The sequence below is a fragment of the Lapidilactobacillus bayanensis genome (genome assembly GCF_003946695.1).
In the GTDB taxonomy this organism is placed as follows: domain Bacteria; phylum Bacillota; class Bacilli; order Lactobacillales; family Lactobacillaceae; genus Lapidilactobacillus; species Lapidilactobacillus bayanensis.
In genome coordinates this window covers 1-109313 of the sequence record NZ_RHOX01000006.1, presented here as the reverse complement: position 1 = coordinate 109313, position 109313 = coordinate 1, and the positions used below count along the sequence as shown (strand labels likewise).

Below are 109313 nucleotides of genomic sequence, written 5' to 3'. Positions count from 1 at the left end.
ACTAACGGTTCCGACTACTACGGCCCGCAACGGACTTTCACCGTCTAGTTGATGCCCATGCCGGGCGCACTGAAATTCTCGTTTGCGATTTATCGCTTACGAGAAGGCCGAGCTTTAAGACAATCGTTGACTGGCTTAAAGTCGAGCCCACAGCGTTCCACCAGCGTATTTCCCGTAGGCACAAAGAAGATCAACATAACAGTTCTAGGTTTTGTCATTTTGATGATGCTCGCAACGATTTCCCGCAGGTACGGAGAACCACAACATAACAGTTTTAGGACTTAGCATTTACAACAAAGTTTATATTTACAACGAATTAATCTCCATCCAGCGCAAAACAACACCTGCAGCTTTTCATCGAGCTTAATGCCATCAAAAAAGCATCGAACCGATTGAACAGTTCGATGCTTCTATTGAGTTACTTGTCGATTAACGTTGGCGTTCTTTGATACGAGCTGCCTTACCACGTAATGCACGTAAGTAATACAACTTAGCACGACGAACACGACCGTGACGAGTTACTTCGATTTCAGCGACACGTGGTGAATGTACTGGAAATGTACGTTCCACACCAACACCGTTACTGATCTTACGAACAGTATACATTTGGCTAATACCAACACCACGGCGTTTGATAACGACACCTTCAAAAATCTGGATACGTTCGCGAGTACCTTCGACGATACGAGCATGAACTTTAACTGTATCACCTGCACGGAAGTCTGGAAGATCTGTGCGTAATTGTGACTTCGTAATTTCGGAAATCAATGGATTCATTTTGTTTTCTCCCTTTCACAGATATTCATATGTTCCCTATGTAAAAACACAGCGGAATACCGTTGTTATATGGTAGTCACTACCACAAGTTTTAATTCTATCACAAGTCAGTAAAGTCTGACAAGTCATTACGCGCTTTCAATTGTCGAACTAAGCGATTTATTTCTGGATCATCAATCTCGGCTAATAAATCAGGACGCTTCTGTAAAGTACGCCACACAGCAGCTTTAAGTCGCCATTGCGCAATGAGTTGATGATTTCCATTGGTCAGAACCTCAGGTACTTTTTCACCATCATAATCTGCTGGCCGCGTGTATTGCGGATACTCCAATAAACCTTGGGCAAAAGAATCTGTCGCCGCTGATTCTTGACTACCCAACACACCAGGAATTTGTCGAGCAATCGCATCAATCATCACCATGGCGGCTAATTCACCACCGGTCAAAACGTAATCGCCTAACGAGATTTGATCAGTGGCCATTGCATAAACTCGTTGATCAAAACCTTCATAATGCCCGCAAATAAAAGTTAAATGCTGACTCTGCGCCAAATCAACCGCGTATTGATGATCGAATTTACGGCCGGCCGGATCAAGAATAATAACTCGATCGGCTTGGCCATGTACGTCATTGACGTGAGCAAGCGCATCCGCAATCGGTTGGACTTGCAACAACATTCCTGCCCCACCACCATAAGGCGTGTCATCAACACTATGATGTTTATTTTTAGTAAAATCACGAAAATTAGTGACATCAATTTGCAGTAATTCTTTTTCTTGGGCCTTACCAATCAACGAATAATTCAACGCAGCAAACATTTCTGGAAATAAACTTAAAATATCAATCTGCATTTAATCATCCAATCCTTCAGGTACCTCAACATAGGCGGTTTTGTTTGGGACATCAATTTTTAAAACAACTGATTTCAAGAATGGTAATAACAAATCTTTCTGACCAGGTCGTGCCACTACCCAAACATCATTGGCACCAGGCGCTAAAATTTCTTTAACCTGGCCAAGTTTGTCACCACTGACTTGATCAATGATTGTCATTCCCACAATGTCGTGATAGTAATATTCACCATCATCTAATTGATGTTGGTCCGCTTCATTCACGTACAATTTTTGCTTCAAAAATGGTTCAACCAAATTAATATCTTGATAATCGACGAATGATAATAAGTACATACCTTTATGTTGACGAACAGAACTAATTGTCAAAGGCAGCCATTGTTGATTTTGTTTCAAAAAAAGTTGCGCACCCTTTTGGAAACGTTCCTTAGGAAAGTCGGTGGTTGCAAAAACCTTCACTTCACCCTTAAGCGCGTGTGTACTTACAATTGTTCCCACTTCATAATAATTAGCCATGTTCATCCTCACTTACGAATTAAAATCAAAAGAAAAGGACCGGGGACAAATATCCCAGATCCTATTTTTTCCCATTACTTATTTATCTACAATATTCAAACGAATACGTTTGCCATTATCTAATCGAATGCCATAAATCAATGTGCGGATAGCCTGGGCAACACGCCCCTGCTTACCAATCACCCGACCAATATCCTTACGATTAAGTGACAGATTATAAGTTGTAAAACGAGTATCGTCAACAGTCTCAATCGTCAATTCATCGGGCATTGTAATCAAAGGCGACACGATTGCACTGATCAATTCACTTACTTCTGCTGATTTCATCGTCTACTACTTCTTTTCGAAACGTAATTCGTGATACTTCTTCATGAGACCTTGTGAAGAAAGCAAGTTACGAACAGTGTCAGATGGTTGCGCACCTTTTTGTAACCAGTCTAAAATAACATCTTCGTTTAACTTCAATTGTTCTGGCTTGCTAATTGGATTGTAGTAACCAACTTCTTCGATGAAACGGCCATCACGAGGTGAACGTGAATCAGCAACAACGATTCGGTAGAAAGGTTTACGTTTTGAGCCCATGCGGCGCATACGAATTTTAACAGACATAAATAATTTCCTCCTAAAAATAACTAACATAAATAATATAACAGCATCATTGCTAGATGTAAAGACTTTTTTCTTTACAGGTAAAATAAATCTTGAAAATTTGATGTGTTCTTCTTCGCGCTTACGCAAAGGTTGCTAGTAAAACGTGCGAGGTGCCGTAGTGGAGACTAAAACTGTTATGTTGCACTTCTTTGCACTTGCGCAAAGGTTGCATATGAAGTGTAGCGCGTACCGTGAGGGAAAATAAATACTTTCGCTGGAACGTGGTGGACACTGCTTGAAGCCAATTTTTTCAAAATTGTCTCCAAGACAGGTCTTGTTGTAACAGCTAAAGCTGCAACAACAATCTCACCACTGAGCGGTATTTATTTTCCCTCACTAAACAAATAAGATGGCAACCTTTGCGCAAGCGCTGAATTAATGAGTGGTTGAAGTACCTCCCCTAAACTTTTGAGAAGTACAAACTTGAAGTTAAATCACACCATAGCTTGTTAGTCAGTGCCGGAGGAAAATCGCGGTCAGCCGCGTCATTCTTGTTAGTGGTTTACCACTTACAAGAAAGTTTGTATTTGAGACAAATTGGTTTCCATTTAGCTCAAATCAAACTCGCAGCGTTCCACCAGCGCATTTCCCGTAGGCACGGAGAATAGCAACATGACAGTTCTAGGACTTTACACTTTCAGCAGGCATGAAGAAGCACAAACTAAGACTTAAAGCGCTTAGCATTTTTGAGGCGCTTTTTTTTGTTCTTCTTTTGTTTGCGAACCATGGAATTCATGGCCATCTTACCCATGCGACCTTGAATACCACTGCCGAACATGTTTTCCATACCGTTGAAGTTACCTTTGGACATCTTATTCATCATATCGCGTGATTGTTTGAACTGCTTAATCATACGGTTGACTTCTTGGACGCTACGACCGGAACCAGCAGCGATCCGGCGACGCCGACTTGGATTCAATAGATCAGGATCTTGACGTTCTTTAGGCGTCATTGAATAAACAATCGCCTTAATGTGGTCAATATCTTTAGGATCCATTTTAACGTTCTTTAAGGCCGGGTTGTTAGCCATGCCGGGGATCATCTTCATGATGTCCTCAATTGGACCCATACCCTGAATTTGATCCATTTGATCAACGAAATCATTAAAGTCGAAACTATTTTCCTGAATCTTGCGAGCCATATCTTGGGCTTGTTTCTCGTCATAATCTTGTTGAGCTTTCTCAATCAAGGTCATCATGTCACCCATGCCTAAGATTCGATCCGCCATCCGATCAGGATAGAAGACATCTAACGCATCAAGTTTTTCACCTTGACCGACAAACTTAATTGGTTTACCTGTGACAGCACGAATCGACAAGGCCGCACCACCACGAGTATCGCCATCTAACTTGGTCAAAACGACACCAGTAACGTCAAGTCGATCATTGAACCCTTGAGCAACCTGCGTCGCAACCTGACCAGTCATAGCATCAACAACTAACAGAATTTCATCAGGATGAGCTAATTCTTTAATGTTCGTTAATTCTTGCATTAACTGCTCGTCAATTTCCAAACGACCGGCCGTATCGATGATCACATAATCGTTCTTTTTAGCCGCTGCTTCAGCTAAACCTTGCCGAACAATATCAACTGGATCATGATCAGTGCCCATTTCAAAAACGGGGACACCCACTTGTTGACCAACTGTTACTAACTGATCAACGGCGGCAGGACGGTAAACGTCGGCAGCAATCATCATTGGTCGTGCTTTTTCACTTTGGATTAAACGTTTTGCCAATTTGCCGGCAGTCGTGGTTTTACCAGCACCTTGCAGACCAACCATCATAATAATTGTGGGAATATGCTCGGACTTGTTCAACGGGACCGCAGCATCGCCCATGACATTAACCAACTCGTCATGAACAATTTTGACGATTTGTTGAGCAGGCGTTAAGCTATCAAGCACCGCACTACCAACAGCTTTTTCCCGTACTGTTTTGACGAAATCTTTGACAACATCAAAATTAACATCGGCTTCTAATAAAGCCAAGCGAATTTCGCGCATTGCATCGCGAACATCGCTTTCAGTGACCTTACCCTTTTTTCTTAAGCCGTTAAACGCATTTTGGAGACGTTCAGTTAAACCTTCAAATGCCATAGTTTACCTTCCTTACTGTGAATCAATCATTTTTTCAAAATTTGTCACGAGTTCTTGTAACTCTTGATCAGCAGCGTACTTGTGCTGAGCTAAATCACTTAATTGATTAACCAAAGCAAGCTCTTCTTGGAAATGGGCAATCAATTGCAGCTTTTCTTCATACTGAACGAGAATTTTTTCAGTCCGTTTAATATTATCATAAACTGCCTGCCGACTCACCTCAAACTGTTCCGCAATTTCTCCTAACGAATAATCTTCACCATAATAAAGATCTAAGTAGGTTGCTTGCTTCTTAGTTAACAGCTTGCCGTAAAAATCATATAATGTATTGATGCGTTCATTGAGTTCAAAGGACATTTTGGTCACCTCAAGTTAAATTTAGTCTTCGATTAAATCTTTGAACAACCCATAAACGTACTTTTCAGCATCAAAAATTTGTAAGTCTTGCGCTTTCTCCCCTAATCCAACCAATTTAACTGGCAAATGTAATTCATTGCGAATGGCAATAATAATACCACCTTTAGAGCTACCATCAAGTTTCGTCAAAATCAAACCAGTTACATCGGTCGTTTTACTAAATTGCTTAGCTTGATTCAAGGCGTTCTGACCAGTCGAGGCGTCTAAGACTAATAAAACTTCTTGCGGTGCGTCCGGCAACTCACGGACAATAATCCGTTTAATCTTAGCCAATTCATTCATCAAGTTAATGTTATTTTGTAAACGACCAGCGGTATCGACCAACAAAATATCATATTGTTCTGTCTTTGCTTTTTTAACTGCATCAAAAACAACAGAAGCAGGATCAGTTCCTGGTGCAGAAGTCACCACGTCTACTTGTGCTCGGCGGGCCCATTCCGCTAGCTGTTCAATCGCACCGGCTCTAAAGGTATCGCCAGCTGCTAACAGCACCTTTTTACCCTCATTGTGATATTTGGTCGCCAATTTACCAATCGTTGTGGTTTTACCAGCGCCATTAACACCAACAAAGAGGAAAATAGTTGGTTCAGCAGGATTCGTCGTAAAATGCAAACTATTATCTTCGTTTGCTCCTGCTTCACCGTAAATATCGACCATTTTTTCAACAATAACTTGCCCAATTTGCTTTTTAGTTTTGGCATTTTGCAGCTTAACTTCATCACGCAATTGATTACTGATTTCCATGGCCGTCTCAAACCCAACATCTGCTTCAATTAGCATTTCTTCAAGATTCTCGAAGAAATCTTCGTCGACTGAACGGAAGTTAGCTAGAAATTTATTCAAGCGTGCGGCAAATCCATTGCGACTTTTGGCCAACCCTTGATCATATTTAGCAACATTACTTGAGGTTTGGTTGTCTTCTGGTGTGGTTGGTGCTACTTCTACCGTAGTTTCTTCTTCTGCTGTTTCTTCAGGTGTGGTTTCGTCCGGCATTGTTGCTTCTACCTTTGGTTTAGCAATTGGCGCGTCTGAAACGGGTGCAGATTCTGTAGCTTGATCAACAGTTGTCTTGGCAGTTTCCTCAGTGAGCGTTGGTTTTGTCGCCGCAACTTCTGCCGTTTTATTTGGCGTCGATGCAGTAGGCGCTGTTACGACTGCTTCCGATTGATTGATAGTTGTCTTTAAGGATTTCGCGTCAACAACTTCTGTTGGTTCATGGTCAACAGCCTGTTGTTCCGTGTGTGTCTCAACGTCGTGGTTTTCAACTTGTGGTTGATCATCTTGATCCTTAACAACCGATTTTTCGGTCGTTGAGGCTGTAACAGATTTGTCGGCGTGTGCTGTCGTTTGATCGTCAACTTTTTGCGTAGTCGATTCACGCTCAAGTGGCGTAACCTCGTCGGTTTTATCTTTAGATTCAGTTGTTGACGTCGTATTTTCAACTTGCTCTGTATGCTGTTCAGTTGGCGTCTCTTCGTCTTTGGGCTTAACACCAAAGGCTTTCTTTACTCGATCAAAAAATCCCATCTGCCTACCTCCTATAACTCTAATCGCTTAAGCTAAACTTACCTTGATCAACATCAGTCAATGACACACTGATAATCTTGGAAACACCTGATTCTTGCATGGCCACACCATAAAGTCGATCAACTTGCATCATCGTCCCTTTACGGTGCGTAATCACGATAAACTGTGTGTGCGCTTCATAATGACGTAAATAATTCGCATAACGATCAACGTTGGCGTCATCTAATGAGGCCTCCACCTCATCTAAAATACTAAATGGTGCCGGTTTAACTTTCAAAATTGCGAATAACAACGTAATTGCCGTTAATGCACGTTCACCACCAGATAATAGGCTTAAGCTTTGCAACTTTTTACCAGGCGGCTGCGCATTTATTTCGATTCCAGTTGTTAACATGTGTTCTGGATCCGTTAACTCTAACTTAGCTTGGCCACCGCCAAACATCTTCGGAAAAATCTTAGTAAAAGCTTCATTAATCGCTTTAAATGTCTCGGAAAAGCGCTGCGAAACTTCTTGATCCATATCCGCCATCGTCTTCAATATCTCTTGCCGCGCGGTAATTAAATCATCTTGTTGCTTAGATAAGAATTGATAACGTTCATTAACCTCAGCAAATTCAGAAATCGCAGCCAAATTAACATGGCCAATGTCCCGTAAAGCCATTCGAACTAGTTTTAAATCAGAATGCAACTCAGCAAGCGTCCGATGATCTTCTGGCAAATTTTGATAGGCTGCTTCAAACGTTAGTTGGTGATCCTCACGCAACGTCGTTAAACGGGCATTCATTTCTGACTTCAAACTATTCAAGGCAACAGCGACTTCTTCTTGTTCCTTAGCCGTCTGCTTCTGTAGCTGATACTGACGTTGGCTTTGTGGTTCCAATTTTGCCACTATCATCACTGTATCTTGCCGAGCCGACTTTAATTGTGCTAATTTTGTTTGTAATTCTGTCAATGAAGTGGTTAATGCTGCCAACTGTTTTTTGACAGCCGCAACATCAATTTGCTTCTTCTGTTGATCATCATTTAAATTAGTGAGCGATTGTTCTAGGTCAGTTCGTTCCGTTTGCAATTGACGTAAATTCTGTTGTTGTTCGCGATACTGTGATTTCTGACTACTAAGCGAATTTTCCGCAACCGCCAACTTCGTTTTCAGATCACTAATCTGTTCAGCAAGAACTTCTTTTTGCGCAGTGAAATTCTGCAGCCGTTCTTGAGTTGTTGCCATTTTGGCTTTAAGCGTGGCAATATTAGCCGCTAAACCGTCTTGTTGCGCAACTTTTGCTGTTAATTGTTGCTGCATCTCTGCTTGTTCTGTTTTAATCCGGGTCAAAGTTAACTCGGTAACTTTAATCTGGCGTTGCAACTGAACTAATTCTTGTTGCTGCTGATTAAAACCTTGTTCCAAACTAACATTTTGTTGCACTAAACTGGCCAGTTGCTGAGCCTGCTCAGTTTTCAGACCACTTAACTGTTCTGACTGTGTTTTAGCCGTCTTGATCTCAGTTTGTAGATCATTTAGCGTAGTCTGTTGCTGTTTCAGCTGGTCTTGTAAGTCTGTTAACTCCTGCTGACGGTTTAGCAAACTACTCCGCTGCTGTTTCGTCTTACCACCGGTCATCGCCCCGCCTGGCGTTAAAATATCACCGTCTAGCGTCACAATTCGCGTTTGATAATGAATTGCCTGAGCTAATTTTGTGGCTTCAGGTAACTGCGCGACAACCAGAATATTACCTAATAAATGTTCAACAACATTTTTGATTTTAGCATCGTAAGTGATCAATTCTGAAGCGACACCGACGAAACCACTGGTAGCTTGCGCCGTTTGCAGAACTCGAGCATCAATTCGATAAGCCCGAATTGTCGTTAGTGGTAAAAATGTGGCACGTCCTAAACGTTGTTGTTTCAAAAAATTAATCGCAGCTTCGGCACTACTTGTATCTTCACAAACTACTTGTTGCAACTGTGAGCCTAATACTTGCTCCATGGCAAACTGTAGGTTGGTCGGAACATGTAATAAATCAGCAACTGCTCCAATTAAACCAGAAATTTTATTTTGGGGACTTAAGACAGCACGCACACCTTGATAAAAGCCACTGTGATCTTGCATCACTTCTTTCAAGCTTTGATAACGTGCCTTCAATGTTTGAAACTGTTCTAAATTTTGATACCACGCTTGCTGTTTGGCTGTTACATCAGTTTGAATCTGTGTCAACTGTTGAGTAACTTGATCTAAAGCAGTTTGTTGTGTTGCCGCGGTTGCCTTCGCTGCTGAAATTTTGGCACTTTCTTGATCAACGTCGTGCTGTTTTGCAGCAGCTTGTTCTTGAATGGCTTGTAAGTCAGCAGCGGTGCGTTCTGCTTGTTGGGTTAACTTTTTAAGATTATCTTGAGCAAAGACAATTTCATTACGATTAGTTGTTTGACCTTGCAATTGCTCGATATAATCAGCTCGCAAGTCATTGATTTTCTTGGCTAAATCTTCTTCGTCTTCACCTTGCGATTTTTGCAATTCTGCTAATTGCGCAACTAATTCAGCTCGCTTGTCAGCAGCTTGATCAAGTGTTTTTTGTTGATCAGCTAATTTTTGCAGTCCCTGATCAAGTGCAGTTTGATTATCTTGTAGTTGTTTTTTAATGGTTTGACTATTTAACTGGTGATAATTTTCCCGTTCTTTAGATAATGTGAGCTTTCCATTGAGTGTTTCTTGCTGATGCGTCTGTTGCATCAAGGCTGCTTGTTGTGTTTCAATTTCTTGATTAAGTGTCTCAGAACGATTACGCTGCTCAGTCAATTGTTCACTAACACGCACCGTTTCGGCATCAATCTTAGCAGAAATTGCCGTCAATTCGTTTTGTCGCTGGACTTTAGCCTCTTGTTGAACCTCAAGATCGGCAAGTTCCAATGCCAAAACTTGTTGATTCAGGCCATCAAATTTAGATTTTTGTTGTTGATAATCTCTGGCTAGACTTGCTTGCTTGCGCAAAGGTTCGACCCGACCCGCTAATTCAGAAACAATATCTGCTAATCGATTTAAATTCTCATTAGTCGTTGCTAATTCGTTTTCTGCCTGACGCTTCTGTTGCTTATACTTAAAAACACCAGCCGCTTCTTCAATAATTGTCCGACGATCTTCGGGCTTGCTATTGAAAACTTGTTCAACACGCCCCTGAGAAATAATCGCAAAGGCCTCTTTACCTAAACCAGAATCAACGAATAAATCAGTAATGTCCCGCAAACGACAACTTTGGTGATTGAAGAGAAATTCACTGCTGCCATCGCGATACAAGCGGCGCGTTATTTCAACCGCTTTTTGATCGGTTTTTAAAGTTTGATCAGAATTGTCAAAAACTAGTATGACTTCAGCACGGTTAAGTGGCGGTCGCAAAGCACTGCCTGCAAAAATAACATCAGGCATGTGCGCACCACGCAAGCTTTTAGCAGACTGCTCACCCATTACCCAACGAATTGCTTCAGTAATATTGCTTTTACCACTTCCGTTTGGCCCGACAATGCCGGTAATTCCACTCGTAAATTCAATTGTTGTTTTATCTGCAAATGATTTAAATCCATTAATCGTTAACGACTTTAGCGGCATGTGTTTCCCCACTCATAATTTGATTAGTTAGCTTGATCTTCTTGTTGTAACTTTGTTAAAGCTGTTAGTGCTGCATCTTTCTCCGCAGCCTTCTTATTTTTGCCGATTCCTTTAGCCAGCGGTTGATCATCAACCCGTAGTTCCACGACAAAATCACGTTCATGTTCAATGTCTTTCGTATCAACCACCACATATTCGATCTTACGTTCACCATTACGCTGCAAATATTCCTGCAAGCGCGTTTTGTGATCGGTATCATAAGAATATTCACCGGCATCAATTTTAGGAAATAAAACCTGCTTCAAAAAGGCAACGACTGCTGGCATACCCTGATCTAAATAAAGGGCACCATTGAAAGCCTCAAAAACATCTTCCAGTAAGCCAGCTCGATGCCGTGCACCCATTTTCTCCTCGCCAACACCTAAGCGAATATAGGGTTGGAAACCGGAATCGATCGATAATTGGCAAAAGCTGGATGACTTAACGATTGACGCCCGCATTCTCGTCAACTTGCCTTCAGGTAAATGTTGATAATTTGCAAATAAATAATCAGAAACGGCTAATTCCAAAACCGCATCACCTAAAAATTCCAGTCGTTCATAATTACCGTAACCTAATTCCCGGTTCTCATTGGCAAATGAGGCGTGTGTAAACGCAGAATCTAATAATGATAAATCATGAAACTCGACACCATATTTCGAACGTAAATCACTGACAAACTCAGCAGCTACCATTAATTCTCAACTCCATAATTAGTTTTATACCGCAAATAGACAGAGATGGATGGCTAAAAAAATAAAGCAAGCTAACAAGCACTCGTTTATTTTCTTAGACATCAATTTCAACATCTTGACATACGCATACAAATTACATTATACGCTAAATAACAAGCAAGCAAAACGAAAAAATAATTGCAGCAAGTGATCATCCTGAAATTATGCTATTGCTACTCGTCGTGCTTGCGTAAAGGTTGCATATGGGGCGTGGCGAGTATCGTGAGGGAAAATAAATACTTTCGCTGGAACGTGGTGCGCGTCGATTTATTACGATAGTGGCAACTAAAACTGTTTTGTTGTGGTTCTTCGCACTTGCGCAAAGGTTGCATATGGAACGTGCGGGGTACCGTGAGGAAAAATAAATACTTTCGCTGGAACGTGGTGGACACTGCTTGGAGCCAATTTTTGCAAAATTGCCTTCAAGACAGGTCTTGTTGTAAGTAATAAATTACTAACAACAATTTCACCACTGAGCGGTATTTATTTTCCCTCACTAAACAAACGAGAGGGCAACCTTTGCGCAAGCGCTGAATTGACGAGTGGTTGAATTACCTTCTAATTTTGAGAAGTATAAATTTACAGTTAAGCCGCACTAACGCTCTTACGTCAGTGCCGGAGGGAAATCGCGGTCAGCCGTGGCTTTCTTGTTAATGGTTTACCATTTACAAGAAAGTTTGTATTTGAGACAAACCGGTTTTTGATTTGGCTCAAGTCAAACTCACAGCGTTCCACCAGCGATTTCTCGCAGGCACGAAGAACCGCAGCATAATAGTTCTAGGACTTGTCATTTATAACTAAGTTTGGATTTTATTTGGCTCAAATCAAACTCGCAGCGTTCCACCAGCGATTTCCCGCAGGCACGAAGAAGCACAACATAACAGTTCTAGAATTTGCCGCTCTCAATAAACCCCACACTTTTAAAAAAATATACAAAAAAAGTTGGAGCGTCATTGCTCCAACTTTTAATAATTTGATTTAACTATGCAGCTTGGTGTGCCACGACATAATCAACGGCATCGCCGACTGTGATAATCTTTTCAGCATCTTCATCAGGAATCTCATCGTCAAATGTATCTTCCAATTCCAAGACGAATTCAACTAAGTCGATTGAATCTGCTGATAAATCATTTTTAATGTTCGTTTGTTTTGTGATTGAATCTTTTTCAACATCAAACCGGTCTGCAATTAAATCCGCAATTTTATCAAAAGCTTCTGTTTCAGTCATTTAAAAAATCCTCCTCATTCAACGGATAACGTGATTAATATTATCGCATCATTTCATCATTTCGGCAATTAAATTTACTTGATCGGGTTTTCTTTTAAGTAATCGATCACCTGATGAATTGTCTTTTTGGCTAGCATTTCACGAATCTGTCCAATTGTTGAAACAACCGCTGCTTCATGTGAGCCACCGTGGGTTTTGATCACCGGCGCATTCACACCGAGTAAAACCGCCCCACCGTTACCAGATGTACTGAAACGATTCTTAATATCACCTAATGCCGGCTTAATCAGTGCCGCACCCAATTTAACACCGAGTCCATTATTCAATAGTGCCTGTTTGATCTGCTTCAGCAACAAGCCAGACATGCCTTCTGTTGCTTTCAAAACGGCGTTACCAGTAAAACCGTCCGTCACAATCACATCAGCTTGATCCAATAATAAGCTGCCTGCTTCAATGTTACCAACGAAATTAATGGCGTCATTTGCTTGCAAACGTTGATAAACTTCTTTGTGTAGAGAATCACCCTTGTCAAATTCAGTTCCATTATTCAATAATGCCACACGCGGATTTGCAATATTACGAATATCGCGCGCATAAATAGTCCCCATAAGCGCCCATTGTTCCAAATAACTAGGCTTGCTCTCGGCGTTGGCGCCAGCATCAAGCAAGTTCACCACGTGTTCCGGATTAACCGTCGGTAGCGTTGGCATTAAGGCTGGCCGTTCAATTCCTTTAATTCGACCAATGACAAAGATACCAGTCGCTAATAACGCACCTGTATTGCCCAATGAGAATAAAGCCTCGGCCGCGCCACTTTTGACGGCTTGCGCTGCCATCACCATCGAAGAATCTTTCTTCTGTCGAACAGCTTTAACCGGCTCGTCTTCATTTAAAATTTCACTGTCAGCTTGAACTAATTCAATTCGCGTCTCATCAGTGATAAGCGGCTTAACTTTAGCCAAATCGCCAAATAACATGAATTCTAAATCAGGCCATTTATCTCGTGCAGCTTGAACACCTTTAACAACAACTTCTGGAGCATTGTCGCCACCCATTGCATCTACAGCTATTTTCATTTCATCATTCCTTCAATGACGCAAATTTGATTAATCAAATGTTTCTGTTGCTTGTAATCTAAGTAAATATTTTTTCAATGCTTGATTTTGTGCTTGTTGCAATTGCGGATCAGCAATGAACAATTCGCGAGCCACTTGATGGGCGGCAACTAGAATATTATTGTTCGTTACTGGATCACCCATTTGAAAATCTGGCAAGCCTGATTGCTTATCACCAAAAATATCACCTTGACCACGTAATTTTAAGTCTGCTTCTGCTAACTTGAAGCCATCATTAGTCTCAGTCATAATCTCCATCCGTTTAACTGCCACTTCATTTTGTGGATCAGCAATCAAGAAACAATACGCCTGACGGTCGCCACGACCAACTCGTCCGCGTAACTGATGCAGCGTCGCCAATCCAAAACGATCGGCATTATAAATAATCATAATATTAGCATTAGGCACATCAACGCCAACTTCCACAACCGTTGTCGCGACTAATACCTGAATTTCATTATGATTAAAAGCGGCCATCTTGTCAGCCTTTTCCTCGGCTGTCATCTGTCCGTGTAATAAAGCCACTTGATATCTTGGTGCGAAATACTGCGTCAACTGTTCCGCCAAATCTTCGGCGTTCTTCAAATTAACCGAGTCTGATTCACTAATCAATGGCGCGATCACGAACGCTTGATCACCATGGTCTATTTGATTACGCGTTATTGCCAAGGCCTGATCAGCTTGATTAATCTTTAACCAGCTAGTCTCCACTGGGCGTCGTCCTGCAGGTAATTCATCAATCGTGGAAATATCCATTTCACCATAAGTCGTAATTGCTAGCGTTCGCGGAATCGGTGTTGCCGTCATCGACAAAATATCAGGATTCAAACCTTTTTCACGGAAGGCACGCCGTTGATTCACGCCGAAGCGATGTTGCTCATCAATCACGATGAAACCTAATTTATGAAATGTAATAGCATCTTGAATTAAAGCATGCGTTCCAATAATAATATTAGCACGACCAGTCTCAATTGCCATTAATGCGTTTTGCCGCGGCTTACTCTTCATCGAACCTGTTAACAGCGTCACTGTCACCTGCATTGGTTCAAAAAGTTTGACCAACTTTTCATAATGTTGCTCTGCTAGAATTTCCGTGGGCACCATTAACGCAGCTTGATAACCAGCTGTTACCGCCGCAAACATCGCCATTGCAGCAACAACCGTTTTACCAGAACCAACGTCACCTTGTAACAAACGATTCATGTGAAGGGACGATTTTAAATCGGCACAAATTTCGTTAACGACTCGCTTTTGTGCATTGGTTAAGGCAAACGGTAGTGTGGCGATGAATTCTTTGAGAGCTGGCAAATCATAACCTAGTTGTAAACCGTCATCGGCTTCAGAATTCGTTAATCGCAATTGTTGGATTTTGGCTTCAAATAAGAAAAACTCACGAAAAATTGCCGTGCGCCGTGCTGCATTTGATTCGCTAATATTTTTAGGGAAATGCATTTGCTGCACTAAATCGTGATCCGCCATTAAACGATAATGTTCGCGAATATTGTCAGGAAGGATATTACCTAACAACAATCCATATTCATTGAACGCTGTTTGAATGAGCTCAATTAATTTTTTCTGCCGAACCTGTTTATTTACTGAATAGATCGGATCTAATTCATTCTCGGTATTTTGCGTAATAACTTTCATACCGACAACACTTTTACGTTGCGCGTTCCACTTACCGTAAACTGCCACGTCCTCTTCAGACTTGAACTTATCTTTCAACCAAGCCTGATTAAAAAACGTCACAATAACCACAACACCATCGATTAATAAGCGGACGCTCAAGCGATTCTTATGGGGACCAAAGAAGCTAACCACTGCCTCACTAACAACCTTACCTTTAAAAACTGCCTTTTCTTGATCCGCTAATTCTGCTAACGGTCGTGCCTGTAAATCATCATAACGAAAGGGAAAATAGAACAATAAATCGTTGATGGTATTAATATCTAAGCTTGCTAACGCAGTCACCGTTTTTGGGCCGACACCACTTAAGACAGCGACAGAATCAGTTAATGACTTTACCATGAATTCACCTCCTCATCAGTTTAATCCTAATCACTCGTTTGCCAAATAATATTTTTTGAACGCGTTAAACAAATGCGTGGGTTCAGGTTACATCCAGAATTTAACTGTTTTTCACCCACGTTTGTTTAGTTACCGTTGTGCAGAACGAAAACGGTGTTCAAGCATTTCACTTAAGTCAGCAATTAGTAAGTTCAAGAAGTAAATCTTTTTACTGCTTGCTTAATGCTCATTATCAACTCGAATTTTTTCATACCGCCATAAAAGGGCCAAGGCAAAGTGAAAAGTAACACGCCTCTGCCTTAGCCCTTATTGAAGCTGGGACAAAATCCCGGCGCCATTGATGTTATGTTTTGAAATGTGCTCAAAGCAACTGCTGGCAAGTAATTTAAGCGAAAATCTTGCTGCGTTGACACGCATCAATCTTTCCACTTAAACTAATGCCAGCAACCCGTTGCTTTTCTGCGCTCTAGATTTGAAACGTGCTGCAAAAGTCTGACAACTCCGCTTAAGCTAGCAATGAATAAGTTCAAAATGCGAACTTTTTCATTGCTTTCTTAATGCTCATTGTCAATCCGTTGTTTTCCGCACTCTGATTTGAAACGTGCTGCAAACAACTGACTGCGTATAATTTAAGCGTAAATCTCGCTGTGTTAACACACATCGATCTTTCCGTTTAAATTAAGGCAGTCAACCCGTTGCTTCTCCGCGCTCTGACCTGAAACGTGCTGCAAAAGTCTGACAACTCCGCTTAAGCTAGCAATGAATAAGTTCAAAATGCGAACTTTTTCATTGCTTTCTTAATGCTCATTGTCAATCCGTTGTTTTCCGCACTCTGATTTGAAACGTGCTGCAAACAACTGACTGCGTATAATTTAAGCGTAAATCTCGCTGTGTTAACACACATCGATCTTTCCGTTTAAATTAAGGCAGTCAACCCGTTGCTTCTCCGCGCTCTGACCTGAAACGTGCTGCAAAAGTCTGACAACTCCGCTTAAGCTAGCAATGAATAAGTTCAAAATGCGAACTTTTTCATTGCTTTCTTAATGCTCATTGTCAACCCGACTTTCTCCGCACTCTGATTTGAAACGTGCTACGAACAACTGGCCACAATGACTTTAAGCGTGAATCTCCTTGCGTTAGCACGCTAGGATCTTCCCGTTTAAAGTCATACCGCCAACCCGTTGTTTTCCGCACTCTGATCTATTACTCTACTGCGATTAAATAAGGATAGACGGGTTGATCGCCTTGGTGAATTTCGACTTCAACTTCGTCGTCAATGGCTGTGATGGCATCAGCGATTGTTTGCGCTTCTTGAGCGCTACCGGTTTGTCCGACTAGAATTGTCACGATCTCACTCTCATCGTCCAACATTTTAGTTGCCATCATAATTGCAGCTTGTAAACGATCAGCATCGTCAACGAGAATCTTGCCGTCAACAATCCCCATGTAATGACCTTCGTGAATTGCTAAGCCGTCAATTTCGGTATCACGAATAGCTTGTGTAACAGAACCGCTCTTAACCATGGCCAGTGCATCCGTCATTTCAGCAACATTATCAGCAACGCTAGCATCGGGATTAAAGGATAATAAAGCTGTCATCCCTTGAGAAATTGTCTTGCTTGGAACAATGCCAACTTCTTGTTCAACAACTTCTTGGGCTTGTTTGGCGGCTAATAAAATATTGCCGTTATTTGGCAGAACCATTACTTTTTTAGCATTGGTTGCTTTGATGGCATTGACAATATCTTCAGTACTTGGGTTCATTGTTTGACCACCACTTAAGACGTAAGTGACACCTAAGCTACGGAACAAGTCAGCGATACCTTCGCCTGAACCAATTGCCACCACGCCCCATTCTTGAGGCCCTTTAACCGGTCGTGGTTCATCGTTTTCAATAATCGTTTCATGTTGAATTCGCATGTTGTCAATTTTAATCTTAGCTAACGTACCGAATTTCCGACCATATGCGAAAACTTGACCAGGATGTTCTGTATGAACGTGGACTTTAACCACTTCATCATCAGCAACAACTAATAATGAATCCCCAATTTCATTTAAGTAATTGCGGAAAACTTGATAGTCAAATTTTTCAGTCGGTTGATTACCTTGACCTAATTCGACCATAATTTCTGTACAATAACCGTTTTTAATATCAGCGGTTGATAACTGGCTTTGAACAGATTGATGGTGACTGGCATTAACCATCTCATCCATTTCTTGCTCATCTGGCACGTAAACGTCCTTTTCAGACGTTTCACCAGTTAGGCCTTCCAAGAACCCTTGATAAATAAAAACCAAGCCTTGACCACCAGAATCGACAACGCCGACCTCTTTTAAAACGGGTAATAAATCTGGGGTGCTTGCTAAAGCGGTCTTAGAAGATTCAACAAGCGCTTGAACAACTTCAATAATATTGTTGCTTTCATTAGCCTTCAGCAAAGCGGCCTTAGCTGCCTCGCGAGCAACGGTTAAAATCGTCCCTTCAACTGGCTTCATGACAGCTTGATAAGCCGTTTTAACACCATCAGTAAACGCTGTTGCTAAATCTTGAGCGTCAAGGGTTGCTTTATTTTCTGTGCTCTTAGCGAAACCACGGAACAATTGAGATGTAATCACACCTGAGTTACCCCGGGCACCCATTAATAGGCCCTTGGCAAACTTCTTGGTTAACTCACCAACATGATCACTATTTGATTCGTTAACAGCTTTGGCACCAGATTTAACCGTCAAATTCATGTTTGTACCAGTATCACCATCTGGAACAGGGAAAACATTTAGTTGATTAACGAATTCAGCGTTACGACCTAAACGATGAGCAGCAACTCTAATCATATCTTGAAATTGCTTGCCTTGAATTTCTTTTAACTCCACGATTATATATTCCTCCTGAGGACAATCTAGCTTGGTGCGTTTAGTCTAATTCACCGACGACTTTAACGCCTTGAACAAAGACATTGACTGAGTTTGCTGCCATCCCCAGCATCGTATCCAGATTATATTTAACTTTATCTTGCACATTACGGCAAACTTCCGAAATCTTCGTGCCATAAGCAATAATAATATAAACATCAACAGCGACATCACGATCTTCTTGCCGCACCACAACACCGCGCGAATAGTGCTCACGTTTTAGAATTTCATTTAAATTATCACGAATCTGATTCTTGCTGGCCATACCAACGATACCGTAAATATCAGTTGCGGCGCCGCCAACCACTGTCGCGATGACATTATTTGCAATATCAATCTCGCCATATTTTGATTTAATTTTAACTGCCATAAGTGGCCTCCTAATTAGAAATCACTAACAAACAATATACACCTGAATGTATTTTAACATAGCAAAAAGCGTTTGGAAAATAGAAGTTCATTTACCAGAGTGCGAAAAGCAACGGGTTGATGGCATTAATTTTAGGGGAAAGATTGATGCATGCTAATGCAGCAAGATTTTCACTAAAATTATTTGCCATCAGTTGCTTTGAGCACGTTTTCAAAATCAGAGCGCGAAAGCCAACGGGTTGGGTGTTTGTATTTAAACGGGAAGATTGATGCATGACAATGCAGCAAGATTCACGCTTAAATACACGACACCCAGTTGCCTTGAGCACGTTTCAGCCAGAGTGTGGAGAAAGTCGAATTGACAATGAGCATTAAGCCAGCTATGAAAAAGTTCGTATTTTGAACTTATTCATAGCTGGCTTAAGCGGAGTTGTCAGACTTTCGTAGCACGTTTCAGCCAGAGTGCAGAGAACAACCGGTTACCAGCATTAATTTAAACGGGAAGATCATTGCATGACAATGCATCAAGATTCACGCTTAATTACACCATCGCCAGTTGTTCGCAGCACATTTGCTCAAACGAACAACAAGACATTATCGCTGACGAACGACAAACAAATCGCCGGTCACTAAGTTTTACTTGTAAAACCTTGCTATCTATGATAAATTAAGTCAGTGAGTTTTTTTAGAAAACATGACCAAAGGAGGTTCACACATGGCTAAAGATATTATCACAGGACGTCATACAAGTTTTGGCAATAAGCGTTCACACGCGCTTAATTCATCACGCCGTACTTGGAAGCCAAACCTTCAAAAGGTTCGTATTTTAGTTGACGGCAAGCCTAAGCGCGTTTGGGTTTCAGCTCGCGCTCTTAAATCAGGTAAAGTTACTCGCGTCTAATAAAAATAGAACAACTTTGAACAAAAAAACCACTGACAATAATGTCAGTGGTTTTTTTTGATAGTCGTGGCAAGAAGCTGAGTAGCGTTTTATGACAAGTCCGGACAAAAGGAACTGAGATTTTGATCCCAATTTCCCTTTCTTTTTAATCAATCGTGACTTAAAATCACAGCAACAATTCCAGCGGTGAAATTAAAACATGCCGGCTTGTCCCTGATAAATTCATTACTGGACCAAGAAACTGGATTATCTGCTGAAAAGTCAGTTAATTCATACCTAACCTGCCGCAACGTCAAGTTCTTAACCGGCGTTAAATTGGCAAAAGCTAAATATTGATAACCCGCCTGATAAGGCAGTTGATAATTCCCAGACGGATAAAAGGTGACTTGATTAAACTCGTCAATAATCGTCACTTGCTGCAACCACGCTTGAAAACGTGGATCAGTCATCATAAATAAATTAACCAGCGAATGATCAATACGGCCACCAGTTGCCCCAAAGATATTGACCTGTGTTGCTTTTAGATCAACAAACGCGGTGATAACGCTCATTTGTGAATCGGTGAAATCTTTTTCAGCCTTTGCATAGCGAATATCTGCAACTTGTGTTTCAATTTGTTGCCGCTCTACTACTGCTAACGAATCATAATCGCCCACCGCAATTACTGGCTTAATTTGTTGATTTAATAAATAAATGATCCCGTGGTCAACACCGAGCCAAGTTTCACCCCGACGCCGTTTGATCTCATCTATGGGAATCAATGCAGTTGGTCCGCCCAACATAATATTTACAACTTTTTCGCTCAAAATCGTCCCTCATTACTTAAAAAATTGAATTTATGATTTGCGATACACCGGTCGTAAATGACTTAATTCATCATGAATCTGTAAATAGTCGGCGTAACGAAAATTAGCAATTGTTCCTTTTTCGACTGCAGCTTTAACGACACAATCAGGTTCCCGTAAATGCTGACAGCCTCTAAAACGACAACCATCCGCAATTTCTGGGAACTCCACGAAATATTGCCCTAACTCACCAACATCTAACTGACTCAAATCTAATGACGAAAAACCTGGCGTATCAGCAATCGCGCCACCTACACCAAGTGGATACAACGTGACGGTTCGCGTCGTATGACGTCCACGATTCAAACTTTGCGAAATCTCGGCCGTCGTTAATTTTAGCTCAGGTAACAAATGATTGAGTAAGGTTGACTTACCTGCGCCAGACTGACCCATCACCATTAATGTCTTGCCTGCTGCCGCTGCCTCAATATCAGCAAAATCTGACGTTTGGTGAGTATAAACTTGATAGCCGATTTTAAGGTACGCGTCAAAAATTGGCGTCAACTTTGTTAACTGAGATTCTGATAACAAGTCAGTCTTGCTTACATAAATCAAGGCGTCCATTTTATTGGCAGCCAGATAAACTAGGTAACGATCCAATAAGTTCGTCGAAAAATCCGGTTCGACCGCGCTCATGACCACAATTGCTAAATCCAAGTTAGCCATTGGTGGACGCACTAATACATTGCGCCGCGGTTGAACCGCCAATATATAACCGGCTTCAAATTCGACATGATCCCCGACAACAGGCTTAATTTTTTGCTGACGAAAGTTTCCCCGAGCTCGCGTTCGTTCAATGGTTCCTTCCCCAGTCAACACATCATAAAAGCCACTAATTGATTTAATAATTTTACCTGTTTGCATTTTTCACCTTAGTCTGCTGTCATATCTTCATTAAGAATTTCTTCACCATCGCGGGTAATTTTAATTTTGGCGGTTTGATCAGTCTTCACTTTGAAATTCACTGTGATTTTAGTATCGTGAGTAATCGACATTGTCTTGTAAACACTACCAATATTGTTTTCGGCATCGCCAATATAGACCTCAATCTTATTGGCTGCTGTGGATGAACTCGAAGAATTCGAACCCGTATTACTGCTACTGGACGTATCTGCACTTGCCTGATAAGGAATCGTAATCTCTTTTGAAAAACTAGTCACTTTATTCGGATCTTTTCCTTGAGAAATGGTGACCGTCAAAGTTGACTCAGGTTGAACCTTACTTCCAGCAGCCGGGCTTTGCTTCATGACTAGGCCCTTGTCAACATCATCAGAATAATCTTTCTCAATAGACAGTATTAAATTGTTAGACTGCGCGTAATCCTTGGCGCTATCTTCAGTATACTTCTTAACCAAGTCGACTAAGGTAACATCTGCTTTACCCGTACTAACCGTTAAGGTCACTGTTGTTTCTGAAGGAACAGCTTTTTCGTCGGCATCTAAATCTTGAGTCATCACGGTGCCACTAGCAACTGAGTCAGAACTTGCGTCTTTTCGTTGAACACTAAAACCTTTAGCGGTTAATTTAGCATAGGCGGTGTTGTAAAGATCACCTGTATAATCACCAACTCGAACTTTAGGCAGACCGCTACTAACTGTCAACGTAATTTCGGTATCTTTGGGCACAACCCGTTTATTGGCCTTGATGCTTTGTTTAATAATATGACCCTCATCAATTGTCCGCGATGATTTCTCCTGACGTTTAACAATAAATCCTTGTTTAGCCAGCGCTGCCGCCACGGTCTCATAACTTTGATCATGATAATTAACAACTCGATAAGTTTTGGCCCCACGACTTAATACTAAGTCAACCTTCGTTCCGTTTTTGATCGAACTTTTTTCTGCTGGCAAACTACGAACGACCAAGCCTTTATTAACTTTAGCGTTTGTTTCGTATGCAATCTTGCCGAGCTGTAAATCATTCTTAACCAAAGCATCTTCGGCCTCACTCTGGGTCATTCCTGCCATATTAGGCACGTTGACATCGCGATTCGTCACCATCAAAGCAATGAAAAAACCAACCAATAATAAAAGGATTGCCGCCACACCAGCAATCAAAGGCCACCGCCGCTGACGTGCTCGTTTCGGTGTTTTCGCCGGCTGTAAAACTGGTTCGGGTGTTGGCTTCTGCGGTTCTTTTGTTTCCGCTTTGACAACCGATTCCTTACGTTGATTGGTCTTGGCAAACGTTTCTGGCATTATTCTAGTTGCACCCAGAATGTCCGGATTGACCGTACTCATAAATTTGGTTTCATCTGCCCGATCGGCATTTAACGATGTTCGCAAATCTGCGGCCATAACTGCGGCGGATTGATAACGTTGCTTTGGATCTTTGGCCGTTGCTTTTAAAACAACATTTTCCATGGCCTGAGGAATTTCAGCATCGGTGGCACGCACTGAGGGCATATCCTCATGGAAATGTTTCAAGGCGATTGAAACTGCCGAGTCGCCAGCAAAAGGAACTTTTCCAGTTAATAATTCAAACAAAATAATCCCCAAAGCATAAATATCAGATTGGGGTGTTGGCAAACTACCACGTGCTTGTTCAGGTGAAATATAGTGGACAGAACCTAGTAACGAATTCGTCTGTGTCACTGACTTATCACTAAGCGCCACTGCGATTCCGAAGTCGGCGATTTTAGCTTGACCGTCTTTAGTCATTAAAATATTCTGCGGTTTTAGATCACGGTGAATAATCCCTTTACTATGTGCCAATTGTACGGCCGACAAGATTTGCGTCATGATTGCCACAACCTTGGTCAGTGGAAACGGATAGTGTTGTTCGATATAAGATTTCAGATTACTGCCGTCAATATATTCCATGACGATATATTGAACACCATTATCTTCCCCCACATCATAAACACTCACAATATTTGGATGAGATAGTTCACATGTTGCCTTGGCTTCGCGCTGAAATCTTCGAATAGTTGCCTGGTCATGTTGTAAATCCAATCGTAAAACTTTAACTGCTACACGCCGATGCAAGATTGTATCTTCGGCTAAGTAAACATTAGCCATACCACCTTCACCGAGCGTGTCGAGGATTTCGTAGCGACCAGAAACTAGATAGCCGCGATCCATCATTGATGACTTACCTCCACATCAGTTGCTGCCGGTTGCACGAGCAAGACACTGATATTATCCAATCCGCCATTAACATTTGCCTGCACAATTAAACGTTGTGCTTTTTCATCGAGCGAAATATCTTCCGTAGTTAAAATCTTTTCAATATCTTCATCGGGTACCATATTGGTCAGACCATCTGTACAAAGTAAGAACAGATCGTCTTGATGCCAAGTACCGTGGGTTGAATCTGGTTGAACATCTTTAGAAATACCTAAAGTTCGCGTGATAACATTCTTTTGTGGGTGATTTTTAGCCTGTTCTGGACTAATTTTGCCATATTTGACTAACTCATTGACTAACGAATGGTCCTCAGTAATCTGCTTCAACTTGCCATCACGTAACAAGTAACCTCGACTATCACCAATATTCGTTACCAAATAATGATTGTCCACAACCATTATTGCAACGAAGGTTGTCCCCATGCCGGTCAAATCAGAGAATTTGCTAGAAACATTAATTAACCGCGAATTTTCATTGGTTAGTTCGTCTAACAACCAATCGCGTAAATCATGAATCTTCGCAAAACCAGTCTCCAAAAAATCATGGCCAATTTGCGAAACTGCCATTTCTGAAGCGACATCGCCGCCTAAATGACCGCCCATCCCGTCAGCCACAATGCCGAAAAGAACGCCGGCCTTGTTTTTGAAAACTGAAACGTAATCCTGATTATTCTCTCGTCGTTTACCAATATCTGTTAAGTACGCAATCTTCATATTATTCACCAACTCAGTGTATTCGTTTTAAACAAGCTATGAAAAAACCATCTGTTTGATAGTCGTCTAATAATAGCTGAAACATTTCTTGATCGCCAGCCCAGTTAATATCTTGAGCAGCTTTAACCTTAATTAAGGCAAAATTTGAATGAGTTTGCAAGAATTTTTGCACCACATCCTGGTTTTCAGCAGCAAGAATTGTACAAGTACTGTAAACCATCAAGCCGCCAACCTTTAATTTTGACGCTGATGCTGCCAAAATCGCACCTTGAATTTCTGGTAAGCGTGCAATATCTTGCGCTTGTTTAGCGTAACGGATTTCTGGCTTACGCCGCATTAATCCCAAGCCAGAGCACGGTGCATCAACCAAAATACGATCAAAAGTTTCGTTTGCAAAAACTTTACCAACTTTACGGGCATCTAATTCCAAAGTTGTCAGTCGATCGGCCACGCCCATGCGTTCAGCATTTTCTTCCACCAATTTTAGTTTTCGCTGATGAATATCTAATGCCGTGATTGCACCGCCTTGAGCTGGGTCAAGATAAGTTGCAATATGTGTGGTTTTGCCGCCAGGTGCAGAACAAGCATCAAGTACTTTTTGTTGAGGTTCAACTTGCAAACTTGGTGCCACTAACATCGAGCTTTCATCTTGGACGGTAATATCACCATTCTTAAAAGCAGCTGTTTGGGCAAAACTACCGCCATCCGCCGTAATACCGACAGGACTAACTGCACTTGGCTGAATGTCGGTGAAAGAAGCAGCTAGTTCAGTCACCATTTCATCACGAGTTGTCTGCAAAGTGTTAACTCGTGCAGAGGCACGTGGTGGTTGGTTAACTACTGCTAACATTTGGACACAACGCTCATAACCATACTGGTCTACTAATCGTTGAGTTAACCATAAAGGGACGCTATCAACAATGCTTAAGCGAGTGACATCATCCTCAATCTTGTCATAATCTTGCTCACCAGCTCGTTGAACATGGCGCAAAACCGCATTCACCAATTTAACGTAACGCTCATGATCTCGCGTCTTGGCAATTTCATTGGCCTCATTTAAGATCGCATGTGCGGGAACTTTGTCTAAGAAGAACATTTGGTATAAGGACATTCGTAATAACATTTGCACCCAAATTGGTAAATTATCAGGTGTTTTCACAAAAGCCCGCCAGTTATAATCTAAACGTAATTGCCATTGAATCGTGCCATAAACTAAGCGAGTTACTAAATGTTTGTCAAGATCAGACAGTTTTTCATGCTGCAATAAATGATTTAAACTTAAATTTGCGTAGCGATGTTGCTGCTCAATACTTTCTAGCAGTGTGACAGCGAGGTAACGCGGTGTTTTATTCTGCATCTGTAACCACCATTTGACCGGCTGATAAATCGCGGCCAGTTCCATTCATATAAGCGCTAATTGGCATTTTTTTCTTACCAGCGGACTGTAATTCACTAATCGCCCAGACTGAACCTGAACCTGCAGCTAACCACAAGTTCTTCTTGTCGGCTTTAACAACACTGCCCGGATCAAGACTGGTGGATAAGTCTGCAGCATAACTGGTCCAAATCTTCGTCCGCTCACCATTCAAATTTAAATACGCCACTGGATCAGGATTTAAGGCGCGAACTTTATTCGTTAATTGTTGCGCGGTTAAATGCAAATCCAGTTGTTCTTCTGCCGGTGCAATATTAGGCGCAATTGTGACTTTTTCTTCGTCTTGAGGCACCTTGATCATGGTCTGATTAATAATCTTAGGTAATGTTTCTAATAATAAGTCCCGTCCAGCGATGCTTAATTTAGCAAAGACATCAGCATTCGTGTCTTCCGGTAAAATTGGCACTTTGACTTGGCTAAACATATCACCGGCATCCATTTTTGCAATCATTTCCATGATTGTAACCCCAGTTTCAGTGTCACCGTTCATAATAGCGCGCTGAATTGGTGCACCACCTCGATATTGTGGTAACAATGATCCGTGCACATTAACTGGCATAATTTTAGCGGCGGCTAATAATTTCTTCGGTAAGAATTGACCATAAGCTGCCGTCACAATTAAATCTGGTGCCAAGTCAATTAATGTTTGTAACTCATCACTCTTTGTTAATTTCGTCGGCTGATAAACTGGTAAATTTAACTGTTCTGCAACAACTTTAACTGGTGATGGTGTCAAGATCTTTTTGCGGCCGATCGGCTTGTCTGGCTGTGTCACCACCGCCAGAATTTCATAATCCGAACTATTTGCTAATGCTTCTAAAATTGGCACAGAAAAGTCCGGTGTACCCATAAAAATAATTGATGTCATGCTGAACTCCTTAATCCTTCGTGGTTAAACTCGTGCAGTCTTTCATTGCTGCCTCGCTACTAATAAAAATATGGTTGACTAAACCTACATAAATTGCAGTGGTTCACGGTCAACACGTAATTGAAAACCTTGATTGGTCTTACTCTGCATCTTTATTATAAGGGTCTGCAAGGCTTTCAGCAATCTTGGTTCGGATTTATACTTAATAATTAACTGATAATAGTACTGATTATTGATTCGGGTGATCATTCGTGCCGTCGGTCCTAAGACAATGGCGGCGTCTGAAAGTTGCGGCTGTAACCAGTTTTGAATTTGATAAATCTTCTGGACAGCTTGATCTTCTTGACGATGATTAACACTGATCAGAATCGTATAATAATACGGTGGATAGCCACCTTGGTGCCGAATTCCCATTTCCTTCTGGTAAAAAGCTTCATAGTTTTGTGCTGCGGCTAATTGAACCGCATAATTCTCTGGATTATAGGTTTGAATGAAAACCTCACCTTGTTTATCGGCACGACCAGCACGGCCACTCACTTGCGTCAATAACTGAAAGGTGCGCTCACTAGCGCGGAAATCAGGTAAACTTAACGACGTATCAGCGTTGATTACCCCAACTAAAGTAACGTCAGGGAAATCTAATCCCTTCGCTACCATTTGTGTTCCCAGCAAAATATCGGCTTGGTGGGCACCAAATTGTTTAATGATTCGTTCATGACCGCCTTTACGTGCTGTTGTATCCACATCCATCCGTAAAATACGGACTGTTGGCAATAATTCTTGAATTTCTCGTTCAACCTTTTGAGTGCCACTACCGTAACTGCGAATGTTCTGACTGTGACATTGGGGACATTCGGTAGGGACGGCTTCTTGATGACCACAATAATGGCATTTCAATGAATGACTATCACGGTGCAGCGTTAACGAAATATCACAATTCGGACATTTTATCACATTGCCACAATCACGACACAAAATAAAATTAGCATAGCCTCGTCGATTCAACAACAACACACTTTGCTCATGGCGCTGCAGTCGTAAACGTAACTGCTCGACCAATTGAAGTGAAAGATCTGACTTACCGGCAACTTTTTCAACTTGGCGCATATCCACAATATTCACTTGCGGCATTTGAATTGTGTTGGGACGTTTGGTGAGGCGTAAAAGCTGATAAAGCCCTTTTTGTGCCCGGGCACGCGATTCTAATGATGGTGTCGCACTGCCCAGAATAACGGGGCAATGATATGTTTCTGCACGTTTTAAGAGCACATCACGAGCATGGTAGCGCGGCATATCTTCTTGCTTGTAACTACTCTCATGTTCTTCGTCCAGAATCATAATACCGATATTTGTTAACGGCGCAAAAGCCGCTGAACGCGCACCAACGACAACCTGTGCTTCACCTCGTTCAATGCGGCGCCATTCATCGTAGCGTTCACCACCAGACAAGCCACTGTGTAAAACCGCAACTTTCCCAGGAAAGCGACCTTGAACCCGCTCAACCATTTGCGGCGTTAATGAAATTTCTGGTACCAACATCAAGGCAGTTTTACCAGCAGTTAACGCATGCTGCATTGCGTCCAAATAAACTTCAGTTTTGCCGCTGCCCGTCACACCTTCTAATAGAAATGTTGTGGCGTTTCCTTGATCCATCTGATCAACGATGGCGTTAAATGCATCTTGCTGCTCTGGCATTAGGCGTTTGGGTTCTGTCGCCCGAACAGCTGTTAATGGCTGGCGATAAACCTCAGCTGTTGTAACTTTAAGCCAGCCCTTCTTAACAGCCTGACTTAAAGTTGACATTTTCAAATCTGTAACTTTGGCTAACCAAGTCGTTGTGTTGCCACTAAAACTCTGTTGACTGCTTAAAAAATCCAACAACAGTAACTGTTGTTTAGCATTACTGCGAGTCGTTTGCCGAATTTCTTGATATTTAGCGCTACTTAATTGACCACTGAAGATTTTTTCTTGCTTAATCTTTGTCTTTTGAGAAATCTGGTAGTCGATCGTTAATTGATCATTTTGTTCCAGTCGCTTAATTTCCGCCAATAATTCTGTTGAAATATTATCCGGAATTAATCCACCATCATCTCGGTCTAATAAAGCCTTTAAAGGATCATCCGCGGCCAAAGCAGTTCGCAACTGAAATCGCCGTTGATAATTCGCCCGTAACGCACTAGGCAACATCGTCTGCAAACAACTAATCAGAAAAGAAAACGTCTCTTGAGCTAACCATTCTGCTAACGACAACATTTCCGAATTTAAAACTGGATCTAAATCCAAAACTCGCGCAACTGGTTTTAATTTACCTTGAAAGTCTGAATTTGCAACGACACACCAAATAAATCCCTGTCGTAAGTGACCAGCACGCCCAAAAGGCACTAATACACGCACGCCAGGAACTACAAGAGCTGCTAAATCCTCTGGAATTTCATAATCAAAGGGACGATTTGTTTGCTGAGCAGGAATATCAATAATAACCTGTGCAACTGCCATATGAACCCTCCAAACAATTTAAATTAAAGCCGTTCACTAATTGTCGTCATAATCGTCAAAGCCATCTCTGCTTTCGACGTCATGGCAATTGTTTTAACTGTACCATCTTTAAAAATTATTTTACCAGCATTTTCGTCAGAGTCGAACCCACCCTGAGCACCACCAACGTTGTTGGCAATGATCATATTTAAATGTTTATGTTTTAACTTCTTCTGTGCATTAGCTTCCAAATCTTGTGTTTCCGCTGCAAAACCAGCCAAAAATTGCTGTTTCTTCTTTTTACCCAAGGACGCTAAAATGTCAGGATTTTTAATTAAGGTGAGTTTTAGTTCGTCTTCACCGTCAACCTTTTTAATCTTCTGATCGGCTGGCGTTGCAACTCGAAAATCGGCTGGTGCCGCCGCCATCACCACGGCGTCAACTTCTGCATAACGCACTTCAACAGCTGCTTGTAATTGCTCTGCTGTTGTGACGGTCACAACCTTTAAATCACCCTTGGGAAAATTGGGCTGCGTCGTAATTAACGTGACATTAGCGCCTAATAAACTTGCTGCTCTCGCTAATTCATAACCCATCTTGCCTGAAGAACGATTCCCAATAAAACGAACTGGATCAATCGCCTCACGAGTTCCACCTGCAGTCACAATAAATTTCTTTCCTTGTAAAACTTGCGGATGTGAATAGCGATAGAAAGCTGCGTAAACTGTTTCAATAATCGTTGCTGGTTCTGGTAAACGGCCTTTACCACTATAACCTTCAGCCAGTGGTCCGGTTTCTGGTGAAAAAACGGTTAAGCCACTTTCATTCAAAGAATATAAATTACGCTGTGTAACATGTTGAGCGTACATGACATCATTCATTGCCGGAAAAATATAAACAGGTTTATTACAAGCTAAAACGAGCGTCGTCGCTAAATTATCAGCAAACCCATTAGCCAATTTAGCAATGATATCTGCTGTTGCTGGTGCGATTACGACAAAATCAGCCCACATTGGCAAATCTAAATGGGTTAATTCTGCGACATTTTCAGAAATATAGTGATCATCATAAACCACATCTTGACTAACTGTTGCCAACGTTTTAACCGTCACGAAGTTTTTAGCATTCTCTGTGATGACGACTTTAACTTGAGCACCTTGCTTAATAAAAAGTCGCACTAACTGCGGCATTTTATACGCTGCAATTCCACCTGTAATAATCAATAGAACATGTTTTCCTGTAAACATCATGAATCACCTCAATGTAAAAATAGCCTTCAGAAACTCACAGCGAGTTGTGAAGGCTCAAAAAGATTTTAATTTTGTTCAGATTGGTCTGAATCGGCATCGTTAGTATCGGGATGATCGTCCCGTTCTGCCTCTTCGTGCTGTTCTTCTTGATCAATCGCTTCAGCATCTGCTTCTTTTAAATCAGAATTGGGATTGACAACAATTTTACCAGCTGCAACTTCTTCTAGCGCCATTCCGACGGTCTTGGATGACTTATAATCATCAAGCATCTCAAATTCGCCTGCTTCAAGTTGATGAGCGCGTTTAGCAGCCAAGATGGCCAATGAATAACGTGAATCAACTTTATCTAATAATTTATCGATTGATGGATATGAAATCATATTAGTTATCTCCTAACATCTTTTGGTACGCGCCTAACACGCGTGCAACGCGTAAATGTTCGCTAGCAATGATTTGTTCAATTCGTTTAACTGCCGAATCAACTTTATCATTCACTACAACGTAATCATAATTGGTCATTAAGTTAATTTCTTGACGTGCTTGCAACATCCGCTTCTTAATGGTTTCCGTATTATCGGTTCCCCGTTTAACAATTCGATCCTGTAATTCATGTAAATCAGGCGGTGCTAAAAAGATAAAGACACCATCGCTAACTTTACTACGTACTTGCATCGCACCGTTAACTTCAATCTCAAGCAAAACATCTTGTCCACTCTCTAATGTCTGATTAACATATTTCAATGGCGTGCCATAGTAATTGTCAACGTATTGGGCATACTCAAGCATACCACCATTGGCAATCTCTTCCTCAAATTCCGCCTTAGAAACGAAATAATAATCAACACCATTGACTTCACTAGGCCGCGGCTTACGCGTTGTCATCGAAATTGAATATTTGAATTGTTGGCCATATTTGTTAACCATCGCTTGGCGAACCGTCCCCTTGCCAACACCCGATGGTCCTGATAAAACGATTAACATTCCCTTATCCGACATTAAAAAGCTCCTAAAATAAAAACTTGATAATAATATTGTGCCCTTTTTGCTGACATTTTTCAAGTCCTAACCCGCATCAACCTTGCTGTTATGCGTTAAAAATATTTTTTATGATCGCAAAATCATAAGCGACTTTAAAAATTTTTTTGAATTTTCGCTTGCATTTTGAACAGATGTTCGTATAATAAATATTGCAAACAAACGTTCGGAGGAAAACAAAAATGACAGCAATCAAACAACTCACAAAACAATTAACTAAACAATTTAAACTATTTTTTGATTTGGATCCGGTTGATGATCTGCAGATGTCACCGGCCGAGCAACAAGAATTCGATCAAGCCGTATTAGAACGTGAGATTGAACAATTACAAGCCGCTAATCAGATTGTTTCTGTTCAAATCAAAAATCCCAATAATCAAGCGCAACCAGTTCAATTTATCGTCGGTCGTTTTAAATCTGTACCGGCACATCATGCGATCTTTTTTGAATTGGTCGATAGTAATTTGATTCAACTTGTTTACACGAATCAAATTATTAAAATTGCCGCTTAATCATCACAATAATAGTAGCTATTTAAATACACTATTGTGACGCCGCACCACCCGATTAATTTTGGTTTCAATCGAAAAAGCAACAAAACATTAAGCTGATGTTCAAGTTGAGTTGGTCCCCTCTTTCTCAACCTGAACTGGCTGAATGTTCTGTTGCTTTTTTATTGTGTTCTTTTATCAATCACTTATTGGATTAACTTAGCGATTAGCTTTAGTCTCGTCAGCTTGCCGTAATAATTCTGCGGCGTGTTCTTCAGCCAACCTGGTCACTTCTTTACCAGCAATCATTTTTGCGATAACCAGAACCCGCTGTTCACCGGTCACTTTTTGTAAAGTGGTCGTTGTCCGACCGCCGGCAACTTTCTTCTCAATCAAGTATTGATGATCACTCATAGCGGCAACTTGTGGTAAATGGGTAATGCAAAGTACTTGCGAATGATTGGCGATCACACTAATCTTATCGGCAATTGCTTGCGCAACGCGGCCACTAACCCCGGTGTCCACCTCATCGAAGATAATACTTGTGACACCTTCACCTTGAGCGATGATCGTTTTAATTGCTAACATAATCCGCGACAATTCCCCGCCAGAAGCAATCTTAACTAATGGCTTTAATGCTTCACCAGGATTAGTTTGTAAATAAAAAGCAACTTGATCTTGACCAGACTGTAAGAATTGCTCCGCCTTAGTAAATTGTACCTTGAAAACGGCCTTATCCATATACAATGAACGTAATTGCAGATGAATATTTTGTTCAAGCTTGACGGCAACCTGCTCGCGAACAGCAGTCAACGCCTGAGCCTGCTGAGTTAACTGTGCTTTAACCGCCTGAAAATCGACCTCAATCTGACCAGATTCATCAGTCAGTTGTTGCATTTCACTATATTCAGCTTTAATCTTCTGATGATAATCCTGCACATCACTCAACGTTGGACCATACTTACGCTTTAAATTATTTAAGGTTTCTAAACGTTGTTCGATGTCATTTAAGCGACCTTCGTCAAATTCCAAACTATCAAGCTGATCTTGAACATTGGAAATCACATCTTGCAATGTATAATAAGCCGAATTCAAATTCTCGGAGATATTATGAAAGTCGGAACTAAAGTTGGCAATGTCATTTAACTGGTCCATCGCCACGCCACTTAAATCTAACGCATTGCTTTCATCAGTGCTTAAGACGGCCAAAGTTTGCTGCAAGGCTTGATTAATTTTTTGAAAATTACTGAGGCGATTTTGTTCTAATTCCAAATCGTCATCCTCATGTTTGAGAATCTTTGCCGACGTGATTTCCTCAATCTGAAATTGCAACATATCTAAACGTTGCGCATACGCTTGTTCATTGGCATTTTTATCTGCAATTTGCTTTTGTAAATGGCGATATTGGCGATAGGTTGTTTGGTAATCGTTCAGCAACGACGTGATTGTGGTACGCCCATACTGATCCAGAATATGCAAATGTTGTTCCGCACGCATCAATTCCTGATGTTCATTCTGACCATGAATATCGACTAATTGCTCACCAACCTTGCGTAAAATTGCTGTGGTGACGATCTTGTTGTTCACGCGACAAACATTGCGGCCATTATGACTTAATTCGCGCTCTAAAAGAATATTTTGCCCGTCTAACTCAATATCATTCTCGGTTAAAGTCGCCAGCAATTGTGGGTTATCTTGAACAACAAATAAACCCTGAACGTCTGTCTTTTTCGTGCCAGTGCGAATGAAGTCGCTCGAACCACGTCCGCCGACTAATAAACCTAATGCGTCAATAATGATCGATTTACCAGCACCAGTTTCGCCCGATAAAACTGTCATGCCCTGTTCAAAGTTAACTTCTAAATGTTCAATGATTGCAAAATCATGAATGACTAAATTAGCCAGCATTCTTCTCACCTCTGCAATTAATTAAGCAATGTCGATAACCGGTCCCAAACCAGATCACGGTTATTGAGATCGTCGCTCTTTAAGACCAGTAAGGTACTATCGTCAGTTCCCACGACTGTGAAGACTTCTGACCAACGTCGCTGCTTAATCGCATTGGCAACAACAATGCCACTACCTGGCGCAACTTCAATATTAATTAAATTATCTTGACGATAAAGCCGCGCACCAACATTAGTTAATAAATCAGTCAAAGCTGCATCACTACGATCCAGTTGTTCAACCTGTGGCAACTGGTAAAACGCGCCCTGCGCATCGGCTACTTTAATCAAATGCAGCTCACTAATGTCGCGAGAAACTGTTGCCTGCGTGATTGGGTAGCCTTCTTGGGCCAAATATGTAACTAAATCAGATTGGCTCGCAATTTTATTTTCTTGAACAGCTTTTTTAATTAAATCATGCCGCAATTGTTTGTCCATCATCAAAACCCCTTATTTTATTTTGCCAATAGAACTTGCCATGCTTGATCAACCGTTGCTTTAATGTCAATCTGAGGATTAGGTGTGACCTGCTCTACGCCCACTAACTTTAAATACGTTAAAAATTCAATATTGCCCAAACCACCCGTAATTGGTGAAAAATCTAATCCTAAAACTTGAAATCCCTGTGCTTGCGCAAAAGTTAAAATCTCCTCAAGAACTTGTTCATGCACTTTACGATCACGAACAATGCCGTGCTTGCCAACGGCGCCACGCCCCGCTTCGAATTGGGGCTTAATCAGCGCAACTAAACAACCATTAGCCTTGAGAATCTTTGTTAACGGCGGCATGATCAACTTTAAAGAAATAAATGAAACATCTGTAACGGCAAAATCAGGCAACCCTAATTCAAAATCTTCAGGGCGACTGTAACGAAAATTCACTCGTTCCATCACGGTTACCCGAGCATCCTCACGAAGTTTCCAAGCCAATTGATTGTAACCAACATCTAGTGCATAGACCATCTTAGCGCCATGTTGTAAAACAACATCGGTGAATCCACCAGTTGATGAACCGATATCTAAGACAACTTGATCGGCAACAGTGATGTTGAACACATTTAAAGCCTTGGCGAGTTTAAAGCCACCCCGAGAAACGTACGGGTTTACTTGCCCTTTGACTCGTAAAACTGTTTCTGAATCGATTTTTTCACCCGGCTTATCTAAACGTTCTTCGTTCTTACCGACAACTTGTCCGGCCATCACCGCGCGCTTGGCTTGTTCTCTTGAGGTAAATAATCCTTGTTGTACCAATAAAATGTCAACACGTTCTTTTTTCACTGTCCACTGTCCTTATCGAAATAACTTAAAAAACTTAATAACAGTTGCGGTTCAACATCCGCAGCCAAATCGTTTAAGCTCGTTTGCGCGGCACTGATTTCTGCATGAAGTTTGGCCTTTGCACCGGCAATACCTAAGAATTCCGGATATGTATTTTTCCCGGCGGCCACATCTTTATGCACTTCTTTACCCAATTCGGCTTCAGTACCCGCATAGTCCAACAAATCATCATAGATTTGAAAAGCAACACCAAAATGGCGGCCAAATTGAATTAACGCCTGTGTTGGTTGCGCAGCTAATTGTAGCCGGACAGCCGCCATTTGTAATGGTGCAGTTAGCAACGCACCAGTTTTCAAGGCATCCAACTCTTGAATCATCGCTAAATTAGGTAATTTCTTCCCAGTGGCTTCAATATCAATCACTTGTCCTGCAACCATACCACTTGGCCCAGCAGCTTGTGCTAAGATTGTCACCATTTGCGCAACCGCACTGGTCGGTAGTGGCGGTGCCGATTTACTTGCCAGTTCGCCAACCCACTGAAACGCCAAGGTCAATAAACCATCACCTGCTAGAATCGCCATTGCTTCACCGAATTGCTTATGGTTGGTCAATTGTCCCCGGCGATAATCATCATTGTCCATTGCCGGCAGATCATCATGAATTAACGAGTAAGTATGAATCAATTCGATTGAAGCCGCCGCCTGCAAATCGCTTGGTTGGATTTCTGCAAATGTTGCGACGGTCGCCAAATACAACAACGGTCGCAACCGTTTGCCACCGGCCATTAACGAATAGCACATGCTTTGCCGTAACGTTTCTTGAGTGACAGTTGCATTGACTTGTTGTTCGATAAATGAATTTAGTTGAGGTTGCCATTGTTGACTGAAAGTCGCTAACGTTTCGTTCACAGGTCCACCTACTCTTCGGTCTTAGTCGGCTGTTCAGCAAGCAAAGATTCTTGGCCCTGTTCATTGACAACTTTAGTCAAGGTATCCTCTGCTTCAGTCAGTGTCTTTTCCAGTGAACGCGACAATTTAATGCCTTCTTGAAACTTGGTCAATGCTGTTTCTAACGGCACATTGCCTTGTTCTAATTCATTAACGATTTCTGTTAGTGCTGCTAATTGTGTTTCAAATGATTGTTTTGCTTCAGCCATCTTTACTGCTCCTTCTTCAACACTTGGGCCTTGATTTGGCCGTCTTGTAAATGTAAGTCGAATTCTTGCGCCACGGTAAAATCAGTCAGTTTGACTAATGGTTGTCCTTGCTGATCACTAGCATAAGTATAACCCCGCGCCAAGGTTTTGAGTGGACTTAATTGGTCCAAATTTGCCGCAGCATGCTGAATCTCAACGCGACGTTGTTGCAAATCGACTTGAAAAGCGCGAATAGCGCGGCGTTGTAAATTCTGAACTTGCAACTGATTATTCTGCACTTGATTCAACGGCGATTGTCTGAGCAACCGTTGATTAAGTGTTTGAAACTCCTGTTGCTGTGTGGTCGCATATTGTTGAGCAACGCTTTGGAAGCGTTGCACCAACAAATCTAATTGTTGGCTGTAACCCTGATACAAACGTTCTGGATGTTGAAAGAGGAAACTTTTTTGTTGCGTCTGTAGCAGTTGCTGCCAGTTTTTCAGCGAGCGACGAAAGCCATTAATGGCGCGAAAACGTAACTGTTGAATTTCTAATAAAACGTCGCTTAACTGTGGTGTCGCTAACTCAGCAGCCGCCGTCGGTGTTGCCGCCCGCACATCGGCTACTAAATCAGCAATGGTCGTGTCAGTTTCATGACCAACGGACGAAATGATTGGAATGGGACTAGCTGCCATCGTTCGCGCAACAATTTCTTCGTTAAAGGGCCACAAATCCTCAATTGACCCACCACCACGGCCAATAATGATCGTGTCAAAATCATCATACTGATAAATCTGCTCTAAACGTTGCACGAGTGACGCAGCAGCGGCTTGTCCCTGAACCACGGCCGGGAAAAGTACCAATTGCACTTTGGAATCACGCCGGTGCGACGTCGTCATAATATCATGAATAACTGCACCAGACGGACTCGTTACCACAGCAATTTTCTGCGGATATTTAGCGAGCGGGCGTTTGTTTTTGGCAAATAAACCTTCTGCAGATAATTTCTTCTTCAACTGTTCATACGCCTGATATAGTGCCCCTACACCCAGTGGCTCCATAGAATCAACATAAATTTGGTAACTACCAGCAGGCTCATACAAGCTGATTCGACCAACAATTTGTACCTTCATACCTTCTTCAGGTGTAAATTTAACCTTTTGAAAAGCCGACTTAAACATGATGGCATTGATTTTAGCGTGATCATCTTTTAATGAGAAATATTGATGACTGTTGGGCCGTAACCGAAAATTAGATAATTCACCAGTTAAATAAACCTTTTGTAAATAAGGATCAAAGTCAAATTTCTGCTTCAAATAAGTTGTTAATTGTGTCACGGTTAAAAATTCTGTCTCTGCATTTGGCAATAAAATCACCTTTTTTCTGCAAGATCTGTCGTTTGACTCAATAAAGCGGCAATCGTCATTGGACCAACGCCACCTGGAACCGGCGTAATGAAATCAGCTTTTTCTGCAACCAACTCATAATCAACGTCGCCGACTAAGTGACCGTTAATTCGATTCGTTCCCACATCAATTACCACAGCACCCGGCTTAACCAGATCAGCCGTCACGAAATTTGCTTGCCCGATTGCTGCTACAATAATATCAGCTTGTTGTGCAAGTGTTTGAATATTTTGCGTGTGTGAATGAGCAATTGTCACAGTTGCGTTGGCGGCTAAAAACAAACCAGCTAATGGCCGGCCGACGATTAAGCTACGGCCAATGATTAAAACATTTTTACCGTCAACATCAAGTTGATATTCGGCTAACAAATGCATGATTCCCGCTGCAGTAGCTGGAACTAATTCAGGTTGACCGCTCCACAACTTACCTAAATTAAAAGGATGAAACCCATCCACATCCTTATGTGGATCAACGGCCAATAGAACAGTCTCTTCGCTAATTTGATCTGGCAACGGTAATTGAACTAAGATGCCATCCACCTCTGGATCAGCATTTAGTTCAGCAACCACTGCCAAAACTTCGGCCTGAGTCGCAGTTGCTGGTAAAGTCTGATTAATTGAACGGATGCCAACGCGCTGCGCCATTTTAATTTTGTTGCGAACATAAATCTGACTGGCTGGATCCTCACCAACTAAAACTACTGCTAAGGTAGGAACAATATGACGACTTGCTAAGAGTTGTTCGACCCGTGTTTTAGTGGCTGCCCGCCATTTTTTGGCAACAGCCTTGCCATCTAGAATTGTTGTCATTATCATTACCTCTTTATTTCTGAACTTAAAAAGCACGCCATAAAAAAACTGCCTCATTAGCACTGCAAACCTGAAAAGATCTGCACGAACCAAACAGTGGCAGTTTTAATGTTATGATTTGTGATCTGAACCATTCTCAATAAACTTGGCCAAAACACCGTTGATAAACTTAGCAGACTGATCATCGCTGAACTCTTTGGCCAATTGAATGGCTTCATTGATTGCAACTGCCTGTGGAACCGCAGCATTTTCAATTTCAAAAAGTCCTAAGCGCAAAATTAAAAGATCTGTTTTAGAAAGACGCTTCAACGTCCAACCGCCCTTTAACTTTGGCGTTAATGCTTGATCTAATTCTGTCTGCCGCTCAACAACACCATGCACAAGTTGTTGTAAATAAACCTGATTAGGATCGTTTAAATCGAGTTGAATCGGTTGATCATCGGTCTTATTCTGCGTGGTTGTCAAAACTTCGCTGATGGCAAGATCCGGTGTTAAATCCGAACTGCTCTCTAACATAAACAACGTTTGAAAAGCCGCACTTCTTGCCTGATGGCGATCTAACATGCGCTATTCACCTGCTGCTTCATTTTCATTTTTTTGATCAGTAATCGCATCAGCAAAAAATGCGTCAGTATCAATCTTTTCTTCCTTGGCGGGAATAATGCCATTAACATGAATATTAACTTCATTTAATTCGAGGTCAGTCATGTAATAGAGTTGTTCCTTTAAAACTTTCTGCATATCTAAAGCAACCTTAGGAACAGAGACGCCATAATTCAAATAAACATAAACATCTGCGTTGATTTGATTGCCGTCAACAGATAGCTCAACCCCACGGCCATGATCTTGCCGGCCAAGTAAGGTATTAATGCTATTAGTCAAGTTTCCCCGCATTTCCAAAACGCCGTCAACTTGTTGCGCAGCGATACCAAGAATAACTTCTAAAACTTCAGGCGCAATTTGAATCGTACCTGCTTGATTATCACTTTTTGTTAACAAAATATTTTGTTCTTCAGCCATCTGATAATCTCCTAGTTCTTTGCTCTTGAGATGTAAGTACCGTCTTGGGTATTAATTGTTAAAACATCGCCTGCATTGATGAAGAATGGTACTTGAACAACTAAGCCAGTTTCCATTGTTGCAGGTTTGCTACCACCGGAAGATGTGTCCCCACGGATACCTGCTTCAGTGTCAGTAACAGTTAAGTCGACAGTGTTAGGCATATCAATTCCTAATGTCTCGGTACCATGCATCTGCACACCAACGACCATGTTCTCTTTCAAATACTTCAGTTCATCTTGAATTTCTTCACCAGGTAATTCAAGCTGTTCGTAAGTATTGGTATCCATGAAGACGTAATTAGAACCGTCAGCATATAAATATTGCATTTGTTTACTATCAATCTGTGCCTTTTCAACTTTTTCAGTTGCGCGGAAGGTCTTTTCTTGAACAGCGCCAGTACGTAAATTCTTTAACTTGCTTCGAACGAATGCACTCCCCTTACCGGGTTTAACATGTTGGAATTCCACAACACGCCATAAATCACCATCAACTTGAATGGTCAAGCCGTTTTTGAAGTTGTTTACTGAAATCATATTTATGCCTCACTTATTTTCGTTATGTCTACTATATCAAGCCAGTATACTGGAATGCAAGCAGCGTCTGAGTGTTGCGCAACAAAGCGGCGATGACAAAATTTAGCCAAATTACACCAAACTACTTCTAATTATAACAGATTTACCTCGGAAAAATCACGGAGAAAGCAAAAAGAGTGCGAAAAGCAACGGGTTGGCGGTATGAATTTAAACGGGAAAATCATTGCGTGCTAACGCAAGGAGCTTCACGCTTAAATTCACTTCCGCCAGTTGCTTTGAGCACGTTTCAAGATCAGAGCGCGAAAAACAACGGGTTGATGGCATTAATCTAAACGAGAAGATTGCTGCGTGTTAACGCAGTGAGATTCACGCTTAAATTACTTGCCATCAGTTGCTTTGAGCACGTTTTAAATCAGAGCGCGAAAAGCAACGGGTTGATGGCATTAATTTAAGCGAGAAGATTGCTGCGTGTCAACGCAGTGAGATTCACGTTTAAACTACTTGCCATCAGTTGCTTTGCGCACATTTTAAATCAGAGCGCGAAAGGCAACGGGTTGGCGACATGAATTTAAACGGGAAGATCATTGCGTGTCAACGCAAGGAGATTCACGCTTAAAGTCACTTCCGACAGTTGTTTTTCGCACATTTTAAATCAGAACCATTACAAAATAATTAATTCATCTTCCGGCGCGTGTGTCAAAACCTCACAACCATCTGCGGTAATTAACAAATCATCTTCAATTCGTACACCGCCAAGATTTTCAACGTAAATTCCTGGCTCGTCGGTTACCACATTACCGGCAACTAATGGCTGGGCATTATAAATTCCCCAAGCGCCAGGGCCTTCATGAATATCGAGACCAATCCCATGACCCGTGCCGTGACCGAAGCTATAGCCTTGAGACTTCACATAATTGTGAGCGACATCGTTGATTAAGCCGCCAGTAGCGCCAGGCTTGCTTGCTTCAACGACTCTTTTATTTGCATCCAAAACAATCTGATAAATCTTTTTAGCTTCAGCACCCGGATCGCCAACAGCAATCGTCCGTGTCATGTCTGACGTGTATCCATGGTAGTAACAGCCAAAATCGAAGGTGACTAATTCACCAGTTTGAATTTTTTTATCACTAGCCGTTCCATGTGGCCAAGCGGAACGATATCCAGAAGCCACAATAGTTGTAAAGGACGAACCAGAAGCACCATGTTTGCGCATGAAATATTCCATCTCCGTGGCAACCGCCAATTCGGTCATGCCCGGTTTGACAAAACCTAACAGAAAATCGAAGCAGTCATCAGTAATCTTAATGGCTTGTTTCAGTAATTTAATTTCACCAGCATCTTTCACTTCGCGTAATTGTTCGACCACACCGTTCGTTGCAACGAGTTGAATTGAGCCGAACAGTTTCGTTAAGCTTTGAAATTCCGCGTAATTCAAATGCGTTGCTTCAAAGCCTACCGTCTGCATTCCAACAGCAGCTGCTAATTTCTGTGCTTCAACAAAAACGCCTTTGTGATGTTCGACAATTTCAAAATCCTGCACCTGCTGGGCAGCTTGTTCAGTGTAGCGAGAATCCGTAATAAAATAAGCCTGATCCGCGTTAACTAACAAAACACTCTCATCGCCAGTAAAACCGCTCAAATAGGTCACATTGCGCGTATCCGTAATTAAAATTGCCGGAATTTTTTCCTGAGCTATTTTTGTTCTCAAATTTGCAAGTCTTGTCATCATTTACACACTTTCATTTCACAATTTTTGGAAAATTAAAATTCAAACGAATTTAAGCCATATTCTAAGCCACATTTCCAATCCCCGCAAGTCCAAATCAGAGTGCAAAAAGCAACGTGTTGATGGTATTAATTTAATTGGAAAGATTGATGCGTGTTAACGCAGCAAGATTTTCAATTAAATTACTCACCATCAGTTGCCTTTTGCGCGTTTCAATAGTGTAGAGAACAACGGGTTGACTGCCTTAATTTAAACGGGAAGATTGCTGTGTGCAAGCACAGAGAGAGGCACGCTTAAATTATGCGCAGTCAGTTGTTGCAGCACGTTTCAGATTAGGATCCAAAAAGCACCAACTAAAAAAGAGCTAGAATTTTGTTCTCACTCTTTCTAATTATAAATTCTAGTATGAGTTTCTTCACGCATGACGCAAAGTTGCAAATTAGGCATAGTGGATATCGTGGCCGCGAAGAAATACTTTGCGCTGGAACGTAGTGGGCGTCGATTTGAGCCGATTGCAGGACAAATCGTCTCAAATACGAGCCTTAATGTAAGCAATAAATTGCCAACATTAATGTCACTACTGAGCGGTGTTTCTTCGCCGCCACTAAACTAGCGAGTGGGCAACCTTTGCGCAAGCGCTGAATTGACGAGTGGTTGAATACCTTCCAATTTTTAGAAGCACAAATTTACTGTTAAATCACACCAACACATCTCTTTAGTCAGTGCCGGAGGGAAATCGCGGTCAGCTGTGAAATTGTCGTTTGCGATTTATCACTTATGACAAGGCCGAGCTTTAAGACAATCGTAGATTGGCTTAAAGTCGAGCCCACAGCGTTCCACCAGCGTATTTTCTGGAGGCACGTAGAACAGCGACGATAACAGTTCTAGGACTTACCATTTACAACCCAATCACACTCCTATTCCGCAATCTGCAAGTCGATTGTTTGATCAAAATATTTTTGCAATTCCGGACGTTGATTATGAGAAACGAAAAAGACCATTTCGTTGGGATCAGTTAAGATTGTCTGTTCAATCGTTAAGGCCGTTTTGGCATCGACGTTGACTGTACTTTCGTCAAATAACAAAACCGGCGCTTGAACCAATAAAGCTCTGGCTAACGCTAGTCGTTGCCTTTGACCACCTGACAAATCAGCGCCGCTCGTACTAATCACCGTCTCCAGACCATCTGGCAACTGTGCGATGGTTTCAACCAGATCAACCCGTACCAAAACTTGCTGCAATAAATCATCACTAACATCACGTCCTAGCGTCAGATTGTAACGAATCGTATCGTTAAAAATATAAGCCGACTGCGGTACATATAATGCGTAATTATTGCCCGTACTGTCTTGAGAAACGGGGACTTGTGGCAACCACTCTAATTGACCATGGCTCTGTTTAGGACTGATAATCTGCGCAATCCCCCGCAACAACGTCGATTTTCCAGAACCGCTGGGACCACTGACGGCAATCTTTTGATGATCGTGATAATTACCTGAAACATTCTGCAACCATTGATGATGTTTAGCATCGGTCAGCCCAAAATCATGTAAAACAACTTGCGGTTGTGCATCAGCAGCAAACTCAGATTCTGCGACTGGTGTTTCATAGTTTAAATCTTGATATTTAGCAAAAATTGGTGTCACAGCCTTGCGGACCACTAATAAGCTAGCTAGTCGCGAGAACGAAGTAAACATAATTCCCGCTAATTGACCCGTTGCTAAATATGAGCCCGCCGAAAGTTGATGTCCCAATACTAACCAACTGGTCAGCCCAATGATGGCAAACTGGCCGAACAAACTGAGCGAATAGGTCAAAGCATCGACTGCCACTTCTTTACGAGCATATGCTAAATTGGCCTCGCGCACTTCAACTGACTGCCGATTCAGCCGTTGCGAAATTTCACCACGCCGTTTGAAGGCCAGCAAAGTATCAAAACCCGATAAAACATTGGTCACCTGATTAACAAAGCGTTCATTAGCTTCGGTTACTTTTTTGGAACCAGTTTCAATCAACTTCTTAATTTGTGGCGGCAAAATCACCATCAGTATTGCAAAAACGAGTGTCGTCACTGTCAGCGTCCAATGATACATGCTCAGTGTAACTAGTGGAAAGATCACCCCACAGCCATACATGATCATCTCAAAAAAATTGACGAACCCTTTCTGCTTAATCTGTTCAATATCATTATTCAGCCATGAGGTCAATTGACCAACACTATACTGATGAAACTTTTGATCATCAAAATGACTAATCCCCCGCGCCAAATCGCATCGTAAATCATAATTCAAAGTCTCAACCGCTTTACTCTGACGATAATCAGACCAGCGTGACCAACTGAAATAACCAAGCGAAAAAATCACGTCAAAACTAAACCAAAAAACAAACTGATGCGACTTTCCTTGAATTAATGAATCCAACACGCGATTTAAAATAACCGTCACCAAAGTTTGACATAAAATAGTCACCACAATAAAAAATATCGTGATTCCTGTCAAACGTTTTTCTTGCCATAAATATTTTTTTACATTCATTTGATCAACCTCTTTGCTTTTTGACCAGTATACGAATGAAGTTGTTGCACGCGACTCATTATTTCAATATATTGAAATAATAGCTGATGATGCTTATCATGGATGTATCTTAAAGTTACGGTAAAGGAGGTCGCTAGCTTGGAAACATACGGTGCAACATTTAAACGACTGCGAAAAAATAAAGGCTTAACCCTTAAACAAGTTGCCGATGAACTGAATTCAATTTCGTTTATCTCAATGTTTGAACATGATCAAACCAATATTTCGGTCGATCGCTTCGAACATTTATTGGAAAAGATCAATGTCAGTTTCGCAGAATTTCAGATTGAACGTAAAGGTACACTGCTTACGACTGTCGAACAAAAGATAGCTGCCGTCGAAAAGTTGAGGTCAGTCGGCTACTTACTCTCAAAAAAGCAGCGCTCTCCAGATCTAAAAGCCATTGACTCAAAGTTAACCAAACTCCAGAAACAGCTGCAACAACACTATGATTTGCGGCTGGATCATTATCTCCAAATTGCCCAATGGCAGCACCGTTATCCTGATCCCCGTGAGTCTCTCAAATCCGGTGATTACCCGATCTCGATCAGCCAATATTTATTTAATGTTGACAGTTGGGGCGTTTATGAAGTCCGCCTTTTCATGGATGCCATGATGACTTTACCACCCATGCAAATTAGACAGCTAGTTGACAATCTTAAGAACAAAACGGTGCGTTTTCAAAAAATTCCCGGGCATGAAACGGATATCGTTTATTGCTATCTCACCGCAATTTCAGTCCTAGTTGGCTTAAGCGACTGCCCTGCAGCCACTCATGTCTACCACTTGCTGGAAAATTATCTCACCCAACCCAATCTGGAGATGGCCCAAAAAGTTTACCTCAAAATCATCATGCCTTTTATGCGTGGTTGGATTAAACTTTATGAAAATCAAATTGATGAAGCCAATCAATTATTTGCGGAAACACTGAACTATTTGCGGCATTTCCAGCTTAATCATCAGCTTGAAAATTGGACTGCTATTAAAGACGGCTTAATCTCTACTCAGCGAAATCATCAGAGTAATTTTTTCAGATTTATGTAACCGCCAGATTAGCCACAGCTATTGCCTCAAAAATAAACCACCAAAAAAGCCTAGCCAGATTATTCTGGTTAGGCTTTTATTAACATGAATTACGCTTCTTGAGCGACTGGCATAACAGATACTTGTTTGCGATCTTTACCAAGACGTTCGAATTTAACGACGCCATCAGTTAAGGCAAATAATGTATCATCGCCACCACGACCAACGTTCACACCTGGATGAATCTTAGTGCCACGTTGACGGTAGAGAATTGAACCAGCAGTAACAGTTTGGCCATCGGCACGCTTAGCACCTAAACGACGACCTGCAGAGTTACGACCGTTCGCACTGGAACCGCCACCTTTATGGTGAGAGAAGAATTGTAAATTATGCATTTCCATTGCGATGCACCTCCGTTAGCTAATTAAGCATTGATAGTGTCAATGACAACCTTAGTGTATGGTTGACGATGACCCTTCTTTTGATGTTGATGTTTCTTAGGCTTGTACTTGTAAGTAACAACTTTCTTTTCGCGACCTTGTTTTTCAACAGTACCAACAACAGTAGCACCGTTGACTGTTGGTGCGCCAACAGTCGTTGTTCCTTCACCACCGATTAAAATAACTTCATCAAAAGTTACCTTTTCGCCAGCTTCTACATCAAGCTTTTCTACATAAACAGCTTCGCCAGCTTCAACTTTATATTGTTTACCACCAGTTTTAATAATTGCGTACATCTACGTGCACCTCCTATTATCTTAGACTCGCCAAAAGAGGTAGCAAATTGCTTTAAAACCTCTGATTGTGCGGTTGCAGCTGTGGAGTTCACAAATACAACTCCATCATTCTACCAAAAAATCCCGCTAACCGCAACCGATTAACGAGATTTGTTAAGAGAAAACTGTGCAAATTAATAATGAGTATCGCTAATAGAAACTCGACCGTCTTTTAAATTTATTCCCGGATAACAGTCGTGCTAACTTATTTTACTAAATTCTGCCTACTTGCAGCGGCAATGGCTTACTTTTTAATCGTCCCTTGGTTATTCAACAATCTATGTCTACCGATGGATTCAATTAGCAGATTAAGTGTTAACTGATCAACCTAACCTTTACCTTATCTTCAAATGATCTGTCATAATAAAAGCAAACTCAACAACTTCATTAAATTATCATGAAACAAAAATAAAAAAGCCTATCAACTTAGGCTTTTTTTCACTATAATGACATTATAGATTAGTGGAGCAGGAGAGATTCGAACTCTCGACCTACGGTTTAGAAGACCGTTGCTCTATCCTGCTGAGCTACTGCTCCAGACAACCTAATTATTATAGTCAAAAAACTTCAGCATTGTCAATCAAACTAGGAGGAAATCCAATGAAATATAATCAATTCGCATATTCATTACCCACACCGCAACAACAAATTCTTGAATTACAACGTATCAAAATATACCCCGTTGATGTGGCTCAGTATTCATTTGATAAGCTCACCCGTCATGTCTTCCGTCATCTTTTCCCGGACTATCGTTCTCAAGCTGCTTTAGAAACACAATTTAGCAACTTGCTTGTTAACAAGGATCAAACTCTTTTTTCATATCTGGCTAATATTGGCGATCGTTTTGAGCAACACGCTTTTTATAATGTTGCTTTACAATTATTAGGCTTTTATACCCCGCTTGACTTTTCATTGACTGATCCGATTGCAACGATGAAAAAATTAGGCCTACCTTTTGTTGATAAACAATATTTCAACACGGAATCATTGACCAGTGCCGTTTATCAATTGTTAAACACACGTAGTAAAAATGGCTATGCTTTGATTGACAATTTAGCAGCACGTGGCTACTACGCCGTTAATTTAAGTTCAGGTGAACAACAACGGCCGCTTTTCTTTAATGGCAAAGCCCAAGCCACTTTCTCTGCTGATAATTTAATTCGCGAAGTTGTTTACGTAGAATCTGATTTAGACACCGATAACGATGGCCAACGAGATTTACTAGAAGCCACAATTATTCGACCACAAACAGCCAATGACTTTATTAAATTACCAGCATTATACACTGCTAATCCTTATTTCAAAGGCACAACTGATACGTCAATGAACAATGTTGATCTCAAAATGGCGGCTAAGCCAATTGGTGACGCACGCGAAAATCAAGATCAGTTTGATGACTTCAAAACTTTTGCAACCACTAATCCTGCCACTGCATTAACCAATCCTTTTGCCAATCATCCTAGCGTCGCCGAACCAAGTTTAATCGGTACGGTAACTTTAAGTGATTATTTCTTGCAGCGAGGCTTTGCTTCCGTTTATGCTGCTGGAATTGGCACTCGCGGATCAGATGGTATTGGAACTTGCGGTTCACCAGAACAAACGGCCTCAACAATTGCCATTATTGAATGGCTCCATGGTGACCGGCGCGCCTTTACCGATCGTTCTCGTCTTGATGAGGTGGCAGCAACGTGGTGCAGCGGCCATGTTTCGATGACCGGCAAATCTTACTTAGGCACCTTAGCTATCGCTGCTGCAACAACTGGTGTGGCTGGCTTAGATACAGTTATTTCTGAAGCTGCAATTTCTAGTTGGTATGATTATTATCGCGAACATGGCTTAGTCGTTGCACCACAAACTTTCCAAGGTGAAGACACGGATGTGTTAACGAATGAATGTTTCAGCCGTCAAAAAGATGCAGGCGATTATGCCAAAGTAAAACCATTCTATGATCAGAAATTAGCACAGATGAAACAGGATCAAGATCGCGAAACTGGCAGTTATAATCACTTCTGGGATGTTCGTAATTACCGCAATAACATTAACCTGGTTAAATGTCCGATCGTTAGTGTTCACGGCTTAAACGATTGGAATGTGAAACCAAAGAATGTTTATAAACTGAATCAAGTCTTAAAAGAACAAGGGATTGACCACAAAGTTATTTTGCATCAAGGTCAACACATTTATATTAACAACTTCCCTAGCTTGGATTTCTATGACTTAATCAACATGTGGTTATCTAACAAACTTTGCGGGATTGAAAACCATGCTGATGCTATTTTCCCCGATTATTTAATTCAAAGTAACTTGGACGAAAGTGATTGGCAAACACCAGCAACTTGGGACGGCGCGACCGAAAAAGATTTCGCACTAACAAAGAATTTTGAAATCACTTCTGAAAATAAAGATCATTTCGTCGATAATGGTGTTCAAGCTTTCCATGAAAGTGGCTTAAAAGATTTAGCTTGGGAAGAAGCCTTCATCCAACAAGATAAACGTTTTGCCAACAATCAAATCGTCTTTAAAACACCAGAGCTTAAAGAGGAACTCTTGATTACTGGTCGGCCCGTAGTTCATCTCAACGTTAAAAGCAGTGCTAATCACGGTTTAATCAGTGCAATGTTAATTGATTATGGCGAGGCCAAGCGCTTAACTGTTCGGCCGCAAACCGTTGAACTTCAAACACGGCAATTAGGTTATCACGGTCCGCTAGAAACAACCATGGCCTTCAAAACTGCTGCTGCAGCGACGCCAGCTAAATTAATTGCCAAAGGGCATCTTAATTTACAAAATCGGCTCAATGCTTATGAAAGTGAACGCGTTGAACCGGACCAACAATACGAGCTTGACTTACGTTTGCAACCAACCTACTACCACCTGCCTGCTGGTCACCGATTAGGGATTATTCTCTACGCAACCGACATGGGCATGACCATTCGCGATCAAAATGAAATCACCTATACTTTCGATTTGGAAAGTTCAAAATTAGTGGTTAATTTAGGGTAATATGTAATTTGCAGTTCTAGTTGCTTGTCACTAATCAAAATGGTGGCAACTAGAACTGTTTTGTTGTGGTTCTTCGCGTTTGCGCAAAGGTTGTGTATGGAGCGTGCGAGGTGCCGTGGTGGAAAATAAACACTTGGCGCTGGAACGTTATTAATTAAGACGGGCGAAACTAAAACTGTTTTGTTGTGATTCTTCGCGCTTGCACAAAGGTTGGATACGAAACGTGCGGGGCCGTGGTGGAAAATAAATACTTGTCGCTGGAACGTAGTGGGCGTTGCTTGAAGCCGATTTTTTCAAAATCGTCTCCAAGACAAGCCTTAATGTAAGCAATAAATTGCCAACATTAATGTCACTACTGAGCGGTATTTATTTTCCACCACTTAACTAGCAAGAGAGCAACCTTTGCACAAGCGCTGAATTGACGAATGGTTAGAACACTTCAAATTTTTAGAAGTATAAATTAGAAGTTTAGTTGCACTAACGCTCTTTCGTCAGTGCCGGAGGGAAATCGCGGTCAGCTGTGAAATTCTCGTTGGCGATTTATCGCTTACGAGAAGGCCGAGCTTTAAGACAATCGTTGATTGGCTTAAAGTCGAGCCCACAGCGTTCCACCAGCGTATTTCCCGTAGGCATCAACATAACAGTTCTAGGGCTTAGCATTTATAACAGGAACGAATTTGAAACGAATTGTTTTTCATTCGGCTCAATCAATAACTAACCCCGACGGTAAAGAAACGTCATCATATGATATCGCGTCATCAAAAAAGCCTAACAGATTAAAATCAATCTGTTAGGCTTTTCGTCTGCACTATAATGACAAATATTGTTCACGTTCCCATTCAGAAACGGTTTGACGATAAGAATTCCACTCCATCCGCTTTGAATCCATAAAACTTTGATATAAATGTGGACCGAGTGAAGCTTTGATCACATCATCCTTTTCTAAAGTTTTTAATGCGTTGTGTAAAGTTGATGGTAAATCGCTAATATGAGCCTCGTGGCGCTCGTCTGCGGTCATGCCGTAGATATTCCGGTCAACTGGTTCAGGAGCTTCCAAATGATTCTTAAGGCCATCTAAACCAGCAGCTAGAATCGAGCCAATCGCCAAATATGGATTAGCACTTGGATCAACACTCCGTAATTCCAAGCGAGTCGATAAACCACGCGCTTGTGGAACTCGGATCAATGGTGAACGATTGTGACCAGACCAAGCGACATAAACTGGCGCCTCAAAACCAGGCACTAAACGTTTATACGAATTAACGGTTGGATTATTAATAGCTGTTAAAGAACGTGCATGAATCATTAAGCCAGCTAAGAAATGTTTAGCCGTTGCTGATAATTTATCGTCCATGTTGGCGTCATAAAATGCATTGCCTTCTGGCGTACCCAGCGACATGTTAATATGCATACCTGATCCAGCAATGGCTTCCAGCGGTTTGGGCATAAATGTCGCGTGAAGGCCGTGTTTACGTGCAACTGAACGAACAACTAGTTTGAAAGTTTGAATATTATCGGCAGCTTCAACAGCATCAGAATATTTGAAGTCAATTTCGTGCTGGCCGGGGGCAACCTCATGATGGCTGGCTTCAACTTCAAAGCCCATTTTTTCCAATTCTAGCACGATATCGCGGCGACAGTTCTCACCTAAGTCAAGCGGAGCAAAATCAAAGTAACTGCCATCGTCGTTTAAATCAAGTGTTGGTTTGTTGTTGGCATCTAATTTGAATAAGAAAAATTCAGGTTCAGGTCCAATATCAAATTCGGTGAAGCCCTCCTCTTTCATTTCTGCCACGATGCGTCGTAAGTTATTCCGCGGATCACCCATGAAGGGTTCGCCATCAGTCGTAAAGACATCACAAATCAAGCGTGCGACTTTCCCATGCTCAGAACCCCATGGAAAAATTAAAAAGGTCGATAAATCGGGGATCAGTAACATATCACTTTCCTCAATTCGAACGAAGCCGTCAATTGAAGAACCATCAAACATGACTTTATTATTGAGAACCTTGTTAATTTGGTCGACCGGAACTTCAACGTTTTTCAGCATACCATTGATATCGGTAAACATTAACCGTAGAAACTGTACGTTTTCTTCTTCAACGATGTTTTTGATTTCAGTTGCTGTATACACTTTTTTTGTCATAACCTACTCCTTTAGTTTTGACCTTTAAATGTTGACGAATAATTGGATTGGGAACGACTAAAAGGACTGGCCAATAAAATTTCGTCTTGCAACGTATGCCGTAATTGACTATCTGAATGATCAACCGCTCGTCGTGAACGCGTCAATAACTGCCGAACTTGTTCTAAATTATGTTCGGTTTCCATTAACGCCTTGATTTGCATTAATCGCTGCAAATCATCAAGTGAAAATAAGCGCTGCTGACTATCACTGCGCGCAATTTTAATTAAATGATTTGCCTCATAGTAACGAATTTGACGTGCGGATAAACCAGTCAGCTTGATAGCTGTACCAATTGGCAAAATTGCTAAATCAGAACGTAATTTTTCTTGTGCCAAAGCCTTTTGCTCCTAACGTTCTTTATCATACCAACTTCAAAAAAAAGATGCAACTGCTGATGTTAGCTTTCCTAACATGAATGCTATTTTATTTCTAAATCTGCGCTGAGCTATTTAACCACGCAGCTATCAACACCTCAATCTGATCACGCGCGGCACCATCTTTAAGGAGATCAAACCAATTCACTGGTACCGGTAGCTGATTGCGAAAATAAGTTAGCTGACGTTTAGCATAATGCCGCGAATCTATTTGAATCTGTGTCTGCACTGTCGCTAAGTCAATTTCTTGATTAAAATAGGGCCTAAATTCACGATAGCCGATACCTTTGGCTGCTTGTGCTGTTGGTGGTACTTGAGCAAACAACCACTTTGCTTCAGTCGTCAATCCTTCTGCCAACATTTGTTCTACACGCCGATTAATGTGTTGATAAAGTGAGCCCCGTTCCAAATTTAAACCGAGTACTAGTGCGTCAAAAGGTTGTTCATGTTGTGTTTGCACAGAAAATAAAGCACCTGTCCGCTGAATCACTTCCAACGCCCTAATCACCCGCCGCGAATTACTGATTGGAATTTTAGAAGCTGCAGCAGGATCCTTTTGCTGTAATTCTTGCCATAAATTTTCTGGGCCAATTTCGATTAACCGCTGTTCTAATTGATGGCGAATTTCGTTTCGTTCGCCGCTTTTTTCAGCACCACCAAGATCTAAGTTTTCCAGCAAGCTACGGATATAAAAACCCGTCCCGCCAACAATAATTGGTAAGTGTTGACGAGCCGTAATTTCGTTAATTTTAGCAGTGGCTAATTGTTTGAACTGAAAAGCGGAATATTCTTGATTCACGTCACAAATATCAATTAAATGATGTGACGCCACCGCTTGCTCTGCCGCTGTTGCCTTGGCCGTGCCAATATTCAAATGGCGATAAACCTGCATAGAATCACCAGAAATAATCTCTCCAGCGAATTTCTGAGCTAGTTCTAAACTTAAGGCTGTTTTTCCAACTGCTGTTGGACCAACGATTACTAGTACTTTAGGTTTCATGACGATTCCTACCTTGTATGATGTCAATAGGGACTGGGCAATAATCCCAATCCTAGCTATTTTGTGTTTTGAAACGTGCTTAAGGCAACTGAGTGCTATGTCTAACTAGGAATCCCATCTGGGTTGGCACCCAGCTGTGTTTCCCAGTTAGAGCTACGCAATCAACCCGTTGCTTTGCGCACTCTGGCTGAAACGTGCTTAAAGCAACTGTGTGTCGTGTATTTAAGCGTGAATCTTGCTGCGCTACACGCATCAATCTTCTCTTTTAAATACAAACACCCAACCTGTCGCTTTGCGCACTCTGATCTGAAACGTGCTTAAGGCAACTGGTGAAGATGATTTTATGAATTCAGATTGGTTCATAATTGCTAATTGTTCAAGAATAAGCGATAATATTAGTGAAAACAAAGGAGGTTACGAAAATGGCAAAACATTTTGCAAAAGGATTTCTGATTGGTAGTTTAACAACTCTTGGTGCAGTTGCAGGTTCATTATTTGCCTTTAAGAAGACCGTCATCGAACCACAAGAAGAATTTGATAACAAAGTTGAAGAGAACCGTCGTCGAGCAAACCGCAAGAGTCATGCAGCGCATCAAGGTTGATCAATGTCTTAAACGAACGATAGATTTTAATGTGATATTAAAAAGGAACTGGGATAAAAAATATCCTGCTCCTTTTATTTTGCTGCAAAACGTGCTGTGAACAGTTGACTGCAGTGATTTTAAACATGAATTTCGTTGCATTAATACGCAATGACCACTCTGTTTAAAGTTACATTGCTAACTCGTTGTTCACCGCACTCTAAACTAATCGTTGTACTTGTTAACTGTCTTCTTGACCTTGCCATCCCAATCGGCATAGCCGCCTTTAAGCCACTTAACATTAGTGAAACCAGCTTTTTTTAACCGTAAGGCAACACGGATCGCAATGTTTTCGCCAGTTTCATACATATAAACCGGTAAATCCTTACGTAAATCAGCTGCCCAAGTCTTCACCTGAACTGATGGCATGTTACGTGCACCTAAAATATGCCCGGCATCAAAATCTTTTTTGTCACGCAAATCTAACAACTGTGCTTTTCGCATGCCTTGCTCAAATTCTTTGGTATGAATTGCGCCTTTTAATTGCCGACCACGAATTTTATAGTAAGCCCAATTACCGACCATCCATAGTAAAATCGCAATTAGAACTAAATTAATGACTAACCAACCACTGACTGCTAATACGACCATATTGACTAACACCCTTAATCTTTGTTATTTTCTAAAACCAATGAAGCAGCACCAATTACACCAGCCTCATTGCCTAACGTTGCCAAGCGTAACTTAGTATTCTCACGAACATTAGGGAAAACATTGGCTTCAAATATTGCCCGTGTTTTATTTAATAAGAAATCGCCAGCAGCACTAACACCACCGCCAACAACGATGAACGCAGGGTTTAATGTGTTACCAACATTGGCCAAGGCTAGGCCTAAATAGTTGCTGACCCGATCAACAACAGCTGTTGCCAAAGGATCGCCTTCTTTAGCAAGATCAAAAACGATCTTAGAAGAAATTTCTTCGCCATCATCAAGCATTGCCTTTAACTTAGCATCGCCAGCATATTCTTCCGCCATATCACGAGCAACGCGCACGACACCAGTTGCAGAAGCAACAGTTTCTAAGCAACCATGCTTACCACAAGTACAGAGGTACCCATTAGGATCAACAGTAACATGACCAATCTCACCGGCAGAACCAGAAACACCATGCAACAAATGACCATCAGCAATAATACCACCGCCGATACCAGTACCTAACGTCACAAACGTCACGTCGTCCTGATTGTCGCCAGCACCTTGCCAACGTTCGCCTAAAGCCGCAACGTTAGCATCATTGTCAATGTAAAACGGAATATGAGTACCAGCCTCAATATCACGTTTAGGATAAACGGTTTGCTTCCAATTCAAATTAAAAGCACCAATAACAGTACCATCTTGACGATTCACGCTGCCAGGTGTTCCCATCCCAATACCGGCAAACTGCTCCGGCTTCATCGCATATAAATCCAAGTGATGGTTAATTGAACTGATAATGTCAGGAATAATATGGCTACCTTCATCAAGAATATTAGTTTGTTGACTCCAACGTTGTTGAATCTCACCATCCATGGTCAAAATTGCGAATTTAATCGAAGTGCCGCCTAAATCGACACCGATGATTTTTTGGTCTTTCATTTTTGCTACTATTCCTCCTTTGAATTTTGCGAACGCTTCTGTTCTAGTTCATGTTCGTGTCGCAACACCAGTTTTGCATGGGTATAGGTTAAATCATCAATTAATCCGGAGTCGTGAATTTTTTTCAACTCAACACCGGTCATTTCAATATCCCACAACCGATTACCCATATAAACATAGCTACCAAAACGTTTTAATAATTGCTGGACATCATAATAATGACGAAATTTCGGTTCACTATTTAACATTATTAGCGTACCATTCCTAACCAATATAAGAAAGCACAAATTGCTAAAAATCCGACTGATGCGGTGATCTGCCATGCCAGTCCTTTACGAAGTTTTTGTCCTGGCAAGGCCAAGGCAATGATTAACAAGAACCCACCGATTAAACCACCAATATGACCCCAAATATCAATACCACTCGCCATTAAATCAAAAATCAAGTTAAAAGCTGCCAACATTAGAAATTGGCGACCAGTTTGCCGAAAATAATAGCTATCATCAAAAATAACACCTAACGCGATATAAACGCCAAATAAGCCAAACAATGCTGTACTCGCCCCAGCTGATACTGCAGCAGTCCCACCTAAAGCAAAGCTCATTAAATTACCACTAAGTGCACTTAAAAAGTAAATTAAAGCAAAACGCCAGTGACCAATCATTTGTTCAACAGCGCCACCAATATAATAAAGCGTGAATCCATTGACAAAAATATGCATAAAACCAATATGCACAAACACCGGTGTAATCAACCGCCACCACTGACCCAATTTAATTAACGAATCAACTTTCGCGCCCCAATTAACCAAGACTTGTGGTGATTCACTGCCACCGGTCAATGTTTCACCCAAGAACACAGCCACAGTCGCGATTAAAATAAGAATGGTTACCCAATTAGACTGCCGCCAACGTCTGATAAAATTAGAATTCAATTACTCACCTATGCTTTCTCAACAATCACATGATCAACCAAACGATCGTAAATAAAGGTCTCCCAATCCAACTCAGCGCAAACCATGAAAGGGAAAGCTAAAGAAATTGTGGCGGCGGGGTAAGTTGACAAGAAACGATCATAATAACCGCCACCGAAACCAATTCGCCAATGCGGATACTTCGTAAAGAGTAACCCAGGAACAATAATCAAGTCGAGATAATTCTCGATCTTACTTGGATCAGCTAAAGGTTCCCTGATTCCGAAGTCAGACTTCTCTAGTTGGTCCCCTTCATCATAACGAATAAAATTCATTTTATGAGTTGTTGGATCAGTTCGCGGAAGATAAACTTCCTTCCCCAATTCAAAAGCTCGCTCAATAATTGGTAACGTATTAACTTCAATTGCACCAGAATAGGTTAAGCCAATTGTTTCAGCAGAATCAAAAACCGGATCCTGCCAAAGTTGTTGGTAGAGATCTTGCTCCCAAGCTAATTTTGTTTGGGCCGCGACTTGTTTAAGCTGATTAATTTGTTTTAGCCGAATGGCCTTTTTTGACGTCATTTGATCAACCTTTTTTCTGATCAATAAAGAAAGAATGGCTGGTTCACATAATATGTGAATCAGCCATTCAAGAGCCTTAATGACCCACGATTTATCTAATTATTTCGTTTCACGATGCAACGTAACTTTACGTTCACGAGGGCAATACTTTTTTAATTCTAAGCGATCTGGATTGTTACGCTTATTTTTATTTGATAAGTAAGTCCGTTCATGACATTCTGTGCATTCCATAGTAATGTGTACACGCATATGTGACCCTCCATTCTCAATGAACTCCGTGGTATTCACGACTTTTCCAGTATAGCAGAAAAAGTTTGATAATGCTATAAATTTTTCACGAAAGCATGCTGTCTTTTAACCAGCCGGATTTGTCATCCGAAACTAGCAAATAACATTGGTAAAACTAATTGCTGCCTTCCATCTTGAAGTAATCTTGAAACATTGTTTTAGCTAGAGCCAACGAATAAGAACCCTTAGAGTTACTGGTAAAGTTGGGCATGACGACCACAACGACGACCTTAGGATTGTCAGCGGGTGCGTAACCAATAAAGGAATGAGTAATCGTCGCTGGTGGATTCGTGTTGTCAGGATTGTTCTGATCATAGTAGAAAGACTGGGCAGTACCTGTTTTAGCAGCAACTTTTTGAGCCATGCCTTTCAAAGCTGTGGCCGTGGCATAACCATCACTACCGTTAACCGCATCGTACATACCTTCTTTAACAACCTGAAGTTGCGCATTTGTAAAATCAATCCGATTTAAAATCTGTGGTTGATGCTGATAAATGACAGAACCTTTCTCTCCAGATTTAGTTGTCTTCTGAATCGAATTCACAATATACGGCTGCATTCGATAACCACCATTGGCAATGGCAGACGTATATTGGGCAATTTGCATTAAGGTGTAAGCATCGTAGTTACCATAGCTCTCGTCTAATGCACTACCATATTTAACCGCATTATATTCATTAGTTGTTGACCCAAGATAGCCATCGATTTCACCAGGCAGATCAATTCCTGTCTTATAACCTAAACCGAACTGTTGATACTTGTCACGCAGTTTTTCAAAAATGTCATTATCCATCTTAATATATTTACTTGGTGTATATTTGGCATTGCCCATCAGCAAGGCCAAGTGCATCATGTAAGTATTGGAAGAAATCGTTAACGCACGCTGCGCCGTCATCGTCTTAAAAGTTCCAGCAGGATACCAAGACTTCTTAATCGGTGACGCTGGTAAATAAATGGCGTCGTCAGGTAACGTATTATCACTCGGTGTAATCACGCCATCCATTAAAGCACTTAAAACTGTTGCAGGCTTGACAACTGAACCCATGACAAAAGTTCGGTTAATGTTACCTAACGCATCATCTGTAACCTTATTGGTTTCGGTATTGTTACGAATACCCGCCATCGCCTTAATTGCACCAGTATTAGGATCCATTGCAATAGCATAGGCACCATCAGAATAACCAGTGTAGCCGGCTGACTTAGCTGCAGCAAACTGACTCTTGAGTGCATTTTCAACCGCCGTTTGATATTTAGAATCAATCGTTAAGTTTAAGTTGCTCCCCTTACTACCGGCGTATTGGGTCACTTCACTTAACACCTGATTATCGTTATTGACGGTAACTTGTGTTTGCGATTTTGTCCCACGTAAAATTGATTCATATTCCTTTTCAAGATAACTGTTACCAACGCGATCATTACGTGAATAACCTGTCTTTAACATTGAAGTTAGCGAATCAGCAGGCAAGCCTTGCTTCTCTGTGGTGACAGTTCCTAAGATACTCGTTAGAATACTGCCACTTGGATAATTCCGTGTCCAATTGTTGCCCACCCCAACACCAGGTAATTCAGACAAGTGTTCACCAACTTCAGCGATTTCATTCTCAGTAACATCATTATCCTTTAAATAAACCGTTGATAATTGAAAAGCACCAGACATTTTAGTGTATAAAGTTGCGACTTGCTTCTGTTCCGTGGTTAAATTTAAATCATGATGCTTAAGCACATATTGACTGGCATTCTTATAAACTTTACTAGAAGACAAATCATTACCTGAACTGTCGTACTTCTGTAATTTTGGCAATTTAGCGACGATTTCTTTATAGTAGTCAGTATCCGCTAAGAAGTAATCGGCAACATCTTGCTTCTGTAAGGTTGTGCTGGGGACAGTTAAATATTTAGTTAATTTTTTGGCAGTCGCTAGCATTTCGTTGCTTTTAACATTGATACTTTTAGTATAGGTAATGGCATTTTGTGAGGAGTTGCCCACTAATGTCCGTCCTTGGGCATCATAAACCATGCCTCGCGGAACATTACCTGAAACAACTGTTTTATCGGTCTGCTCAATTTGTGATTCAAACTTGTTGCCATAAACAATTTGCAAATAACCTAATTGAGCGACTAGAATAGCCAATAATAGAAAGGCAATAAAGAATAGCAAATTCAGGCGAAATCTTAATGGTGATTTCTGCGTTTTCGTTTTTTGACGTCGACGACTCATAGACGCACAAGCTCCTTTCCAATTACTAGCCCATTCTAACAAAAAATACCTTGCCTGACAAAAATTGCTGGCATATTTCAACAAATTTTATCAATTCAAAGGAGTTAGTCATGCCCAAATTTTTGAAACGCAATTTTGATCAAACGAAACTGATTTACTTTTTAAGCTGGTTAGTTCCGGCGGCTACTGTATTGATTTACTTTATCATTCAAAAAAACTTTCCGCTGGGTAATCATACCATTTTAACAACTGATTTAGGTCAACAATACATTGATTTTTACAGTTATTATCGGCGGGTTCTGTTAGGTCACCCAGAACAATTCTTGTATTCCTTCAGTAGCAGTCTCGGTTCTTCTACGATTGGTACTTGGAGTTACTACTTGCTAAGCCCCTTTAATTTAATTATTCTATTGACGCCTGGGAAGTGGTTACCCTTTGGCGTTTGGTTAATGATCATTGTCAAAATCGGTTTGTGTGGCCTAACCATGTATTATTACCTACGCCATCGTGCTAAACCTGTCAACGAAACTTTTGCTTTAGGCTTGGCTGTTGCTTACGCGCTCTGTGGTTATAATACCGCTTATCAGTTAAACGTCATGTGGCTGGACGGTGTTTATCTGTTACCCCTCCTACTAGGTGCAATTGAATTAGTGCTAAGCAAACAAAAATGGTGGTCCTACTTTGTCATCTTGGCTTTAGCATTGCTGACCAATTTCTACATTGGTTATATGCTCTGTCTTTTTAGTGTGTTGTACTTTAGTTATTTGCTGATTAGTCAAGCAACACGCCAAACGCCTTTTGGCAAAACCATCGCCAGCTTTGGGATCGGTTCAATCTTAGCTGGAACAATTAACGCAGCAATTCTATTACCAACCTTTTTAGAATTGCGGGCCACTAAAGCAACCTACAATGCTGTTAAAATCAACTGGAATTGGGAATATAATCCGCTAGAATTACTTGGTAAATTAACATTAGGCAGCTATACCTTTGATCAAATGTCCTCAGGGCAAGCAAATATTTTTACTGGCAGTATCGTTTTAATTCTGGCCTTGATCTTTTTCTTCGTACCAACAATTAAGCCGCGCCAAAAAATCACGGCTTTTTTAATGACCGCCTTCTTAGTCTGTTCATTTTGTTTAGAACCGCTGGATCTTTTGTGGCACGGTGGTCAATTTCCCGTTTGGTATCCCGCACGTTTTAGTTTCATTTTTAGCGCTTGGTTAATTATTTTAGCCAGCGAAGTACTCACTCATGATTTTAAGCTGAAGACTCGGCAATTAAGTGGTGTTGCCGTCTTGTTAGTTGGCTGGCTCACCTATTTATTACTGAATCAAAAACAATTCGCCTATTTCAAAACGAACTATTTAATCGGCAGCATTGTGTTAGTTGTTCTCAGCTTTTGCTTAATCGTGCGTTATTATGCCAGTCAGCCTAAGCGTTTACTGACTAACTTGTTGCTACTCACTATGATTGGTGAAGCCGTTATTAATTATCAAACGTCGTTAAAGCGAATTAGTTACACCAATCAATCCGAATATTGGAACTACACAGGAATTGTCAGCAAGATTGTTAATAACCTTCCAGAAAAGCAAACAACTGGTAGTCGCTTAGAAAAGACGTTTAATCGAACCAATGATGACGCCATGCAGTTTGGCTATGCTGGTGGTGGTCATTTCAACTCCATGCAAAATCCAATCGTTGGTCATTTTTATGATTTCATTGGTCAAGCGGCCGGTGATAATTTCGTCAATTATAAATTTGGCACTCAGGTTACCGATAGTTTATTAGGCTTCAAAACTTGGCTAGACCGAACTATTTCTACCGATCTACTAACAGGCATTCCTGATTATGCTGCTGGTTTATCGATTACGTCGTGGCGACCCGACGTGCAAAATTACCAGGCTACTAAAAAAGACGGTGCAATTTATGTTCGGCGTAATAAAAACGCGCTCAACACTGTTTTCGCTGCGAACAAAAAAATCCTGACGACGAAGTTAACAGCAGGTCAACCGATTCTCAATCAAGAACGCGTGGTAGCCGATCTGTTAGGCCAAAATAATTATGCTCCACTTTTTACAGTGGTTAACATCGAGCAAACAACTCTGAATAATTTAAAACGTAACGCTGAAATTCCTGATGCAACTTATACAAAAATCAACTCAGCGTTGCCAGGAACTGTAACATTTAGTTTCACACCAATGACGAATAATTCTTACTATCTCAGTCTAGGAACGGCGGTTAACTCTGACGCTGCCGATATTACCGTCAATGGTGAAAGCGTGCCGATTGATGAAAACTTCCGTGATACCATTCTCTTAAATGTCGCACGCCGTGATATTGGTAAAAAGATTGAAGTCACGGTTAGTTTAAAAAAACCTAGTGTCTGGTTACAAGCGCTTAATCTCTACCAATTAGATCAGTCAGTGGTTAATACAGACTTCAAGTCACTAAAACGAAACAACGCTGAAATAACACAGATGGCGGGCAGTCAGTTAACTGGCACTGTTACCATTAAGAAAAATCAATTGTTAATGACAACAATTCCCTACGATAAAGGTTGGCAAGTTTATGTTGATGGTCAACAAGTTAAAACTACTAAAGCTGTCAAAACCTTTCTAGCAGCCAAAGTAAAACCTGGCCGCCATCAGATCCACTTCGTTTATCGGCCTCAAGGTTGGCGTCTTGGCTGGTTAATTAGCGGTTGTACGGCATTGATTTTATTAGCAATTCTAATTTTTTCAAAGTTACAACGCAAAAAACGGCGCCGAAAAACGCGGCGGAGAATTCAATATTAGACCACAAAAATCCTGAGCGGAATTAACATCCGACTCAGGATTTTTTATGTTAATTTGACATGTTAGAACCTAAAGCTGTTATTTTGTACTTCTTCGCGTTTGCGCAAAGGTTGTATACGAAGTGTTGCGCGTGCCGTGAGGAAAAATAAATACTTTCGCTGGAACGTGGTGGACGCTGCTTGAAGCCAATTTTTGCAAAATTGTCTCCAAGACAGGTCTTGTTGTAACAGCTAAAGCTGCAACAACAATTTCAACACTGAGCGGTATTTATTTTTCCTCACTAAACAAGCAAGAGGGCAACCTTTGTGCAAGCGCTGAATTAACAAGTGGTTAAACTGCCTTTTAATTTTTAGAGGTATAAATTTGCGATTAAATCACACCACATCTCGTTTGTCAGTGCCGGAGGGAAATCGCGGTCAGCCGCGGCATTCTTGTTAGTGGTTTACCACTTACAAGAAAGTTTGTATTTGAGACAAATCGGTTTTTAATTTGGCTCAAATCAAGCTCGCAGCGTTCCACCAGCGTATTTCCCGTAGGCACGGAGAAGCGCAACATAATAGTTCTAGGACCGACCACTCACAATAAAACTCACATTCAAACAGAATTAATCCTCGTCTGGTTTAAATCAATACTTATTGCTCAACCAGTATATTTTTCAGGAGCACAAAAAACAAGCACCTTAAGTTATTTTGCTAAATGATGCTGAAACGCATAAATTGCTGCTTGGGTACGGTCTTCAACTTGTAGCTTGGCTAAAATATTGGAAACGTGTGTTTTGACGGTTTTCAACGTGATGAACAACTCGTCCGCAATTTCTTTATTGCTCTTGCCTTGCGCAATTAACATGAGAACTTCTCGCTCGCGCGCGGTCAAGTCTTCGTATAATTGTGGTTGGTTTTTTTGCGACATGCGATTCATCATCTTGGTTGTCACTTCAGGTTCCAAAACAGACTCACCATTGGCGGTTGCACGGATTGCTTTGGCAATTTCTGCTGCTGTTGAAGTTTTAAGTATGTAGCTTGCAGCACCTGCCTCTATTGCTGGATAAACCTTCTCATCATCAATAAAGCTCGTTAAAATAATAATCTTTGCTTCGGACCATTGTTTCAAGATTTCTTTAGTCGCTTCAATACCGTCCATCTCTGGCATAACCACGTCCATTAAGATAGCATCTGGTCGTAATGCCAACGCTTTTTCAACGGCTTCTTGACCATTTTCGGCTTCACCAACAACTTCCATATCACTCTGTACGCCTAAATAAGATGAGATACCTAGGCGAACCATTTCGTGATCATCTACTATTAAGACTTTAATCATGTTCTTCCTCCGACACAATTGGTACGCGAATTTCCACACTCGTACCTTGATTTTTAAAGCTGATTGTTTTAACCGTGCCACCAACTGATTCCGCACGCTCTTGAATATTCGTTAAGCCGTAACTACCGGCCTTTTCTTGTTGCTTCATGTCGAAGCCAACACCATTATCAACTACGCGCAAAACAACAGTTTGATTAACTTGCTTTAAGTATACCTGCATTTGGTCGGCATTGGCATGTCGTAGCGTGTTTGAAAGCAATTCTTGAACAATTCTAAATAAATTATCCTCGACGCCAGATTGTAACTTAACGTCATCCATGTCCCAAGTGATTTTAATCTTGATCTTAGTCTGTAATTCTTTAAGTAACTGAATAATACCTTCCTTAAGTGAGCGTCCTTCCAAATTTGTTGGCCGCAAATGCAACAGTAACGCGCGCATCTCAGACTGAGCTTGATTAATGACATTCTCAATCTTAGTAATCATTTGTTGATAATTATCCGCAATATTGTTTTGTTGCGCAGATTCATTCAGGGCTGATAACATCATCATTGCCGCAAATAATTGTTGAGAAACAGAATCATGTAATTCTCGTGCCAAACGATGTCGCTCATCGACTAAAATTTGTTCTCGGGTTTCCCCTTCAAAGCGTAACGGTTGGTTAGAATAAACTTGTAATTCTTGTTGAAGACTTGCCACTTTTTCATTCAATTGTTGAAATCGTTTATCGATTAAGGAATTTTGCAAGCCAAATTCCGTCGGTGCCTTCGCTTTAGCTTGCAGTTCAACATAGTTTCCTTGAATAATACTGTTAACTTGTTGTAATTGCCGCTGTTCATAACGCCGGAAGAACCAGTTAACCAAAACCACAATTAATAAACTAAAAACGGCTGCACCAATAATCAAATAAATAATCAGCGGCAGGTTGAAGAACTCTTGCAAGAGCGTATACCGTATCATTTGCCAATCAGAACTGATATAAGCCGAGCTCAAGAGCGGAATACTAGCAAAAATTAGCGTGCCTAAGGTGATCAGTGTAAATAGCCACGCACTACGAAGACGACTCATACAAAGACCACCTCCAAATCACCAACCAATTGACTGGTCACAATCCGAATACGCCGCTGGCTCGTTTGATAACCGGGCGTTTTAATTTGCAAGGATTGATTCTTCAATTGATGACGTTGATCTGAAAAAGTAACTTCACCCATAAAAGTTGAGTGTTCCAAATAAATACCAGTTCCAAAAGGCACCAGAATACGTGTGTTGCCTAAACCCTTTTGTAGAATGACAATATTTTCCCGATCAGCAGGCAACAATGTGTTCCCTAAGTCAATAATTGTATCACCGGCTAATTCTTTCAAATTAACATCATGCCATTGATAAACTTGGTTACCTAAATTCTGATCACCAAACCATCTATTCGTTGTAATCGACCAGTCATCTTGCACATACTCAGAATCATCGGGATTGATTTGCGGTGCGCGATACTTCTTTTTGCGCCAGAAAAAATGACCCGACTCACCAAAAATCTCGGGCATGAAAATACCGACAAATAGCAACAGCAAGAACATTAACCACCAAAAAGCTTGGTTAGACGCCAAACCCAAGACGATTAAAAAGACCGCGATAAAAGTCAATACCGTATTATTCTTCTTATTTTTCTGCCGACGTTTATTGATTAACAAACAAATTAAAATACCTAGAAGCAGAAAAATTAATGCAGAAGGCGTACTAAAAATCTGCCACCCCAATAAAATTAGACTAGCTGCAATCACAATGCCCAAAAATGGCAGCATTTTACGCATACTAACATCCTCGTCCCTAATTATTTTAAATTCATTATAACAATAAACCCCCAACAAACCATCTGTCTAGAGACTGAAATAGAGCGCGAAAAGCAACGGATTGGTGATATGATTTTAAACGGGAAGATCATTGCGTGTTAGCGCAAGGAGATTCACGCTTAAAATCACTGTCACCAGTTGCTTTGAGCACGTTTCAAATCAGAGCGCGAAAAGCAACGGGTTTGCTGGTCTAAATTTAAATGGAAAGATTGATGCGTGCCAACGCAGCAAGATTTTCACTTAAATTTCGTACCAGCAGTTACTTTGAGCGCGTTTCAATATCAAAGTCCGATAATCCTTAAACAACTCATTCCCTCACACCCTAATCGTATAAAAAAAGACTCAGAACAAATTGTTCCAAGCCTTTCAATCTCATCAACGTTATTTAACAACAGTAATGGTGACGTCAAAGGAGCCACCTGGTGTTTCAATTGTAACTTTTTCGCCCTTTTTCTTACCTAATAGTGCTTTAGCGATTGGTGAGTCATTGCTAATTTTACCGACGGCAGGGTCTGATTCTGCAGAACCAACAATAGTATATGTTTCTGCATCGTCTTCGCCATCTTCAACGAAAGTTACTTGTTTGCCAATTGAAACTTCATCAGGATCAATCTTGCTTGAATCAACGACTTGCGCGTAATGTAACATTTCTTCAATTTGACTGATTCGTGTTTCAACGACACTTTGCTCGTCTTTAGCTGATTCATATTCAGAGTTTTCAGATAAATCACCGAAACCACGGGCAATTTTAATACGTTCAATTACTTGTTGTCTTTTAACTGTTTTTAGTTCATTAAGTTCATTTTCCAACTTCACTTTACCCTCAGCAGTCATTGGGAAAACTTTATCTGCCATTCTATACACCTCAAAAAAATTCGAACTTGTCATTCGATTTGCTATTTAAAATAATATCATATGTGTAAGTTCACTTTTTGTCAATCATAAGATTAACAAACTGACCGGAAATAATCACCTGAAAATTTAATTACAGTTCACTTTGTGATTCATGCTTCAAAACCGAACGGACTTTAGTGACCAATAAATCAATTGCGACACTATTTTCGCCACCTTCAGGAATAATGACGTCAGCGTAACGTTTAGTTGGTTCGATGAATTGATGATACATCGGTTTAACTGTTTTTAAATATTGAGCAAAAATATTTTCGACACTGCGACCCCGTTCGTGAATATCACGTTCAACTCGGCGCAATAAACGAATATCATCATCGGTATCAACATAAACCTTAATATCCATTAAGTCACGTAAACGTTCATCGTCCAGAATCAAAATTCCTTCAATAATCACCACATCTTTAGGCTCCTGATGGCGCGTCTCTGGAGATGGATTACGTAACTTGTAATCATAAATTGGCATGTCAACAGCTTGCCGATCAGATAATTTTTGTAAATCGGCCAATAAGCGATCCGTATCAAAAGACAAAGGATGATCAAAGTTAATCAAGCGCCGTTGTTCAATCGGTAAATCTGACCGTTTATAATAAGCATCTTGCTGAATCATCGCGACGGAATGACCCGCTACACTTTCAAAAATACGTTGGCTAACAGTTGTTTTACCACTGCCTGAACCACCAGTAACGCCAATAATTATCGGTTTCTGCACAATGATGCCCCTTTTAGGAAATGGGACAAAAATCTCAAATCCATTTATTTAATGTTGTTAAGAAACGAAGACCTAAATTTGCATACCTTAATCACACTATACTGTTCGCAGAAATTCTGATCAAACAGAACAGCCAGGTTACGCAACAAGCTCAACCCGGCCTTTGTTTCCGCTCTACTTCTGTTTATTGCCCAATGCTTGAATTTGTTGTCAAATGCTCTTCATAACTATGTGAGTAATAGACTTTACCCGTCTTTAAATCAGCCACGAAGTACAAGTAGTTTTGATCGCGATCGCTAGGATCAAGCACAGCCTTAATTGATTGTAAACTTGGCGAGTTAAACGGACCAGGTCCATAACCACTGTGAACATACAAGTTATATGGCGAATCAACTGCTGTATCTTTATTCGTCAAACTCTCCTTGTGGGTATTTAAAGCATACATGACGGAAATATCAGATTGAATCGGCATACTGATTGCTAAACGGTTGAAGAACACACCGGCAATCTTCTTACGATCTGATTCTTTAACGCCTTCACGTTCGACCAATGACGCCAGCGTTAGAACCTGTTGAATTGTCAAATTCTTACTCGTGATTGTGTCATAGTATGGTGTAAGTTGTTCATTGGTTGCCTTAACCATCTGTGTGACCAACTGCTTCAACGTTTCTTTCTCGTAAACACTATATGTTAAGGGAAACAAGTAACCTTCAAGATGGTAACGAACATTTGTCGAAGCCATTGTTGACTTCAACAATTTCGGATATTTCTTAGCTAATGTGTTTAAGAAATCTTGATCTTTCATTAAGGCCAAGAATTCTTTTTTAGACCATTTGGTATTTTTAGCAACGGCAGTGGCGATATCTTCGACCATAACCCCTTCTTTAACCAACACCTTGCCTAGAACTTTACGGTTAGAGTTACCTTTTTGTAAATGAACAATAATCTGATCTAGGGTCATTGAAGGGCTGAAATAATATTTACCCGCTTGAAAGTTACTATAATTGTGAGCCTTGACATAATAACTGAAGACGGCTGCACTTTTAATAATCTTTTTACTTTGAAGCTCTGTCGCAATCTCTTTGTTACTCGAACCAATCGGAATTTTTACCGTTACTTTTTCAGTATTAGTCGCATCTAAAGGTTTTAATGACGACTTGACATAATGATAAGTCATGAGACCAATGATCACTAAGAGCACCGTAATAATGCCAATAATCCAGTAAACTAAGCGATGGACAGTGCGTGTTTCTGCAGCTAAACGTCCCTTTTTATCTTTAACTTCTAAAGTCTTGCGCTGCGCTTGATTATCTTGTCGTGAGGCCAATCTAGCCATCCTCCCTTAAAACTATCTTGTGCCATTATACCAAAAAAGGTGCAAATGCACCCTTTTTTTTGAAATATTTAAGAAAGTCCCATCATTGTCAGCACGACACATTCATTTTGTTAATTGGAATCAACACTTCATTAACGAATTTGGGCCGCAAAGTCGGTTTGCAATTTGGCCGTTACTTTTGCCATCGCATTGGTTACTTGCTCATCGGTCAATGTTGCTTCTGGATTCTGGAAATGAAGTCGATAAGCTAATGACTGCTTGTGCAGACCAATATTTTCACCAGTGAAGACATCAAAGATTTGCACATTAGTTAGATATTTACCAGCGGCAGCTTTAATCGCATTAACGACTTCTGCGTTCGTCACTTGTTGATGAACGATCAGCGCTAAATCACGTTCGACTGCTGGATATTTAGGTGCGGCTTGAGAAACAAGTACTGGTAAATCTTGTGCTAAGATGACATCTAAGTTTAATTGCATCACATAAGCTTCAGGCAAGTTCAATTCATGTTGGAAAGTTGGATGTAATTCACCCACAAAACCCAGAACTTGGTCGCCTAATAGCAATTTAGCCGTCCGGCCCGGATGTAACTCAGGAATGGCAGCATCAGCCTGATAAGTTACTAAATCGGCAATCCCTAAGTTTTCAAATAAGTCTGTTAGAACACCCTTGACGTAATAGAAATCAACAGCTTGAGACTTACCTAACCAACTAGCCGCACTAACTTGGCCAGACCAAAGTGCAGCGAGTGTCGGAATTTCATTTGGTTGTTGCTCGTCATTAATTTTGTGGAAAACATTACCCTGTTCAAAAATTTGTACATCATTTTGTTTGCGGGCTAAATTATATTGCAAATCATTTAGTAAACCACTAATCAAATTTTGCCGCAAATAAGCATGATCTTGCGTCATTGGCCAAGCTAATTTAATATCGGCAGTTTGCTCGTAGGTAAAGGCGCTAGCTTCTTGTTCATTAACTAACGCGTAGCTAATCACCTCGTCCAATCCATTGGCCAACAACAATTTTTTAACTTTGCGAATTAGCGTTTGCTTAGTGTTAAAAGCGCCGATAGTTTGCGCACCAACTGGTAACGTGCTTGGCAACTTATCGTAGCCATAAAGACGGGCAATCTCTTCAATCAAATCGGCTTCGATGAAAATATCCCAACGTCGAATTGGCACGGTTACTAATAACTGGTCGGTCTGATCCTGATGAGCAAAACCTAAGTCATCCATAATGCTGGCCATTTGTGCAGCACTGATTTCTGTGCCGAGAACGTGATTAACGTGTTTAGGAACAACCACGATTTCTTTAGCAACCGGGATAACTTGATTGCCAACTAGAACGCCTTGACTAGATTGGCCATTAGCTAATTCACCCATTAATTGCACGGCACGTTGCAAAGCTTCTTCGGTTGAGCTTTCATCAATCCCCTTTTCAAAGCGGATCGTTGCTTCGGTATGCAAATTATGCCGTTGGGCCGTCTTCCGGATACTAGTCCCATTGAAAACGGCAGATTCAATCACAATATTCTTCGTAGCAGCTGTAATTTCGCTGTTCAAACCACCCATAGTCCCGGCTAAAGCAACCGGATCTTGACCATCGGTAATCACAATGTCGTCCGCAACTAACTCGCACTTTTCACCATCAAGTGTCACAAGTTGCTCGTGATCATGCGCTTGGCGGACTAAAATCTCATGGCTCGTTAACTTATCATAATCAAACGCATGTAATGGCTGACCGTATTCCAACATCACATAGTTGGTTACATCAACCACATTGTTAATTGGCCGCACGCCGTTATTCCAAAGACGGATTTGTAACCAAAGTGGACTGGGTTGAACGTTAACATTCTGAACAACTTTTAATAAATATTGTGGCACGGCTTCTTTGTTTTCAACCGTGACGTTTAATAAATCACTGGTCTTGGTGTTGCCTTCACTAATCTCAACAGCTGGAAATTGTGGTCGTTTGTGCAACATCGCACCCACTTCCCAAGCTGCGCCGTGCATGCCTAAAGTATCCGCACGATTCGGCGTAATATCAAAATCGATTAAACGATCGGTCATCCCTAAATATTCAAAGACTGATTCGCCCACTGGTTCAGGATTAGGAAAAACATAAATCCCATTTTGAAATTCTTTCGGAACGACACTATCACTGAAACCAATTTCTTGTAAAGCACAAATCATGCCTTCAGAAGCTTCACCACGCATTTTACCGCGTTTTATTTTGACATTATCGGCAATTCTAGCACCGGGTAAAGCGACGATCACATATTGATCAGCCGCCACATTAGGCGCGCCACAAACAATCTGAACCGGTTCAGAAGCACCAATGTCAACTTGACACAAGGTTAAATGATCAGAATCTGGATGTGGTTTTGTACTTAAGATATGGCCAACCACGATCTTTTTCAAACCAGCATCCGGCGCAATCACACTAGCAACTTCAATCCCAGTTAAAGAGACTTGATCTGCAAGTTTCTGCGGATCAATCTTTTCTGTGTCAACGAATTGATTCAACCATTGGTAAGAAATTTTCATAATTATTTAGCCTCCTGTTGGAATTGATGTAAGAAGCGCAAGTCATTTTGATAGAATTGACGAATATCATTAATCCCATATTTCAACATGGCAAAACGATCTGGTCCCAAGCCAAAGGCGAAGCCGCCGTAAACTTCTGGATCAACGCCAACATTTTTCAAAACATTGGGATGGACCATTCCTGCACCCAAAACTTCGATCCAACCAGTATACTTGCAAACTTTACAACCTTCACCACCACAAGCAAAGCAAGAAATATCAACTTCAATTGAGGGTTCAGTAAATGGGAAGTAACTTGGCCGCAAACGAATTTTACGCTCTTCACCGAAAACATGCTTTGCTAAAACTTCCAACGTTCCCTTTAAGTCGGCCATTGTCACGTGCTTATCAATGACCAAACCTTCAATTTGCGTGAATTGATGTGAGTGAGTGGCATCATCATTGTCACGACGATAAACACGACCGGGACTAATCATCTTCAATGGGCCTTGACTAAAGTCGTGCTTTTCCAATGTTCGTGCTTGATTAGGTGAAGTTTGCGTCCGCATTAATAATTCCTTGGTAATGTAAAACGTGTCTTGCATATCCCGCGCCGGATGATTCTTAGGGATATTCATCATTTCAAAATTATAATGATCTGTTTCAACTTCAGGGCCATCAACAACCTGATAACCTAGACCAATGAATAGTTCTTCAATGTCATCAATCATTTGGTTCAAAATATGGGGCGTCCCCGTTTTAATTGGTCGTCCTGGTAACGTGACGTCAACAGTCTCATGTTGCAAACGATGTTGTAAAGCAACCTTGTTGAGTTCATGCAAACGCTGATCAATCGCTTCAGCAATATCTTGCTTAATTTCGTTAGCATATGCACCAACTGTCGGCCGTTCAGCAGGTGTTAAATCCTTCATTCCCCGCAAGACTTCAGTAATCGGCCCTTTTTTACCAAGTAACTTCACACGAATCTCATTGAGTCGCTTTTGCGAATCAGTCTCACTAATATCTTGTACGCCCTTTCGACGCAATTGTTCTAACTGGTCTTTTAAAGACATCTGACTTCCTCCTCATAACTACTATTTCCAAATATCCAGAGCTTCTAATGCACAAAAAAAGCCCCATCCAATCAAGGGACGAGGCATCGCGGTACCACCCTACTTCTGCCCACTATCTGCAAATAGCAAGCAACACTTAAAGTCATAACGCGACTAACGTAATTTCTTAATTAACGAAGGTTGTTCAGAAATTAACTCAGAAAAGAATTCATGCAGCTACACAACGATAACCTCTCAGCAATTGATTACCTCTCTGTCCTGTTTCACAACACTATTAGCTTTCTTCAAAGTACACTTTTCAACTGTTTTCATCTTACAATGAGCCATTTTGATAGTCAAGCCCTATTGAAATCAGAGTGCGGAGAACAACGGGTTGCTGGCATTAATTTAAATGGAAAGATTGATGCGTGTTAACGCAGCAAGATTTTCACTTAAATTATTTGCCAGCAGTTGTTCGCAGCACGTTTCAAATCAGAGCGCGAAAAGCAACGGGTTGGCGGTATGTATTTAAACGGGAAGATCATTGCGTGCTAACGCAAGGAGATTCACGCTTAAATTCACTCCCGCCAGTTGCTTTTCGCACGATTTAAACCTCACCCGTTAGCATTTCCCTATTCAATAATCGACTAGGCGACTGGTTCCCACTGATCGGCCCAATTGTGAACAGCATCCATAACTGGCATCAAAGCGTGGCCTTTATCTGTCAATGAATAAACAACTTGATGACCTTCGCGAGTAGAGACGCGAGCAATAATCTCTTCGTTCTCTAATTCTTTTAAGCGTTCGACTAAAACTCGATCAGAACACTTAGTAATTGATTTAGCTAAATCTTTAAAACGAAGTTGATCATTTTCACACAGAACACTGATGATCAAACCGTTCCACTTCTTGCCTAATAATTCAAACGTTTTTTCAAACCGCGGGCAAATTTGACAGGGTTCATCAACTGCCACACTGGTTGCAAATTCATGGGGTCCAACCATGTCAATTCCTCCAAACTAATTCAAAGCACAACAAACATAACTAAAACGGAACTAAATAATTGATTTAATTTTAGCGAGGCGATGCTCAACTTTGCCACGCCATGGCACACCGACTTCTTTAACCGCCACATAATCGTCGACCAATGAAACAATCCAACTCTCACGATATTTAGGCAAAGCCAGCGTTGCACCAAACATATGCTTAATGATAATATCTTTTTCTTTAGCAGATAAATCGGTTAAACGCTCAGCATTACGTAAGGCAATCCGCGGATGAATATAGGCATGCGTACCAGTATTAAACTTCGTCGTTCGCCAATCGTAATAAAACAAATCGTGTAATAAGCCTGCTCGAGCAGTTGCCCGATAATCTAAATGATGCTTCTTCGCCAATAAGTAACTGTAATAAGAAACCCGCAAACTATGTTGCAGCCGATCTGTATAATGGTGCTGCGTAAACTCCGCCAACTTTTGTACTTGCGGCGTCGTTAACAAATCATCAACCAAAGCCATATACTCATCATCTTGCAGCCAAGGTTTTTCTTCCGTCATCTACACTACTCCTTGAATTTGTCATCCACATCAACTTAACTAATTGCTATTGTAACAACTTTAATTTGAAAAGGAAACTAATTGGCTTACCTTTTATAAGTCGGCTTGCATTTGCAATTGATACATCAAAACCGCCGCCGCAATCGCCACGTTTAAGGACTCAGCTTGACCAAAAATTGGCAAGTAAAGATTATCATCAGCAATCGTCGCCAACTCTGAGGATAAACCATGTGCTTCATTACCCATCATCAACAGATAACGTTGATCACTTAAAGTAATTTGACGAATATCTGTTGCTTGATTATCGACTAAAGTTCCGAAAATCCGGTAATTTTGTTGTCGTTGCATTTCTAAGAAATGATTGAGGTCGGCTACTTGCGCTACCACTAGATGAAATTGGCTTCCCTGCATTGAACGCACAACTTTGCTATTAAAGGGATCAATCGCTCCTGCTGAAAAAATCACGCCAGCAAAACCGGCTGCATCGGCAGTTCGCACCATGGTTCCGGCGTTACCGGGGTCTTGAACTTGATCCAATACTAACCAAGGCTTGTTCTCATGATTGAGTAACGTCTCATCTGAAAATCCGGGTAACTGGGCCACCGCAAAAATTCCGTCAGTATGAACTGTATCGCTTAACACTGTAGCGACACGTTCATTAATTTCGATCACGGCCCCAGAATTAGCTTTTAAAAATGGGCGCAATTCCGCTAAGTGATCAGGCACCGTCAAGATGAGTTCAACATCCTCGGGGCGGTTGACCAACACTTCTTTGATCACATGCCAACCTTCCAACAAATATTGACCTTCCTGCTGGCGGTATTTCTTTTGTTTCAGCTTATTAATTTTTTTAATTTGGTCATTTTTGACTGATTCAATTTTTTGCATATTCATTCCTCACTTGTTCTCTATCATAACAGAAATTTATTTTGACAGTCACTTCTGTTGAGCTAAAAATAAATAATTGTTAAGATAAACGTGAACGTTCTGGTAAAATTTTTAATTTTGTCAGTCTATTTCATATTCGTTAGTTTATTTCATAAATGAGGTGTTTAATATGCGTCGGGGTATTGCATTAACTGTCGATGGGCGTGTTCAAGGTGTCGGTTTTCGCTGGATGACCAAAATGGTCGCTGATCAAATGAATATTGTTGGCTTTGTGACCAACCTTGATAGTGGCGCGGTCTACATTGAAGCAAGTGGTGAAGAAGCCAATTTAGAAAAATTTATTGGCGCGATTAAAGCATCACCCACACCAAGTGGACACGTTGATCATGTCGCTGAAAAGGCAATCGAAGCCGAACCAGCTTTAGGTAGATTTAAAATCCAGTAATCTTTTTATAAAATTCCTCACTTAACTTTTTAATTATCCGCTAATATCACGGATTAGACTGGAAATTGATGCCGTTTTTCGGTATAGTGTGTTCTTAGAAGTTAAGGAAGGGATTTTTTAATGAAAAGAAAGCAAAAAGGCATCATCCTATCAGGTATGTTCGCAGGCCTACTACTGCTACTTAGCGGATGTGCTAACCAATATCAAAATTTAAAGCCACCAACCGGATTTTTCTACGGTTCGATTTATAAATACTTAGCCATTCCGATGCAGAAGCTGATCATTGGCTTAGGTGGCGCATTAGGCGGCAAAGACGGCTATGGTTGGAGTATCGTCATCATTACCTTAGTCGTTCGACTGATTTTGTTACCAATCATGTTGAATCAGGTTCAAAAATCAACCCGGCAAACTGAAAAGATGAACGCGATTCGTCCACAGATTGACTTGATTCAAAAGCATCGAGCTGGCGCTAGTCAACAAGAAGCACAACGTCTCAGTCAATTAACCATGGAAGTTTATTCTAAGAACAATATGAGTATGACTGGTGGCTTAGGCTGCTTGCCATTGCTAATTCAACTACCAGTCTTTGCAGCCTTGTATCAAGCCGTTGAATACTCACCAATGATTACTAAGCAAACATTCCTCGGTTTTTCCTTAGGTAAGCCAAGTATCGTCTTGGCTATCATTGCGACTTTGTTCTACGTTGTTCAATCACTATTGTCGTTAATCGGCATTCCTGAAGCGCAACGTAAACAGATGCTGTCCATGCTGATTATCGGACCAGGGATGACCTTATTCATCAGTTTATTCGCTCCCGCTGCATTAGCGCTCTACTTTTTAGCTGGTGGTATCATGATTTTAGTGCAACAAATCATTACAACTTTTGTTGTTCAGCCCAAAATTAAGGCAACCGTTGACCGCGAATTGAAAGAAAATCCGATTGTGACCGTTGTCGACGAAAATTCTTTTGCTCCAACTGAAACAACTTCGGATAATCCTGAAGCTACCGCCGACGTGCAACAATTACACGAAGATCTCCGTGCGCGCAACGCTGGTAAACAACAACGTAAATAACTTTCCATAATTAAAAAGCCGTTCGCAATTGCGAACGGTCTTTTTTGTGTGTTGCATGCGCTAAGTTCTAAAACTGTTATGTTGAGCTTCTTCGTGCCTACGGGAAATGCGCTGGTGGAACGCTGCGAGTATTGATTTGAGCCAAATCAAAGACCGATTTGTCTCAAATACAAACTTTCTTGTAAGTGGTAAACCACTAACAAGAATACCGCGGCTGACCGCGATTTCCCTCCGGCACTGACTAAAGTGCGTTAGTACAACCAAACTTCTAATTTATACTTTTCAAAATTGAAAGTAGTCTAACCACTCGTCAATTCAGCGTTCGCGCAAAGGTTGCCCTCTCGCTAGTTGAGTGGCGGCAAATAAATACCGCTCAGTAGTGACATTAATGTTGGCAATTTATTGCCTACATTAAGGCTCGTATTTGAGACGATTTGTATTTCAATCGGAGAGTGCGGAAAGCAACGGGTTGATGGCATTAATTTAATTGGAAAAATTGATGCAAACCAATGCAGCAATATTTTCAATTAAATTACTTGCCATCAGTTGCTTGTAGCACGTTTCGGCTCAAATCGACGCCCACTACGTTCCAGCGTAAAGTATTTATTTGCCGCCACGATACCCTCACATTCCATCTACAACCTTTGTACAAGCGCGAAGAACCGCAACACAGCAGTTCTAGTTGTCACTATCTTTCTCAACGTCTTCATTCCCGTTGTCTCTCACAACAATTGGCAACGTTACTTTAAACATTGAACCTGAGCCTTCGACACTATCCACGACTAACTCACCGCCATAAGCCTTGACCAGCCGATAAGCAATTGATAATCCCAGGCCATTTCCGCCACGTTCACGAGAACGTGCTTTATCAACACGATAAAAGCGGTCAAAAATCCGTTGTTGATTTCCTAACGAGATGCCTAAGCCGAAATCTTGAACAATAATATTAATTGCTTGGGGAGTGGTATCCGCACTCAAATGAATCTCTTTGCGGTCGGTTGAATATTTAACAGCATTATCCAACAGAATGATCAGAATCTGCTCCAAATGACTACGATTCATTCTTACAGAAACATTGGCTTGCATTTCCACGTCAGACAAAATCGCAAAGTCTTGATGCAGCATTTGAATACTATCAATCACACCCATAATCACTTCGCGTACATCTGTCACTTCTTGGACGTGCTTCGACTCAACTTGCTCGGCTCGTGTCAATTGCAACATTTCTTCAATCAAGCTATTCATACGCTCAGCTTCTTGTGCTGCCGCCTGCAATGATTCATTCAAAACTTCTGGATCATCTTTACCCCAACGGTTTAATAAATTCAAATGGCCCTCAATCACAGCGACCGGCGTCCGTAATTCATGCGAAACATCGCCGACGAATTGCTTTTGCTGCTCGATATAGCGTTGAACTTGATCTAACATCTGATTAAATTCAGTAGCCAAGTCATTAATCTCATCGTTTCCAGAAAACTTAGGAATGCGCGCCGCTGATTCTGGTGAACGATCAATCTCTTCAATCGTGTTTGAAATCACGTTAATTCGTTTAGACAAACGATAAGCAATGACATAACCAATTAAGGCACTAAATAAAACAGCGACTACCCCTAAAACAAACATCTGTAATCGTAATGTTTGCGTCGATTGCCGAACGTTATCCATGGAATTAACAATGAAGACATAGCCAATTAACTGATGATTCGCCGCTGCATAAACCGGCATCGTTGCCACAATTAACCGATGCCCATTCTTCCGGACAATTTTTACTTGTTGCTGATCTTCAAATCTAAATGTCACCTTACTTGACTGTTGCGAAGAAAAGAGCTGCTGCCCATCGCGATCATAAATCTGCACCGTCATATCCGAACGTGATAATTGACTCATAATCGTGTCTTGAAAAGCACTTGTTGCGGCGTTTTGATCTTGACTACTATCATATTCTGGCGTCATCAGCGGCATCACGTCGCCACTTTTAAGATTATTAGAAAAATTACTCAAACGCTCAACAATTAAATCACCAGTCTGCTTAGTCGTCTGTTCCTCTTGATTAATTAAATTATTATAGAATGAGGCATACATAATGCCAGCAAAAATAATAAACGTCAAAAAGATGGTCAGACCAACTGCCACTGACCATTTAACTCGTAACGTCAAACGAAATCGTTTCTTTTCAGTTGTTTTCTCTTTTTTGGCCAAAAGAATCACCTACGAATGCATGACATAACCAGTACCGCGAACAGTCTGAATATAACTGCGACGGTTAGGACGATCAATCTTATTCCGTAAATAACGAATATAAACATCGACAACGTTCGTCGCCACTTGCTCATTGTAGCCCCAAACATTCCGCAATAAATCATCACGCGAAATAACTGAGTTCGCATTTTCGACTAAAATCAATAACAATGACGCTTCACGTTTTGAGAGTTGAATAATTTCATTGCCTCGAATAACGGTCCGCGTTTGTGGTTCAATAATTAAATCACGAAAGACAATTTGCTTCTGCTCTGGTTGTTTGGACTGGCTGCCCAATTCCGAGCGCCGAATCAAAGCACGTAAACGCGCCAACAATTCTTCAATTGCAAACGGTTTAACTAAATAATCATCAGCACCGTCGTCTAAACCAGCAACTCGATCCAATACGGAATCCTTGGCAGTTACCATAATAATTGGCGTCGTCTTTTCCTTACGAACTCGCCGACAAACTTCAAACCCATTAAGATCAGGCAACATTAGATCAAGCAAAATAACGTCCCAGTCCTGACTCAAAGCCAACTCAAGTCCTGAACGTCCATTCCCCTCAACACTAGTTTCATAACCTTCATGCGATAATTCCAAGTCCAGAAAACGAGCCAGATTCTTTTCGTCTTCAATAATTAGTATTTTTTTACGCGCGTCTAATTTAGACAACCCCTAACATTGACATCATAAAATGAGATCTTTTTTATAATTTATCTAAAAGTTTAAGTTCTTTAACTCTCATATTCTTCTAATATATTCGAATTGCTCTAAAAAGTCAACTGCTGCTATCACGATTACACACGCGTCTATCCGACAATCAAATCTAGCTGTCACAACGACCGGTTTATTTTTTTAAGGCTGCCAAACCAGTCATGATCTCTTGATTAGAATTCGCTAAAAAACCACCTAAAATTTTAATTTCTGAATTTTCTGTCCATGTTTTGACCATCTGCAAACTTTGCTCAATCGTACTTGAATAACTGGTCGCAAAAACAACGAGTTGTTGATCAACTAGGTCCTTTTCTTGCAAGAAACGTGCCACTAACATTGGGGGCTGATCCCACCAGATTGGAAAACCAACGTAAATTGTTTGATACGCCTTCAAATTAAACGGCAGTGGTGCTAAATTTGGCAAAATTTGATCATCAATTTCTTTTTTACCAACCGCTGCTAAATCTGCGTATGCTTCTGGATATGGCGTCGCTGGTTGAATGGCGACAACATCAGCTTGAATTATCTGTCCAATTTTGCTAGCGGCTGTTTTTGTGTTACCGGAAGCAGAATAATAAACGACTAAAGACTTATTAACATTTGACATTGTAAAACTTCTTTCCATACTTTATTTACTATCCTTAGTTTAACCCTTAGTCCTAACTAGAAGGCAAGTAAAATCCCGATAGGCACGAAAGAATTCTACCATGCCATAAGAGCAGTGTAACAATACTAAGCCTGAAAAGTAATATGCTCGTTAATTTGAACTTGAGAATTAATCTGACTCGTTGATTCGATTAGATTTGTAGTTTTACCTAACGAGACTTTTAAGCGAACAGAACGGCTTAATCATAGAATTCACGCTGATACACTCATCTCACGACACCGCCCTCAAAAAAACTAAAATTGATGCTGTTGATAACTTGGTGAATGCGTTGACGCTGCTGCTGATATCGGGTATTCTGAAGTTGATTAATGCTAACTAACAACCAAATTTAGATGAGCCAAAAAATTAAGGAGGTCAATTAATGCCACGTGCTAAACGTCAATTCTATTTTTTGAATCATGTTGTTAACATCATGATTGAATCCGCCAACGCCGACGCCATTCTTAATGAAACTGGCGCACGTCTTAAGATCTACGCACAACGTTTCGATCAGCGTAATGGTTCCCAAATTGCAACGATTAATCGTCAATCTGGTTCAAAAGCGGTTTCTGTTGAACCACAACTTTATGAATTAATTAAATTAGGCAAACATCATAGTCAAGCAAGCACCAGTAATTTAAATATTGCCTTAGAACCGCTTACTCGCTTGTGGCAGATTGGCTACCCCGATGCGCGAATTCCTGCCGCGGAAGAAATTCATGATTGGCTGCCGCTGACCGATCCTGCTAGCATCATTCTTGATGACGATCAGCATGCTGTTTTTCTCAGTCAAACTGGTATGCAACTCAATTTAAGCGCGCTCGTCAAAGGCTATGTTACTGATTTATTAATCAGCTATTTCAACAGCGTTAAAGTTCACGCGGCCTTAATTGATTTTGCGGGTAGCTTGACTGTTCTAGGACCATCACGGCAAGTCGATCAACAATGGCGTTTGCCAATTGGTGCAACTGAGACTGAGCAACCTTGCGCCTTCGTCACGCTAACGAATAAATCCTTGACCACTCGGCAACCATATCGACGCGCATTGATCAAAAACAACCAAGTCTATTCTTATCTATTTAATCCACAAACCGGTTGGCCAATTGACACTGACATCACCAATCTGACCATTATTTCTGATCGCGCAATTGACGGCGAGATTTGGTCACTACGTCTACTCAACCAAACGACCGCCACTATTCTGCAAGAAATTAATCGGCGCCCTAATATTGACGTTGTTTTAATCAACGATGCGCACGAAGTTTTCTATTCCGACGGCTTGGTCGATCTTATCACGGTCAATTAAAACCACACCCAAAAAATAAAATTCAGCAAAATAAACAACATTAGCCTTTTATAATTAAGTTAGAAAGAGATGGTTCTTGTGCTACTGCAACTTGGTACGACACTTGCATTAAAAAAGCGGTTCAGTTTAACGGATGCAACCGTTATTGATCAACGCCCGATTGCTGCCTACAATGCGTTGCTGATTCAAGCCACTGATCAAGAGATTATTCAGCAAATTCAGAACAGTCACTTACCTGTTCCCACTTTCATCATCAATGCTAAGTCAACTCCTGAACCACCTTGGTACGCTATTTCAACCTCAAACAAGCAATTAACAACTGCTATTTTAACGCAAATTCAAACCGCCGCCGAAAAATATGAAGCCGCGCAAATTCCGCCATTTCTACGCGATCTCTTAAATTATAGTGAGCGCAATCCGATTAGTTTCGCCACGCCAGGACATCATGCCGGTGAGTATGATGAATTAGCGCCTGCAGGTTATTTGTTTAAACAAGCTTATGGTCAAACTTTTTTTAGCAGCGATACAAGCGATGTCTTAACCGAATTAGGTGACATGTTAACCCATGGCGGTACACCACTCACGGCCGAACAAGCGGCTGCAAAAATTTGGCACGCTGACAAAACTTACTTTGTCACGAACGGAACCACTGGTAGTAACAATATTTGTGCTTCTGCAATTCTCAGCCCCGGCGATTTAGTTTTGTTCGATCGTAACAATCATAAATCTTTGTACAATGGTGCCTTAGTTATGAATGGCGCAATTCCAATTTATTTGGATACCTTACGCAATGATTTAGGCCTGATTGGTCCAGTTAGCCTCGAAGACGTTACCGAGGAAAATCTTCGCCAGTGGATTGCCAAAGTTGCCCCAGAAAAGGCCAACGAGCCACGACCTTTCCGGTTAGCTGTTATGGAACTGGAAACATTTGATGGTTTAGTTCCCAACGTTAAAACTTTACTGGCAAAATTTGGTCATTTAACTGACTACATGCTTTTTGACGCTGCCTGGGGTGGCTATGAACCTTTTAGCCCGTTAATGAAAGATATGGACCCTCTACAACTACCATTAACTGCAGACGACCCTGGCATTTTGGTCACACAGTCGGTTCACAAGCAACAATCTGGCTTTGGTCAAACTTCGCAAATCCACAAAAAGGACCGTCATATCAAGGGCCAAGCACGCTATGTGTCCCATGCACAATTCAACCACGCTTATTTAAAACATGTTACCACCAGCTACTCTTACCCAGTCTACGCCTCACTAGTTGTCAACGTCGCCTTAAATCAAGGCCCATTTGGTCAAAAAATCTGGCAAGATGCCTTGGCGGCTTCAATTCGTTTTCGGAAGCAAGTCCAACAGTTACGTTTATTCGGAACTTTTAATTCTCCCGACTTATTGCAGCACGATCTCACTGAAATCACCACTAATCCAGAGCTATGGCAGCTAAATCCTACTGCGCAATGGCATTCCTTCCCTAATTTACAAAATAACCAAGCCTATCTCGATCCTTTCAAAGTAACAGTCACTTTACCACGGGATAAAACGTTGGGTATTTGTGGTTGGGTTGTTGACCGTTATCTTCTTGATCATGGCATTGTTCCCGAAAAGGCTGACCCTAATTCAATGCTTTTCTTGGTTACACCAGGTTCTAATGACCATGATTGGCAAGCATTGTTTAATGTGCTAAAAGAATTTGAAGCGGACTATTTTGCCAACAAGCAAGTTAGCGCCGTCTTACCAAAACTAATTGCTGAAACCGGTTCGCGTTATCTTGACATGACCTTGCCAGAACTTTGTCAACAACTTTCTGACTTTTTCATTGATCATCAGCTTGTTACAAATCAACGCGCACTATTCACTAATTCACGTGCTCGTAAAACCCGTTTAACACCTGCACAAGCTGATTTGAACTTCGTCAAGGGCAATTATGAGTCAGTGCCATTAAACGACTGTATCGGCCGAATAGCCGTTGAAGGTGCACTTCCCTATCCTCCAGGAATTTTTGTCGTTGTACCTGGTGAAGTTTGGCATGAAACAGCTGTTAATTATTTCAAGACGTTGTTTACCGCTATTCAACAATTCCCAGGTTTCACTCCGGAAATCCAAGGCGTCAACACCGCTACCGACGGCACACCAATGGTTAATGTCGTTAAAAATAAATAAAAATAATATAAAGAACCCCGTGAGAAATATTCTCACGGGGTTTTGTCTTACGCGCTTTATTCTTTTTTGTGCTTCTTCGTGCCTCCAGGAAATACGTAGGAGGAACACTGCATGCGTTGGTTTGTGATGATTAAAAAGCAAATCGACTCAAACGTAAGCCTTGGTGTAAAGTGGTAATCCCTAAAACTATTATGTTGCAATTCTCCGTGCCTCCGGGAAATGCGCTGGTGGACCGCTGCGAGTTTGATTTGAGCCAAATAAAAAACAATTTGTCTCAAATACAAACTTTATTGTAAGTGGCCGAGCCACTAACAATAATTCCGCGGCTGACCGCGATTTCCCTCCGGCACTGACGAAAGAGATAGGGTATGCAACTTAACTGCAGCTTTGCACTTCTAAAAATTGGAAGTGATTCAACCACTCGTCAATTCAGCGCTGGAGCAAAATTGCCATCAGCGGTGAAATTACTGTTAGTGGTTTACCGCTTACAGTAAGACCTGTCTTGAAGACAATCATTGATTGGCTTCAAGCAGCGTCCACCACGCTCCATGAGCGACTTTGCGGAAGCGCGAAAAAGATCAAAATAACAGTTTTAGTTTCTACTCATTTCAATCGACTCTCTCAAGAGGAACAAAGCTGAGAAATATTAAATCAACACACTAGCTACTAACATAATCAAGATCAAACCAACAACCATCAGTAATAGTTTCCAAACAAATTTAATCCACTTATCAAAACCAATCCCGACCATAGACAGAGAAACTAAAATCAAACCAGTTGGCGCAATCAAGCCGATTAAACCTTGGCCCCAGTTATAGGCGTTAATCACGATTGAACGATCAATTCCCACAACATCGGCTAATGGTGCCATGATTGGCATTGATAGTACCGCTAAACCAGATGATGATTGAATGAATAGACCCAAGATACAGTAAACAAAGAACAAGGCCACAATAAAGAGCACATTATTCATACCACTGATCAACACACTGAAGTAATTCATAATCGTATCGCTGACAAAACTTGTTTCCATAACAATCCCAACTGAACGGGCAATACCAACTGTCAAAGCGACACCAATTAAATCGGCAGCACCAGATACGAAACTGTCAACAAAGACTTTTTCCTTCAAGCCAGAAATAAAGGCTAACACATAAACAACACCTAAAAAGACAACCGAAATTTCAGTGAAATACCAGCCTAATTGTTGCACGCCATAAATCATGACTAAGAAACCGGCCGCAAAGGCTAATAAAGTAATCTTTTGCCGACGAGTAAATTCACCGGCCTTATCTGTGCTAACTTTGAATTGATCTAATTGTTTTTGATCAATGTCGTGATAAACCAATGATGATTCCGGATTCTTCCGTACTTTTTCCGCATAACGAATTGTGTAGAACATTGACAAACCAACGGCTAAGATCCACATCAATAAACGAATTGGTAAACCATCAGTAAAGCTAATACCTGCTGCATTAGATGCAATAACAGTGGAGAACGGATTGATGGTTGAACTCATCGTTCCAATCGCGGTTCCTAAGTAAATCGTCGCCACCGCCGTCAGCGCATCGTACCCCGCCATTAAGAAGATTGGCACAAGAATTGGATAAAAGGCCAGTGTTTCTTCGGCTAATCCGAAAGTTGTCCCGCCTAAAGCAATCAAGGCCATAATAATCACAATTAACCATTGTTGCTTACCGTTTAACTTCTTCGATAAACGTAACATCCCGGCGTTCATAGCACCGGTTTGATTCACAATACCGATAACACCACCTAAGATCAGAATAAAGACCATAATATCAACACTATCGGTAATACCTTGCACTTGCGCCGTCAAGAATTGATTGATTGTACCAAAGACGCCCCGCTTTGGTTTCTTGATCTGCTCATAAGAATTAGGAATGGCAACTGGTTTATACAAGGTACCATCCTTGAATTTTTTAACATCAATTTTAATTTTATACTTCTTCAAGACTGCTTGAGTCGCTGGTTCAGTTGTTGTTTTATCCTTAGCATCAGTAATAACAAACTCATTTTTACCTGAGTCATAACTTAACGTACTATATTTACCAGAGGGTATAAAAAATGTTAGTGCTTGAACGAGAATTAAAACAATAATAATGACCGTATACGCTGTAGGAAATTGAAACTTTTTCTTCTCTTTCATCGGTTCTACTCCTTTAAATTTATAATAATTGCCTATTACCTCACAATTAGATTAACATAGAAAACCATTTCATAAAATAGTAAAAATGAGAATTAACTAAGATCATTGCGAAATGATAATGAGATTTAACAACAAGCCTCATATTTTGATGCACCAATTGCTTAACCCGTCATTTAAAAACTGCCCCATTAATGACGTTAACAAAAATAGACCGAGGAAATTAATCCTAGGTCCATTTTAACGACAAGCTACTGATACGCTAACTATTTTTGATCATAGAAGGTATATTGTGCTGCTTGAATGATCCCTAACTTCACATGCGCGTACGTTAAACCACCTTGCATGTAAATCGTATATGGTGGCCGAATTGGGCCATCACCAGAGAACTCAACTGTTGAGCCAGCAACAAAAGTACCACCGGCCATAATAACTTGGTCTTCATAACCAGCCATTTGTTCAGGAATTGGTTCCACGAATGAGTCAACAGGTGATGCCATCTGAATTGCTTGGGCAAAGTGAACCATATCTTTTTCATTACCAAAATTAACTTTTTGAATTAAATCAGTTCGTGGTGCATCCCATTTAGGCGAAACATCCAAACCCATTTCTTCAAGTAGAGCAGCTTCAAAAATTGCGCCCTTAATTGCATTACCAGTTGTTTGTGGTGAAATAAAGAAGCCTTCATACATATCCATTAGTTGGCCATAAGTTGCGCCTTCTTCGCCACCAATGCCAGGAACTGTTAACCGATAACTAACTCGTTCAACTAAATCTTTCTTACCAACAATATAACCACCAGTTTTAGCAAGACCACCGCCAGCGTTCTTAAACAAAGAACCGGCCATTAAATCAACGCCCACATCAAGTGGCTCTTTTGTTTCAGAGAATTCACCATAAGCGTTATCAGCAAAAATCCAAACGTCTGGTTTAATTTGACGAACTTCATCCACCATCACTTTGATTTGATCGACCGTGAAAGAATCACGAGTTGCATAACCACAAGAACGTTGAATGGCAATGACTTTTGTTTTGTCAGTCAGCTTAGCTTTTACACCGGCGAAGTCGACTGAACCGTCAGCCAATAAATCGACATAATCAACGCCGATGCCATATTCTTTAGGACTGCCAATGCCGTTACCCGCCAAGCCCAAAACTTCTTGCAAAGTATCGTAAGGTTCACCCGTAATATATAAAATATCATCGCCAGGACGTACCAACCCTAACAAAGCAGTGCCAATGGCATGAGTACCGGAAACCAGTTGAGGCCGAACTAAAGCATCTTCACCACCAAGAACATCCGCATAAATTTCCTCTAACTTATCGCGGCCTTCATCATTATGACCATAACCGGTTGAGCCATACAAATCACTTTCGGCTACATGATGTTCCTGAAATGACTTTAATACTTTCGCTTGATTTTCCAAAATCTGCTCGTCAATTTCAGCCAAACGTGGCGCGATTTTTTGATCTGCTTTTTGAACGGCAGCTAATAAATCAGGCTGAATCTTATCTTTCCAACTCATTTAAATTCTCCTTAAACGCTTATTATTTTTAATTACCGCATACTTGAAACTTCATTATTCAGTATACTCAACTTTACAGCTAACGACAAATAAGGAACCGGGATTTTTATCACGGTTCCAAACAAGTCCGAACTAAAATTAGATCAGTGGATCACTCATCTTGACATATTTAACACATGGATTTTAGCCGAATCCGCGAACAACTTTGGCAAAACCAACTGACTAATGAGCTAATGTTTGCACATAAACAGCACTCGCCTGTTGAAGATAACGCTCAATTTGTGCTTCGGCTAAAACTTGCAACGGTCGCCGCCGATCATTGAAGTCGTCTCGCAAGTCTGCAACTAACGCTGGCAAGAATTGAGGTGCAATTTCTTGGATGGGATAATCTTTCGCAAAAGCAAAAGTCGGTGGTGTTAATTGATATTGATCGCGTAAAATCGCATTAAAACTATGAAAGTCCTGATAATGTTGATCAATATATTGCTCACGCTCCGGTGAACCAAACGACCACTGACGCGCTTGCTGATTTATCGGTCCTTGTAACCAAACTTCATCTGCAATCAAATGACAATAATAACCTTGAACGAATTCATCGTTCCACTGTGCCTGATATTGATTAATAAAACGCTGCAAGTTGATCTCACCAAAACCTCGTTCATCACGATCAATAAAATGCGACGCATCCTTAGCGACGGCCATATTTTTCTGAACATCAGGCGCAATCGCTCCTAATAAAAAACGAGCCGAAAAACCGTAACGTTGCGCCAACACCTGACCAATTGTGTAATGCATCATCCGTGACCCCATTAGTACCACTCCTTTCATCGTCGGAACTGGTGTAAAGTTCTGCTGCTTTCCAACTTGTTTCAATTAATCTTTAGCGTTCATCAACTCATCTTTCCTTTATTGTGTATTTTTTTATTGGCTCACGCAAATTGTCCCAATTACCTTAACTAGAATTTAAAAATTCCGCTCAAATAAAAGTTGTGAGTCAGTCCGTTTTGCGTTACACTAACTTACTACTCTGAAAGGAGATTATTTATGACAACATTACGATTTTTGAACGGTTTAACGACCATTGGCGGTAATATCGTGGAAATTGCCCAAGGTGATTCACGCGTCATCATGGACTTTGGCGTAGCTTCTGATTTTGCTGACAAATCGATCGAACAAGCAATGGCCGATCACGATCTGCCACACTTGCCAGAATTATTTTTGCCTAATCAACCGACTAAGTTTAAACACGAGGCTATTTTTATTTCTCATTTACACATCGACCATATGGGTGCCTTGAAGTATTTGCAAAACCGCAAGATCCCAATTTATTTATCGAATGATGCGAAGAAATTATATGCCATTTTAATAGCTGAAGGTCGCGAAACGCCAGTCACTAATTTACACGGCCTTGCTGATGAAGAGACGATTACTGTCGGTTCACTTAAAGTTACAGCAATGCTCAGCGATCACGATACGATTGGACCAATGGCCTTGCTGATTGATGATGGTCAACATCAATACCTTCACTCCGGCGATGTTCGTATTAACGGTCCCCATCAAGATCGCGTCACTCGCTGGTCCCAGCGTGTTCAAAACAAGTTACTCGTTTATCTCACTGAAGCCACCACCTATAGTTTTACAACGGAGCAACCACAAGTTATTGCCAGTAGTCAAGTGGAACCAATCTATCAAGAACAAGATTTGGTCCCGCTATTACGTAAACGATTAGCTACAACTGATGATCTCTTAATCATCAATCCTTATGATCGCAACGTTGAGCGTCTAATTAATTTTAATCAGGCCGCACTTGACGCTAAGCGACCAATTGTTTGGGAAGCTAATGTTGCCCGAATTATTCGCGCCTTTGCCCCCGACGCCATAATTTATGAAATTGTTGCTGATGATCTTCCCATGACAGCTCAACAATGGCACTGGCAGGATTTAGTAACTGTATTGTTAAAAGAACCACGGCGTTTTGCGTTGCACAATTCTTGGTCCGAACATCAACGACTGAACCAATTTAACCATGGCGTTTATTTACATGCCAACGGCGAGCCCTTAGGTGATTACGATCCTAACTTTGCGCAATTACAGGCGCAATTACAGACCCAACAAATTGACTTTGTTCCCATGGGTGCTAGTGGTCACGCGTCTAAACAAGCCATTTTTGACCTGGCGAAGCAAATCAACGCGCGCTATACCGTACCTTGGCATAGCTTTAAACCAGAATTACTAGCTGATAAATTAATTACCACTAATACTGAAGCCTGGTTACCCGAACGCGATTTATATTACGAATTCAAATAAAGTACCAAAAAAGAGTTTTCAACTTGGCAGTTTTCTAACTAGCCAAGGCGAAAACTCTTTTAGATTACTTGTTTTTAGACTGATCCGTTTCCCGAACAACATAAATCGGACGCTTCTTCGTTTCTGTAAAAATCTTGCCAATATATTTGCCGATGATTCCTAAACACAATAACTGAATACCACCAATAAATAAAAAGATGCAAACCAGTGAAGGCCAGCCACTGGTAGGGTCCCCGTAAAAAATTGTTCGAAAAATAATAATCAGCATCGCGATCGCCGAAGCCACACAGGAAAATGCGCCAACAAAAGATGCAATGTTCAGTGGCGCGTCGGAAAAGTTAACAATTCCGTCAATTGAATAAGCAAACAATTTCCAAAAACTCCAACTCGTTGTTCCGGCAACACGTTCACGATTTTCATATTCCAAATAAACCATGTTAAAACCAACCCAAGTAAACAACCCCTTGGAAAAACGATTCACTTCTTTTAATTCTAAAATTGCATCTAACATTGGACGCGTCATTAATCGAAAATCGCGAGCACCGTCGACCATTTCGGTTTGCCCAATACGATTGATAATTTTGTAAAATAACTTAGCAAAAAAGGTCCTGATTTTTGGTTCACCAGTTCTCGTGACCCGCCGTGTTCCAACACAATCAATCTCAGGAGCTTGGATTTTTTGATACATCTTAACTAAAAGTTCCGGTGGGTCCTGCAGGTCAACATCCATCACAGTGACGTAATCACCATGAGCATGACTCAAACCGGCATAAAGTGCAGCCTCCTTGCCAAAATTCCGCGAGAAAGATAGATAATGAACATCTGCATGTGCACTCGCAAGCGCCCGTAGTTCAGCCAACGTCTGATCATGGGAACCATCGTCAACAAAAATATATTCAAATGTTAAGGGCAGTTGCAAGCGAACTCTCTCCACTGCTTCGAAAAACAATGGAATTGATTCCTGCTCGTTAAAACAAGGCACAACAATCGATAACACGTCATTCATATAATCTCACCTAAAAGTCTCTGATTTGTTTCACAGATATAGTATACAATAACTATTTCAATTCACAGCTGAATAATTAATAAATAACCAGCCATTAATATTCAATATAGCACGATATTTTCTTCACCGGAACCATGAAATCAATAGAAATTTGCTAACCAATGGAATCCTTTTTGCTGACTAAGATTGACAATAACCAAACAAATAAGCATCAACACAACCAATTGAACAAAAAAGACAAAGAAGTTATCATACGTAAATGTTGCTACTTTCAGCCTGCGAGCAATTGCAAATATAACAAACTTAACTGGGTTCTGTGCCAGATAAATAATTGTACTGCTCTTACGTAGCAACGGTGCCATTGAGATACGTTGCTGAGAGTTGATACCAAATAAAAACAGAGAGATAGTGATCAACGGCAGTAATATAAAATTTTGGCCGTCTTTGAATACACCCAGTGATTGAGCAAAATAGACTTCAAAAAAACCGATAATCGAAAACACTACAAAATACATTAAGAAGTGCTTGCTTTTAACTTCATCTGATACAAGGCTTCCGCTTTTCGAAAGAAAATATCCAAGAATGACATAACAAATCGTGGAAAGAAAAGAAAAGGATATTGAGCCTGCTATCGGAATTGATTTCAAGGACTGAATCTCAAAATACCATTTCCCATATGTTGACGTTAGAATACCAATCAGAAAACTCAATATCATCACGATAATTAATGTGTTTCTTCCCAAGAAACGCCTAATATAATAAGTAATTAACACCGAAATAATACTTGCCATTAGGTACCACGTTACGCCAATCGTTGGAACATACCCCAAACTCATCTTGATGATAAACCAAAGACCATTAACTTTTGTATAGTCACTCTGGACAATATCTTTGATTGATCTAAGCCAATAGGGTGTATAGATGAGTAACCAATAGAAGTAAAGTTTAAGAACTCTGAGACAATATTGATGTATCCTTTTTCTATCATTCACAGCATTTTTAAATGTTATCTTTTTAAATAGAAAATAACTTGAGACAATAAAGAAAAATGGAACAGAGAAGCGAGTAAAGACTCGTAAATCATTGCCTAGAATATCATGCGGCAGAGAATGAATAGCAACAACACATATTGCCGCAATAAATTTTAGGAGGTCAATCATATCATAATTAATCTTATTTTCACGTACCATAATTTCACCATCGATGTATTGATTTATCTAACTGATTATTACAAACTACATATAATACACTATGCTATCACAATTTAAGTTACGCGCATCATTGACCCATTAATAATTTCTAAATACCGATTATCTTGATTACGTGCTATCACAACTATATAATTAAATCATATTAGGATGTGTCTTCAAAATCAAAAATGTATGTTTTTAGCCTTGTATCCCGATATGCACGAATAGAAGCATTGGTCAAAACGATGTTTCTCAGAACTTTTCTTTATGCGGCAACGATTATATTGCTACTTAGATGATTCGAAAACATCCCCTATATTAAATTAAATTCATTTTGAAAGTGTGAACACTATGACAAAAGCATTAGTAACTGGTGGCGCCGGATTCATTGGCTCTAACTTAATCGAAGAATTAATCAAAACGATGGACGAAGTTATCGTTGTCGATGATTTATCAATGGGCCTTAAACAAAATCTTCCCGAATCTGACAAAATCACCTTCTACAAAGAAAGTATTACCAACTATGAATTCATGAAAAAATTACTTCTCTCAACCAAGCCTGATTATATCTATTTACTGGCCGCTGTCGCCAGTGTCGCAGATTCCGTGGCTCGCCCATTGGAAACTCATGAAATCAACCAGAACGCTAATTTATTCATTTTAGACACCATTCGCACTAATCATTTACCTGTCAAAAAAATCCTGTTTGCCTCTTCTGCCGCCGTTTACGGTGATGATCCAGAGTTGCCGAAGCAAGAGATCTCTCGGATCAAACCTCTAACCCCTTACGCCATCGACAAATTTGCCACAGAACGGTTTGTCATTGACTATGGTCAATTGTATGGACTGAATACCGTCTGTGTTCGTTTCTTCAACGTTTACGGACCTAAACAAAATCCGGAATCACCATATTCTGGTGTACTTTCAATTATTAGCGATGCTATTAGTCAAGACAAAACTTTTACGCTATTTGGTGATGGCTCGCAAACCCGCGATTTCGTCTTTGTCGGCGATGTGATTCAAGCTTTACTGTTATTGATGCGGACGCCTAAGGCAATGCATGATGTTTATAACGTGGCCACCGGTAAAACAACTAGCTTGAAAGATGTTATTGCTGCTTATGAAAATATTGCCGGCAAAAAGTTAGACGTTGACTATCGGGAAGCACGCGATGGTGACATCAAAGATTCCGCAGCTAATATTACTAAGCTTGCGGGCCTAGGATATCAACCACAATATGATATTCAAAGTGGTTTAGCAGTTTATTGGGATTCACTAATCAAGTAATAATTTAGTTCTCAAATCAACAAAGGCAAGTAGTAAAGGGATAGATGAGAAATACTCATCTATCCCTTTACTACTTGCCTATATTAATCGAACCTTCTTAATAAGTTATTATTTTCAGATGATGGTGACAATACAGTTGCCGATACTAAAAATACTTTCCTAAAAACACCATAATTTCTCTGATATTTTAATCATTATCTTTCAATATATTGCCATAAAATTAGATACATACGACATTAGTATTTCATTAACTGAATCATGATCATCGTACATGAACCCTGCCTACTTTATTTTTTCTTGGAAGTTTTAATATCCTCTTTAAAATAAAGCGGTCGCCGTTTTGATTCAATAAAGACACTGCTGAGATATTCTCCGATAATGCCAATGGAAATTAATTGGCACCCTCCCAAAAACAGAACGATGATGATAATTGTTGGAAATCCAGAAGTATCCGATCCATAAATTAGTGTTTTGATTAAAACATAAATCATATAAACAAATGCCGAAAATGAAACAAAAAATCCGAAATACATGGATAATTTTAATGGTGCAGTCGTGTATGAAGTAATGCCTTCAACCGCTAATTTTAGCAATGCATTAAAGCTCCATTTTGATTTTCCATGCAACCGTGGCTCAGCATCAAACTCAATTGCAACTTTCTTAAATCCCACCCAATTATAAAGTCCCTTTGTATACCTCTCGGATTCACGCATCGACATCAACGCGGCAACAACTTTTCGATCCAGCAATCGATAATCACCAGCGTCAGGCGTTACCTTTGTGGCAGAAATTCTTTCTAGAACTTTATAAAATAGCTTGGAGGTCGCTTTTTTTAAGAATGATTCTCCCTTGCGCTCTTTACGCTTGGCATAAATATCATCATATCCTGTCTCCCACAAAGAGATCATTTTCGGAATTAAGTTAGGTGGATGTTGTAAATCAGCGTCAATCGTAATTACCGCATCATGAGTCGAATAATCAAAACCCGCGGCCATTGCTATTTCTTTACCATAATTCCTTGACAGATTTAACAGCGTAACATCGTCATAATGATCCATCAAATATGAGACTTCTTGAACCGTTTTATCTGTACTACCATCATTGATAAATAAATATTCAAATTCGTAATTTGAGGAAAGATTAATTAAAGCATCTTTCAATGTGTGATAGAGTGGTTTAATATTTTCGGCCTCATTAAATGCAGGAATTGAAATCAGAATAGTTTTCATATTGAACCCCTATCTATTTGAAAGTAACATCAATGTGCTTGGGAATACCATAAAATTTCTTAAATCTAACTAGCCAATTGTTTGGTTCCGTGCTTGTTTTCCAAATATATTTATCATTCGGAAGATATGGCAAAACAAGTGAACTCTTCTCATCTTTGATTGCTTGATCGATTAATTGAGTACGCTGCTGATTCACATGATAGATATATCCAAAAATTAAATAATAACAAAGGAACACCACAACAATTGCACTTGAGAAGAGATGGTAAAGAGCATAGTAGGCATGCTCCGAAATGTTGAAGTAGTCCATTAAATTATCAACTAATAAAATAATCAATAGCAACCAGATGATATAAGTCAGATAAAAAGAACGTGGACCGATTGGATCGGCCATTAACAATGGTCCGGCCGAAACTGGGACAGAAATTGTAAGAATCAGATACAACAATCTTGAAGAAGCGGTACTTATTGAATTTACAATATGAACTAAAGCAATGAAATAGCAAAAAGAACTTAAATTAATAATTGTTGCGGAGAATCGAGCTGGAAATTGTAGATTCGGGTAAAAGAAAACGCCATAAATAGTATAGCCAATCAATACGAATAACATAATGCTATTCAATAAATTACTGGAATTATTATTGCCGTTGAAATAAGCCAACATGACTAGCACAATCCCAAAAATAAGTAACAGTACTTTATAATTCAAAACCATATTGGGAATGATTTGAGTTCCCAATTTAGTCCATAGAAATGAAAATGTAAATTCAATTTTCTTATAGCCATCACTTCCATTGGCAGCATTAGTATAAGCCGGATTAATGAACATAATAATTGTCCCTAAAAGACTAAAAACAACACTATAAATTGAAACTTTACTAATCTTCTTATTTTTAAACACATCAATTATGGCAACAGAAATTGTCAATAAAAGCATATAAATAGAAATATTTTCACTAAAAAACTGTGTTCCAATTGTACAAATCATCGTTAGCAAAAGAGCATGTTTAGGTGCATCTTCACTTAAAATACTTCGTCTAATGATATAAAGATATCCTATTAGAAATATTACTGGTGGAACGAAATTAACAAACGCTGCTGGCCATCCGTAAATTTGTTGAAATAACATTGTCGGAACTAATAGCATTAACAAAAGAGTAAGTTGCCCTTCAACTTTTAACCTTGCGCTATGATGTTTGCCATAGGAAATCTGCAGTCTCATTAGTAAATATAGGCTGAATGTAGAAATGGCCATAAATGCCGCTTTAAACAAAACGCTTCGTGTAATTGCTAAACTGATAAGATCACCGAAGTATCTCCCATTATAGCCTTGAAAGAAATTCTTTAAATTAGCAATACCTTCCTGAGTTCCCCATGCCCATTCATCATGATTATACGGCACCATATAAAATAAGCTGAAGAGCACACATAATAAAATAATATTACTTTTATTAATCAATTTCTTGAGCAAGCTATCTACCTCGATCCTGAATTTGATGGGAATTATTCTTGCTTCTATTGAAAATAAATAATTTGCTAAAGACATAGTTTGCAACAACTACGATAAATTGCGTTGCAATCTTTGACAGAAATTCATTTATTCCAAACACTTCAACTAACAACAGCATTGTTCCCATATCCATTCCAAACGAAACCAATCGATAAAAAACAAAAGACGCAGCTTCTTTAATTAAATCTGTTAACTTGGTAGTTTTGGATCGAAACACCCAAATTTTATTTGTAACAAATGCGAACAACACCGATAAGACCCATGCTAAGGTATTTGAAACAATGATGTTCGCCCCAAACATATCTCTCACAACGAAGTAAACAACAAAATTTACAATCGTTGTCAGCACACCAAAAAATAGATACAGCACGATCTCTAGAATTCTAGGCTGACTCAATATCTGCTTTATTTTCTGAATTAATTTCATTACTTTATTCAAGTTTCTCCAAATTCTCTTAATGTTGTGTCTGCTACAATAACAATAACTGCCAAGATTAAATTAAAATTGTTTATAATTTAATTATCGCACACACATGGTACAAGTTTATCATAAGATCAGAAAATTTAAATTATAAATCAATATTAAAAATTGGAGTTGAGTCAATATCTTGGACACAGATTATATTTTGAATTAGCTCATTGAGAACTTATTTTCAAACTCAACCGGTGTTAAATAGTGCAGTGAACTGTGAATCCTTTTGCGGTTATACCAGCCTTCAATGTATTGAAACAAACGTACTCTCGCTTGCTCAAAGTTCTGATATGTCGTTACATAGACTTCTTCCTTCTTGATGATCGAATGGAAACTCTCAATTCCTGCATTATCATACGGTGTTCCTTTACGGCTGTAGGAATGATACATTCCCATTTGATGGATACTCAATTCAAAGTCTGTGCTCGTATATTGGGCGCCTAAATCAGTATGAATGATCACACCCTGGTCAACTGGTCTGCGATTTAAAGCTGCGTTTCCTAATGCGGTTATGACCAGATCGGTATCCATTTTTTGCGAATAGGCATAGCCAATGATCTTGCGACTAAAGAGATCCATTACGCTCGCCAAGTATGTCCAACCATCGTTAACCGTTGGAATATAGGTAATATCTGCCACCCATTTTTGATTAGGACCGTTCGCAAAGAAATCTTGTTGAAGGATATTGAAGCGGTCTTCAACAGGCTGGTGATTCGTTTGCGGCCGATATTTCTTAGTGACGATTGAATGTAGTCCTAACTGCTTCATGAGGTGCTGCACGCGTTTCAAGCCGATATTCAACTGATAGTCTCGACCAAGTAGAAATTGAATTTTAGGTGCGCCATAGATACCGTCAGATTGATGATAGATCATCTCGATTGCCTCGCTGATCCGCTGACTCTCGATCGCTCTATTACTGGGTTCACGATGGATCACATCGTAAAAAGTGGAGCGAGAAATATTAAATAATTTTGTTGCCATCTTCACTTCAAATCCCTCATCCTGAATGAAGTGAATCAAATCAGCTTCTGTTACTTGTTGTTGCGCCCGAAGATGGCTAATGCTTTTTTTAAGATCTCAACCTCCTTTTCTGCCTGTAAAGCTCGTTGTTTTAAAGCATGGATTTCTTCGGGACTATACTGCTTAGCGGGATCATTCTGGTTCTGCTTTGACCACTTGTAAATAGTCTGAACACTCACGTCATAATCTTTGGCAAGTTTAGAAGCGGACACTCCAGAACCGAGTAGGCTAAGGATTGTTTCTTTAAAGTCATTCGTATATTTCTGATTCATGGCAGATTCTCCTCTTAATGAATATTTTAACAGAGAATCCGTGTCCATGAAATTAGACTAACACCAAATAGCAGCGAGTTACCTCAATGAATTAATGCCTCATTCACTTTGTTTCATAAAAAGAATCATTCTTTAAATAATTATGTCCAGCTGAAACATCATACTGAACCAATTCATAGTCATTTAAAATTTGCTTCTGAGTTTTCGTTAACTTACTTGCACTTAAATATTTACCGTCATCGCCCATATACTTATCACGCTCGATTGCAGGAGTTTGCGTGGCTAATTGTGTTAATAAGGCATAGTATGGGGAAACCTTTGAATTGGTTTTTTCAAGCATCAGTGGCGTCAACATATTGGGTGATGCCACTGCCTTACTGACCTTTTTCGTCTTGAAGTTAGAATAAATAAAGTAGTCACTCTGATGTAAAATATTATCGTACCTCTGTAACTTAGCAGAATTGTTTTCTCGCCAATTATAAATTCCCGGTAAATGATCACCATAAAAGACAACTGTTACATGACGTTTCATCTGATCAATTTTTTTAATAAAGTTTTGCACTTCATTATCCGTATAATTAATACCAACAGTATAGGCCTTCAAACTTGCCTCAGCTGAAGCTGTTAAATTACTTTTAATTGGCCAGCTTTTACTGTAATAACTTGATAGAAACGGCGTATGGTTTTGCATCGTTGATAGTTGGATAAACTGCCCCTGTTTGTGTTGCTTTAGCAAAGATAGAACCTCATTAAATGATGATTGATCATCAACATACGGGCTCTTACCAAGTTTACTCTGATATTTAACAGTTTTCGTCCCGTTCGTTAACGTATAAAAGTTTTGAAAACCAAACTTCTTAAAGGCATCGTTTCTTTGGTAGGTTAGACCAGTATACGGATGAATAGCATTTTTTTGTTTGAAATCTTGCATAATGGTTGGTAGAAAATCTACCTTTGGTACCAAAGATAAATACGGAATTGACAATGATGACGAAAAATTATTCATTGATAAGCTCGTCAAAGTTTCAAATTCAATATTGGCAGTGCCACCCCCATATCCAAGTGAATCAAGTAAACCACCTGATTTATTCTGCAATTGTGTAATATATGGTATTGGATCTTTTCCCAAGGTGACACCAGGAACTCTTGCTGGATTCGCAAGACTCTCACTTAATACATAGATAACCGTTTGATCGCCAATCTTTTCAGAACGTTGTCTATTGATCTTGACGGCATTTTTTTGATACTTTGTGGCTATTTTCTTCATTGCGTTTTCGGAATAACCACTGGGTTCATCCATAATCTCAACTTTTACCATACTCAAAAAGCCCAATGCAGACCCGTTATTATTGTAATGAGCCTGTGGTTGAATTAAATTAATATTAATATAGTGAAGTTTCATCATAATTGGATTCGTGGAGGCAACATGTGTTGCGTTATCTGTTGACCATGTAACAGCAAGCTTAGGTAAGAAATTGATCCAGAAACCTAAATTTAAAGCAGCGACCGTCAGCAAAATAACGCGTGTCGGTATGTGTAATGCTTTCTTAGCTCCCAAAAGATGTTGAAACACAATCAACAATGCAATGACTAATATTAAGGCGACAAGACCAATCACAATTTGTGGTAAAGTTATGTCTGCCATTTTGATTAACTCAGGTAAAATAACAACATTTTTGACGTCTAATGGCACAATAGGTTCATTTCTTAGAATCACCTTTTGGTAATTAGCAAATGAAATAACACCCATCAATAATATATATATTCCAAGTGCAATATAATATCGGTTTACTACGGCCAAAATAACAAAATATAATGTTAGTAGAATCAGAATATTAACCAAATAAATCCAAAAACGATCCATTCGTTGTAAAACTCCGAAGCGAAAGGATATTGTTGATAATTGCAAAACAAAAAAAGAACAAGGTACAATAATTGCAACCAAAATCGTATTAATCCAACTACTATTCCAATGATGAGCACCAATATTTTCAAAACCCTTTTGCCAGATATAAGTCACAACGGTCAAAAAAATAAAAGTTAGTAATATTCTAAAAACAAGCCAAAGTACGGCACTATTAACAGGCAACGTCAGCACCCGTTGAAGCTTAGCAACTCGTACCCACCAATCATTGCTGACGCCGTACCACATATTGCCAAAAACGAATATCGCAATAAATGGCAGGATAAATTTATTAACTAATTGGAAGGCAGTCAAGCTGGTTTCGCTTTTCGGCACAACAAGGCTAAACAAGATCAATAGGACCAGGTTTAATAATCCAAAAGGATGTATACTAAAAAAATTGCTAATCGGTAAATTATGTTTTAACGAAAAATATCTTCCCAAAAACAGGCCGACAAAAACACCAACGATACTAACCAAAAATACAATTTGCAAACCACGCTGACTCACATTTCGACACGTAGTTAACAAAGACGAGTTCATAATACTGCCAAAGGTCATAATAAGCATCAACCAAAAAAACCACGCATAATTAATAAGGCTCAAGTGATCATGAGTGAATAAAACAAGCAAAGTTATCAACGTACCAACACTGAGTAAAATTAGTGAGGCAGTCACCTTGACACTATCTTTAAGGTGCTTAATGAGCTGTAAATAAGCTGGTGAAAGCATTAGTAACCAAAACAATGAAAAAATCGGATTACTAGGTTGATAAAGATAACTGATAATTGTCGTCAATTTTGACATAGTGAATAAACTTGTAACGACCGTGACATTTAAAGCTAAGTAAAACAAGCTCAGACTGAAAAAAATCCCCAATATTTTTAAATAGTAACTTAGTGATTTGTATTCAGTTATAAAAATATTCTGATATCGACCAATCAACAGTGCCATAAAACTTAACACAATTGGCTCAATCCAGGCGAACGTCTGAATAAAACTTAGACGTGCTGTGTGCCCTATAATATTCTGCCAATTCATCGGCAGTGCCATCATTGAAGTAACAGCAAAAAAAGATAACACCAACAAAAGAAAATTATACCGCTTAGTCTTCATATTTAATTCTCCTAGCAACAATTGTTGCATAACCTTTTATCATGCTTATGCTTGATGCTGATTAGTCTAGCAAGTACTTGTTCAACTAACAGTAATATTTCGGCAATAGCGCTTAATTATACGCCTGCAGAATGAGGAATAGCATATTAATACGCTGTATGATCAAAACCACTTTTAACAATTCGATGCTTTAAGTTACGATCAGCATTTTAAAATTCGTTATTTCGAATACCTTAGCATTATAATATCAGAATCTTTGAATTCTGGAACAATCGTATAATGCTTTTTAGCAAAATCTAAGAGTACTTTATCCATTCTAAAGTTTGTTGGATTGACCTGGAGATAGGTTTGTTTGCGTAAGACAATATATTTTGGTGGTGTATTGGTCAAATCAGCTGTGAACCCTTTCTTTAATTGCGGAAATTCACGATAATCCAGTGATGGTAACACAAAAAATTTAGAATTAGCAAATCGATCAGACATTAAATAAATATCAGCATTTAGACAATGGACATAGATAATGTCCTTCTTATTCGTATGACGTTTTATATATTTTGATTGCTGTATGACATAGGATTCTTGATATTGATTTGGTTTACTTGTTAGAACATTCCAAACATCCTGTTTAACAATCGCAAAAGTGAAGTTGTAAGGAATAACTAATAGCGACAATATAACAATGAGCTGTTTTGCTCTTGTCTGAATAAGTTGTAGTAAAAATTTGATACCCACTGAAGTGATAACTAATAATGGCGGTAACATCGTCGTGAAGTAATGCGGATAGTAACGTCCCGAAACTACTACTGTAATGAAGTTAATGATTAAATACAAAGCTAAACAAACGTAATAATAATTCTCTCGATGTGTAAATACTTTTCTACTGCTTAATAAATAACTTACGAATAAAACAAAAAAAACAAGAATACCACTCTGTGACATAAAACTAAAGAACGATTGAACGGTTTGCCATTTTTCTAAACTCGTCGCACCATTGGCATATACCATGTTTAACGTCCAAGTTTGATAAATCATTGCCGATAAATTACCACTGATTAGCCCATATAAAATGACAATTAAACATATCAGGAAACCGCCAAGAAAGACAAACATGATTTGCCGTAATAACGTGCGATAGCTTTTTCCACTAGTCCAATAACCAATAAGGCCAAACAATAGACAAGCCAAAGTGCAATCATATTAGATCTAATGAAAAAGGTAATTCCTCCGGTAGCACCGATCAGAAATAAAGAGAAATTAGTTTGTTTATTTTCAATAATTATTTTTGTGAATAGGTAAAAAGCAATTGAAATGAACACAATTGCGTATTCTTCAGACAGATTGCCGCCGTTAAAAGAGCTAATTATCGTCCCCAAAAGTAGCAAGAAGGAAACACTGCTTACGACAATGTCTTTAGTCAATAAAAGGCAAATTTTAAAAACAAAAAACATAAAAATAGCAAAAAATAAACATTCAATTATCCAGACACCCAATGAATAATTCGAACCACCAATAGACGAGGCAACCTGCTGAATCCAAAATAAAAAGATACCCTTGTGATCAAACATATCAAGGTAAGGAGTCTTGTCGCTATTCATTGCTTTCCCAAAATACATAAACATTGTCGAATCGTGTGCACTCAAAATGTTGGATAACGGGCTTGTCCGAAAGCTAAAAATAACGATTAAGTAACTCATCAATAAGATACCTATCGATATAACCCAATCTCGTATCTTTGCAGCCTTTTTCATTTTTAAATACCCCATTCATTATTTGAACCTAGTTAACATTATATCGTTGGATTACCATAAACAAAACTAAAAATTAAGTTTTTTTGCGTATCCTTCTACAAAAAACTCGGTCCAACAAAAAAGTTATCAACATACCAACACTATGTAAGATTAGTAACGTGTGATTTGCCCCATTATATTCTGCCAATTCATCGGCAGTGCCATCCATCATTGAAATGACAGCAAAAAAGATAACACCAACAAAAGAAAATTATATCGCTTAGTCTTCATATTAATTCTCCTAGCGACAATTGTTGCATCACCTTTTATCACTCGTGCATTATATTAATTTGTTTGACAAGGACGACTTAAGAAAACGTTAGTACAACTAAAGTGTCGAAACTTCGAAAACCAACGAATTAATCAGTTGGGTCTGAATAATCTGCTGCTTAAAATTTGTAATATTTCCATCAAATTAGACAATTTACCAATCCAAAGCGACTCATTGATGCGTGGTGAAATAGTGATCGACTGCTTGTCCATTCGTAATATCTAATTCTTTCGCGTCTGTGCCAGTATAGCTCAACCCTTGTTCATCCAATAAATGACGTAACTCAGTCCCTAACTGACCATTAGCACCTGTAATTAAAATTTCCAAAATAATAAATCCCCTTTTATACAAGAAAAAGCTGACTGCCTAAACGACTTGATGTCAGCTTCTTTTGGTTTTATTGACCGTTCTGAGCGTACTTAGCTTCAACAGCAGCCTTTTCGTCTCGCCACCAGTCTTGATGCTTTGTGTACCAATCAATAGTGTGCTGTAACCCTGCACCAAAATCAGTGAATTCGGGTTGCCAACCTAATTCTTCACGTAACTTGGTTGAATCAATCGCGTAACGCAAATCATGGCCCGGACGATCCTTAACTTGATCATAAGCATCACGTGGTTGCCCCATTGCTTCAAGAATCATTTCCAAAACGGTGATATTATCCTGTTCACCATCGGCACCGATTAAATAAGTTTCGCCAATTTTGCCCTCAGTCAAGATCAACCAAACAGCCCGCGAATGATCGTTAGTATGAATCCAGTCGCGAACATTCTTACCACTACCATAAAGTTTAGGACGAATACCAGACAAAATATTCGTGATTTGTCGGGGAATAAACTTCTCAATATGTTGGTAAGGGCCATAATTATTCGAGCAGTTAGAAATTGTCGCGCGTAAACCAAACGTCCGCACCCAAGCACGCACTAACATATCCGAGCTGGCCTTAGACGATGAATAAGGACTGCTAGGTTTATAAGGAGAATCTGGGGTAAACTTCTCACCCACACCTTCACCATGACCCGGTAAATCTTCACGTAATGGTAAGTCACCATAAACTTCATCAGTAGAGATATGATGATAGCGCACATCATATTTGCGACAAGCTTGTAACAAGGTATAAGTACCGACAATATTGGTCTGGATGAATGGTGCTGGATCAAGAATCGAATTGTCATTATGACTTTCAGCAGCATAATGAACGACAGCATCGGCTTGACTGACTAGCTTATCAACTAAATCAGCATCACAGATATCACCAACAACTAATTCCACCCGCTCTTCAGGCAGGCCAGCTAAATTAGCCCTATTTCCTGCATAGGTTAACTTATCCAGCACCGTGATATGAACTTCAGGATGAAACTTAATGACATAATGAACGAAGTTAGAACCGATAAAACCGGCTCCACCAGTGACAATAATATTTTTCATGAACGACACGCCTCTTTCATTAAGTTAAATTTCACCATAAACAAAGGGATTATCTTTTTCAAACTCAGTAAAGGTGGGTTGATTAGCATCCTTCTCAGAAGTAATCGCCTGATCAAAGTCGATTGGCCATTCTATCCCTAATTCAGGGGTCTTGAATGAGAAACCACCATCAGCGGCGGCATCATAGTAGTTATCACACTTGTATAAGAAATTAACATTATCAGTCAGCGTGACGAAACCATGAGCAAAACCTTTAGGTACTAACAATTGGCGATGGTTGCTAGCTGAAATAATATAGCCCTCCCATTGCTTGTATGTAGGTGATCCCTTACGAACATCCACGATTAAATCAAGCACCGCACCAGTGACAACACGAATCAATTTCGTCTGAGCAGCCTGACCACGTTGGAAATGTAAACCACGTAAAACACCTACTTGAGCTGATAAAGATTGATTGTCTTGAATGATAACCGAAAACGGTAGCACCTGTTTCTTTAGCAGCAGAAGCTTTCAATAACTTAGAAAGACCACTACCATAAAAGATATTATCGCCTAAAATTAAGTAAACTGAATCAGCATCAATGAAATCGGCATCCAAAATAAAAGCATCGGTCATGCCATTAGGTTATTCTTAAACCTTATAAAAATATTCATACAGTAGAAATGATCTAAACATCTTGAATACCCGCCAACATTAACGTGGACATAGGATAATAAATCATTGGTTCATCGTAAATTGGAACCAACTGCTATGAAATTACTCGGGTGATTGGACATCAACGTGTACCCGAACCACCTGCCAAAATAATACCTTTCATAAAAAGCACCCCTGAATTGGACTGACTTTGTCACAGAATTTAAGAATATCAGGATTAAAGCGATTTATATTTAATCATTCGATACAAATTGACAACGAACAATCTACGTTTCAGATCATTCGTTGCCCCAAGGGTACCAATCTATACTATTTCTCTCATCACCATGTATCTCTTAGTTCGTAGTAGTAGCTTCAGAATTGATATAACCTTGCCATACTCCTTTATCATTATAAAGGGAATAATACGTTGAACCATTAACATGATGATACATGCCGTTTACTTTATAAGTCCGTTGATAATTATTGCTTGATGTTAACTTAGTCTTCCAACTAAAACTACTCCACGTATTATAATTCTTTTTTGATACCGTGACATAACCACCTTTTGATAGCCAAATCCCTTGAGCATTTGAAGATGACGACACTGCTTCAGAATTGATATAGCCTTGCCATACTCCTTTACCATTATAAAGGGAATAATATGTCGAACCATTAACGTGACGATACATGCCGTTTACTTTGTAAGTCCGTTGGTAGTTGTTGCTTGATGTTAACTTGGTCTTCCAACTAAAACTACTCCACGTATTATAATTTTTCTTTGATACTGTGACATAACCACCTTTTGATAACCAAATTCCTTGAGCATTTGAAGATGACGATACTGCTTCAGAATTGATATAACCTTGCCATACTCCTTTATTATTATAAAGAGAATAATATGTTGAACCGTTAACGTGATGATACATGCCGTTTACTTTATAAGTTCGTTGGTAGTTGTTGCTTGATGTTAACTTGGTCTTCCAACCAAAACTACTCCACGTATTATAATGCTTCTTTGATACTGTGACATAACTACCTTTGGATAACCAAATTCCCTGAGCATTTGAAGATGACGATACTGCTTCAGAATTGATATAACCTTGCCATACTCCTTTATCATTATAAAGCGAATAATACGTTGAACCATTAACGTGATGATACATGCCGTTTACTTTATAAGTCCGTTGATAATTGTTGCTCGACGTTAACTTAGTCTTCCAACTAAAACTACTCCACGTATTATAACTTTTCTTTGATACTGTGACATAACCCCCCTTGGATAACCATACACCTTGGGGATTATTAGACAAAGCAACTGATGACGAATCAATATAGCCTTGCCACACGCCTTGATTATTATATAACGAATAGTAAGTCTTCCCATTGCCATGATGATACATACCATTTATCTTATATGTTCTTTGATAAGCCTGAGTAGCCGACAGTTTGGTTCCCCAACTAAAACCACTAAATGTATTCACCTTTTTAGTGATTGTTGCATAGCCACTCTTGGATAACCACGGCCCTTGAGCACTCGAATTACTCGAGCTGCCTGAATTGCTTGAACTACCTGAATTGCTTGAACTAGTCGTTGTAAACGTACCAGTGTAATCAGCTGAAATATCGTAATAGCCACTGACACCCGGAATTAAGAATTGTGGTGACCATTGCCAAGCACCATACACCTTATTCGCAATTGCAGTTGCGCTAGTTGCATCTGGCATATATAAGTACTGAGCAATCCAAAAATTCTTGTTTCCGATTTTTGCTGAGTCTATTTGATCATATTGTACTAAAGATTTACTTACATAATGCCGAACATTTTTATATCCCAATCGCTTCAGTTCATTTTCAAATGCTAATGAAGTACTGGTGTGATCAGCATGACCAATAATCGAGGGGTCTTCTAAGTCATTGACCATCACAGTACTTTTATCAAGGCCAGTATTTGCAGCAGCCTTAGCAAAATAATCTGCCTCTTGAATTGCTTTAGCATTTGTTTTGAACCAACTGTAATGATACGCGGACACTTTTAATCCAGCAGCTTTTGCGTTATTAACTTGAGATTTTGCAAGTGGATTAATATAACTTGTGCTCTCGGTCAGCTTAACTACCACGCCTGAAATACCGTAAGATTTCAACTTTTTGAACGTCGCAACAGAAATAGAACCATTATTAGATGAAATATCAATAAAATCCATATCTGGTCGATTCTTATCCGTTGGATAAACATCCGGCAACGACATTCGTAGAGATGGCATCAATTTTAAGTTAGATCGCGTTCCAGAGCGAAAATAGTTCTCCTCGCTTACTTCATCATCCTCATTAGCTTTTGAGGATTCTGAAGTAGCTTGTTCTGAACTCGTACTCGGCGCAGATATAGACGTATCAGAACTAGAAGTACTTTCCACGCTAGAATTTTTAGACGAATTTTCGGTGGTTGCATTATTAACAGAACTGGCTGAGGACTGAATACTTGCGTCATTGCTTGTCAATATAGAACTCGCCGCCGAGTCATCAGGACTAGATGTGGTAGCTCCATCTACTGCATTCACATTCTGATAACCAACAAGCAACAGTGACAATAGAACTGTTGATACTAAAGATATTCGTTTAAAAAGCGCCATTAATTCTTCCCCCATATTTTCATACTAAGTTTCATTGTATCATCAACATATTACAATGAAATTAAATCCACATAATATTAGTGTTTCGTTCACTAAACGATAAACACTAATAAACTTAACATCTTTCTATCTAACGCCACGATGAGTTTATTTCGACTAATAAAAGATTGCGCTGACGTTGATAATTCGTCACATCTCATTATTTGAATTCAACAAAAATTCGATCCAACAAAATTGGATCGAATTTTAAGTTAAAACTATTTCGGCATTTTATAGAAATTCGTCTTATTTAGGTATTTCTTGCCAGTCGTCACATCATATTGAATTAACTGATAGTCCCTTAAGATTTCTTTCTGTGCTTCAGTTAACTTCTTACTAGAAATAAACTCTCCTGAATTATTCATATATTTTCCTAATTCATTAGCAGGTGTCGTTTGAGCAATTTTGGTCAGCATTGCATAGTAAGGTGATACTTTAGAATCGGTTTTTTTAAGCATCATGGGTGTAAACATATTCGCTGACGCAACCGGACGGGCAACCTTCTTGGTTTTGAAGTTTGAGTAAATAAAGTAATCACTCTGATGAAGTATATTTTCATATTTGGCAATCTTAGTTGTATTTCCATTTTGCCATTCATAAAATCCTGGTAAATGATCACCAAAGAAAACAACCGTCACGTGGCGCTTAATTTTAGAAATTTTACCAATGAATTCCTTAACTGCTTCATCCGTATATTTCAGGCCTTGCGTGTAAACTTTTAGTTTATCTTCAGAATCCTTGGTTAAATTACTAGTCAAGCCAGTATAGGTTTGATCATAAGTTCCTTGATTATAAGGCATATGATTCTGCATTGTTGAAAGTTGAATGAACTGCGACTGCTGTTTCTCTTGTAACAGTTCCAAAACATCTTTAAATGATGACGCATCACTTGTAAATTCACTGTGCCCGAGTGCGCCATCATATTTAACCGCCTTTGTCCCATACCAACGAGTATAAAAATCCTGGAAGCCAAATTTTTTGAAGGCTTCACTTCTTGAATATGTCCGTGCGGTATAAGGATGAATCGCATTTTTGGTCGAATATGATTGAATGACCGTCGGAGTGAAATTTAACTTAGGAACCAAGAAAACATAAGGAATCGTCATTGAGTATGAAAAGTTATTCATCGATAAACTAGTCAACGTTTCGAATTCAACATTAGCGGTACCGCCACCATAGCCCAATGAATACAGCAATCCGCCATCCTGCTTCTTGAGTGAATCAATATATGGTATTGGATCCGTCTTTAGCTTGACGCCAGGAATACGATCAGGGTTTGCCAAACTTTCGCTCAGAACATAAATCACTGTTTGCTTGGACAGTGTATCCGAACGCTTTTTATTAATTTGTTGTGCAAGTTCCCGATATTTCTTGGCCAATTGTGTCATTCTTGCTTCTGAATAATTAGCAGGTTTATCCATAGTTGTCACGCGAACCAAACTTAGGAATCCTAAAACTTCACCATTTTTTCGAAAATGCTTTTGAAAATCAATAATATAATCAGGCGCATAGTTGATCTTCGCCATAAATTTATTACTAGAAATGTCGGCCGATTTACCTGCTTCCCATTTTGGATTTAATGATGGTAAAAAGAAGATCCAAAACGTAAACATTGCAATACCAGCAATTAAAATACTTAGACGTGGCTGCCATCTGAATAATTTACCTAATTTAGACCTATACTGAATCCAAAATAGGCCCACCATAACAATTACTAAGGCAGCAACTAGAATCATAACAAGATGCGTACCTACCATTTTAACTAACTCGGGCAGAATGACAATATTTTGCAAGTCCATCGGTAAAATGGGTTCAAAACGATTCAACATTTTTTGATCATTAGCAAAAGCGAGCACAATAATAAAAATGCCGTAAATCCCATTACCAATCCAATAACGATTAATCAATGCTAATAATGTCCAATAAAAAACTGCCAACAGAATAATGTTTAGCGCTAACACCAAGAGAACAGATGTTGTATCCTGATAGGCTGCGATTGACCATAATTGAAATTGAAAGTTAGACGCTTGGAGAATAAAAAACGACGCCGGTACAAGCAAAACAGACACAGCAATTTGTACCCAACGACTATGCCACTGTAACTTGGGCCAATCTCGAGCTGCTAAATAACGAACGGCTTCTACGACCATGATTAAAACAGTGACCGATGCCAACTTCCAAATTAAATGACCAATAAAATAACCTTTACTACCAGTTAAGATATCAGAATACTTAACCCCTTGGCCCCACCAATCATGACTAACACCACCTGCTTGATTTCCAAAAACAAAAGCAGCCAGTGCCGTCGTAAATAATAGACTGACTTTTGAGTGCACAAGGATTGAATTCATTGAAACGCCGGTCAATAACACTATTAACAAACTAATTGCTACGATTAACCAAATTACTGTCGGCGTAACGGTCGTAAACAATTTTGTCCATGAGGCTGGTGCTAGATGGTAGGCAACAAACAGCGTAACTAGCATTAGCAACTCATAGCAAATTGACAAAATAATTTGATATCTGGTTAATTTAATTTTATAGATTGCAAGATAATGACTGAGAGTAAGCATCAATAAAAGTGCGATAAGGTTCAAAAAATCAAGATATTGCACAGGTCCAAAAGCTAATATTAATTGGACTACTGCAAATACTGCACCAGTAACTGACAAACCTAATTTTAAATGTGTCTTAGCTTTGGTACTCAAAAAATGTAATAGTACCGGTGCCAACAATAAAGTCCAAAAGATTGCAAACAATGGATTGGTCACTTGATAGAAGCAACCAAATAAATTAATCAGTTTCGCCTTTGTTGCCGGTCCAACGACAATGCTGATATTTAGTATTAAACTAAATACGGCGTAAAAAAGGAAACGCAAATTGCAAGTGCAAGTTAGCCAGCGCAGGCGAAGACAGCTGGCGGAAAGGTTTCAGTGAGTTTCAATTGAAGA

The 109313-nt window shown here is 40.1% G+C and carries 91 protein-coding genes, 1 tRNA gene, 4 pseudogenes and 2 other annotated features; of the genes and pseudogenes, 13 read left to right on the top strand and 83 right to left on the bottom strand.

The genetic code is table 11. From position 1 onward, the window contains the following. Positions 1–429: 429 nt before the first annotated feature. From rplS to EKM65_RS03625, 15 genes are all read right to left on the bottom strand, one after another. Positions 430–777 (bottom strand): 50S ribosomal protein L19, encoded by a 348-nt coding sequence (gene rplS, locus EKM65_RS03695; protein WP_125605606.1) that lies wholly within the window; start codon positions 775–777, stop codon positions 430–432. 100 nt (positions 778–877) lie between these two features. After that, complete coding sequence (gene trmD, locus EKM65_RS03690; protein ID WP_125605604.1) at positions 878–1627, bottom strand: tRNA (guanosine(37)-N1)-methyltransferase TrmD; 750 nt, start codon at positions 1625–1627, stop codon at positions 878–880. Continuing rightward, complete coding sequence (gene rimM / locus EKM65_RS03685; RefSeq protein ID WP_125605602.1) at positions 1628–2143, bottom strand: ribosome maturation factor RimM; 516 nt, start codon at positions 2141–2143, stop codon at positions 1628–1630. A 78-nt stretch (positions 2144–2221) separates the two neighbouring features. Continuing rightward, a complete protein-coding gene (locus tag EKM65_RS03680; RefSeq protein WP_125605600.1) occupies positions 2222–2470 on the bottom strand; it encodes a KH domain-containing protein in 249 nt (82 codons plus the stop codon). 6 nt (positions 2471–2476) lie between these two features. Continuing rightward, complete coding sequence (gene rpsP, locus EKM65_RS03675) at positions 2477–2752, bottom strand: 30S ribosomal protein S16 (protein WP_125605599.1); 276 nt, start codon at positions 2750–2752, stop codon at positions 2477–2479. Positions 2753–3455: 703 nt separating this feature from the next. After that, entirely contained in the window at positions 3456–4892 is a 1437-nt protein-coding gene (gene ffh / locus EKM65_RS03670) for a signal recognition particle protein (RefSeq protein ID WP_125605597.1), read from the bottom strand. A gap of 12 nt (positions 4893–4904) precedes the next feature. Continuing rightward, positions 4905–5249 (bottom strand): putative DNA-binding protein, encoded by a 345-nt coding sequence (locus EKM65_RS03665; RefSeq protein ID WP_125605595.1) that lies wholly within the window; start codon positions 5247–5249, stop codon positions 4905–4907. Positions 5250–5270: 21 nt separating this feature from the next. Beyond that, positions 5271–6836: a signal recognition particle-docking protein FtsY gene (gene ftsY, locus EKM65_RS03660; protein WP_125605593.1), complete on the bottom strand. Its 1566-nt coding sequence runs from the start codon at positions 6834–6836 to the stop codon at positions 5271–5273. Between the two features lie 19 nt (positions 6837–6855). Continuing rightward, complete coding sequence (gene smc, locus EKM65_RS03655; RefSeq protein ID WP_125605591.1) at positions 6856–10431, bottom strand: chromosome segregation protein SMC; 3576 nt, start codon at positions 10429–10431, stop codon at positions 6856–6858. Positions 10432–10454: 23 nt separating this feature from the next. Then, positions 10455–11165 (bottom strand): ribonuclease III, encoded by a 711-nt coding sequence (gene rnc, locus EKM65_RS03650; protein WP_125605589.1) that lies wholly within the window; start codon positions 11163–11165, stop codon positions 10455–10457. A gap of 1021 nt (positions 11166–12186) precedes the next feature. Next, positions 12187–12432, bottom strand: coding sequence for an acyl carrier protein (acpP, locus tag EKM65_RS03645; protein WP_125605587.1), 246 nt, complete (start codon positions 12430–12432; stop codon positions 12187–12189). A 74-nt stretch (positions 12433–12506) separates the two neighbouring features. Then, a complete protein-coding gene (gene plsX, locus EKM65_RS03640; protein WP_125605585.1) occupies positions 12507–13508 on the bottom strand; it encodes a phosphate acyltransferase PlsX in 1002 nt (333 codons plus the stop codon). A gap of 30 nt (positions 13509–13538) precedes the next feature. Then, a complete protein-coding gene (gene recG / locus EKM65_RS03635) occupies positions 13539–15575 on the bottom strand; it encodes an ATP-dependent DNA helicase RecG (protein WP_125605583.1) in 2037 nt (678 codons plus the stop codon). 1203 nt (positions 15576–16778) lie between these two features. Continuing rightward, positions 16779–18446 (bottom strand): DAK2 domain-containing protein, encoded by a 1668-nt coding sequence (locus EKM65_RS03630; RefSeq protein WP_125605581.1) that lies wholly within the window; start codon positions 18444–18446, stop codon positions 16779–16781. A 40-nt stretch (positions 18447–18486) separates the two neighbouring features. Beyond that, positions 18487–18855, bottom strand: a complete 369-nt coding sequence (locus EKM65_RS03625) for an Asp23/Gls24 family envelope stress response protein (protein ID WP_125605579.1) — start codon at positions 18853–18855, stop codon at positions 18487–18489. Between the two features lie 714 nt (positions 18856–19569). Between EKM65_RS03625 and rpmB the strand changes: the two genes are divergently transcribed. Beyond that, positions 19570–19755 (top strand): 50S ribosomal protein L28, encoded by a 186-nt coding sequence (rpmB, locus tag EKM65_RS03620; RefSeq protein ID WP_057754453.1) that lies wholly within the window; start codon positions 19570–19572, stop codon positions 19753–19755. 149 nt (positions 19756–19904) lie between these two features. Here rpmB and EKM65_RS03615 read toward each other — a convergent pair whose 3' ends face one another. The 10 genes and pseudogenes from EKM65_RS03615 to gmk form a co-directional block, all read right to left on the bottom strand. Beyond that, entirely contained in the window at positions 19905–20561 is a 657-nt protein-coding gene (locus EKM65_RS03615) for a thiamine diphosphokinase (RefSeq protein WP_125605577.1), read from the bottom strand. Positions 20562–20591: 30 nt separating this feature from the next. Next, the gene (rsgA, locus tag EKM65_RS03610) at positions 20592–21464 is read right to left on the bottom strand and encodes a ribosome small subunit-dependent GTPase A (RefSeq protein WP_125605575.1); all 873 of its coding nucleotides are present in this window, start codon (positions 21462–21464) and stop codon (positions 20592–20594) included. 8 nt (positions 21465–21472) lie between these two features. Then, on the bottom strand, positions 21473–23686 hold the full coding sequence (pknB, locus tag EKM65_RS03605) for a Stk1 family PASTA domain-containing Ser/Thr kinase (RefSeq protein ID WP_125605573.1): 2214 nt from the start codon (positions 23684–23686) through the stop codon (positions 21473–21475). Then, the gene (locus EKM65_RS03600; RefSeq protein ID WP_125605571.1) at positions 23683–24441 is read right to left on the bottom strand and encodes a Stp1/IreP family PP2C-type Ser/Thr phosphatase; all 759 of its coding nucleotides are present in this window, start codon (positions 24439–24441) and stop codon (positions 23683–23685) included. Before EKM65_RS03600 ends, pknB begins: the two co-directional genes overlap by 4 nt. A gap of 13 nt (positions 24442–24454) precedes the next feature. After that, complete coding sequence (gene rsmB / locus EKM65_RS03595; protein ID WP_125605569.1) at positions 24455–25798, bottom strand: 16S rRNA (cytosine(967)-C(5))-methyltransferase RsmB; 1344 nt, start codon at positions 25796–25798, stop codon at positions 24455–24457. Further along, a complete protein-coding gene (gene fmt, locus EKM65_RS03590) occupies positions 25788–26744 on the bottom strand; it encodes a methionyl-tRNA formyltransferase (RefSeq protein ID WP_125605567.1) in 957 nt (318 codons plus the stop codon). Before fmt ends, rsmB begins: the two co-directional genes overlap by 11 nt. Before the next feature lie 84 nt (positions 26745–26828). After that, positions 26829–29240 (bottom strand): primosomal protein N', encoded by a 2412-nt coding sequence (gene priA, locus EKM65_RS03585; RefSeq protein ID WP_125605565.1) that lies wholly within the window; start codon positions 29238–29240, stop codon positions 26829–26831. Between the two features lie 23 nt (positions 29241–29263). After that, complete coding sequence (gene coaBC, locus EKM65_RS03580) at positions 29264–30469, bottom strand: bifunctional phosphopantothenoylcysteine decarboxylase/phosphopantothenate--cysteine ligase CoaBC (protein ID WP_125605563.1); 1206 nt, start codon at positions 30467–30469, stop codon at positions 29264–29266. A gap of 137 nt (positions 30470–30606) precedes the next feature. Beyond that, positions 30607–30849 (bottom strand): annotated as a pseudogene (gene rpoZ, locus EKM65_RS03575) (DNA-directed RNA polymerase subunit omega); the annotation flags it as partial. A gap of 1 nt (position 30850) precedes the next feature. Continuing rightward, a complete protein-coding gene (gene gmk / locus EKM65_RS03570) occupies positions 30851–31465 on the bottom strand; it encodes a guanylate kinase (protein ID WP_125605559.1) in 615 nt (204 codons plus the stop codon). Between the two features lie 221 nt (positions 31466–31686). Between gmk and EKM65_RS03565 the strand changes: the two genes are divergently transcribed. Then, positions 31687–32016, top strand: coding sequence for a hypothetical protein (locus EKM65_RS03565; protein ID WP_125605557.1), 330 nt, complete (start codon positions 31687–31689; stop codon positions 32014–32016). Positions 32017–32214: 198 nt separating this feature from the next. Here the strand turns inward: EKM65_RS03565 and recN are convergent, their stop codons facing one another. The 11 genes from recN to EKM65_RS03510 all read right to left on the bottom strand — a co-directional run bounded on the left by recN (position 32215) and on the right by EKM65_RS03510 (position 41889). Further along, complete coding sequence (recN, locus tag EKM65_RS03560; RefSeq protein WP_125605555.1) at positions 32215–33903, bottom strand: DNA repair protein RecN; 1689 nt, start codon at positions 33901–33903, stop codon at positions 32215–32217. A 17-nt stretch (positions 33904–33920) separates the two neighbouring features. Then, complete coding sequence (locus EKM65_RS03555; protein WP_125605553.1) at positions 33921–34382, bottom strand: arginine repressor; 462 nt, start codon at positions 34380–34382, stop codon at positions 33921–33923. Positions 34383–34396: 14 nt separating this feature from the next. Next, entirely contained in the window at positions 34397–35218 is an 822-nt protein-coding gene (locus EKM65_RS03550; RefSeq protein ID WP_125605551.1) for a TlyA family RNA methyltransferase, read from the bottom strand. Further along, the gene (locus EKM65_RS03545; RefSeq protein ID WP_225420387.1) at positions 35215–36126 is read right to left on the bottom strand and encodes a polyprenyl synthetase family protein; all 912 of its coding nucleotides are present in this window, start codon (positions 36124–36126) and stop codon (positions 35215–35217) included. The genes EKM65_RS03550 and EKM65_RS03545 overlap by 4 nt, the downstream gene beginning before the upstream one ends. An 8-nt stretch (positions 36127–36134) precedes the next feature. Beyond that, complete coding sequence (locus EKM65_RS03540; RefSeq protein ID WP_125605549.1) at positions 36135–36374, bottom strand: exodeoxyribonuclease VII small subunit; 240 nt, start codon at positions 36372–36374, stop codon at positions 36135–36137. 2 nt (positions 36375–36376) lie between these two features. Further along, positions 36377–37720 (bottom strand): exodeoxyribonuclease VII large subunit, encoded by a 1344-nt coding sequence (gene xseA, locus EKM65_RS03535; RefSeq protein ID WP_125605547.1) that lies wholly within the window; start codon positions 37718–37720, stop codon positions 36377–36379. A 5-nt stretch (positions 37721–37725) separates the two neighbouring features. Beyond that, positions 37726–38568, bottom strand: a complete 843-nt coding sequence (gene folD, locus EKM65_RS03530) for a bifunctional methylenetetrahydrofolate dehydrogenase/methenyltetrahydrofolate cyclohydrolase FolD (protein ID WP_125605545.1) — start codon at positions 38566–38568, stop codon at positions 37726–37728. A 111-nt stretch (positions 38569–38679) separates the two neighbouring features. Then, positions 38680–39132 carry a transcription antitermination factor NusB gene (gene nusB / locus EKM65_RS03525; protein ID WP_125605543.1) on the bottom strand — a complete coding sequence of 151 codons (453 nt, stop codon included), beginning with the start codon at positions 39130–39132 and terminating at the stop codon, positions 38680–38682. A 3-nt stretch (positions 39133–39135) separates the two neighbouring features. After that, positions 39136–39588, bottom strand: coding sequence for an Asp23/Gls24 family envelope stress response protein (locus EKM65_RS03520; RefSeq protein WP_125605541.1), 453 nt, complete (start codon positions 39586–39588; stop codon positions 39136–39138). An 11-nt stretch (positions 39589–39599) separates the two neighbouring features. Next, positions 39600–40163 carry an elongation factor P gene (gene efp, locus EKM65_RS03515; protein WP_125605538.1) on the bottom strand — a complete coding sequence of 188 codons (564 nt, stop codon included), beginning with the start codon at positions 40161–40163 and terminating at the stop codon, positions 39600–39602. 661 nt (positions 40164–40824) lie between these two features. Further along, positions 40825–41889, bottom strand: coding sequence for a M24 family metallopeptidase (locus tag EKM65_RS03510; RefSeq protein ID WP_125605614.1), 1065 nt, complete (start codon positions 41887–41889; stop codon positions 40825–40827). A 457-nt stretch (positions 41890–42346) separates the two neighbouring features. On the opposite strand from EKM65_RS03510, the gene EKM65_RS11170 reads away from it, so the two are divergent. Next, positions 42347–42502, top strand: a complete 156-nt coding sequence (locus tag EKM65_RS11170) for a hypothetical protein (RefSeq protein WP_164506801.1) — start codon at positions 42347–42349, stop codon at positions 42500–42502. Between the two features lie 304 nt (positions 42503–42806). Here EKM65_RS11170 and EKM65_RS03505 read toward each other — a convergent pair whose 3' ends face one another. Further along, positions 42807–44423, bottom strand: coding sequence for an ABC transporter transmembrane domain-containing protein (locus EKM65_RS03505; protein WP_125605537.1), 1617 nt, complete (start codon positions 44421–44423; stop codon positions 42807–42809). Between the two features lie 138 nt (positions 44424–44561). Here EKM65_RS03505 and EKM65_RS03500 point away from each other — a divergent pair, with 138 nt between their 5' ends. Beyond that, a complete protein-coding gene (locus tag EKM65_RS03500) occupies positions 44562–45506 on the top strand; it encodes a helix-turn-helix domain-containing protein (protein ID WP_225420386.1) in 945 nt (314 codons plus the stop codon). Between the two features lie 89 nt (positions 45507–45595). Here the strand turns inward: EKM65_RS03500 and rpmA are convergent, their stop codons facing one another. The 3 genes from rpmA to EKM65_RS03485 all read right to left on the bottom strand — a co-directional run bounded on the left by rpmA (position 45596) and on the right by EKM65_RS03485 (position 46797). Then, on the bottom strand, positions 45596–45886 hold the full coding sequence (gene rpmA / locus EKM65_RS03495; RefSeq protein ID WP_057754386.1) for a 50S ribosomal protein L27: 291 nt from the start codon (positions 45884–45886) through the stop codon (positions 45596–45598). A 23-nt stretch (positions 45887–45909) separates the two neighbouring features. After that, a complete protein-coding gene (gene rplU, locus EKM65_RS03490) occupies positions 45910–46221 on the bottom strand; it encodes a 50S ribosomal protein L21 (RefSeq protein ID WP_125605533.1) in 312 nt (103 codons plus the stop codon). 13 nt (positions 46222–46234) lie between these two features. Beyond that, positions 46235–46306, bottom strand: a sequence feature (ribosomal protein L21 leader region). Positions 46307–46723: 417 nt separating this feature from the next. Continuing rightward, positions 46724–46797 (bottom strand) — tRNA-Arg (locus EKM65_RS03485). A gap of 63 nt (positions 46798–46860) precedes the next feature. Between EKM65_RS03485 and EKM65_RS03480 the strand changes: the two genes are divergently transcribed. Beyond that, complete coding sequence (locus tag EKM65_RS03480; protein ID WP_125605532.1) at positions 46861–49263, top strand: Xaa-Pro dipeptidyl-peptidase; 2403 nt, start codon at positions 46861–46863, stop codon at positions 49261–49263. A gap of 808 nt (positions 49264–50071) precedes the next feature. Here the strand turns inward: EKM65_RS03480 and glnA are convergent. The 3 genes from glnA to miaA form a co-directional block, all read right to left on the bottom strand. Further along, entirely contained in the window at positions 50072–51409 is a 1338-nt protein-coding gene (glnA, locus tag EKM65_RS03475) for a type I glutamate--ammonia ligase (protein WP_125605530.1), read from the bottom strand. Between the two features lie 11 nt (positions 51410–51420). Next, positions 51421–51786: a MerR family transcriptional regulator gene (locus tag EKM65_RS03470; protein WP_125605528.1), complete on the bottom strand. Its 366-nt coding sequence runs from the start codon at positions 51784–51786 to the stop codon at positions 51421–51423. A 94-nt stretch (positions 51787–51880) separates the two neighbouring features. Then, positions 51881–52825, bottom strand: coding sequence for a tRNA (adenosine(37)-N6)-dimethylallyltransferase MiaA (gene miaA, locus EKM65_RS03465; RefSeq protein WP_125605526.1), 945 nt, complete (start codon positions 52823–52825; stop codon positions 51881–51883). A 422-nt stretch (positions 52826–53247) separates the two neighbouring features. On the opposite strand from miaA, the gene EKM65_RS03460 reads away from it, so the two are divergent. Continuing rightward, on the top strand, positions 53248–53427 hold the full coding sequence (locus EKM65_RS03460; protein ID WP_057754365.1) for a DUF3042 family protein: 180 nt from the start codon (positions 53248–53250) through the stop codon (positions 53425–53427). 204 nt (positions 53428–53631) lie between these two features. Here EKM65_RS03460 and EKM65_RS03455 read toward each other — a convergent pair whose 3' ends face one another. The 7 genes from EKM65_RS03455 to EKM65_RS03425 all read right to left on the bottom strand — a co-directional run bounded on the left by EKM65_RS03455 (position 53632) and on the right by EKM65_RS03425 (position 59046). Continuing rightward, a complete protein-coding gene (locus EKM65_RS03455) occupies positions 53632–54057 on the bottom strand; it encodes a rhodanese-like domain-containing protein (RefSeq protein WP_125605524.1) in 426 nt (141 codons plus the stop codon). Positions 54058–54071: 14 nt separating this feature from the next. Then, positions 54072–55043: an ROK family glucokinase gene (locus tag EKM65_RS03450; RefSeq protein ID WP_125605522.1), complete on the bottom strand. Its 972-nt coding sequence runs from the start codon at positions 55041–55043 to the stop codon at positions 54072–54074. A gap of 8 nt (positions 55044–55051) precedes the next feature. After that, positions 55052–55291, bottom strand: coding sequence for a YqgQ family protein (locus EKM65_RS03445; RefSeq protein ID WP_125605520.1), 240 nt, complete (start codon positions 55289–55291; stop codon positions 55052–55054). 2 nt (positions 55292–55293) lie between these two features. Beyond that, entirely contained in the window at positions 55294–55977 is a 684-nt protein-coding gene (locus EKM65_RS03440) for a rhomboid family intramembrane serine protease (RefSeq protein WP_225420385.1), read from the bottom strand. A gap of 8 nt (positions 55978–55985) precedes the next feature. Continuing rightward, on the bottom strand, positions 55986–56540 hold the full coding sequence (locus EKM65_RS03435) for a 5-formyltetrahydrofolate cyclo-ligase (protein WP_125605518.1): 555 nt from the start codon (positions 56538–56540) through the stop codon (positions 55986–55988). A 99-nt stretch (positions 56541–56639) separates the two neighbouring features. Further along, positions 56640–56789, bottom strand: coding sequence for a 50S ribosomal protein L33 (rpmG, locus tag EKM65_RS03430; protein ID WP_083479021.1), 150 nt, complete (start codon positions 56787–56789; stop codon positions 56640–56642). 154 nt (positions 56790–56943) lie between these two features. Beyond that, positions 56944–59046 (bottom strand): peptidoglycan D,D-transpeptidase FtsI family protein, encoded by a 2103-nt coding sequence (locus tag EKM65_RS03425; protein WP_125605516.1) that lies wholly within the window; start codon positions 59044–59046, stop codon positions 56944–56946. A gap of 110 nt (positions 59047–59156) precedes the next feature. On the opposite strand from EKM65_RS03425, the gene EKM65_RS03420 reads away from it, so the two are divergent. After that, positions 59157–61841, top strand: a complete 2685-nt coding sequence (locus tag EKM65_RS03420) for a YfhO family protein (protein WP_125605514.1) — start codon at positions 59157–59159, stop codon at positions 61839–61841. Positions 61842–62525: 684 nt separating this feature from the next. On the opposite strand, the gene EKM65_RS03415 is transcribed toward EKM65_RS03420, so the two are convergent. The 11 genes from EKM65_RS03415 to EKM65_RS03365 all read right to left on the bottom strand — a co-directional run bounded on the left by EKM65_RS03415 (position 62526) and on the right by EKM65_RS03365 (position 73981). Beyond that, entirely contained in the window at positions 62526–63158 is a 633-nt protein-coding gene (locus EKM65_RS03415; RefSeq protein ID WP_125605512.1) for a response regulator transcription factor, read from the bottom strand. After that, positions 63151–64224 (bottom strand): sensor histidine kinase, encoded by a 1074-nt coding sequence (locus EKM65_RS03410; protein WP_125605511.1) that lies wholly within the window; start codon positions 64222–64224, stop codon positions 63151–63153. The genes EKM65_RS03415 and EKM65_RS03410 overlap by 8 nt, the downstream gene beginning before the upstream one ends. Further along, positions 64221–64964, bottom strand: a complete 744-nt coding sequence (gene liaF / locus EKM65_RS03405) for a cell wall-active antibiotics response protein LiaF (RefSeq protein WP_125605509.1) — start codon at positions 64962–64964, stop codon at positions 64221–64223. The genes EKM65_RS03410 and liaF overlap by 4 nt, the downstream gene beginning before the upstream one ends. A 420-nt stretch (positions 64965–65384) precedes the next feature. Next, complete coding sequence (gene greA, locus EKM65_RS03400) at positions 65385–65858, bottom strand: transcription elongation factor GreA (protein WP_125605507.1); 474 nt, start codon at positions 65856–65858, stop codon at positions 65385–65387. A gap of 130 nt (positions 65859–65988) precedes the next feature. Continuing rightward, the gene (gene udk / locus EKM65_RS03395) at positions 65989–66624 is read right to left on the bottom strand and encodes a uridine kinase (RefSeq protein WP_404803120.1); all 636 of its coding nucleotides are present in this window, start codon (positions 66622–66624) and stop codon (positions 65989–65991) included. A gap of 184 nt (positions 66625–66808) precedes the next feature. Continuing rightward, positions 66809–67960 carry an endolytic transglycosylase MltG gene (gene mltG, locus EKM65_RS03390; protein WP_125605503.1) on the bottom strand — a complete coding sequence of 384 codons (1152 nt, stop codon included), beginning with the start codon at positions 67958–67960 and terminating at the stop codon, positions 66809–66811. 131 nt (positions 67961–68091) lie between these two features. After that, the gene (pheT, locus tag EKM65_RS03385) at positions 68092–70506 is read right to left on the bottom strand and encodes a phenylalanine--tRNA ligase subunit beta (protein WP_125605501.1); all 2415 of its coding nucleotides are present in this window, start codon (positions 70504–70506) and stop codon (positions 68092–68094) included. Positions 70507–70508: 2 nt separating this feature from the next. After that, positions 70509–71558: a phenylalanine--tRNA ligase subunit alpha gene (pheS, locus tag EKM65_RS03380; protein WP_125605499.1), complete on the bottom strand. Its 1050-nt coding sequence runs from the start codon at positions 71556–71558 to the stop codon at positions 70509–70511. 71 nt (positions 71559–71629) lie between these two features. Further along, positions 71630–71855 (bottom strand) — a binding site (T-box leader). A gap of 329 nt (positions 71856–72184) precedes the next feature. Beyond that, entirely contained in the window at positions 72185–72541 is a 357-nt protein-coding gene (locus EKM65_RS03375; RefSeq protein ID WP_125605497.1) for a winged helix-turn-helix transcriptional regulator, read from the bottom strand. Positions 72542–72592: 51 nt separating this feature from the next. Continuing rightward, complete coding sequence (locus EKM65_RS03370) at positions 72593–73093, bottom strand: HD domain-containing protein (protein ID WP_125605496.1); 501 nt, start codon at positions 73091–73093, stop codon at positions 72593–72595. A gap of 93 nt (positions 73094–73186) precedes the next feature. Further along, a complete protein-coding gene (locus tag EKM65_RS03365) occupies positions 73187–73981 on the bottom strand; it encodes a TrmH family RNA methyltransferase (protein WP_164506800.1) in 795 nt (264 codons plus the stop codon). Positions 73982–74150: 169 nt separating this feature from the next. On the opposite strand from EKM65_RS03365, the gene EKM65_RS03360 reads away from it, so the two are divergent. After that, on the top strand, positions 74151–74426 hold the full coding sequence (locus tag EKM65_RS03360) for an acylphosphatase (RefSeq protein ID WP_125605492.1): 276 nt from the start codon (positions 74151–74153) through the stop codon (positions 74424–74426). A gap of 120 nt (positions 74427–74546) precedes the next feature. Continuing rightward, positions 74547–75500 (top strand): membrane protein insertase YidC, encoded by a 954-nt coding sequence (gene yidC / locus EKM65_RS03355; protein ID WP_125605490.1) that lies wholly within the window; start codon positions 74547–74549, stop codon positions 75498–75500. Between the two features lie 678 nt (positions 75501–76178). Here yidC and EKM65_RS03345 read toward each other — a convergent pair. The 3 genes from EKM65_RS03345 to EKM65_RS03335 form a co-directional block, all read right to left on the bottom strand. Beyond that, positions 76179–77699: a HAMP domain-containing sensor histidine kinase gene (locus EKM65_RS03345; protein WP_125605487.1), complete on the bottom strand. Its 1521-nt coding sequence runs from the start codon at positions 77697–77699 to the stop codon at positions 76179–76181. Positions 77700–77708: 9 nt separating this feature from the next. Next, positions 77709–78413 carry a response regulator transcription factor gene (locus EKM65_RS03340; RefSeq protein WP_125605485.1) on the bottom strand — a complete coding sequence of 235 codons (705 nt, stop codon included), beginning with the start codon at positions 78411–78413 and terminating at the stop codon, positions 77709–77711. 175 nt (positions 78414–78588) lie between these two features. Then, positions 78589–79062 carry a flavodoxin gene (locus EKM65_RS03335; protein WP_164506799.1) on the bottom strand — a complete coding sequence of 158 codons (474 nt, stop codon included), beginning with the start codon at positions 79060–79062 and terminating at the stop codon, positions 78589–78591. A gap of 421 nt (positions 79063–79483) precedes the next feature. Between EKM65_RS03335 and EKM65_RS03330 the strand changes: the two genes are divergently transcribed. Together EKM65_RS03330 and EKM65_RS03325 are read left to right on the top strand one after the other, a co-directional pair. Continuing rightward, on the top strand, positions 79484–80407 hold the full coding sequence (locus EKM65_RS03330; RefSeq protein ID WP_125605481.1) for an FAD:protein FMN transferase: 924 nt from the start codon (positions 79484–79486) through the stop codon (positions 80405–80407). 78 nt (positions 80408–80485) lie between these two features. Continuing rightward, positions 80486–82573, top strand: coding sequence for an Orn/Lys/Arg family decarboxylase (locus EKM65_RS03325; protein ID WP_404803119.1), 2088 nt, complete (start codon positions 80486–80488; stop codon positions 82571–82573). 646 nt (positions 82574–83219) lie between these two features. Here EKM65_RS03325 and EKM65_RS03320 read toward each other — a convergent pair. From EKM65_RS03320 to EKM65_RS03310, 3 genes are all read right to left on the bottom strand, one after another. Next, positions 83220–84740 carry a YfcC family protein gene (locus EKM65_RS03320; RefSeq protein ID WP_125605478.1) on the bottom strand — a complete coding sequence of 507 codons (1521 nt, stop codon included), beginning with the start codon at positions 84738–84740 and terminating at the stop codon, positions 83220–83222. Positions 84741–85003: 263 nt separating this feature from the next. Further along, positions 85004–86263, bottom strand: coding sequence for a methionine gamma-lyase family protein (locus EKM65_RS03315; RefSeq protein WP_125605476.1), 1260 nt, complete (start codon positions 86261–86263; stop codon positions 85004–85006). Between the two features lie 222 nt (positions 86264–86485). Continuing rightward, positions 86486–87073: a hypothetical protein gene (locus EKM65_RS03310; protein ID WP_125605474.1), complete on the bottom strand. Its 588-nt coding sequence runs from the start codon at positions 87071–87073 to the stop codon at positions 86486–86488. Positions 87074–87307: 234 nt separating this feature from the next. Here EKM65_RS03310 and EKM65_RS03305 point away from each other — a divergent pair, with 234 nt between their 5' ends. Continuing rightward, a complete protein-coding gene (locus tag EKM65_RS03305) occupies positions 87308–88570 on the top strand; it encodes an MBL fold metallo-hydrolase (RefSeq protein WP_125605472.1) in 1263 nt (420 codons plus the stop codon). A 64-nt stretch (positions 88571–88634) separates the two neighbouring features. Here the strand turns inward: EKM65_RS03305 and EKM65_RS03300 are convergent, their stop codons facing one another. Together EKM65_RS03300 and EKM65_RS03295 are read right to left on the bottom strand one after the other, a co-directional pair. After that, on the bottom strand, positions 88635–89567 hold the full coding sequence (locus EKM65_RS03300) for a glycosyltransferase family 2 protein (RefSeq protein WP_125605610.1): 933 nt from the start codon (positions 89565–89567) through the stop codon (positions 88635–88637). Between the two features lie 149 nt (positions 89568–89716). Next, complete coding sequence (locus tag EKM65_RS03295; protein ID WP_125605471.1) at positions 89717–90766, bottom strand: acyltransferase family protein; 1050 nt, start codon at positions 90764–90766, stop codon at positions 89717–89719. 351 nt (positions 90767–91117) lie between these two features. Between EKM65_RS03295 and EKM65_RS03290 the strand changes: the two genes are divergently transcribed. Then, positions 91118–92053: an NAD-dependent epimerase/dehydratase family protein gene (locus EKM65_RS03290; protein WP_125605469.1), complete on the top strand. Its 936-nt coding sequence runs from the start codon at positions 91118–91120 to the stop codon at positions 92051–92053. A gap of 287 nt (positions 92054–92340) precedes the next feature. Here the strand turns inward: EKM65_RS03290 and EKM65_RS03285 are convergent, their stop codons facing one another. From EKM65_RS03285 to EKM65_RS03220, 14 genes and pseudogenes are all read right to left on the bottom strand, one after another. Further along, positions 92341–93282, bottom strand: coding sequence for a glycosyltransferase family 2 protein (locus tag EKM65_RS03285; RefSeq protein ID WP_125605467.1), 942 nt, complete (start codon positions 93280–93282; stop codon positions 92341–92343). Positions 93283–93295: 13 nt separating this feature from the next. After that, the gene (locus tag EKM65_RS03280; protein WP_125605465.1) at positions 93296–94753 is read right to left on the bottom strand and encodes a DUF6056 family protein; all 1458 of its coding nucleotides are present in this window, start codon (positions 94751–94753) and stop codon (positions 93296–93298) included. A 1-nt stretch (position 94754) separates the two neighbouring features. After that, complete coding sequence (locus EKM65_RS03275) at positions 94755–95231, bottom strand: GtrA family protein (RefSeq protein ID WP_318531108.1); 477 nt, start codon at positions 95229–95231, stop codon at positions 94755–94757. Positions 95232–95423: 192 nt separating this feature from the next. Then, entirely contained in the window at positions 95424–96284 is an 861-nt protein-coding gene (locus EKM65_RS03270; RefSeq protein WP_263853605.1) for an IS3 family transposase, read from the bottom strand. Positions 96285–96295: 11 nt separating this feature from the next. Then, on the bottom strand, positions 96296–96556 hold the full coding sequence (locus EKM65_RS03265; RefSeq protein WP_164506798.1) for a transposase: 261 nt from the start codon (positions 96554–96556) through the stop codon (positions 96296–96298). A gap of 103 nt (positions 96557–96659) precedes the next feature. Continuing rightward, on the bottom strand, positions 96660–99575 hold the full coding sequence (locus tag EKM65_RS03260; RefSeq protein ID WP_164506797.1) for an alkaline phosphatase family protein: 2916 nt from the start codon (positions 99573–99575) through the stop codon (positions 96660–96662). 219 nt (positions 99576–99794) lie between these two features. Then, entirely contained in the window at positions 99795–100580 is a 786-nt protein-coding gene (locus EKM65_RS03255; RefSeq protein ID WP_125605457.1) for a hypothetical protein, read from the bottom strand. A 77-nt stretch (positions 100581–100657) separates the two neighbouring features. Next, positions 100658–101323, bottom strand: coding sequence for a hypothetical protein (locus tag EKM65_RS03250; protein WP_125605455.1), 666 nt, complete (start codon positions 101321–101323; stop codon positions 100658–100660). A 484-nt stretch (positions 101324–101807) separates the two neighbouring features. Continuing rightward, a pseudogene (locus EKM65_RS03245) lies at positions 101808–101960 on the bottom strand (sugar nucleotide-binding protein); the annotation flags it as partial. A 70-nt stretch (positions 101961–102030) separates the two neighbouring features. Beyond that, on the bottom strand, positions 102031–103059 hold the full coding sequence (gene rfbB / locus EKM65_RS03240) for a dTDP-glucose 4,6-dehydratase (protein ID WP_125605451.1): 1029 nt from the start codon (positions 103057–103059) through the stop codon (positions 102031–102033). A gap of 24 nt (positions 103060–103083) precedes the next feature. Next, a pseudogene (locus EKM65_RS03235) lies at positions 103084–103524 on the bottom strand (dTDP-4-dehydrorhamnose 3,5-epimerase family protein); the annotation flags it as partial. A 1-nt stretch (position 103525) separates the two neighbouring features. Then, a pseudogene (locus EKM65_RS11430) lies at positions 103526–103829 on the bottom strand (sugar phosphate nucleotidyltransferase); the annotation flags it as partial. A 220-nt stretch (positions 103830–104049) separates the two neighbouring features. Beyond that, positions 104050–106323, bottom strand: a complete 2274-nt coding sequence (locus tag EKM65_RS03225) for a GH25 family lysozyme (protein WP_164506796.1) — start codon at positions 106321–106323, stop codon at positions 104050–104052. Between the two features lie 257 nt (positions 106324–106580). After that, positions 106581–108848: an LTA synthase family protein gene (locus EKM65_RS03220; protein WP_164506795.1), complete on the bottom strand. Its 2268-nt coding sequence runs from the start codon at positions 108846–108848 to the stop codon at positions 106581–106583. Between the last annotated feature and the right edge of the window lie 465 nt (positions 108849–109313).

What these genes read in the sequence shown, in the direction of transcription:
- EKM65_RS03360 (WP_125605492.1), top strand. Translation starts at nt 74,151, where the DNA reads ATGCGTCGGGGTATTGCATTAACTGTCGATGGGCGTGTTCAAGGTGTC.
- EKM65_RS03295 (WP_125605471.1), bottom strand. Translation starts at nt 90,766, where the DNA reads ATGGTACGTGAAAATAAGATTAATTATGATATGATTGACCTCCTAAAA.
- plsX (WP_125605585.1), bottom strand. Translation starts at nt 13,508, where the DNA reads ATGAAAATAGCTGTAGATGCAATGGGTGGCGACAATGCTCCAGAAGTT.
- EKM65_RS03540 (WP_125605549.1), bottom strand. Translation starts at nt 36,374, where the DNA reads ATGGCTGAAGCAAAACAATCATTTGAAACACAATTAGCAGCACTAACA.
- EKM65_RS03665 (WP_125605595.1), bottom strand. Translation starts at nt 5,249, where the DNA reads ATGTCCTTTGAACTCAATGAACGCATCAATACATTATATGATTTTTAC.
- EKM65_RS03420 (WP_125605514.1), top strand. Translation starts at nt 59,157, where the DNA reads ATGCCCAAATTTTTGAAACGCAATTTTGATCAAACGAAACTGATTTAC.
- pheS (WP_125605499.1), bottom strand. Translation starts at nt 71,558, where the DNA reads ATGTCTTTAAAAGACCAGTTAGAACAATTGCGTCGAAAGGGCGTACAA.
- EKM65_RS03435 (WP_125605518.1), bottom strand. Translation starts at nt 56,540, where the DNA reads ATGACGTCAAAAAAGGCCATTCGGCTAAAACAAATTAATCAGCTTAAA.
- EKM65_RS03680 (WP_125605600.1), bottom strand. Translation starts at nt 2,470, where the DNA reads ATGAAATCAGCAGAAGTAAGTGAATTGATCAGTGCAATCGTGTCGCCT.
- EKM65_RS03370 (WP_125605496.1), bottom strand. Translation starts at nt 73,093, where the DNA reads ATGACGGAAGAAAAACCTTGGCTGCAAGATGATGAGTATATGGCTTTG.
- rpmB (WP_057754453.1), top strand. Translation starts at nt 19,570, where the DNA reads ATGGCTAAAGATATTATCACAGGACGTCATACAAGTTTTGGCAATAAG.
- EKM65_RS03505 (WP_125605537.1), bottom strand. Translation starts at nt 44,423, where the DNA reads ATGAATGTAAAAAAATATTTATGGCAAGAAAAACGTTTGACAGGAATC.
- EKM65_RS03625 (WP_125605579.1), bottom strand. Translation starts at nt 18,855, where the DNA reads ATGGCAGTTAAAATTAAATCAAAATATGGCGAGATTGATATTGCAAAT.
- rsmB (WP_125605569.1), bottom strand. Translation starts at nt 25,798, where the DNA reads ATGCAGAATAAAACACCGCGTTACCTCGCTGTCACACTGCTAGAAAGT.
- folD (WP_125605545.1), bottom strand. Translation starts at nt 38,568, where the DNA reads ATGACAACAATTCTAGATGGCAAGGCTGTTGCCAAAAAATGGCGGGCA.
- EKM65_RS03285 (WP_125605467.1), bottom strand. Translation starts at nt 93,282, where the DNA reads ATGAAAACTATTCTGATTTCAATTCCTGCATTTAATGAGGCCGAAAAT.
- pknB (WP_125605573.1), bottom strand. Translation starts at nt 23,686, where the DNA reads ATGATGGATCGCGGCTATCTAGTTTCTGGTCGCTACGAAATCCTCGAC.
- EKM65_RS03480 (WP_125605532.1), top strand. Translation starts at nt 46,861, where the DNA reads ATGAAATATAATCAATTCGCATATTCATTACCCACACCGCAACAACAA.
- rpmG (WP_083479021.1), bottom strand. Translation starts at nt 56,789, where the DNA reads ATGCGTGTACACATTACTATGGAATGCACAGAATGTCATGAACGGACT.
- rsgA (WP_125605575.1), bottom strand. Translation starts at nt 21,464, where the DNA reads ATGCAAACAGGTAAAATTATTAAATCAATTAGTGGCTTTTATGATGTG.
- ftsY (WP_125605593.1), bottom strand. Translation starts at nt 6,836, where the DNA reads ATGGGATTTTTTGATCGAGTAAAGAAAGCCTTTGGTGTTAAGCCCAAA.
- rnc (WP_125605589.1), bottom strand. Translation starts at nt 11,165, where the DNA reads ATGGTAGCTGCTGAGTTTGTCAGTGATTTACGTTCGAAATATGGTGTC.
- EKM65_RS03305 (WP_125605472.1), top strand. Translation starts at nt 87,308, where the DNA reads ATGACAACATTACGATTTTTGAACGGTTTAACGACCATTGGCGGTAAT.
- glnA (WP_125605530.1), bottom strand. Translation starts at nt 51,409, where the DNA reads ATGACAAAAAAAGTGTATACAGCAACTGAAATCAAAAACATCGTTGAA.
- liaF (WP_125605509.1), bottom strand. Translation starts at nt 64,964, where the DNA reads ATGCGTAAAATGCTGCCATTTTTGGGCATTGTGATTGCAGCTAGTCTA.
- pheT (WP_125605501.1), bottom strand. Translation starts at nt 70,506, where the DNA reads ATGAAAATTTCTTACCAATGGTTGAATCAATTCGTTGACACAGAAAAG.
- rfbB (WP_125605451.1), bottom strand. Translation starts at nt 103,059, where the DNA reads ATGAAAAATATTATTGTCACTGGTGGAGCCGGTTTTATCGGTTCTAAC.
- EKM65_RS03445 (WP_125605520.1), bottom strand. Translation starts at nt 55,291, where the DNA reads ATGTTAAATAGTGAACCGAAATTTCGTCATTATTATGATGTCCAGCAA.
- EKM65_RS03565 (WP_125605557.1), top strand. Translation starts at nt 31,687, where the DNA reads ATGACAGCAATCAAACAACTCACAAAACAATTAACTAAACAATTTAAA.
- trmD (WP_125605604.1), bottom strand. Translation starts at nt 1,627, where the DNA reads ATGCAGATTGATATTTTAAGTTTATTTCCAGAAATGTTTGCTGCGTTG.
- miaA (WP_125605526.1), bottom strand. Translation starts at nt 52,825, where the DNA reads ATGAAACCTAAAGTACTAGTAATCGTTGGTCCAACAGCAGTTGGAAAA.
- EKM65_RS03365 (WP_164506800.1), bottom strand. Translation starts at nt 73,981, where the DNA reads ATGCAAAAAATTGAATCAGTCAAAAATGACCAAATTAAAAAAATTAAT.
- smc (WP_125605591.1), bottom strand. Translation starts at nt 10,431, where the DNA reads ATGCCGCTAAAGTCGTTAACGATTAATGGATTTAAATCATTTGCAGAT.
- recG (WP_125605583.1), bottom strand. Translation starts at nt 15,575, where the DNA reads ATGGTAAAGTCATTAACTGATTCTGTCGCTGTCTTAAGTGGTGTCGGC.
- EKM65_RS03600 (WP_125605571.1), bottom strand. Translation starts at nt 24,441, where the DNA reads ATGAAGATTGCGTACTTAACAGATATTGGTAAACGACGAGAGAATAAT.
- EKM65_RS03260 (WP_164506797.1), bottom strand. Translation starts at nt 99,575, where the DNA reads ATGAAGACTAAGCGGTATAATTTTCTTTTGTTGGTGTTATCTTTTTTT.
- EKM65_RS03220 (WP_164506795.1), bottom strand. Translation starts at nt 108,848, where the DNA reads ATGCTAGTTACGCTGTTTGTTGCCTACCATCTAGCACCAGCCTCATGG.
- EKM65_RS03225 (WP_164506796.1), bottom strand. Translation starts at nt 106,323, where the DNA reads ATGGCGCTTTTTAAACGAATATCTTTAGTATCAACAGTTCTATTGTCA.
- gmk (WP_125605559.1), bottom strand. Translation starts at nt 31,465, where the DNA reads ATGTCGGATAAGGGAATGTTAATCGTTTTATCAGGACCATCGGGTGTT.
- EKM65_RS03315 (WP_125605476.1), bottom strand. Translation starts at nt 86,263, where the DNA reads ATGAGTTGGAAAGATAAGATTCAGCCTGATTTATTAGCTGCCGTTCAA.
- EKM65_RS03290 (WP_125605469.1), top strand. Translation starts at nt 91,118, where the DNA reads ATGACAAAAGCATTAGTAACTGGTGGCGCCGGATTCATTGGCTCTAAC.
- rplU (WP_125605533.1), bottom strand. Translation starts at nt 46,221, where the DNA reads ATGTACGCAATTATTAAAACTGGTGGTAAACAATATAAAGTTGAAGCT.
- EKM65_RS03425 (WP_125605516.1), bottom strand. Translation starts at nt 59,046, where the DNA reads ATGAGTCGTCGACGTCAAAAAACGAAAACGCAGAAATCACCATTAAGA.
- ffh (WP_125605597.1), bottom strand. Translation starts at nt 4,892, where the DNA reads ATGGCATTTGAAGGTTTAACTGAACGTCTCCAAAATGCGTTTAACGGC.
- rplS (WP_125605606.1), bottom strand. Translation starts at nt 777, where the DNA reads ATGAATCCATTGATTTCCGAAATTACGAAGTCACAATTACGCACAGAT.
- greA (WP_125605507.1), bottom strand. Translation starts at nt 65,858, where the DNA reads ATGGCAGATAAAGTTTTCCCAATGACTGCTGAGGGTAAAGTGAAGTTG.
- nusB (WP_125605543.1), bottom strand. Translation starts at nt 39,132, where the DNA reads ATGTTAGATCGCCATCAGGCAAGAAGTGCGGCTTTTCAAACGTTGTTT.
- EKM65_RS03520 (WP_125605541.1), bottom strand. Translation starts at nt 39,588, where the DNA reads ATGGCTGAAGAACAAAATATTTTGTTAACAAAAAGTGATAATCAAGCA.
- EKM65_RS03455 (WP_125605524.1), bottom strand. Translation starts at nt 54,057, where the DNA reads ATGGTCGTATTAGCAGTCAGTGGTTGGTTAGTCATTAATTTAGTTCTA.
- EKM65_RS03310 (WP_125605474.1), bottom strand. Translation starts at nt 87,073, where the DNA reads ATGGGGTCACGGATGATGCATTACACAATTGGTCAGGTGTTGGCGCAA.
- recN (WP_125605555.1), bottom strand. Translation starts at nt 33,903, where the DNA reads ATGCTGGCTAATTTAGTCATTCATGATTTTGCAATCATTGAACATTTA.
- priA (WP_125605565.1), bottom strand. Translation starts at nt 29,240, where the DNA reads ATGGCAGTTGCACAGGTTATTATTGATATTCCTGCTCAGCAAACAAAT.
- EKM65_RS03555 (WP_125605553.1), bottom strand. Translation starts at nt 34,382, where the DNA reads ATGATGGACAAACAATTGCGGCATGATTTAATTAAAAAAGCTGTTCAA.
- efp (WP_125605538.1), bottom strand. Translation starts at nt 40,163, where the DNA reads ATGATTTCAGTAAACAACTTCAAAAACGGCTTGACCATTCAAGTTGAT.
- EKM65_RS03450 (WP_125605522.1), bottom strand. Translation starts at nt 55,043, where the DNA reads ATGAAAGACCAAAAAATCATCGGTGTCGATTTAGGCGGCACTTCGATT.
- EKM65_RS03320 (WP_125605478.1), bottom strand. Translation starts at nt 84,740, where the DNA reads ATGAAAGAGAAGAAAAAGTTTCAATTTCCTACAGCGTATACGGTCATT.
- acpP (WP_125605587.1), bottom strand. Translation starts at nt 12,432, where the DNA reads ATGACTGAAACAGAAGCTTTTGATAAAATTGCGGATTTAATTGCAGAC.
- EKM65_RS03415 (WP_125605512.1), bottom strand. Translation starts at nt 63,158, where the DNA reads ATGATTAAAGTCTTAATAGTAGATGATCACGAAATGGTTCGCCTAGGT.
- rpsP (WP_125605599.1), bottom strand. Translation starts at nt 2,752, where the DNA reads ATGTCTGTTAAAATTCGTATGCGCCGCATGGGCTCAAAACGTAAACCT.
- EKM65_RS03410 (WP_125605511.1), bottom strand. Translation starts at nt 64,224, where the DNA reads ATGAGTCGTCTTCGTAGTGCGTGGCTATTTACACTGATCACCTTAGGC.
- EKM65_RS03330 (WP_125605481.1), top strand. Translation starts at nt 79,484, where the DNA reads ATGCCACGTGCTAAACGTCAATTCTATTTTTTGAATCATGTTGTTAAC.
- rpmA (WP_057754386.1), bottom strand. Translation starts at nt 45,886, where the DNA reads ATGGAAATGCATAATTTACAATTCTTCTCTCACCATAAAGGTGGCGGT.
- mltG (WP_125605503.1), bottom strand. Translation starts at nt 67,960, where the DNA reads ATGGCTAGATTGGCCTCACGACAAGATAATCAAGCGCAGCGCAAGACT.
- EKM65_RS03250 (WP_125605455.1), bottom strand. Translation starts at nt 101,323, where the DNA reads ATGAAAAAGGCTGCAAAGATACGAGATTGGGTTATATCGATAGGTATC.
- EKM65_RS03335 (WP_164506799.1), bottom strand. Translation starts at nt 79,062, where the DNA reads ATGTCAAATGTTAATAAGTCTTTAGTCGTTTATTATTCTGCTTCCGGT.
- rimM (WP_125605602.1), bottom strand. Translation starts at nt 2,143, where the DNA reads ATGGCTAATTATTATGAAGTGGGAACAATTGTAAGTACACACGCGCTT.
- yidC (WP_125605490.1), top strand. Translation starts at nt 74,547, where the DNA reads ATGAAAAGAAAGCAAAAAGGCATCATCCTATCAGGTATGTTCGCAGGC.
- EKM65_RS03255 (WP_125605457.1), bottom strand. Translation starts at nt 100,580, where the DNA reads ATGGTATATGCCAATGGTGCGACGAGTTTAGAAAAATGGCAAACCGTT.
- fmt (WP_125605567.1), bottom strand. Translation starts at nt 26,744, where the DNA reads ATGACATCAATTATTTTTATGGGTACACCGGACTTTTCTGTGCCAATT.
- coaBC (WP_125605563.1), bottom strand. Translation starts at nt 30,469, where the DNA reads ATGATGTTTACAGGAAAACATGTTCTATTGATTATTACAGGTGGAATT.
- EKM65_RS03265 (WP_164506798.1), bottom strand. Translation starts at nt 96,556, where the DNA reads ATGAATCAGAAATATACGAATGACTTTAAAGAAACAATCCTTAGCCTA.
- EKM65_RS03375 (WP_125605497.1), bottom strand. Translation starts at nt 72,541, where the DNA reads ATGGTTGGACCCCATGAATTTGCAACCAGTGTGGCAGTTGATGAACCC.
- EKM65_RS03510 (WP_125605614.1), bottom strand. Translation starts at nt 41,889, where the DNA reads ATGACAAGACTTGCAAATTTGAGAACAAAAATAGCTCAGGAAAAAATT.
- EKM65_RS03460 (WP_057754365.1), top strand. Translation starts at nt 53,248, where the DNA reads ATGGCAAAACATTTTGCAAAAGGATTTCTGATTGGTAGTTTAACAACT.